The sequence below is a fragment of the Mesorhizobium sp. MC2-1-1 genome (assembly GCF_057597255.1).
Map to the genome: position 1 here is coordinate 2,218,522 of NZ_CP195205.1, position 114,610 is coordinate 2,333,131.

Annotated in this window: 102 protein-coding genes, 2 tRNA genes and 1 pseudogene (2 of these 105 running past the window's edge); 45 read left to right on the plus strand and 60 right to left on the minus strand. The window is 63.8% G+C overall.

Annotation, left to right across the window (positions count from 1 at the left end; genetic code table 11):
- The 3 genes in view from ACR64R_RS11260 to yajC are tightly spaced (at most 56 nt apart) and all read right to left on the minus strand, a layout consistent with a single transcriptional unit that may run on beyond the window.
- Positions 1-75 carry the 5' end (the start) of an Mth938-like domain-containing protein gene (locus ACR64R_RS11260; RefSeq protein WP_487361698.1) on the minus strand. 315 nt of this gene lie to the left of the window's left edge, so only the first 75 of its 390 coding nucleotides appear in the window; it begins with the start codon at positions 73-75; its stop codon lies beyond the left edge, outside the window.
- A gap of 56 nt (positions 76-131) precedes the next feature.
- Positions 132-2,681 carry a protein translocase subunit SecDF gene (secDF, locus tag ACR64R_RS11265; RefSeq protein WP_487361699.1) on the minus strand — a complete coding sequence of 850 codons (2,550 nt, stop codon included), beginning with the start codon at positions 2,679-2,681 and terminating at the stop codon, positions 132-134.
- Between the two features lie 54 nt (positions 2,682-2,735).
- Positions 2,736-3,074, minus strand: a complete 339-nt coding sequence (yajC, locus tag ACR64R_RS11270) for a preprotein translocase subunit YajC (RefSeq protein WP_487362415.1) — start codon at positions 3,072-3,074, stop codon at positions 2,736-2,738.
- A gap of 267 nt (positions 3,075-3,341) precedes the next feature.
- Here yajC and ACR64R_RS11275 point away from each other — a divergent pair, with 267 nt between their 5' ends.
- Positions 3,342-4,214: an ATP-binding protein gene (locus ACR64R_RS11275; protein ID WP_487361700.1), complete on the plus strand. Its 873-nt coding sequence runs from the start codon at positions 3,342-3,344 to the stop codon at positions 4,212-4,214.
- A 101-nt stretch (positions 4,215-4,315) separates the two neighbouring features.
- Here the strand turns inward: ACR64R_RS11275 and ACR64R_RS11280 are convergent, their stop codons facing one another.
- The 13 genes from ACR64R_RS11280 to ACR64R_RS11340 form a co-directional block, all read right to left on the minus strand.
- On the minus strand, positions 4,316-5,842 hold the full coding sequence (locus ACR64R_RS11280) for a peptidoglycan DD-metalloendopeptidase family protein (protein ID WP_487361701.1): 1,527 nt from the start codon (positions 5,840-5,842) through the stop codon (positions 4,316-4,318).
- Between the two features lie 138 nt (positions 5,843-5,980).
- The gene (locus tag ACR64R_RS11285) at positions 5,981-6,634 is read right to left on the minus strand and encodes a protein-L-isoaspartate(D-aspartate) O-methyltransferase (protein ID WP_487361702.1); all 654 of its coding nucleotides are present in this window, start codon (positions 6,632-6,634) and stop codon (positions 5,981-5,983) included.
- Between the two features lie 43 nt (positions 6,635-6,677).
- Positions 6,678-7,436, minus strand: coding sequence for a 5'/3'-nucleotidase SurE (gene surE, locus ACR64R_RS11290; protein WP_487361703.1), 759 nt, complete (start codon positions 7,434-7,436; stop codon positions 6,678-6,680).
- A 4-nt stretch (positions 7,437-7,440) separates the two neighbouring features.
- Positions 7,441-8,745 carry a serine--tRNA ligase gene (gene serS / locus ACR64R_RS11295; RefSeq protein WP_487361704.1) on the minus strand — a complete coding sequence of 435 codons (1,305 nt, stop codon included), beginning with the start codon at positions 8,743-8,745 and terminating at the stop codon, positions 7,441-7,443.
- A 105-nt stretch (positions 8,746-8,850) separates the two neighbouring features.
- Positions 8,851-9,714, minus strand: coding sequence for a twin-arginine translocase subunit TatC (gene tatC, locus ACR64R_RS11300; protein WP_487361705.1), 864 nt, complete (start codon positions 9,712-9,714; stop codon positions 8,851-8,853).
- Entirely contained in the window at positions 9,711-10,424 is a 714-nt protein-coding gene (gene tatB / locus ACR64R_RS11305; protein WP_487361706.1) for a Sec-independent protein translocase protein TatB, read from the minus strand. Before tatB ends, tatC begins: the two co-directional genes overlap by 4 nt.
- 82 nt (positions 10,425-10,506) lie before the next feature.
- Positions 10,507-10,725: a twin-arginine translocase TatA/TatE family subunit gene (locus tag ACR64R_RS11310; RefSeq protein WP_487361707.1), complete on the minus strand. Its 219-nt coding sequence runs from the start codon at positions 10,723-10,725 to the stop codon at positions 10,507-10,509.
- Positions 10,726-10,904: 179 nt separating this feature from the next.
- Entirely contained in the window at positions 10,905-11,660 is a 756-nt protein-coding gene (gene scpB / locus ACR64R_RS11315) for an SMC-Scp complex subunit ScpB (protein WP_487361708.1), read from the minus strand.
- The gene (locus tag ACR64R_RS11320) at positions 11,657-12,457 is read right to left on the minus strand and encodes a segregation and condensation protein A (protein ID WP_487362416.1); all 801 of its coding nucleotides are present in this window, start codon (positions 12,455-12,457) and stop codon (positions 11,657-11,659) included. Before ACR64R_RS11320 ends, scpB begins: the two co-directional genes overlap by 4 nt.
- 62 nt (positions 12,458-12,519) lie before the next feature.
- Positions 12,520-13,539 carry a beta-N-acetylhexosaminidase gene (gene nagZ / locus ACR64R_RS11325; RefSeq protein WP_487361709.1) on the minus strand — a complete coding sequence of 340 codons (1,020 nt, stop codon included), beginning with the start codon at positions 13,537-13,539 and terminating at the stop codon, positions 12,520-12,522.
- Between the two features lie 134 nt (positions 13,540-13,673).
- Positions 13,674-17,069 (minus strand): SPOR domain-containing protein, encoded by a 3,396-nt coding sequence (locus ACR64R_RS11330; RefSeq protein WP_487361710.1) that lies wholly within the window; start codon positions 17,067-17,069, stop codon positions 13,674-13,676.
- Positions 17,070-17,172: 103 nt separating this feature from the next.
- Complete coding sequence (argS, locus tag ACR64R_RS11335) at positions 17,173-18,930, minus strand: arginine--tRNA ligase (protein ID WP_487361711.1); 1,758 nt, start codon at positions 18,928-18,930, stop codon at positions 17,173-17,175.
- Between the two features lie 61 nt (positions 18,931-18,991).
- Positions 18,992-20,221, minus strand: a complete 1,230-nt coding sequence (locus tag ACR64R_RS11340; RefSeq protein WP_487361712.1) for a deoxyguanosinetriphosphate triphosphohydrolase — start codon at positions 20,219-20,221, stop codon at positions 18,992-18,994.
- Positions 20,222-20,291: 70 nt separating this feature from the next.
- Here ACR64R_RS11340 and erpA point away from each other — a divergent pair, with 70 nt between their 5' ends.
- Complete coding sequence (erpA, locus tag ACR64R_RS11345) at positions 20,292-20,639, plus strand: iron-sulfur cluster insertion protein ErpA (protein ID WP_487361713.1); 348 nt, start codon at positions 20,292-20,294, stop codon at positions 20,637-20,639.
- A gap of 154 nt (positions 20,640-20,793) precedes the next feature.
- Complete coding sequence (gene xth / locus ACR64R_RS11350; protein WP_487361714.1) at positions 20,794-21,588, plus strand: exodeoxyribonuclease III; 795 nt, start codon at positions 20,794-20,796, stop codon at positions 21,586-21,588.
- 437 nt (positions 21,589-22,025) lie between these two features.
- Here the strand turns inward: xth and ACR64R_RS11355 are convergent, their stop codons facing one another.
- From ACR64R_RS11355 to ACR64R_RS11395, 9 genes are all read right to left on the minus strand, one after another.
- Positions 22,026-22,853, minus strand: coding sequence for a tetratricopeptide repeat protein (locus ACR64R_RS11355; protein ID WP_487361715.1), 828 nt, complete (start codon positions 22,851-22,853; stop codon positions 22,026-22,028).
- The gene (gene ilvD, locus ACR64R_RS11360; RefSeq protein ID WP_487361716.1) at positions 22,840-24,564 is read right to left on the minus strand and encodes a dihydroxy-acid dehydratase; all 1,725 of its coding nucleotides are present in this window, start codon (positions 24,562-24,564) and stop codon (positions 22,840-22,842) included. The genes ACR64R_RS11355 and ilvD overlap by 14 nt, the downstream gene beginning before the upstream one ends.
- A 290-nt stretch (positions 24,565-24,854) precedes the next feature.
- A complete protein-coding gene (locus ACR64R_RS11365) occupies positions 24,855-26,096 on the minus strand; it encodes an outer membrane protein transport protein (protein WP_487361717.1) in 1,242 nt (413 codons plus the stop codon).
- 360 nt (positions 26,097-26,456) lie between these two features.
- Positions 26,457-29,240, minus strand: coding sequence for a valine--tRNA ligase (locus ACR64R_RS11370; RefSeq protein ID WP_487361718.1), 2,784 nt, complete (start codon positions 29,238-29,240; stop codon positions 26,457-26,459).
- 229 nt (positions 29,241-29,469) lie between these two features.
- Complete coding sequence (locus ACR64R_RS11375) at positions 29,470-30,297, minus strand: DUF2497 domain-containing protein (protein ID WP_487362417.1); 828 nt, start codon at positions 30,295-30,297, stop codon at positions 29,470-29,472.
- Between the two features lie 238 nt (positions 30,298-30,535).
- A complete protein-coding gene (locus tag ACR64R_RS11380; protein WP_487362418.1) occupies positions 30,536-31,918 on the minus strand; it encodes a TolC family outer membrane protein in 1,383 nt (460 codons plus the stop codon).
- A 184-nt stretch (positions 31,919-32,102) separates the two neighbouring features.
- Complete coding sequence (locus ACR64R_RS11385) at positions 32,103-32,774, minus strand: protein-L-isoaspartate O-methyltransferase family protein (protein ID WP_487361719.1); 672 nt, start codon at positions 32,772-32,774, stop codon at positions 32,103-32,105.
- Between the two features lie 112 nt (positions 32,775-32,886).
- Positions 32,887-32,960 (minus strand) — tRNA-Cys (locus ACR64R_RS11390).
- A gap of 164 nt (positions 32,961-33,124) precedes the next feature.
- On the minus strand, positions 33,125-33,385 hold the full coding sequence (locus ACR64R_RS11395; RefSeq protein ID WP_487361720.1) for a hypothetical protein: 261 nt from the start codon (positions 33,383-33,385) through the stop codon (positions 33,125-33,127).
- Between the two features lie 199 nt (positions 33,386-33,584).
- Here ACR64R_RS11395 and ACR64R_RS11400 point away from each other — a divergent pair.
- Positions 33,585-33,659, plus strand: a tRNA-Asn gene (locus ACR64R_RS11400).
- 310 nt (positions 33,660-33,969) lie between these two features.
- On the opposite strand, the pseudogene ACR64R_RS11405 reads toward ACR64R_RS11400, so the two are convergent.
- A pseudogene (locus ACR64R_RS11405) lies at positions 33,970-34,213 on the minus strand (IS3 family transposase); the annotation flags it as partial.
- Between the two features lie 22 nt (positions 34,214-34,235).
- On the opposite strand from ACR64R_RS11405, the gene ACR64R_RS11410 reads away from it, so the two are divergent.
- Complete coding sequence (locus ACR64R_RS11410; RefSeq protein WP_487361721.1) at positions 34,236-35,387, plus strand: acyltransferase family protein; 1,152 nt, start codon at positions 34,236-34,238, stop codon at positions 35,385-35,387.
- A gap of 48 nt (positions 35,388-35,435) precedes the next feature.
- Here ACR64R_RS11410 and ACR64R_RS11415 read toward each other — a convergent pair whose 3' ends face one another.
- Together ACR64R_RS11415 and ACR64R_RS11420 are read right to left on the minus strand one after the other, a co-directional pair.
- Positions 35,436-36,470: an acyltransferase family protein gene (locus ACR64R_RS11415; RefSeq protein ID WP_487361722.1), complete on the minus strand. Its 1,035-nt coding sequence runs from the start codon at positions 36,468-36,470 to the stop codon at positions 35,436-35,438.
- Positions 36,471-36,589: 119 nt separating this feature from the next.
- Positions 36,590-37,348 (minus strand): TylF/MycF/NovP-related O-methyltransferase, encoded by a 759-nt coding sequence (locus tag ACR64R_RS11420; protein WP_487361723.1) that lies wholly within the window; start codon positions 37,346-37,348, stop codon positions 36,590-36,592.
- Between the two features lie 464 nt (positions 37,349-37,812).
- Between ACR64R_RS11420 and ACR64R_RS11425 the strand changes: the two genes are divergently transcribed.
- The 3 genes from ACR64R_RS11425 to ACR64R_RS11435 all read left to right on the plus strand — a co-directional run bounded on the left by ACR64R_RS11425 (position 37,813) and on the right by ACR64R_RS11435 (position 40,543).
- Positions 37,813-38,043, plus strand: a complete 231-nt coding sequence (locus ACR64R_RS11425) for a DUF6074 family protein (protein WP_487361724.1) — start codon at positions 37,813-37,815, stop codon at positions 38,041-38,043.
- 511 nt (positions 38,044-38,554) lie between these two features.
- Entirely contained in the window at positions 38,555-39,598 is a 1,044-nt protein-coding gene (locus ACR64R_RS11430) for a pyridoxal phosphate-dependent aminotransferase (RefSeq protein WP_487361725.1), read from the plus strand.
- Positions 39,599-39,625: 27 nt separating this feature from the next.
- Entirely contained in the window at positions 39,626-40,543 is a 918-nt protein-coding gene (locus ACR64R_RS11435) for an allantoinase PuuE (RefSeq protein ID WP_487361726.1), read from the plus strand.
- 26 nt (positions 40,544-40,569) lie between these two features.
- On the opposite strand, the gene ACR64R_RS11440 is transcribed toward ACR64R_RS11435, so the two are convergent.
- From ACR64R_RS11440 to ACR64R_RS11455, 4 genes are all read right to left on the minus strand, one after another.
- On the minus strand, positions 40,570-41,472 hold the full coding sequence (locus ACR64R_RS11440; protein WP_487361727.1) for an SMP-30/gluconolactonase/LRE family protein: 903 nt from the start codon (positions 41,470-41,472) through the stop codon (positions 40,570-40,572).
- 74 nt (positions 41,473-41,546) lie between these two features.
- A complete protein-coding gene (locus ACR64R_RS11445) occupies positions 41,547-43,964 on the minus strand; it encodes a GcvT family protein (protein WP_487361728.1) in 2,418 nt (805 codons plus the stop codon).
- A gap of 154 nt (positions 43,965-44,118) precedes the next feature.
- Positions 44,119-45,774, minus strand: a complete 1,656-nt coding sequence (locus ACR64R_RS11450; protein WP_487361729.1) for an ABC transporter substrate-binding protein — start codon at positions 45,772-45,774, stop codon at positions 44,119-44,121.
- Between the two features lie 184 nt (positions 45,775-45,958).
- Complete coding sequence (locus ACR64R_RS11455) at positions 45,959-46,846, minus strand: LysR substrate-binding domain-containing protein (protein ID WP_487361730.1); 888 nt, start codon at positions 46,844-46,846, stop codon at positions 45,959-45,961.
- 170 nt (positions 46,847-47,016) lie between these two features.
- Between ACR64R_RS11455 and ACR64R_RS11460 the strand changes: the two genes are divergently transcribed.
- The 9 genes from ACR64R_RS11460 to ACR64R_RS11500 all read left to right on the plus strand — a co-directional run bounded on the left by ACR64R_RS11460 (position 47,017) and on the right by ACR64R_RS11500 (position 58,434).
- Positions 47,017-48,414: an MmgE/PrpD family protein gene (locus ACR64R_RS11460; RefSeq protein WP_487361731.1), complete on the plus strand. Its 1,398-nt coding sequence runs from the start codon at positions 47,017-47,019 to the stop codon at positions 48,412-48,414.
- Between the two features lie 7 nt (positions 48,415-48,421).
- Positions 48,422-49,663, plus strand: a complete 1,242-nt coding sequence (locus ACR64R_RS11465; RefSeq protein WP_487361732.1) for an FAD-dependent oxidoreductase — start codon at positions 48,422-48,424, stop codon at positions 49,661-49,663.
- Positions 49,664-49,665: 2 nt separating this feature from the next.
- The gene (locus ACR64R_RS11470) at positions 49,666-49,932 is read left to right on the plus strand and encodes a sarcosine oxidase subunit delta (protein ID WP_487361733.1); all 267 of its coding nucleotides are present in this window, start codon (positions 49,666-49,668) and stop codon (positions 49,930-49,932) included.
- Positions 49,929-52,784 (plus strand): FAD-dependent oxidoreductase, encoded by a 2,856-nt coding sequence (locus ACR64R_RS11475; protein WP_487361734.1) that lies wholly within the window; start codon positions 49,929-49,931, stop codon positions 52,782-52,784. The genes ACR64R_RS11470 and ACR64R_RS11475 overlap by 4 nt, the downstream gene beginning before the upstream one ends.
- On the plus strand, positions 52,785-53,372 hold the full coding sequence (locus ACR64R_RS11480) for a hypothetical protein (protein WP_487361735.1): 588 nt from the start codon (positions 52,785-52,787) through the stop codon (positions 53,370-53,372).
- Positions 53,369-54,277: a dihydrodipicolinate synthase family protein gene (locus ACR64R_RS11485; RefSeq protein WP_487361736.1), complete on the plus strand. Its 909-nt coding sequence runs from the start codon at positions 53,369-53,371 to the stop codon at positions 54,275-54,277. Before ACR64R_RS11480 ends, ACR64R_RS11485 begins: the two co-directional genes overlap by 4 nt.
- A 7-nt stretch (positions 54,278-54,284) precedes the next feature.
- On the plus strand, positions 54,285-55,253 hold the full coding sequence (locus tag ACR64R_RS11490) for a D-2-hydroxyacid dehydrogenase (RefSeq protein ID WP_487361737.1): 969 nt from the start codon (positions 54,285-54,287) through the stop codon (positions 55,251-55,253).
- Between the two features lie 74 nt (positions 55,254-55,327).
- Positions 55,328-56,869 carry a trimethylamine methyltransferase family protein gene (locus tag ACR64R_RS11495; protein ID WP_487361738.1) on the plus strand — a complete coding sequence of 514 codons (1,542 nt, stop codon included), beginning with the start codon at positions 55,328-55,330 and terminating at the stop codon, positions 56,867-56,869.
- Positions 56,870-56,943: 74 nt separating this feature from the next.
- Entirely contained in the window at positions 56,944-58,434 is a 1,491-nt protein-coding gene (locus ACR64R_RS11500; RefSeq protein WP_487361739.1) for an N-acyl-D-amino-acid deacylase family protein, read from the plus strand.
- On the opposite strand, the gene ACR64R_RS11505 is transcribed toward ACR64R_RS11500, so the two are convergent.
- Genes ACR64R_RS11505 through ACR64R_RS11535 form a run of 7 tightly spaced genes read right to left on the minus strand, consistent with a single transcriptional unit; the run spans position 58,419 to position 65,535 of the window.
- Positions 58,419-59,084, minus strand: coding sequence for a cysteine hydrolase family protein (locus ACR64R_RS11505; protein ID WP_487361740.1), 666 nt, complete (start codon positions 59,082-59,084; stop codon positions 58,419-58,421). The two genes, ACR64R_RS11500 and ACR64R_RS11505, sit on opposite strands and share 16 nt — an antisense overlap.
- Positions 59,081-60,358: a Zn-dependent hydrolase gene (locus ACR64R_RS11510; protein ID WP_487361741.1), complete on the minus strand. Its 1,278-nt coding sequence runs from the start codon at positions 60,356-60,358 to the stop codon at positions 59,081-59,083. Before ACR64R_RS11510 ends, ACR64R_RS11505 begins: the two co-directional genes overlap by 4 nt.
- Entirely contained in the window at positions 60,355-61,515 is a 1,161-nt protein-coding gene (locus ACR64R_RS11515; RefSeq protein ID WP_487361742.1) for an NAD(P)/FAD-dependent oxidoreductase, read from the minus strand. The genes ACR64R_RS11510 and ACR64R_RS11515 overlap by 4 nt, the downstream gene beginning before the upstream one ends.
- Positions 61,512-62,825: a Coenzyme F420 hydrogenase/dehydrogenase, beta subunit C-terminal domain gene (locus tag ACR64R_RS11520; protein ID WP_487361743.1), complete on the minus strand. Its 1,314-nt coding sequence runs from the start codon at positions 62,823-62,825 to the stop codon at positions 61,512-61,514. The genes ACR64R_RS11515 and ACR64R_RS11520 overlap by 4 nt, the downstream gene beginning before the upstream one ends.
- A gap of 7 nt (positions 62,826-62,832) precedes the next feature.
- Positions 62,833-63,747: a nitrilase-related carbon-nitrogen hydrolase gene (locus ACR64R_RS11525; protein ID WP_487361744.1), complete on the minus strand. Its 915-nt coding sequence runs from the start codon at positions 63,745-63,747 to the stop codon at positions 62,833-62,835.
- Entirely contained in the window at positions 63,732-65,162 is a 1,431-nt protein-coding gene (hydA, locus tag ACR64R_RS11530) for a dihydropyrimidinase (RefSeq protein ID WP_487361745.1), read from the minus strand. Before hydA ends, ACR64R_RS11525 begins: the two co-directional genes overlap by 16 nt.
- Positions 65,163-65,184: 22 nt before the next feature.
- The gene (locus ACR64R_RS11535; RefSeq protein ID WP_487361746.1) at positions 65,185-65,535 is read right to left on the minus strand and encodes a RidA family protein; all 351 of its coding nucleotides are present in this window, start codon (positions 65,533-65,535) and stop codon (positions 65,185-65,187) included.
- Between the two features lie 233 nt (positions 65,536-65,768).
- On the opposite strand from ACR64R_RS11535, the gene ACR64R_RS11540 reads away from it, so the two are divergent.
- The 6 genes from ACR64R_RS11540 to ACR64R_RS11565 are packed head-to-tail and all read left to right on the plus strand — an operon-like array spanning position 65,769 to position 71,917.
- Positions 65,769-67,016: an MFS transporter gene (locus ACR64R_RS11540; RefSeq protein ID WP_487361747.1), complete on the plus strand. Its 1,248-nt coding sequence runs from the start codon at positions 65,769-65,771 to the stop codon at positions 67,014-67,016.
- On the plus strand, positions 67,016-67,780 hold the full coding sequence (locus tag ACR64R_RS11545) for an SDR family NAD(P)-dependent oxidoreductase (protein ID WP_487361748.1): 765 nt from the start codon (positions 67,016-67,018) through the stop codon (positions 67,778-67,780). Before ACR64R_RS11540 ends, ACR64R_RS11545 begins: the two co-directional genes overlap by 1 nt.
- A 27-nt stretch (positions 67,781-67,807) precedes the next feature.
- On the plus strand, positions 67,808-68,830 hold the full coding sequence (locus ACR64R_RS11550) for an NAD-dependent epimerase/dehydratase family protein (protein ID WP_487361749.1): 1,023 nt from the start codon (positions 67,808-67,810) through the stop codon (positions 68,828-68,830).
- A 26-nt stretch (positions 68,831-68,856) separates the two neighbouring features.
- Entirely contained in the window at positions 68,857-69,789 is a 933-nt protein-coding gene (locus ACR64R_RS11555) for an allantoinase PuuE (protein ID WP_487361750.1), read from the plus strand.
- 14 nt (positions 69,790-69,803) lie between these two features.
- The gene (locus ACR64R_RS11560; RefSeq protein ID WP_487361751.1) at positions 69,804-71,138 is read left to right on the plus strand and encodes a dihydroorotase; all 1,335 of its coding nucleotides are present in this window, start codon (positions 69,804-69,806) and stop codon (positions 71,136-71,138) included.
- A gap of 5 nt (positions 71,139-71,143) precedes the next feature.
- Positions 71,144-71,917, plus strand: a complete 774-nt coding sequence (locus tag ACR64R_RS11565; RefSeq protein ID WP_487361752.1) for an SDR family NAD(P)-dependent oxidoreductase — start codon at positions 71,144-71,146, stop codon at positions 71,915-71,917.
- Positions 71,918-72,007: 90 nt separating this feature from the next.
- On the opposite strand, the gene ACR64R_RS11570 is transcribed toward ACR64R_RS11565, so the two are convergent.
- Positions 72,008-72,241 (minus strand): hypothetical protein, encoded by a 234-nt coding sequence (locus tag ACR64R_RS11570; protein ID WP_487361753.1) that lies wholly within the window; start codon positions 72,239-72,241, stop codon positions 72,008-72,010.
- 221 nt (positions 72,242-72,462) lie between these two features.
- Between ACR64R_RS11570 and ACR64R_RS11575 the strand changes: the two genes are divergently transcribed.
- The 5 genes from ACR64R_RS11575 to ACR64R_RS11595 all read left to right on the plus strand — a co-directional run bounded on the left by ACR64R_RS11575 (position 72,463) and on the right by ACR64R_RS11595 (position 75,379).
- Positions 72,463-72,744: a PsiF family protein gene (locus ACR64R_RS11575; protein WP_487361754.1), complete on the plus strand. Its 282-nt coding sequence runs from the start codon at positions 72,463-72,465 to the stop codon at positions 72,742-72,744.
- A gap of 224 nt (positions 72,745-72,968) precedes the next feature.
- Positions 72,969-73,400 carry a cupin domain-containing protein gene (locus ACR64R_RS11580; RefSeq protein ID WP_487361755.1) on the plus strand — a complete coding sequence of 144 codons (432 nt, stop codon included), beginning with the start codon at positions 72,969-72,971 and terminating at the stop codon, positions 73,398-73,400.
- Between the two features lie 153 nt (positions 73,401-73,553).
- Positions 73,554-74,309 (plus strand): copper homeostasis protein CutC, encoded by a 756-nt coding sequence (locus tag ACR64R_RS11585; RefSeq protein ID WP_487361756.1) that lies wholly within the window; start codon positions 73,554-73,556, stop codon positions 74,307-74,309.
- On the plus strand, positions 74,309-74,818 hold the full coding sequence (locus ACR64R_RS11590; protein WP_487361757.1) for a GNAT family N-acetyltransferase: 510 nt from the start codon (positions 74,309-74,311) through the stop codon (positions 74,816-74,818). The genes ACR64R_RS11585 and ACR64R_RS11590 overlap by 1 nt, the downstream gene beginning before the upstream one ends.
- Before the next feature lie 75 nt (positions 74,819-74,893).
- Positions 74,894-75,379: an SRPBCC family protein gene (locus ACR64R_RS11595; RefSeq protein WP_487361758.1), complete on the plus strand. Its 486-nt coding sequence runs from the start codon at positions 74,894-74,896 to the stop codon at positions 75,377-75,379.
- Here ACR64R_RS11595 and ACR64R_RS11600 read toward each other — a convergent pair whose 3' ends face one another.
- From ACR64R_RS11600 to ACR64R_RS11615, 4 genes are all read right to left on the minus strand, one after another.
- Positions 75,380-76,402 (minus strand): acyltransferase family protein, encoded by a 1,023-nt coding sequence (locus ACR64R_RS11600; RefSeq protein ID WP_487361759.1) that lies wholly within the window; start codon positions 76,400-76,402, stop codon positions 75,380-75,382.
- Between the two features lie 280 nt (positions 76,403-76,682).
- Positions 76,683-77,480, minus strand: a complete 798-nt coding sequence (locus ACR64R_RS11605; protein WP_487361760.1) for an FAD binding domain-containing protein — start codon at positions 77,478-77,480, stop codon at positions 76,683-76,685.
- A gap of 12 nt (positions 77,481-77,492) precedes the next feature.
- Entirely contained in the window at positions 77,493-79,841 is a 2,349-nt protein-coding gene (locus ACR64R_RS11610) for a xanthine dehydrogenase family protein molybdopterin-binding subunit (RefSeq protein WP_487361761.1), read from the minus strand.
- A 103-nt stretch (positions 79,842-79,944) separates the two neighbouring features.
- Entirely contained in the window at positions 79,945-80,445 is a 501-nt protein-coding gene (locus ACR64R_RS11615) for a (2Fe-2S)-binding protein (protein WP_487361762.1), read from the minus strand.
- 255 nt (positions 80,446-80,700) lie between these two features.
- On the opposite strand from ACR64R_RS11615, the gene ACR64R_RS11620 reads away from it, so the two are divergent.
- The 3 genes from ACR64R_RS11620 to ACR64R_RS11630 all read left to right on the plus strand — a co-directional run bounded on the left by ACR64R_RS11620 (position 80,701) and on the right by ACR64R_RS11630 (position 83,798).
- Complete coding sequence (locus ACR64R_RS11620; RefSeq protein WP_487361763.1) at positions 80,701-81,885, plus strand: FIST N-terminal domain-containing protein; 1,185 nt, start codon at positions 80,701-80,703, stop codon at positions 81,883-81,885.
- 5 nt (positions 81,886-81,890) lie between these two features.
- On the plus strand, positions 81,891-83,228 hold the full coding sequence (locus ACR64R_RS11625; RefSeq protein WP_487362419.1) for an ATP-binding response regulator: 1,338 nt from the start codon (positions 81,891-81,893) through the stop codon (positions 83,226-83,228).
- A 141-nt stretch (positions 83,229-83,369) separates the two neighbouring features.
- A complete protein-coding gene (locus ACR64R_RS11630) occupies positions 83,370-83,798 on the plus strand; it encodes a hypothetical protein (RefSeq protein WP_487361764.1) in 429 nt (142 codons plus the stop codon).
- Between the two features lie 109 nt (positions 83,799-83,907).
- Here ACR64R_RS11630 and ACR64R_RS11635 read toward each other — a convergent pair whose 3' ends face one another.
- Positions 83,908-84,591, minus strand: coding sequence for a response regulator (locus tag ACR64R_RS11635; RefSeq protein ID WP_487361765.1), 684 nt, complete (start codon positions 84,589-84,591; stop codon positions 83,908-83,910).
- A 199-nt stretch (positions 84,592-84,790) separates the two neighbouring features.
- On the opposite strand from ACR64R_RS11635, the gene ACR64R_RS11640 reads away from it, so the two are divergent.
- From ACR64R_RS11640 to ACR64R_RS11655, 4 genes are all read left to right on the plus strand, one after another.
- Positions 84,791-85,489: a fumarylacetoacetate hydrolase family protein gene (locus tag ACR64R_RS11640; RefSeq protein ID WP_487361766.1), complete on the plus strand. Its 699-nt coding sequence runs from the start codon at positions 84,791-84,793 to the stop codon at positions 85,487-85,489.
- Positions 85,486-86,136: a maleylacetoacetate isomerase gene (gene maiA / locus ACR64R_RS11645; protein WP_487361767.1), complete on the plus strand. Its 651-nt coding sequence runs from the start codon at positions 85,486-85,488 to the stop codon at positions 86,134-86,136. The genes ACR64R_RS11640 and maiA overlap by 4 nt, the downstream gene beginning before the upstream one ends.
- Before the next feature lie 136 nt (positions 86,137-86,272).
- Positions 86,273-87,313 (plus strand): zinc-dependent alcohol dehydrogenase family protein, encoded by a 1,041-nt coding sequence (locus ACR64R_RS11650; protein WP_487361768.1) that lies wholly within the window; start codon positions 86,273-86,275, stop codon positions 87,311-87,313.
- A gap of 124 nt (positions 87,314-87,437) precedes the next feature.
- Entirely contained in the window at positions 87,438-88,376 is a 939-nt protein-coding gene (locus ACR64R_RS11655; RefSeq protein WP_487361769.1) for a hypothetical protein, read from the plus strand.
- A gap of 213 nt (positions 88,377-88,589) precedes the next feature.
- On the opposite strand, the gene ACR64R_RS11660 is transcribed toward ACR64R_RS11655, so the two are convergent.
- A complete protein-coding gene (locus ACR64R_RS11660) occupies positions 88,590-89,453 on the minus strand; it encodes a DMT family transporter (protein ID WP_487361770.1) in 864 nt (287 codons plus the stop codon).
- A 152-nt stretch (positions 89,454-89,605) separates the two neighbouring features.
- Between ACR64R_RS11660 and ACR64R_RS11665 the strand changes: the two genes are divergently transcribed.
- A complete protein-coding gene (locus ACR64R_RS11665) occupies positions 89,606-90,955 on the plus strand; it encodes an aminotransferase-like domain-containing protein (RefSeq protein WP_487362420.1) in 1,350 nt (449 codons plus the stop codon).
- A gap of 18 nt (positions 90,956-90,973) precedes the next feature.
- On the opposite strand, the gene ACR64R_RS11670 is transcribed toward ACR64R_RS11665, so the two are convergent.
- From ACR64R_RS11670 to ACR64R_RS11680, 3 genes are all read right to left on the minus strand, one after another.
- Positions 90,974-91,471: a MaoC family dehydratase gene (locus ACR64R_RS11670; RefSeq protein WP_487361771.1), complete on the minus strand. Its 498-nt coding sequence runs from the start codon at positions 91,469-91,471 to the stop codon at positions 90,974-90,976.
- 181 nt (positions 91,472-91,652) lie between these two features.
- Complete coding sequence (locus ACR64R_RS11675) at positions 91,653-92,081, minus strand: phasin family protein (RefSeq protein WP_487361772.1); 429 nt, start codon at positions 92,079-92,081, stop codon at positions 91,653-91,655.
- 119 nt (positions 92,082-92,200) lie between these two features.
- Complete coding sequence (locus ACR64R_RS11680) at positions 92,201-93,496, minus strand: DUF445 domain-containing protein (RefSeq protein WP_487361773.1); 1,296 nt, start codon at positions 93,494-93,496, stop codon at positions 92,201-92,203.
- 204 nt (positions 93,497-93,700) lie between these two features.
- Between ACR64R_RS11680 and rirA the strand changes: the two genes are divergently transcribed.
- Positions 93,701-94,162 (plus strand): iron-responsive transcriptional regulator RirA, encoded by a 462-nt coding sequence (rirA, locus tag ACR64R_RS11685; protein ID WP_487361774.1) that lies wholly within the window; start codon positions 93,701-93,703, stop codon positions 94,160-94,162.
- On the opposite strand, the gene ACR64R_RS11690 is transcribed toward rirA, so the two are convergent.
- From ACR64R_RS11690 to hemP, 5 genes are read right to left on the minus strand one after another with little or no spacing between them, the layout of a single operon-like run.
- Positions 94,159-94,947 carry a heme ABC transporter ATP-binding protein gene (locus tag ACR64R_RS11690; protein WP_487361775.1) on the minus strand — a complete coding sequence of 263 codons (789 nt, stop codon included), beginning with the start codon at positions 94,945-94,947 and terminating at the stop codon, positions 94,159-94,161. The genes rirA and ACR64R_RS11690 overlap by 4 nt on opposite strands.
- 7 nt (positions 94,948-94,954) lie before the next feature.
- A complete protein-coding gene (locus tag ACR64R_RS11695; protein WP_487361776.1) occupies positions 94,955-96,055 on the minus strand; it encodes a FecCD family ABC transporter permease in 1,101 nt (366 codons plus the stop codon).
- A 6-nt stretch (positions 96,056-96,061) separates the two neighbouring features.
- Positions 96,062-96,955: a heme/hemin ABC transporter substrate-binding protein gene (locus ACR64R_RS11700; RefSeq protein WP_487361777.1), complete on the minus strand. Its 894-nt coding sequence runs from the start codon at positions 96,953-96,955 to the stop codon at positions 96,062-96,064.
- Positions 96,956-96,966: 11 nt separating this feature from the next.
- On the minus strand, positions 96,967-98,028 hold the full coding sequence (locus tag ACR64R_RS11705; RefSeq protein WP_487361778.1) for a hemin-degrading factor: 1,062 nt from the start codon (positions 98,026-98,028) through the stop codon (positions 96,967-96,969).
- Between the two features lie 56 nt (positions 98,029-98,084).
- Positions 98,085-98,291, minus strand: coding sequence for a hemin uptake protein HemP (hemP, locus tag ACR64R_RS11710; RefSeq protein WP_487361779.1), 207 nt, complete (start codon positions 98,289-98,291; stop codon positions 98,085-98,087).
- A gap of 200 nt (positions 98,292-98,491) precedes the next feature.
- Between hemP and ACR64R_RS11715 the strand changes: the two genes are divergently transcribed.
- From ACR64R_RS11715 to hmuQ, 4 genes are all read left to right on the plus strand, one after another.
- Positions 98,492-100,711: a TonB-dependent hemoglobin/transferrin/lactoferrin family receptor gene (locus ACR64R_RS11715; RefSeq protein ID WP_487361780.1), complete on the plus strand. Its 2,220-nt coding sequence runs from the start codon at positions 98,492-98,494 to the stop codon at positions 100,709-100,711.
- Between the two features lie 2 nt (positions 100,712-100,713).
- Positions 100,714-101,190 carry a hypothetical protein gene (locus ACR64R_RS11720; RefSeq protein WP_487361781.1) on the plus strand — a complete coding sequence of 159 codons (477 nt, stop codon included), beginning with the start codon at positions 100,714-100,716 and terminating at the stop codon, positions 101,188-101,190.
- A 139-nt stretch (positions 101,191-101,329) separates the two neighbouring features.
- Positions 101,330-102,277 carry an energy transducer TonB gene (locus tag ACR64R_RS11725; protein WP_487361782.1) on the plus strand — a complete coding sequence of 316 codons (948 nt, stop codon included), beginning with the start codon at positions 101,330-101,332 and terminating at the stop codon, positions 102,275-102,277.
- A 54-nt stretch (positions 102,278-102,331) separates the two neighbouring features.
- On the plus strand, positions 102,332-102,646 hold the full coding sequence (gene hmuQ, locus ACR64R_RS11730) for a heme-degrading protein HmuQ (RefSeq protein ID WP_487361783.1): 315 nt from the start codon (positions 102,332-102,334) through the stop codon (positions 102,644-102,646).
- Between the two features lie 33 nt (positions 102,647-102,679).
- Here the strand turns inward: hmuQ and putA are convergent, their stop codons facing one another.
- On the minus strand, positions 102,680-106,288 hold the full coding sequence (putA, locus tag ACR64R_RS11735) for a bifunctional proline dehydrogenase/L-glutamate gamma-semialdehyde dehydrogenase PutA (protein WP_487361784.1): 3,609 nt from the start codon (positions 106,286-106,288) through the stop codon (positions 102,680-102,682).
- Positions 106,289-106,452: 164 nt separating this feature from the next.
- Between putA and ACR64R_RS11740 the strand changes: the two genes are divergently transcribed.
- A complete protein-coding gene (locus ACR64R_RS11740) occupies positions 106,453-106,905 on the plus strand; it encodes an Lrp/AsnC family transcriptional regulator (protein WP_487361785.1) in 453 nt (150 codons plus the stop codon).
- On the opposite strand, the gene ACR64R_RS11745 is transcribed toward ACR64R_RS11740, so the two are convergent.
- Together ACR64R_RS11745 and ACR64R_RS11750 are read right to left on the minus strand one after the other, a co-directional pair.
- On the minus strand, positions 106,906-108,114 hold the full coding sequence (locus ACR64R_RS11745; protein WP_487361786.1) for a cytochrome-c peroxidase: 1,209 nt from the start codon (positions 108,112-108,114) through the stop codon (positions 106,906-106,908). It lies immediately after the preceding gene.
- 7 nt (positions 108,115-108,121) lie between these two features.
- The gene (locus ACR64R_RS11750) at positions 108,122-108,565 is read right to left on the minus strand and encodes a FixH family protein (protein ID WP_487361787.1); all 444 of its coding nucleotides are present in this window, start codon (positions 108,563-108,565) and stop codon (positions 108,122-108,124) included.
- Between the two features lie 154 nt (positions 108,566-108,719).
- Between ACR64R_RS11750 and ACR64R_RS11755 the strand changes: the two genes are divergently transcribed.
- On the plus strand, positions 108,720-109,637 hold the full coding sequence (locus ACR64R_RS11755; protein ID WP_487361788.1) for a sugar kinase: 918 nt from the start codon (positions 108,720-108,722) through the stop codon (positions 109,635-109,637).
- 128 nt (positions 109,638-109,765) lie between these two features.
- Here ACR64R_RS11755 and ACR64R_RS11760 read toward each other — a convergent pair whose 3' ends face one another.
- The 3 genes from ACR64R_RS11760 to ACR64R_RS11770 form a co-directional block, all read right to left on the minus strand.
- Complete coding sequence (locus ACR64R_RS11760) at positions 109,766-110,791, minus strand: aldose epimerase family protein (RefSeq protein ID WP_487361789.1); 1,026 nt, start codon at positions 110,789-110,791, stop codon at positions 109,766-109,768.
- A 95-nt stretch (positions 110,792-110,886) separates the two neighbouring features.
- Positions 110,887-112,344 (minus strand): NAD-dependent succinate-semialdehyde dehydrogenase, encoded by a 1,458-nt coding sequence (locus tag ACR64R_RS11765; protein WP_487361790.1) that lies wholly within the window; start codon positions 112,342-112,344, stop codon positions 110,887-110,889.
- Between the two features lie 178 nt (positions 112,345-112,522).
- Positions 112,523-113,473: an AEC family transporter gene (locus tag ACR64R_RS11770; RefSeq protein WP_487361791.1), complete on the minus strand. Its 951-nt coding sequence runs from the start codon at positions 113,471-113,473 to the stop codon at positions 112,523-112,525.
- A gap of 159 nt (positions 113,474-113,632) precedes the next feature.
- On the opposite strand from ACR64R_RS11770, the gene ACR64R_RS11775 reads away from it, so the two are divergent.
- A complete protein-coding gene (locus ACR64R_RS11775; RefSeq protein ID WP_487361792.1) occupies positions 113,633-114,181 on the plus strand; it encodes a histidine phosphatase family protein in 549 nt (182 codons plus the stop codon).
- A 225-nt stretch (positions 114,182-114,406) separates the two neighbouring features.
- Positions 114,407-114,610, plus strand: partial view of an acyl carrier protein gene (locus tag ACR64R_RS11780; RefSeq protein WP_027167184.1) — the 5' portion only. Its footprint extends 78 nt past the window's final position; 204 of the gene's 282 nt are visible here — the first part of the coding sequence; the start codon lies at positions 114,407-114,409; its stop codon lies beyond the right edge, outside the window.

The window sequence follows — 114,610 nt, forward strand, 5'->3', positions numbered from 1 at the left end:
GCCGCCATTGCCATAGGCCTCTATCGCCGCCTTGCCGGGGAAATGCGCCTCTCGGATGATGATGCCTTTGGCCATGGTCAGCCGAAAAGTGTGGAGCGGTTTTCGGACGACATCATCCGGCCCTGGCGACGTCAGGTCGCCACGGCCTTGCCGGTCACCGGCTTTTCCTCATCGCTGGTGGCGGCCTGCGGCCGGAGCTTGAAGAGGATCAGCAGCGGCGCGGCGATGAAGATCGACGAATAGGTGCCGAACACCACGCCGAACAGCATCGCCATCGTGAAGGAGCGGATCACCTCGCCGCCGAACAGCACCAGCGCCAGCAGCGCCAGGATGGTCGTCACCGAAGTCAGCGTGGTTCTCGACAGCGTCTCGTTGATGGCGTTGTTCAACAGCTGCGGCAGCGGCATCTTCTTGTATTTTCGAAGATCCTCGCGGACGCGGTCATAGACCACGATCGTGTCGTTCAGCGAATAACCGATAATGGTCAGGATCGCCGCCAGCGACGACTGGTTGAACTCAAGCCCTGTGAGGACGAAGAAGCCGATCGTCATCACCACGTCGTGCACCGTGGCCACGATGGCGCCCACCGCGAACTGCCATTCGAAACGGAACCAGACATAGAGCAGGATGCCGACCAGCGCGATCAGCATCGCTATCGTGCCCTGTTTGGCGAGTTCGCCGGAAACCGTTGGTCCTACCACTTCGACGCGGCGGAAGTCGTACTGGTCCTGCAGTTCGCCCCGCACCTTGTCGATCACGGTCTGCTCGGCATTCTCGCCCGCGTCCTGGGCGCCGACGCGGATAAGCACGTCGTTCGGCGTACCGAACTGCTGCACCTGGATTTCGCCGATGTTGAGTTCGGACAGGCGGTTGCGGATATCGCCGAGGTCGGCGTCGCCCTGCTTGGACTGGACCTCGATTATCGAGCCGCCCTTGAAGTCGATGCCGTAATTGATACCGATGGTCAGGAAGCCGACGACCGAGAGAACCGACAGCAGGCTGGACAAAGTGAACGTCCATCGGCGGATGCCCATGAACGGGATCTTGGTGCCCGGCGGTATGAAGGTGACAGGGGCACGCGGCAATTCCTTCGGCCGGGCGCGGCGGAGCCAGATCGACACCAGCATACGGGTGAAGGTGAAGGCGGTGAAGACCGTGGTCAAAATGCCGATAGCATAGGTGATGGCGAAGCCTTTGACCGGCCCTGTGCCGAGGAAGAACAGCACCACGGTAGCAATCAGCGATGTCACGTTGGAGTCGACAATAGTCGCCAGCGCTTTGGAGAAGCCTGTGTCGATCGCCTGGATCACCGAACGGCCGTTTCGTCGCTCCTCGCGAATACGTTCATAGATCAGGACGTTGGAGTCCACCGCCATGCCGATGGTGAGTACGATACCGGCGATACCAGGCAAGGTCAGCGTGGCGCCCAGCAGGGATAGCAACGCCACGATCATTGCCACATGGACGGCCAAAGCGATATTCGCAAGAAAGCCGAGGAAGCCATAAGCGACGAACATGAAGGCGACGACCAGGATCGAGCCGATCACGCCGGCCACCTTGCCGGCATGGATCGAGTCCTGGCCGAGGCCCGGGCCGACCGTGCGCTCTTCGATGATCGTCAATTTTGCCGGCAACGCGCCGGCGCGCAGCAGCACAGCCAGGTCGTTGGCGCTCTCGGCCGTGAAATTGCCCGATATCTGACCGCTGCCGCCTAGTATCGGCTCGCGGATAACTGGCGCCGATATGATCTGGTTGTCTAATACGATCGCAAATGGCTTGCCGACATTCTGCTGGGTTGCCTGACCGAACCGTGTCGCACCGCGAGAATTGAACGTAAACGAAACCACAGGCTCGTTGGTCTGGGAGTTATAGGTCGGCGTCGCATTGGAAAGATCTTCACCCGACACAATAACGCGATTTTCGACGAGGTAAGGAATCGGAGGATCGTCCTGCGAATAAAGGATGGAGTCGCCGGGCGGCGGACGATTCTTCATCGCGTCCTGGACCGGCACCGAGGTGTCGACCATTTGGAACGTCAGCTTGGCGGTCTGGCCGATAATGTCTTTCAGCCTCTGCGGATTCTGAAGCCCGGGCACCTGGACCAGGATCCGATCGTCGCCCTGCCGCTGCACGATCGGCTCGGTGGTGCCGAGCGCGTTGACGCGCCGTTCGACCACTTCGATCGCCTGCGACAACGCCGTCGACGTGCGATATTTGATGCCCGCATCCGTTACCGTGAACTTCAACAGCCCGGACTCGGAGTCGTCCAGTGTCATCGACTGGACGGAACCGCCGCTAAAGAGGCCGGCGGTGATCGGATTTGTAATCGGCTTCAGCGCCGTCTTGGCGGCTTCGACCTGGCTCGGATCGTTGATGCGCACCTGAACGGTCCGCCCCGTCCCCCCGAGGCCGGTATATTGGATCTTGGCGTCGCGCAGCAGCGTCCTGATCTCGTCCCGCGTCGTCTCCAGCTGATCCTTGATCAGGTCGTTCTGGTCCATCTGGAGCAGGATGTGCGACCCGCCCTGAAGGTCGAGGCCGAGCGTCATCTGCCGCTTCGGCACCCAGTTCGGCAGTTCCGCAAGGGTACTTGCCGGGAAGAGATTGGGCGCGGCGAGGATCACTGTGATGGCCACGGCGAGCCAGATCAGGATCATCTTCAGGCGCGAGAAATACAGCATTCGTTCTTATCCGTTCAGGCGTACAAGCGGCAGCGTTCCGCCATCGAGCTCAGCTTACTTCTTGGCGTTCTGGTTCGCCACCGGCTCGCCCTTGACGCGGACCTCGGAGATCGTCGAGCGCAGCGCCGTCACCTTGGTTCCGCCGCCAAGGTCGATCTCCAGCTCATTGTCGTCGATCACCTTGGTCACCTTGCCGATAAAACCGCCGCCAGTCACCACCGTATCGCCGCGGCGTACCGCCGATAGCATTTCCTGGCGCTTCTTCAGTTGCGCGCGCTGCGGCCGGATGATCAGAAAATACATGATCACGAAAATCAGGACAAACGGCAAAATGGAGATGAACATGTCTGGCGAAGCGCCGACGCCTTGGGCGTATGCCGGTGTAACGAACATCAAGAAAACTCCTGGATGGTGAAATACCGCCGGGGCGGCCCCGCGAAAATTTGGCCGGAATATAGTCGGTAAACTTGCCAATGCAACTGCGCTGCGCGCCCAATGCGTTGCTTTTCCAGCGGTTCGCGGCGTGCTAGAGCGTCGCAGCGGAAGCGGCTTCGATGCCACCGAAAAGATCATGCTCCAACAAAAGCTTGGGCCTGGTTCTTGCAGCGATGTCATGCAAGCTGCTCCCACATCCTGAATATCTCAGCGAAAAGACCCGACATGACCGACAGCCTGGAAGCCTTGAACAAGAAGCTCGACCGCCTGATCGAGGCAGTGTCCCGTTTGGCCCCGCCGCCGGTACCGCAGACCGATCTCGGCGTGGCCGACTGCTTCGTCTGGCAGGCCGATCCCGGCTTTCTGGAGCCGGTGCGCAAGGTCAATCGCGTCGACATCGGCCTGATCCGCGGCGTCGACCGCGTGCGCGACATCCTGCTCGACAACACCGAGCGCTTCGCCGCCGGCCATGCGGCCAACAACGTGCTGCTGTGGGGCGCGCGCGGCATGGGCAAATCGTCCCTGGTCAAGGCCGTGCATGCCGCCGTGAACGCCTCGGACAAGCTAGACAGGCCGCTGAAACTGATCGAGATCCACCGCGAGGACATCGACACGCTGCCCAAGCTGATGGGTCTGCTGAAGGCAGCTCCCTATCGCTTCATCCTGTTTTGCGACGATCTCTCCTTCGACCATGACGACACCTCCTACAAATCGCTCAAGGCGGCGCTCGAGGGCGGCGTCGAGGGCCGCCCAGGCAATGTCATCTTCTACGCCACGTCCAACCGCCGCCATCTCTTGCCGCGCGACATGATCGACAATGAGCGCTCGACCGCCATCAACCCCTCGGAAGCCGTGGAGGAGAAGGTCTCGCTTTCGGACCGCTTCGGCCTCTGGCTCGGCTTCCATAAATGCTCGCAGGACGAATATCTCGACATGATCGACGGTTATGTCCGCTATCACGGACTGATCATCGATCCCGAGACGCTGCGCGCCGAGGCGCTGGAATGGGCGACGACGCGCGGCAGCCGTTCCGGCCGCGTCGCCTGGCAGTTCACGCAGGACCTCGCCGGCCGGCTCGGCAAGCCGCTGAAGGACTAACCGGTCATCTTGGCTCACAACCGAAAAAGCCCGCGCCTTGCGGAGCGGGCTGAAGACGGCGGGCCGGACTGGAGGTCAGGCGGCCCGCAACTGTTCTTGTTCTATTCGAGATAGCCCGACGGATCGACCGGGGCCGAGTTCTTGCGCACCTCGAAGTGCAGCTTCGGCGAGTCGGTGGTGCCGGTCATGCCCGAGAGCGCGATCTCCTGGCCGCGCTTGACCTTCTGGCCGCGCTGCACCTCAATGGAGCTTGCGTGGCCGTAAACGGTGACCAGGCCGTTCTCGTGGCGCACCAGGACGGTGTTGCCGAATTCCTTGAGGCCGTCGCCGGCATAGATGACGACGCCATTCTCCGCCGCCTTGATCGGCGTTCCTTCCGGCACGGCAATGTCGACGCCGTCCTTGCCGGAACCGAAGCTGGAGATAACGCGGCCGCGCACGGGCCAGCGCATCTTGCCGATGCCGGTCGCGTCAGGCGCCACCGCCTCGTCATCCTCGGCCTGCTGGATGACCTTGGCGTCCTTCTTCGGCGGCGTGTAGGAGGCGAGCGTCTCGGTGGTCTTGGCCGGTGGCGGCGTGGTCGCCGTCGTCACCGGATCGACCGCCGGCTTGGCGGCAGTCGCGGCAGGCTTGGCGGCGGCGACGGCAACGGTGCCGCCCGCCGGAACCTTCAGCGTCTGGCCGATCTTGAGCAGGCCGTCCTTCATGCCGTTGGCCTGCTTCAGCGCCGTTGTGCCGACGCCGGTCTTCCTGGCGATCGACGACAGCGTGTCGCCCTGCTGGACAGTGTAGGTACCGCCGGCGCCGGCCGGCTTGGCCTCGGCCACCTGCGGCGCGGGCTTCGGGTTCTTGGAGCCCGCGGCCGCGGCCGATGTATCGACCTGGGCGGTCGCCTTGCCGTCCTTGACCTTGGGCTGCTGAGGCAGCACCGCGACCTTCTCAGGGGCCGGCTGCTTCGGGGTGTTCGTCGGCTTACCGTCAGCGACCTTCGGTTCTGCCTTGCTCGAATAGGCATAGGCGGGAATGACGATCTTCTGGCCGCTGCGGATACCCTTCTTGGGGTCGATCCCGTTGACCTTGGCGATCGCGTCTGCCGGTACATGGTAGTGGGCCGCCAGGCCGGAAAGCGTCTCGCCATCCCGGACGACGATTTCGGTCGCATGCGGGGTAGCGCTCGCATTGCGCACGGCATCGGGCTCGGCGGTCTTGAACGGCTTGGCCGGAGCGACCGTGCCGGTGGCCGTCCTGTCGAGATGCGGCGCTGGCGCAAGCGCCGGAGCCGGCGTGAGGGCCGGAGCAGAGGCGGTGCGCATCGGTTTGGCCGAAGCCGGCGCCGACGGAGGCGGCAATTGCTGGGCGGTTACCGGCTCGAGGCTCGAGCGGCTCACCGACTGGGTGTGGGCGCCGTCAACAGGCGCAGGCGCAACCGTGTCGCCCGGATAGGGCTGGTCGACATTCTGCTTGTTGATGATGGCGCGCTGATTGTTGGTGGATGACGTGAAGACGTCATCGACTCCATTGAAACGCATCGACTGGGAACTGCACCCGGCCGCCGCGCCGGCAACCATGAGGACCGCGCAACCGCGCGCCAGATTGCGTCTGTTTGCCTTCAAGTGATTGAATTGCATCGCACTAACCCGCACAGACCCGGTACAAACTGGCTGTGATTAAAGCGCGTTAATGTTACTGGCGGGTTAACCCGTTAGAATCCGACGAAAATTTTCTTAAAACATTGGTGGAAATTTTGGCGAAGGCCACAGGACCCGCTAAATCACCGCTGCAACGCTGCGCAGGATCGGCTGCAGCCTGACCATGCCGATGTCCTCGCGCTCGAAGCGGCTGCCCACCTTGGTGAGCTTGGCCAGCACCTGTTCGCCCTCGTCCGGTCCGATCGGCGCGATGACGACGCCGCCGCTCGACAACTGGTCGAGCAGGAAGCGCGGCAAGCTGTCGAAGGCCGCCCAGGCGACGATACGGTCGAACGGCCCCTCATTGGGCAGACCGTTGGAACCGTCGGCCTGGCGTGCGATGACATTGCTGATCGCGAGCGCCTCGAAGCGCTGCTTCGCCTGCTCGGTCAGGGTCTTGTAGCGGTCGATGGTGATGACGCGAGCCGCGAGCCGCGACATGACGGCGGCGGTATAGCCCGAGCCGGTGCCGATCTCGAGTACGCGGTTGCCCGGCTCGATGTGCAGCGCGGCGATCACGGCTGCCTGCAGATCGGCGCCCTCTATCGCTTCGCCGCATTCGATCGGCAGCATGCCGTCCGACCAGGCGATGGCATGAAACTGAGCCGACAGGAAGCCGCGCCGCGGCGTCGCCTCGAAGGCGGCAACCAGCGCCTTCGGCGCCGTGCCCCTGCCCCGCAGCCTGAGCAGGAAAGCGGCGAAACCCTCGCGGTCATCGATGCCCGTATTCATGCCGGAACCCTATTTATGAACCCTGTTCATGACCATGCGTTGCTCATGACAGCGCCTTGGTCAGCTGGTCTCGGAGTTCATGAGCGGTGAGGTCGAGCTGCAGCGGTGTCACCGACACCAGCCGGTTGCGCAGCGCAAACAGGTCCGTGCCCTTCTTGCCCTCCACCGGCTCGCGACCGAAGCGCAGCCAGTAATAAGGCAAGCCGCGCCCGTCGCGGCGCTCGTCCACCCACAGGCTGTGAACCAGCTTGCCCTGGGAGGTGACGACGGTGCCTTCGACCTCGTCGGGCGCGCAGTTGGGGAAATTGACGTTGAGCAGCACGCCCTCCGGCAGCGGCGTCTCCACGAGTCGCTTCAGCAGGGCGGGCGCCAGCGCTTCGGTCGTCTCGTAGGGAACGACGCGATCCTCCCCGACATAGGAATAAGCCTGGCTCACTGCGATCGAGCGCACGCCGAGCAGCGCGCCTTCCATGGCGCCGGCGACAGTACCGGAATAGGTCACGTCATCGGCGATGTTGGCGCCGGAATTGACGCCGGACAGGATGAGGTCCGGCGGTCCGGGCAGGATCTTCTTCGTGCCCATGATGACGCAATCTGTCGGCGTGCCGCGCACGGCATAATGCTTCTCGCCGATCTTGCGCAGCCTGAGCGGCTCCGAGATCGATAGCGAATGCGCGTAGCCGGACTGGTCCTGTTCCGGCGCCACCACCCAGACATCGTCCGACAGCGTTCGCGCGATGCGTTCGAGCGACGCCAGCCCTTCGGCGTGGATGCCATCGTCGTTGGTCAGGAGGATGCGCATGCAGTTACTTCGCTTCGATCTTGCTAAGCCCACCCATGTAAGGCCGCAGCACTTCAGGAATGGTTACGCTGCCATCCTCATTCTGGTAGTTTTCGACGACGGCTATGAGCGCGCGCCCGACCGCGGTGCCCGAACCGTTCAGCGTATGGACGAAGCGATTGCCCTTACCGTCCTTGTCCTTGTAGCGGGCGTCCATGCGCCTGGCCTGGAAATCGCCGCAGACCGAGCAGGACGAGATTTCGCGATAGGCGCTCTGCCCGGGCAGCCAGACCTCGATGTCGTATGTCTTGCGCGCGCCGAAGCCCATGTCACCGGTGCAAAGCGTCATCGTGCGGAACGGCAGGCCCAGCCGCTTCAGCACCTCCTCGGCGCATTGCGTCATGCGCTCGTGCTCGGCGATCGAGCTTTCCTGGTCGGTGATCGAGACAAGTTCGACCTTGTAGAACTGGTGCTGGCGCAGCATGCCGCGCGTGTCGCGGCCGGCCGAGCCCGCTTCCGAACGGAAGCACGGCGTCAGCGCCGTGTACCGCAGCGGCAGCTTCTCATGCGCTGTGATCTCCTCGCGTACGAGGTTGGTCAGCGGCACCTCGGCCGTGGGGATGAGGCCCAGCCGACCGTCGCCATGCGGCGTGAAGAACAGGTCTTCCTCGAATTTCGGCAGCTGGTTGGTTCCGAAAAGCACTTCGTCGCGCACCATCAGGGGCGGGATGATCTCTTCATAGCCGTGCTCGGTCGTGTGCAGGTCGAGCATGAACTGCCCAAGCGCGCGCTCCATGCGCGCCAGTTGGCTTTTCAGCACGGTGAAGCGCGAGCCGGACAGTTTCGCGGCGCGCTCGAAATCCATCATGCCGAGCGCCTCGCCGATCTCGAAATGCTCCTTCACCCAGTTCGGGCGGGTCGGCACCTCGCCGACGATGCGTTTAACGACATTGTCGTGCTCATCCTTGCCGACCGGCACGTCCTCCAGCGGCACGTTGGGCAATACCGCGAGCGCGTCGTTCAGCGCCTTGTCGAGTTCGCGCTCGCGCGCCTCGCCGTTCTGGATGAACGCCTTGATGTCGCTGACTTCGCCCTTGAGCTTCTCGGCGAGTGCGGAATCGCCCGAACGCATGGCGTTGCCGATCTCTTTCGAGGCGGCATTGCGGCGCTCCTGCTTGACCTGCAGTTCGCTCAGATGCGAACGCCGCGCTTCGTCCTTGGCGACCAGGTCGTCGACCGTGGATTGCGCCTCGCCCGCCGACCACGAGCGCTTCGCCAGCGCCTCGACAAGGGCCTTCGGGTTGTCGCGAATCCATTTGATGTCAAGCATGGTCGATCCTCAAAAGTAAGGATCGAGGGCGTAAACTGCATCCGCCATCGATGCAAGACGGCGACTATGCCGGGCGCCTCGATTTTCCGGCCTGAACTGCCTTGCCTACGTGGACGGAGCGTCCGGCGTTTTGCTCTCGGCCGGGCTGCCCGCCTCCGCCTGCTGGCGCGCCAGACGATCGCGCGCCTGGGCGCGCTCGATCATGCGCGAGGACCAGATCGCGACCTCGTAGAGGATGATGGTCGGGATGGCGAGGCCGCACTGGCTCATCGGATCGGGCGGAGTTAGCACCGCGGCGACCACGAAGGAAAGCACGATCGCCCATTTGCGCTTCTCGGCCAGCGCCTGCGACGACAATATGCCGACACGCGTCAAAAGGCTGGTGACGACCGGCAACTGGAATACCAGGCCGAAGGAGAAGATCAGCGTCATGATCAGGCTGAGATATTCCGACACCTTCGGCAGCAGCGAAATCTGGACCTGGTCGTTGGTGCCGACCTGCTGCATGGCCAGGAAGAACCACATGACCATCGGGGTGAAGAAGAAGTAGACCAGCGAGGCGCCCATCAGGAACAGGATGGGCGATGCGATCAGGAATGGCAGGAAGGCGCTGCGCTCGTTCTTGTAGAGGCCTGGCGCGATGAACTTGTAGATCTGCGTGGCGATCAGCGGGAAGGCGATGACCATGCCGCCGAACATGGCGAGCTTCACCTGGGTGAAGAAGAACTCCTGCGGCGCGGTATAGATCAGCTCGACCTTGTGCGGGTCGAGGCCTGCCCATTGCGTGGCCCATTTGAATGGGATGACAAGAAGGTTGAACAGGCGCTTGGCGAAGAAGAAGCAGACGAGAAAGGCGACGAAAAAGCCACCCAGCGACCAAATCAGGCGGCGGCGCAGCTCGATGAGGTGTTCGATCAGCGGCGCGGACGATTTCTCGATTTCTTCCTTTTCCTTGTCCGAAACGCTCACTTGGTGTCGCCCGCCATCTTCCTGGTGTCGGTTGCCTTCTTCTTCCCGGCCGGCTTCTTCGCAGCGGCGGGCTTTGCAGCGGCCTTGGGCGCAGCCGCTTTGGCCGGCGCCGGCGAGGATTTGGCCGGCGCTTTTGAGGCCGGTGCCTTTGATGCCACTGCCGGTTTCGCCTCGGCGCCGGTCGTCCTGGCCTTGGCGGTCGCAGCCTTTCTCGCCGGCTTAGCCGGCGCGGCGGGTTCCGAAACGGGTGCTGTGACGGACGCGTCGGTCATCGCCGGGAAGATTGGCGCCGCCGGGGCGGGCTCGATTGCGCTGATGCCGGGCATGTCGGTCGCACCGTTCTTGAGCGGCTCGGCGGCCTGTGGCGTCGATGCTGCCGGCGCGGCCGGATCGGCGGCCGGTTTCGGCTTCATCATCGTGTCGACGCCGGACCGCACATCGGCCGCGGCCTGCTCGAACGGATTGAGTTGCTTGCGCACCTCGTTCATAGGATTGAGGCCGCGGATGCTATCGATCGAACTCTTCACGTCGTCAAGTTCGGCTTCTTTCAGCGCTTCGTTGAACTGCTTCTGGAAGTCGCCGGCCATGGCGCGCAATTTCGCCGCGGTGCGGCCGAAGGTGCGCAGCATGTTGGGCAAATCCTTAGGCCCGACGACCACGATCATGACGACCGCGATCACCAGCAGTTCGCTCCACCCGACTTCGAACATGACAATCTATTCCGACGAGAGCATGCCGCCCAACCCTGCCAAGCGGTTTTGGGACAACGGCATGCTCAAAGCAACAACCAGGTCAGCTCTTGCTGGCCTTTTCCTTGACCGACGAAACGGTTTCGTCGGCACGGTGCTCGACGGTCCGCTTGTCGTCAACGTCGTCGTCAGCCATGCCCTTCTTGAAGCTCTTGATGCCCTTGGCCATGTCGCCCATCAGTTCCGGAATCTTGCCGCGACCGAACACCAGCAGCACGATGACCAGTACGATCATCCAGTGCCAAATCGAAAATGAACCCATTGCCAATCTCTCTCGAATGTTTTCCCTGGCGATGATCTATGCGTTTTCGCTCGGGGATTCAAACACAACCGCAATGAAGTTGATAAAATGGCTAGCGGATGTCACGCACTTTCCGCGTGACAGGCTTGCTACGAATCCGCGCAGGCCTTGCTAATAGAGCATTCGCGCCGGATGCGCAGTCAATCTTCCGTGACGCGCGGCGTCAACAGCCCGAGTTCCTCGAGGTCGATATCGGTCAGGGCGTCCTCGTCCTCGGTCAGCGCATCCGGGTCGGCCAGCGGCACCGGCATCGAGAAATTGGCCGGCATGCGCGTCGAGAGCAGGCCGGCGCCCTTGAGCTCTTCCATTCCGGGCAGGTCGCGTATCTCCTCCAGCGCGAAATGATCCAGGAAGGCATCGGTGGTGCCATAGGTCACCGGCCGGCCGGGCGTGCGGCGGCGGCCGCGCATCCTGACCCATTCTGTTTCGAGCAGCGTGTCGAGCGTACCCTTCGATGTTTCGACGCCTCTGATGTCCTCGATCTCGGCGCGCGTGACCGGCTGGTGATAGGCGATGATCGCCAGCACTTCGAGCGCGGCGCGCGAAAGCTTTCTCTGCTGGACCGAGTCCCGGCTCATCAGGAAAGCGAGATCGCCGGCGGTGCGAAAGGCCCAGGCATCGCCGACGCGCACGAGGTTGACGCCGCGCTTGGCATAAATTTCCTGCAGATCCGCCATCGCGGCGGCAATGTTGACGCCTTCTGGCAGGCGCGCGGCAAGCTGCTTTTCGCTGACCGGTTCGGCACTGGCGAAAATGATCGCCTCGGCCATGCGCACGGCTTCCGACAATTGCAGCCGCTCGGCGGGGTTTTCGATGGAATCCTGATCGGCCATCTCGTCTTCCGGTTCGTGTTCGACCTTGAACGGGATGACCGAAGCGTTGGCGCGTTCGCTCATGATACCACCTCGACTGCCCTCGCCCCTTGTGCCCGGCCGCGCAGGTAGATCGGCGCGAACACCTGATCCTGCCGCACTTCCAGTTTGCCCTCGCGCACCATTTCGAGCGTCGCCGCGAAGGAACTGGCCATCGCCGTGCGCCTCTCTTCCGGCGCGGCCAGATATTCGACCAGGAAGCTGTCGAGCGCCGTCCAGTCGCTGACCGAGCCTATTAGGCGCGCCAACACCTCGCGCGCATCCTTGAGCGACCACACCGCGCGCCGAGCGATCGTTACATTGTTGATGGCCTGCTTCTGGCGCTGTTGCGCATAGGCGGTGAGAAGATCATAGAGCGAAGCTGAAAAACTGTTGCGCTTCTCGATGATGACCATTTCCGGCATGCCGCGCGCGAAAACATCGCGGCCAAGGCGGTTGCGATTGACCAGCCGCGCGGCGGCGTCACGCATGGCTTCCAGCCGCTTCAGCCGGAATTGCAGCACCGCCGCCAGTTCCTCGCCGCTTTCGCCCTCTTCGCCCGGTTGCTTCGGTATCAAGAGCTTCGACTTCAGGAAGGCGAGCCAGGCCGCCATCACCAGATAATCGGCGGCAAGCTCAAGTCTCAGCGCCCGCACCTTCTCGATGAAGGCCAGATACTGCTCGGCTAAAGCCAGGATCGAAATGCGCGCCAGATCGACTTTCTGATTGCGGGCAAGGTGCAACAGAAGGTCGAGCGGGCCTTCGAATCCAGCCACGTCAACCACCAGTGAAGGATCCCCGGTCAGGCGTGAATCGTCATTCTCGGCCCACAGACGGTCCATCGGTGCGGCCTTCGCGGCCTTGCTGTCCAATGTTTCCGCCACTTGCCGTTCGTCCCTTCGGTTCAGGCCACCGCTTCGAAATAGGTGGCGAATTCTGCGCGTATCGCGGCTTCGTCGGCGACGTCACGGTCCTTTATATAGCTCAGCGCCCGCTCAGCGCGCTGCAAGGACTTGCCTGACAACGCCGTCGTGCGTGACGCGATCCCCGACATCTCCTCGAAAACGCCGTTGCAGTGAAGGACGAGATCGCAGCCGGCCGCAAGGATCGCGGCCGCCTTTGTCGGGAAATCCCCAGAAAGTGCCTTCATCGAGGTGTCGTCGCTCATCAGCAGTCCGTCGAAGCCGATCTCGCCGCGGATCACCTGATTGACGACCTTTGCGGACGTCGTCGCCGGATTGTCTGGGTCGACGGCGCTGTATACGACATGGGCCGTCATCGCCATCGGTAATTCTCGGAGCGCCTTGAACGGGGCGAAATCATGCCGGCGCAAGTCGTCGAGCGGCGTATCGACGGTCGGCAGCGCGAAATGCGTGTCGGCGAAGGCACGGCCGTGGCCGGGAATATGCTTCATCACCGGCAGCACGCCGCCGGACATCAATCCCTCGGCCGAGGCCCGGCCAAGCTCGATCACGGCATTGGGCTCCTTGCCATAGGCGCGCGCGCCGATAACATCGCTTGCGCCTTCGACCGGTACGTCTAGCACCGGCAGGCAGTCGGCGGTGATGGCGAGGCGGGAAAGGTCGAAGGCATGCAGCCGCGCCAGCAGCCAGGCGGCGCGGCGGCCGGCCTCGCGATCATCGCGCCACAATGCGCCAAGCGCGCCGCCGGCTGGATAGTTCGGAGCCAGCGGCGGACGCAGGCGCTGCACCCTGCCGCCTTCCTGATCGATGAACACCGGAGCGTCCGGGCGACCGACGCTGTCGCGCATCGCCGCGACAAGGTCGCGGATCTGCCCTGCTTCGCCGATGTTGCGCGCGAACAGGATGAATCCCCAGGGACGTTCATCGCGATAGAAGCGGATTTCGTCGGAGGTTAGGGATTTCCCGGCGCAGCCGAGGATCATGGATTTTGATTCGCTCATGCACGGAAGCTTAAGGCTTTGGGCGGGCAAAGGGAATCACCCCTGCCCTCCGAGCCGGCAAAGCCTGCAACCGTCCACAACGAAAAGCCGGCGCGACCTTGCGGCGGCGCCGGCTTTTCGAATCTCAGATCAGGTCAGCGCGATACGAAGCAGTTGCCGCCGGCCGCCTTGTAGCTGGTGCAAAGCGCGATCGCATCATTGCGCGACTGGGCCGGAACGCGGACGCGGTAGAAGGTGCCCTTGCCTGCGACCTCGGCCTTGACGATGTTGGCGGTGCGTCCGGATAGCACGCTGCCATAGCGGCGCTGCAGATCCTGATAGGTGGACTGCGCGCTTTCGACCGTCGGCTGCGAGGCGATCTGCATCGACCAGGAGCCGCCGCTGGCAGCCGCCGCCGAATCGATCGACGCGACCTGATCCGGCTTGACCTCGCCGACGATATCGACCGGCTGGTCGGACGGACGCGCCGGCGCCACCGGCACCTTTGCCGGCGTATCGGCCGACTGCGCCTTGGCTTCAGTCTTCTTGGCAACCTTGGCCGGTTTGAGCGCCGCCGCATCGGTTGGGTCGGTGTCGGAGGCCACCGTTCCCGTCTGCTGGCCATCTGAAGCAGGCGCGACATGCTGCGGCGCCGGATCGCTCGGCTCTGTTGCCGCGACCTTCGGCGCGGCTGGGGCCGGATCCTCGCGCGGCACCAGCGAACCGTCGGGCTTTACCATCATGGTCTTCACTTTGCGCGGCGCCACGGCGACGACGTCGTTGCTGGCGCCATTGTCGGCATCCTGCTGCAGCACCTGGGCGATGCGGTCTTCCGACTTCGGCGCCGGTGCTGCCGGCTGCGCGCTTTCGGGAGCGGCCGCTTGCGCGACGCCGGGCAATGCTGCGTTTGGAGTGTCGGCTTTGTCGGCGCTGGCCGCGGCGTCGTTATCGTTGGGCGAAAGATCGACCACGCGACTTTGTGGTGGTTCCTTCGATGCCAGGTCGACGGGTTGCTCCGCGGTGTTCACCAGCTTCTGCTGCACCGGCTCGGCGGGCTTTGCCGTACCGACGCCCTTGGCCACCGCGTCATAAACCTTGTTGTCCTGGTTCGGCACCACCGTGCCGCCCGGATTTTCAGGCTTGACCTTGATCGGCGAGTTGTCGGCCTTGACGATCACCGGTGCCTCGCTGCCGCCTTTGCCGCCGAAGGAGAAGGCCAGCGCGCCGAGACCGCCGAGAACCACCACGGCGCCGACCAGCCCCGCGATCATCATGCCGCGCCGGCGCGGCTGCGCCGCCTCGCGCTCGGCAAGCCCAGGGATCGCCATCGCTTCCTCGAGCTCGGGATCATAGTTGAGCTCGTCGGGGAATTCTTCCGCTTGCGAAACCGGCCGGCTGCCGGGCAGATCATCGGCGTCATAATCGTTTGCGACGGCAAACGCAGCCGGGGCGGCCGGAGTCGCCGGAGCCTCGGCGCGCAAGTCGCGGCGATCGTAACCGCTGAAGCCGGCGCTGTAGGCTTCATCCTCATAGCCGCGGCCCTGCACGGGAGACGAAGCGATTTCGGTCGCGTTCATGTCGGTGAGCAGGCTGGCGAATTCCGCATCGAGATCGTCGTAAGCGGTCGCCGCCGGCTGGTCTTCCTCGAAGCTGAGCTCTGGAATGTCCAGGTCGTCGGCGAGCGCGACCACGCGCTCCGGCACATCGATCGTCTCGACGTCCGGCACGTCGTCATGCTGGCGGGCCTGCTGTGGTGGAAGCGTCTGCGCCGGCTTGGCATAGGCGGAATAATCCATTGCCGGTTCGTCACGATAGGCTGGCGCAGCCATCTGTGCCTGCGCTGAAGGCGTCGGCGTATGGGCCGGTGCCGACGGCTGAGCGGTGAACGAAGGTTGCGCGGTCGGGGCGGCAACAGTCGGGGTTGAACGGCTCCACGACCTCGTCTGCTCGACGGACGCCGAACGCGGCCAATCGGACGAGGTCGCCGGTGACTTTGCCCTGGCGGCGGCCTGCTCTGCCTCGATACTCCGGGCGAAAGCGGCATCGAAAGCGTCGTCGTCGAAATCAACGCCGGGGTCGGTACTGGAAGGCCCGCTTTTGGCCGAGGTGGCAAAATCCTGGTGGTCGAGCTCGCTGGCAAGCAGGTCGTCCAGATCGCTCTCGTCCGACTGAACGCCCTGTCGGCTATGCGCCGACTTGTTCTCGTCAAGATCCCAGTCGAGGTCGTTGGCCTCTGCTGTCCCGCTGGCGCGGCTCGCGGGTTGCTCAACCAGCCGTGGCGCGGAAGCAGGCTCCTTGACCACCGGCATCGGCCGCGCCGTCATCGAGCCAAGCAGCGCATTGAGCTCGTCTTCCAGGCTGCGCTCGCTCGTTGCCGGCTTGGCCGGCTCGACGGCGGCGACCGGCGGAACCGGAACAGCGACGGTGGGAGCAGGCCCGACCGCGGCCGGCTGCAACCGCACAGCGGGCGCGGCGGCCGGAGCTTGCGGCTCCTCATTCAGCGCATCGCGGAAACTCAGTTCGAAATCGTCATCGAGCGGCAGCGCAGCGGCAGGTTCAGGCGTCGGCACCTCGGGCTCGGCTGCGAAATGAGCCGTCTCGGTCGTCATCTCGACCATAGGCGCTGGCTCGTCGTCAAGCGACAGCTCCGGCTCATGAAAATCCTGAGCCTGGCCGAAATCGACATCGGCATCGTTCATCGCATGGTCGAAATGACCGGCAAGATCATCCTCGGAAATCAGCGGAGCGGCATCATAAGCTCCGGCCGGCTCGACGGCCTGGGCGTGCGGCTCCGGCTCGTGGCCTTCGAACGACAGCTCGTCTTCGAGCGACATCTGGACCGCATTGTCGAAATCGGCGTCGAACGCCCCTTCGCTGACGGCCTGCACGGCTTCGACGGCGCCTTGACGGGCGTCGGCGGCCTCCTGATGGTGGTCGAGATTGGCCGGCTCATGATGGTCGAGCCGGAAATCCTGGTCCAGCGAAGCTGCCATCTCCTGATCGATCGGAAGATCATCTTCGAACGGAGAAACATCGAGTGAACCGGAGAACGCCTTGTCGAAATCGTCGTCAAAAGCGACTTCCGGCTCAGGGGCGACTTCCTGCACCGGGGCGGCTTTCGGCGCCGGCGCGACGTGCGCCGCCGGAGCGAAATCCGGCTCCGGCGCACGAGCCACGGCGAAGTCGGCGTGATCCGCCGCGTCGTCGAACACGAAATCCTGCTCGAATGAAGCAGTAAGCTCGTCGTCATTCGCAGCGCTCGCAGCCTCGAAAGTCGGCTCATTGCCGCGCTGATGTACGGCTGTCTGCTGAGCGACCGGCGCGCTTTCCTCGACGGAATTGAACTCGCCCATCAACTCCTTTTCGAGGTCGATGTCGAAATCGCCCTCTTCCACCGCCTGATAGGCCGGCATGACCTTTTCGGCCGCGGGGGCCGGCTGCTTAACCGGCTGTCGCGGATCGAAACCCATGATCCGGGTCAGTTCCGCGAACGGATCATCGTCGGCGATATCGTTGTGGTCGGCTACTTTCAGCGGGGTTCTGTCTGCCATTATTGTTCCCGAACTCGCACAAAGTCGGACGCCATGGACGTCGCGCAGGGTTGGCCCTTACCAGCGCAATGTGGGCAAAAGGTGACAGGTTTTTTAGTTAAACCTAACGCATTTCGGTGGGCGCGTCTGCCCCGATGAGCGTCAGGCCGGAGGTCAAGACATCCGAAACAGCCTGCACCAGCCCTAGTCTGGCATAAGTTGATTCTCGGTCGTTAACCTTAACAAAACGTAAGTCCTGGTTGTCGTGGCCGCGATTCCATTGTGCATGGAAGCCGGAAGCCAGATCATAGAGGTAGAAAGCGAGCCGGTGCGGCTCCAGCGAAAGCGCGGCGGATTCGATCAGCCGCGGGTATTCGGCCAGCTTGCGGATCAGCGCGATTTCGCCCTCGTCGGTCAGCGCCGCCACCGAGGCCGCGAGCCGATTGCGATCGAAATTCGCCTCGCCGAGTTGCTCGCTCGCCTGGCGGAAAACCGAATGGCAGCGCGCCGAGGCATACTGCACGTAGAACACCGGATTGTCCTTCGACTGCTCCGTGACCTTGGCGAAATCGAAATCGAGCGGCGCGTCGTTCTTGCGGTAAAGCATCATGAAGCGGATCGGGTCGCGGCCGACCTCCTCCACGACCTCCCGCAACGTGACGAAATCGCCGGACCGCTTGGACATCCGGACAGGCTCGCCTTCACGGAACAGTTTTACGAGCTGGCAAAGCAGAACGGTAAGCTTGACCTTGTCGCCGGCCACCGCCCGGGCCAGCGCCTCGAGCCGCTTCACGTAGCCGCCATGGTCGGCGCCCAGCACATAGATCAGGTCGACGAAGCCGCGCTCGACCTTGTCCTTGAGATAGGCGACGTCGGCGGCGAAATAAGTGAACGAGCCGTCCGATTTGACCAGCGCCCGGTCCATGTCGTCGCCGACAGCGGTCGAACGGAACAGCGTCTGCTCACGGTCTTCCCAGTCGTCCGGCTTCTCGCCCTTGGGCGGCGGCAGCTGGCCTTTGTAGATGTGTCCCTTGAGCGTCAGGTCAGCGATTGCCGCCCGGATCTTCTTGGCGTTGTCGGCATGCAGCGTGCGTTCGGAGAAGAACACGTCGTGGTGCACGTTGAGCAACGCGAGATCCTCGCGGATCATCCCCATCATCGCATCGACGGTGCGGTCCTTGACGATCGCCAGTGCTTCTTCTTCCGGCATCTCCAGCAGGCCGAGGCCGAATTCCTCGGCCAGCGCCTGGCCCACCGGGACCAGATAGTCACCCGGATAGAGACCGGACGGAATCTCACCGATGTTCTCGCCAAGCGCCTGGCGATAGCGCAACAGCGCGGAACGGCCGAGCACGTCGATCTGCGAGCCGGCGTCGTTGATCACATACTCCTTGGTCACGTCGTAGCCGGCGAAGGCCATCAGGTTGGCGAGCGTGTCGCCGACCACGGCGCCGCGACAATGGCCGACATGCATGGGGCCGGTCGGGTTGGCCGAGACGTATTCGACATTGGCCTTGCGCCCGCCGCCGATGGTCGAGCGGCCATAGTTGCGCCCCTCGCCGAGAAGCGCCGCCAGATGCTTGTGCCAGAACGCGTCCTTGAGCCTGAGATTGACGAAGCCCGGCCCCGCCACATCGGCCGAGGCGATGTCGGCATCGGCGCGAAGCGTTTCGGCCAGCTTTTCGGCAAGCGCGCGCGGGTTCTGCCCTGTGGGCTTGGCCAGCACCATCGCCGCGTTGGTGGCGAGATCGCCATGGCTTGCATCGCGCGGCGGCTCGACCGCGATACGCGACAGATCAAGCGCTGCCCCCTCCTTGTCTTTCAGGTCGAGGGCTTCGACGGCCTTTACGATCCGCGCGTTGAAATCGGCGAAGATATTCATTGGATATGCTCTGGACTTTAAGAGGCGACCGGCTCGATGGCCGGCAAAATCGAGGCTCGCCCTAGCTCAAATCGGGCGTATGGTCAAACAGACGCCGATGTTCCTTGAGCGCATAGGTGTCGGTCATGCCGGCCAGGAAGTCGGCGACGCTGCGAGCCTTGATGCGATCCTCGGCCCGGTCGAGCCCCTCGCGCCAGCCGTCGGGCATGGCGCGCGGATCGGCGAAATAGACGTCGAACAGCTCGCGCACGATGCGCTCGGCGTCTGCCCTCACCCGCATCACCTCCGGGTGCCGGTAGAGATGCCTGTAGAGGAATGCCTTCAATTCCTTTTCGGCCGCCGCCATGCCTGTCGAAAAGGTCACCAGTGTTTCGCCCGCCGCGCGTACCGCATCGGCGCTCTCCGGCTTCAGGCGCTCGATATTGGCGGTGGTCGACGCGATGACATCCTCGACCATGAGAGTGATCTGACGGCGCATCAGTTCGTGGCCGGTCCGGACATCGTCGAGGTGAGGATATTTCGCGCGCACACCGCGCAGGATCGAGCCCGGCAAGCCGACGCCTTGCAGCATGTCCAGCGTCAGCAGGCCGGCGCGCAGGCCGTCGTCGATGTCATGGGTATTGTAGGCGATGTCGTCGGCGATCGCGGCGCACTGCGCCTCGATGCCGGCGAAGCGGTCGAGTTCGAGGTCGTGCAGCTCTGAATAGTCGCGGATCGCCTGCGGCACCGGCCCCTTGATCCCCTTCCCGCTCGCGTCGGTCAGTGGGCCGTTGTGCTTGACCAGCCCCTCCAGCGTTTCCCAGGTGAGGTTCAGCCCGTCGAATTCGGCATAGCGCCTCTCGAGCCTTGTGACCACCCGCAGCGACTGGGCATTGTGATCGAAGCCGCCCCAGGCTGCCATCTTGTCGTTGAGCGCGTCCTCGCCGGTATGACCGAAGGGCGTATGCCCGAAATCATGAACCAGGGCCACGGCCTCGGCGAGATCCTCGTCGCCGCGCAGCGCCCGCGCCAGGGCGCGGGCGATCTGCGCTACTTCGATCGAATGCGTAAGCCGCGTGCGATAGTGGTCGCCCTCATGCGCGACGAAGACCTGGGTCTTGTGCTTCAGCCGGCGGAAGGCGGTGGAATGGATGATGCGGTCGCGGTCACGCTGAAACGGCGTTCGGGTCGGACTTTCGGCCTCCGGGAACAGGCGCCCGCGCGAGCGCGCCGGGTCGCTCGCATAGACCGCGCGCGGCCGATAGCCGAACCCGATCTCGCCGAGAGCATCCTTGCCCCGCTGCTCGTCCATTGACCCACCAGTTGACTTGGCCCCGCCCGCTTCATACCTATCATGTTAAACCGAAAGCAAGGTGACGCCGATGGGCGCGGATGCCAAGACTGCCATGAAGGTCGAAATGACCGATGCCGCGGCCAAGCGGATCGCCAGGATCGTCGCCGCCGAACCGGGCAAGACTGCTTTGCGCGTATCCGTCGAAGGCGGCGGTTGCTCCGGCTTTTCCTACAAATTCGATCTCGTCGGCGGGCGCAACGATGACGACGTCGCCATCGAGAAGGACGGCGCGACCATCCTGATCGACGACCTGTCTCTGGTCTATATGGGCGGCTCGGTGATAGACTTCGTCGACGATTTGATGGGCCAGTCCTTCCAGATCAGGAATCCGAACGCGGTCGCCTCCTGCGGCTGCGGCACCAGCTTTTCCGTCTGATCGGCTATCCCAAGCTTGCAGCGGCGCGCCGCAGGCCCGCGCAGGCCATCGCTTGCGATGGCAGGAATGCGATTGGATGGCCTTTCTAAAGGCCCGCACAGGCAATACGATCCGCTTCGTCGAACATCTTCCGCCCGAACAGCATTGAGGCCTCATGAAGATCGTCACCTGGAACATCAACGGCGTTCGCGCCCGCATCGGCAACCTCACTCACTGGCTGACCGAAAGCGCGCCGGACATCGTGTGCCTGCAGGAGATCAAGACGGTCGACGAGCAGTTCCCGCGCGCCGAGATCGAGGCGCTGGGCTACAATGTCGAGACCCACGGCCAGAAGAGCTTCAACGGCGTCGCCATCCTCTCGAAGCTTCCCTTCGACGAGGTCAATCGCGGCCTGCCGGGCGATGACGCGGATGACCATGCCCGCTTCATCGAAGGCGTTTTTTCGACCGACCAGGGTGCCCTGCGCGTCGTCTCGCTCTATCTGCCCAACGGTAATCCGATCGACGATGAGCGGAAATTTCCTTACAAGCTTGCCTGGATGGCGCGGTTGGAACGCTGGGCGCAGGAGCGCCTGCGGCTCGAGGAAGCGCTGGTGCTGGCCGGCGACTACAACGTCATCCCGGAGCCCGCCGATGCCCGGTTTCCCGAAAACTGGCTGGGCGACGCGCTGTTCCAGCCGCAGACGAGGCAGGCCTTCCGCCGGCTGAAGAATCTTGGTTTTACAGAAGCGGTGCGCTCGGTGACCGACTCGGCCGGCGTCTACACCTTCTGGGATTATCAGGCCGGTGCCTGGCAGAAGAACAACGGCATCCGTATCGACCACCTGCTGCTCTCGCCGGAAGCCGCCAACCGTTTTGCGTCGGCCTCGGTGGAAAAGCATGTTCGGGCTTGGGAAAAGCCCTCGGACCACGTGCCGGTCGCGATCGAACTCAGCCTGCGGCCCGCCTGAAAGGTCCAGGCTTTCCCGGACCCACATATCGCCACAAATTCCGTCTTTTATGCCGGCTGCTGTGGGGGTTGAATGGCAATCCGTTTTCTTTTCCGACCGGTCGGCATTGCTTTGGCGCTTGCGGCGCCGGCGCCATCGATGGCAGCGCCCGCCTGTCTGGCCAACGGCAAGTCCTTCGCTATCGGCCAGACGGCGTGCCTGACGCTGGCCGGCGAGAGCCACCTCGCCCGTTGCGATATGGTACTCAACAACACGTCCTGGACCAGGATCAAAGACGATTGTCCGGGAGAAGCGCCAAAACCGCGCCCCACATCGATCTTGACCCCATCCCCCGGCCCGGCGCCAACGGAGCCGGCCGAGAACTGACCCGGCGCTACGGTCGCGACCGGACGCCGGCATCCTCCGTTGAATACTTGAATTCCTGACCGAGAGCGGCGCTACTGGTCGCCGTTGTTGCCCTTGGTTAGAATATCGTCCGCGAGCGAGATCGCGGTCCGGCGATCGGCCTCGCCGGCCGCTGCGAACGCCTCTTCCTGCATGCTGCGTATCCAGGGTTGGTCGGCCGCCGGGGCACGCTCGAGCGCGGCCGTCATCATCGCCAGGCCGCGCACGATCTTGCCGCTCTGGAACAGAAGATTGCCGAGAGTCGCCTGCGCACCGGCATGCCCCTTCTCGGCAGCCAGTTGCAGCCACCGGCCTGCCTGCTTGACGCTGGCCTTCACGCCGCCCTCGCCCTTGAGGAACATCCGGCCGATCTCGAACTGGGCGTTCGGATTGCGGTAATTGGCGGCGGCGCGCATGTAATATTCCTGCGCCGCGACGTCGTTCTCCTCAACCGGAGTGCCGGGAATGCCCTTGCGCAGATAATCGCCGAGCGCAACCAGCGCGTCCGATACGTAGCTTTCTTCCGGAGAGCCGGGCTCGACGTCCTGATCGACGATTTCCGAGAAGAACTTGTAAGCGGCATAGTCGTCGCGCGTGACGCCATCGCCTTCGGCGTACATGCGCGCGAGCTTCCAGGTGGCGCCGATCTGGCCGTTCTCGGCGGCGTATTTATAGGCCTCGACCGCCTGGTCCTTGTGACCGCTCTTGTAGGCGGAAAAGCCGAACTGGAACACCGCCCACGGGCTCGACTGCGGTTTCACGCCGGTCTTGTCGTCGAACACCTTGTCGTCGAAGGCCATGGCCTGCCCGGCGGCGCCCAAGGTCGCGATCGCGACCAGTGCCGGCAAGACGAACGACCTCAACACCTCAGATGTCCGCATAGCAGTGCGTTTCTTTGGCGCCGCCCGGATGGGTGACCGCGCCGTCGCGGGCCGACCCTACCGTTTGCGCGTATTTCCAGATCGCGCCGGACTGATAGTCGGTCTTGCGCGCCTTCCAACTCTTTGCCCGGGCCGCGAGTTCAGCGTCCGACACGGCCACCTCGATCGTGCCGTTCACGGCGTCGATCGAGATCACATCGCCATCCACGATCAGCCCGATCGGTCCCCCGACCGCCGCCTCCGGCCCGACATGGCCGATGCAGAAGCCGCGCGTGGCCCCCGAGAAGCGCCCGTCGGTGATCAGCGCCACCTTGCCGCCCATGCCCTGGCCGTAGAGCGCCGCCGTCGTCGACAGCATCTCGCGCATGCCCGGGCCACCGCGCGGTCCCTCGTAGCGGATGACGAGAGCCTCGCCTTCCCGGTAGTTGCGCTGCGTGACCGCTTCGAAGCACTCCTCTTCTGAATCGAAGCAGCGCGCCGGACCCGAGAATTTCAGTTCCGACATGCCGGCGACCTTCACGATCGCGCCTTCGGGGGCAAGGTTGCCCTTCAAGCCCACAACGCCGCCTGTCTTGGTGATTGGTCGATTGGCGGGACGCACAACATCCTGGCTCTCATTCCAGGAAACGTGCTCCATGTTTTCGGCCAAAGTGCGGCCAGTGACCGTCATGCAGTCGCCATGCAGATAGCCGTGGTCGAGGAGCGTCTTCATCAGCAGCGGAATGCCGCCCGCCTCGAACATGTCCTTGGCGACATATTTGCCGCCGGGCTTGAGGTCGGCGATGTAAGGCGTCTTCTCGAAGATCGCCGCCACGTCGAACAGGTCGAATTTGATGCCGGCCTCGTGCGCGATCGCCGGCAGATGCAACGCCGCGTTGGTCGAGCCGCCGGTTGCCGACACGACGGTCGCGGCATTCTCCAGCGCCTTGCGCGTGACGATGTCGCGCGGCCGGATGTTCCTGGCGATCAGTTCCATGACCTTTTCGCCCGAGGCGAAATTGAAGCGGTCGCGCATTTCGTAGGGTGCCGGCGCACCGCAGGAATAGGGCAGCGCGAGGCCAATTGCTTCTGCAACGGTCGCCATGGTGTTGGCGGTGAACTGGGCGCCGCAGGAACCGGCGGAGGGACACGCCGCCTGCTCGATCTCCAGCAGATCGGCATCGCTTATCGCGCCGACTGAATGCTGGCCGACCGCCTCGAACACATCCTGCACGGTGATCTGCCGGCCGCGATAGCTGCCGGGCAGGATCGAGCCGCCATAGATGAAGATCGAAGGCACGTTGAGGCGCACCATGGCCATCATCATGCCGGGCAGCGACTTGTCGCAGCCGGCGAGCCCGACCAGCGCGTCATAACAATGGCCGCGCATGGTGAGTTCGACCGAATCGGCGATCACCTCGCGCGACACCAGCGACGACTTCATGCCCTGGTGGCCCATGGCGATGCCGTCGGTGACTGTGATGGTGCAGAACTCGCGGGGCGTGCCGTTGGCGGCCGCGACGCCCTTCTTCACCACTTGCGCCTGGCGCATCAGCGAGATGTTGCAGGGAGCGGCCTCGTTCCAGCAGCTTGCGACGCCGACCAGCGGTTGCGCGATCTCGGCCGCCGACAGGCCCATCGCATAGAGATAAGAACGGTGCGGGGCGCGCGCCGGACCTTCGGTCACGTAGCGGCTGGGCAGCTTGGCCTTGGAGATTACCTTGGCGTCCATACTCGTCCTTGCCGCACACCCCGCGGCCGGTCCCATCGCCGGGCCAACCTGGCACGCATCCCGAGACCTATTCGGGTTGCTCCGGGTTTATGGCGGGAAATGGGCAGTTCCCTGTGTCCGACTTCTACAGCAGGGGTTGTTCAGAAAGTGTTGCCGAAACGTCACAATCGCATGATGCGCCGGTCGTGCAGCGAATCTGCAACAGCGGGCTGTGAGGCCGGGTTGAGCTGCCGTCAACTCAACAAAAAGGCCGGGCATTGCCCGGCCTTTTTTAACGAATTTTCAGAAACTTAGAACTTGATCTTAAGTCCGCCCGAAACTGCCGTGACCAGATCGTTGCCGAAGTCGTAGCTGGCATCGGTACCGGCCACATAGCCATTCTTGTCAGTTAGGGTGCCGGAATGGCCACTCGTCAACACGCCGATTGCGCCTGCCAATCGAAATTCGATGTTCGGGCGCGGTGTGTAGGCAACGCCGCCGCCGATCGTCCAAGTGTCGCTCTGCGAACCGTAACCGTGCGAGGTTCCACGATCCCAGGTGAGCTGGCCCGCGGCACTCCACTGATCGTTGAACTTGTGGCCAATACCGCCGCTGACCGTCCAGCCATCCTGATACATCAGATCCAAGGAGGTCCACCTGATCGGTCGCGGGGAAGTCGTTGTACAAGCGGCAACGCCTTTCGAGGCCTGAGAGCAGATCGGAATGCTCTGCAGAATGCTCCAGTTGACCCACTTGACTGAGCCGAATGCAAGCCAGCCGGGAGCTATGCCCGACTGAACCTTCAATTCCACAGAATCCGGCATCGAAGCTTCACCATAGATCGGAATGACCGGACCACCGACATGGGTTAAGTCAAGGGTGCCCGAAATGTTGTCCAGCTTCACCTGAGAATTGTAGACGAGGCTGGCGCGCAACGCGATCTCAGGAATCTCGTAGGCCAGACCGGCTCGCCAGCCCCAACCGCTGCTTGACAAATCGACGCGGCCGGTGCCGGAGAAATTCGGGAAGAGCGGCGACACAAGGTCTTCTTTGAAGCCATAGACTTCCTGATAAAACACACCGCCAATGAAGCGAACCTGACCCTTGCCAGCATCCATCTTATAGGAGCAGGTGGTTGCGTAATTGTCGCTGTTGATTTTAGTTTCCATGTTGGATTGCGCGCCAACCCACTGGCCAGGGGCCGTATGCGCGCCCCAAGGCTGCGAGTAGTCGAACATACAGTCAATCCCAGGCACGACTTGGGCCTTAACGCCGATGCGCGGCACCCAATAATTCTCGCTGTCTTTGGCACTAGTCGAGCCCACCACGGTGCCATTGAACGGATCCGTATCCTTCGCGTTCTTGAGTTTGCGGTCCGGCATCACGTACGTCGCTTCCGCTTCCGTAGCGAACGGAGCCGGATCGAACAGCAGATCGATATCGTAGCCGCCGCGCTCGATGCCACCCGCATGCGCGGGGAGCATCGCGGCGCCGATCAAAGCGATTGAAAAGCAGCCTGCCCCCGCCAGAGCTTTGAGCCGCAAAATATTCATGGAAATCCCTCCCCGAATACAAGTGACTCAAGCTAGAACCAATTCGGGTTAACGGCGCAACAACGATCTCAAGAACTGTACGCGTACATCTTGACAGCACGTTTTTTTGCCATGGTCATCGACGCCGCAATTGGCGCCTAAATCACGCAAACCGGCCTCGAACACTCGAAAAAATCCGCAAAAACCGCCCAAAACAGGGCAAAAACGGCCCGATTTAACGGCTTGCGGGCCCCATTGTTACATTATGGCAACAATGGGGCGCAAACTTTCCGTTTACGTCAAAATTAACGTAGCGGCACGCCCATTTTCGAGGCAGCTAACGTACCGGAAACCACTCTCCCGAGGCGTGATTCTTGCCGCTCAGCCAGCCTCTCGGACCCTATTCAAAGCCACTGATAGCTTCTCCTGCGCCTCGCGATATTCGGTGAGTTTCTCGCGTTCGGCCTCGACCACCTCTTCCGGTGCGTTGGCGACGAACTTCTCGTTCGAGAGCTTCTTGTGCAGGCGGGCGATTTCTTCGGTCGCCTTGGCCAGTTCCTTCTGCAACCGCGCGGCCTCGGCCTGGAGGTCGATCAGGCTGCCGAGCGGCAGGCTCACCGTCGCCTCGTTGAGAACGATCTGCGCTGAGCCCTTCGGCGGCGTATCGGCGAGCGCGATATCGCCGACGCGCGCCAGCCGCTTGATCGCCTGCGCGTGACGCTCCAGCCGCTCCTGCGTCAGCGTGTTGGCGCCAATCACCATTAGCGGCGCGATCGCCGCCGGCGGCACGTTCATTTCCGAGCGCACCGAGCGGATGCCCGAGACCAGATCGACCAGCCAGTTGATGTCGGCGGCCGCCTCCGCGTCCTCGAAGTCGGGCGATGGCCAGGCGGCATGGCAAAGCAGCGATGCGCGCTCCTTGCCCTCGCCCGCGGTCTGCGCCCACAACTCCTCTGTCATGAATGGCATCATCGGATGCAGCAGCTTGTAGATCTCGTCGAGGACGAAGGCGACGCAGGCCCGGCTTTCCGCCTTGGCGGCCTCGTCAGTGCCCATAAACACCGGCTTCAGCAGTTCCAGGTACCAGTCGCAGAACAGGTTCCAGACAAAGCGGTAGGCGGCGCCCGCCGCTTCGTTGAAGCGGTAGCTTGTGATGCCTTCGGTGACCGCGCGCGCCGCCCGCGTCAGCTCCGTCAGGATCCAGCGGTTGACCGGCAGCCTGGCGTCGTTCAGCCAGAAGTCGTCGTTGCGCGCGACCTCGTTCATCTCGGCAAATCGCGTCGCGTTCCACAGCTTGGTGCCGAAATTGCGGTAGCCGGCGATGCGCGCCGGGTCGAGCTTCACGTCGCGCCCTTGCGCCGCCATCACGGTCAGCGTGAAGCGCAGCGCGTCGGCTCCATATTCGTCGATCAGTTCGAGCGGATCGATGACGTTGCCTTTCGACTTCGACATCTTCTGCCCGTTCTTGTCGCGCACCAGCGCGTGCACATAGACAGTGTGGAACGGCTCCTCGTCCATGAAGTGCAGGCCCATCATCATCATGCGGGCGACCCAGAAGAAGATGATGTCGAAGCCGGTCACCAGCACGTCGGTCTGGTAATAGGTCTTCAGCTCCGGCGTCTGGTCGGGCCAGCCCAGCGTCGAGAACGGCCACAACGCGGACGAGAACCAGGTGTCGAGCACATCCTCGTCACGGGTCAGGATATCGCCCGGCTGGAAATTCTCGAGCTTGTCCTCGACCCAGGCCTTCCACGGCCCTTCCAGGGCCAGGTAATATTCGACGGCGGCAGAGAGGGCCTCTTCCTCGGTCTTCTCGACGAAGACATGCCCGTCCGGCCCGTACCAGGCCGGGATCTGGTGACCCCACCAGAGCTGGCGCGAGATGCACCAGGGCTGGATGTTCTCCATCCAGTCGAAATAGGTCCTTTCCCAGTTCTTCGGCACGAAATTGGTGCGGCCCTCGCGCACCGAGGCAATCGCTGGCCTCGCGAGTTCGGCGGCGTTCACATACCACTGGTCGGTCAGGAACGGCTCGATCGGCACGCCGCCGCGATCGCCGTGCGGCACGGTATGCCGGTGCGGCTCGATCTTGTCGAGGAACCCCCCGGCCTCCATCAGCTCGACGATCTTCTTGCGCGCGGCGAAACGGTCGAGTCCATCGAGCTCGTCCCAGACCGCCCGGCGCTCCGGCGTGACGTCGAGGCCGGCGAGAAAGTCGTCATTGTCCTTCAGCTTGATGGCGGCTTCGACCGTCAGGATGTTGATCGCCGGCAGCTTGTGGCGTTTGCCGACCTCGAAATCGTTGAAGTCGTGCGCGGGCGTGATCTTGACCGCGCCCGAGCCCTTTTCCGGATCGGAATACTCATCCGCCACGATCGGTATCTTGCGGCCGACGATCGGCAGCAAGACGTTGCGGCCCACCAGATCCTTGAAGCGTTCGTCATCCGGATGCACCGCCACGGCCGTGTCGCCGAGCATCGTCTCGGGGCGCGTCGTGGCGACCGTGATGAAGGTCTTCGGGTTCTCCGGGTCGAACGCCTCGCCTTCGATCGGATAGCGGAAGTGCCAGAGATTGCCGTTCACCTCGTGCTGCTCGACCTCAAGGTCGGAAATTGCGGTGAGCAGCTTCGGGTCCCAGTTCACAAGGCGCTTGTCCTTGTAGATGAGACCTTCCTTGTAGAGCGTGACGAAGACCTCCAGCACCGCCTTCGACAGGCCTTCGTCCATGGTGAAGCGTTCGCGCGACCAGTCGGCCGAGGCGCCGAGCCGCTTCAGCTGGTTGAAGATCGCCCCGCCGGACTCGGCCTTCCACTCCCAGACTTTCTCGATGAACTCTTCACGCGTGAGATCGCGGCGATGAATCTGCTTCTCCATGAGCTGGCGCTCGACCACCATCTGCGTGGCGATGCCGGCGTGATCCATGCCAGGCTGCCAAAGCACGTTCTTGCCGCGCATGCGCTCGAAACGCACGAGAATGTCCTGCAGCGTGTTGTTGAGCGCGTGCCCCATATGCAGCGAACCGGTGACGTTCGGCGGCGGGATGACGATGGTGAAGGCTTCGGCCCCCTCTTCCGCGCCGGCACCGGCCCGGAAGGCGTCGGCCTCTTCCCAGATTTTGGCGATCTTCGGCTCGACGGTTTTGGCGTCGTAGGTCTTTTCAAGCATGGAGGAAGTCCGAACTGTCGGGAACAAGCGTCCGGTGTAAATCGGAAGGCCTTGGCCGAGTCAACCGCGAGAGCAGCGATCACTTCCACAGATAGGCCTGTCGGCGACCAGCGACAATCCTGGCCGGCCGGCGGCGCGCCTCCCTGAGGCGCATCGCGCCCCTTCAGAATCGCTGCTTGCGCTTCAGGGTTCTGATTACACGGAGCTTCAGCCTGCGTGTCGCGGCAGCCTACTGCGCCCCTCGCGCCACGCGCTCGATCTCCTCGCGCACCAGCCTTTCGACCAGCGTCGGCAGGTTGTTGTCGAGCCAATCCTGCAGCATCGGCCGCAGCATCTCCTCGGCCATTTCATCGAAGCTCTTCCTGCCGCGGCTGGCAAAAGCGTCGGAAAGCTCGCCGAAGGCCGCGGCAACCTGCCTGCCCGTATGCTCCGAAAGTATCGCCGGACGAGATGGCTGAGCCTCCGGCGCGGATGGCTGGGGGCCCCCGGTATGGCCGGAAGCCTCGACCGCCGGCTCTTCCTCTTCGACCTCGACTTGCGGCACGGTTTCAGAAACCCGGAGAGCCGGCTTCGCGGTAACCGTGTCGCCACCCACCGCGGCGATTTCCCGCCGCCAATCGGCGACAATGGTCTCGGCGGTCTGCGGCGCATTCGCCGCGACGGGCTTGCTCGCCGCCGGCGCGTCAGACTCGAAGGCGCTTCTGGCGCCAACCTCCGCCAGGGTCATCGGCTCCGGCGCGGCCTTCACCGGCTCGGGGCGGGCCTCGACGCGCGCAATCGCCGGATCGGCCACTGCAAGCTGGGCCTGGACTTCAGCCAGGGTAACCGGCTTGCGGGCCCCTGCATCCACGTCCAATTCCGACCGAAAGGCGTCGACCTCGACATTTGGCACGGCGGCGGGGGGTACGTTACCCGGGGCCGGCTCGAGGTCCTGGCGCAGATCGCCCGCTTCGGCCGGCTGCTTGCGCCCGGTGTCGCTGTCTTCGATGATCCTCCGGATGGAAGCCAGTATCTCTTCCATGGAAGGTTCGCGCTGCGCGCTGCTTGCCGTCGCCATTGTCACATCCGCCGCCTTGCGACCCATCACGGAATTCCGTTCCTGCCCGGGTCGAATCAATGGCCACAGCGTAACCGACCGGCCGTCATCCGAGAATCCCCAATCTGGGGACACATTGGATTTCAACAGATTAGAGCGATTTCAGGCAGCGAACCCGCCTAGAACCACGTCATACGGAAAGCCGAACGCCGCGCGCCCGGTGGACACGCGGCGTTCGCGCGAAGCGTCGTATACGCAATCAGCGCCCGTCAGGCGTGCGAGTTCCGATCCACTTGTCCTTGACGGCGTTGTAGTGCTCTTCCGGCCTGTACTTGCTGACCGCAAGGCCCAGGCGATCGACCGACAGGCGGCCCATGGCCGACAGGATGGCATAGCTCGCCACGACCACGTCGCGCTCGGAGCTCGCCTGATTGATCTTGGCGGTGATGACCGCGTTCTGCGCGTTCAACACGTCAAGCGTGGTGCGCTGGCCAACATTGCGCTCCTCGATGACGCCGTTGAGCGCCAACTGAGCGGCATCGATAACCTGCCTGTTGGCATCCACGCTTTCGCGCGCGGCGACATATTGCGTCCAGGCCGAGACCACCGCCTGGCGCACCTGATCGCGGCTGACATCCACCTGGATGCGCGCTTCGCCGAGCGATTCCTTGTTCTGCCGCACAATCGCCGAGGTCCGGCCGCCCGAATAGATCGGAATGGTCAGCGTCGCGCCGATATTGGCCGATGTCGTGCTCCCGTTCGGATTGTTGACGGAACCGGGAACGCTGTGGCTGTAGTCGTCCGAGATCCCGGCGGAAGCCGAAAGCTGAGGCAGCAGCGCGCCTTCCGAGGACTTCACCGAGAAGGCCGCCGCATCGACCAGATGCTGCGTGGCAAGTATGGCCGGATGCTCGGCGGAGGCAATGCTCAAGGCGGCATCGAGATTTCCCGGCAGCAGCTTGCCCAGCGGCGAAGCCGCCTTGAGCTTGCCGGGTTCGTCGCCAACGATCTGGTGGTAGGTGGCGGCGCTTGCCAGCGCCGTCGCGCGGGCGGCGCTCAACTGCGCCACGGCCGTCGCGCGCGAGGCATCGGCCTGGGCGACGTCGGTGCGGGTGCCCTCGCCGACCTCGAAGCGCGAACGCGCGGCGCGCGCCTGCTCGGTCAGGAACTGCAGGTTCTGCTCGGTCAGCGCCGCGACCTGCCGATCGCGAATCACGTCCATATAGGCGCTTGCCGCGTTGAACAGGATGTTCTCTTCGGTGTTGCGCAAGCTCTCGACCGAGGCCTTCACCTGCGATTCGGCGGCGGCGACATTATTCTTGGTTTGAAAACCGTCGAACAGCGTCTGGTTGATCTTCACGCCGAAGCTGCCCGTCGTCAGCCGCCTGCTGGTGCCAAATCCATGTGTGTTGGTGTAGTCGATGTTTGCCGACCCGGTGACGGTCGGGCGCCAGCCCGACTTGGCGATAGCCACGCCTTCATCGGTGACACGCACGCCGGCGCGCGCCGCGTTGAGCTGCGAATTGTACTGGTAGGCCTTGGCGAGAGCGCCCGTAATGGTTTCGGCGGAGGCGGCCAGCGGCGACATCGCGGTGGCGGAAACAAGGATAGCTACTAAAACACTCTTGCGTAGAGGCGGCACGTTATTTCCCTCATTCGTTTTGCATGGGAACCACGCCACGTCGACCCACCCTTACGGATCGGCCGGCGCCGCGTTGTTTATCGTTCCCCCGCTGACGGCGTCCGGAATCGCCCGGTTAGCCAATCAACAACGATTGTCAGGCGCAAGCGATCATGACAGCGCCTTCGCTGCAAGGCAAAAACGCTCAGAATTCGAAAGCGTGGACGCGTTCGAAGCCCGGTAGTGGCTTAATTGCCGCATTAAAGGCCCGTCTTCCGGTTACAACCCCTCCTGCCTTGAAAAACAGCCGGGCCACGCCGGAGTTGCCCTGCCCTTCGACCGCCACCAGCCGCCCTTCTTCCGCAAGCTGGTCGAGCAACGCTTGCGGCACTGCCTCGACGCTGCCGCCGATGCAGATGACATTATAGGGCCCTTTGGCGGCCTGCCCCTGCGGCAGCGGCCCGGTGACTACCGTGACGTTCTGGCAGCCAAGTTTGGCAAGCGTGGACTTCGCGGTCTCCGCCAGCACGGGGTCGCTTTCGAGCGCGACGACGGAACGCGCGAGCCGGGACAGCAACGCGGCGGAATAGCCCGTTCCGCAGCCTACATCGAGCACCGAATCGCTGGCGTCGATCTCGGCCAGTTGCAAAAGCTTTGCGAGCGGCGACGGCTCCATCAGGTAGCGCGCGCCGCCATTGCCGCCATCCGAGATGCGGATGTCTTCGTCGATATAAGCAAGATCCTGCTGCCCGGGGCCGACAAAGGCCTCGCGTGGGACGGTCAGCATGGCTTCGATGAGAGGCGCGCTGGTCACATCGGTGGTGCGGACCTGGCCGTCGACCATCTTCACGCGGCGTTCGGAGAAATCAGCGTCCATATCCCAACAATCCGCTCCCCATCCCAACAATCCGCTCCCCGCGCCAGACGCACGGCTAGAATTTCGACCGGAACCCCGCTCCGGCGCGGTTGCGCTGGAGCCAGCAAGCATCTGGAGGCCTCGCCCGGAATCGAACCGGGGTGCAAGGATTTGCAGTCCTCTGCGTAACCACTCCGCCACGAGGCCTCGCAATGCTCCCGGCGTTCCGAGCGAACTCATTATGTTGACGCTCAAGGGTCGTCAAGCGCTCGCGCGTCATTCCCGACGCTTTCGCATAGGACCGCGAAAGTGGTGATTGCCAATCGGTTGTCGCGGTTCGGGGCGTCGCTGCGGCGCGGCGGCCCCAACTCTCAGTCGGGCCGGCGCCGACGTTCCCACCAGACCACGAATCGTCGCCGGTGGCGCCGGATCATGGCGAACTCATAGGACAACACCAGGAGACCCAGCGGAACCATCCAGAAACCGAGAATCGGCAGAAAGCCCAGAAGCCCGCCAAGGGTAAGCAGCATGCCGATCACTATCCGCAAGCCGCGTGAGCGCGGCATGGCAAATTCACGGCCGAAGATCGAAATCTTTCGCGCGGAGGCGTGGTGGTCGTCAGTTGCCGTCATTCAAGCCCAGATCCCAAAGCATGCGAAAGGCGTAACCGGCCAATTTGTTCCGCGCGGCGTGAAACCCCTCATTATGTGGGCATGCCGAGACGATGTCACAATTAGCCGCATTAAAAACTGGAGAAAAATTGCGAATTGCTGCTTTGCAAAGCCGAAAGGTGTTTGCTATAGGCTGCGCCACTCACGTCAGAGCCTCCGTTCCCCGGTAGCTCAGTGGTAGAGCAACCGGCTGTTAACCGGTTGGTCGCTGGTTCGAATCCGGCCCGGGGAGCCAATATTTCCAAGACATGCTCGACATCGCCATGCGCAGATCCGTTGCCGCCGAGCTACAAGGCGCTCTTTGCGGCTGTCCATGAAACCGCTTTTTCACGATCCCGGTTGAGCGACACTTCTCTGTCGGTGCTGACGTTGCCCCATTTTTATCGAACTTTGAGTTCGTTTCTGGCGTTGGATTTGCTTTGATGGGCGGTGGAAGCGACGGCCACTGGGGCCGAGCCGTTGGCATAGCGTAGCGCGAGCGACCATCACGGATTGAAGGTGTCAGCGAACCCCGCCCGTGTCCGCCCTCCAATTTTTGAGCAATTTTCGGTGAACTGGTTCGACACGAAGTCCGGAGACCAGCGCTCGTCGGGCCTCAGCGTCACCAAATTGGCGCTCTGGTCTCAGCCGCTTGCGGCCGCCACGCCCGCGAACGGCAAGCTTCTTCTTCCGATGCAGCCGGACCAGCTTCTTGTGGTTCGCGACGAGGCCTTCACGGCCCAACATCACGAGAAGACGCCGGTAGCCGAACCGGCGACGTTCGTGCGTGATCGCCCTCATCCGCTCGCGTGCCTGTTGGTGGAGGTGCGGCTTGGCAGGTCAGGTCGGCAGCTGGTATCACACAGAGAAAGTGGAAATGGAGCGACCGTCGATGGAGGAAAAGCGTAACATTTTCGACTTTATGCGCTTCGCAGCCGCCACAATGGTCATTTGGGGCCATGCCTACGAATTGAACGCCATTCCTGGCGTGCCGGTTCTTTTCAACGCTTCGATACATTCGCTCGGAGTGATATTCTTTTTCACTATCAGTGGATATCTAGTCACCCAGAGCTTGGTGAGGTCGAAGAGTTTCGCCGAATTCTTCTGGAAACGCGCTCTCCGCATCTTGCCCGCTCTGGCTCTCTGCACTGCCCTGACTGCCATCGCGATTGGACCGATGGTGACAGCGGTTAGCTCGACGGAATATTGGTCGAGTCCGATCCTTAGAAATTTCTTCTACAATGCCGTGCTCTATATTCATTACGCTTTGCCCGGCTTGTTTCAGCAGAACCATCTCACAGCAGTGAACGGCTCGCTTTGGTCCCTTCCAGTCGAGGCCCTTTGTTATATCGTGCTCGGAACTTTAGGCACTTTGTTCCTCTGGACAGGGTCAAGACTCGCTTTCGTCATCGTTGCAGTGGCGGCGCTCAGTGGGGCGATGTTCTTTCGAAGCTATTCTGGGCCGCCGATCCTCTTTTACCACATGAGCCTGGCGCAGGTCTTCTTGGTGGCGCCCTACTTCTTCGTTGCGTCGGCAATGGCTATGATGATGAAGCGCGAACACTTCCGCCCGATGCCGGCGTTATGGTGCCTCATCGTTCTCGCCTTGGTGGTCAGGTCGAAAACTGACACGCTGCTGGTCGTCATTCAGCCGGTGCTTCTCTCTTATGCTGTCCTGACAATCGGCCTGGCTTCCGTCCCGTTGTTGAGAGAGTGGCACAAGGCTGGCGATGCCTCATACGGCATGTACCTCTATGCCTTCCCGCTTCAGCAGATCCTCGCGCAGTTTGTCGGCAATTCGGTAGACATCCACTCTTCCATTCTCATCGGATTTGTCCTCTCGGTGTTGTGCGGGTACACGTCTTGGCACCTGATTGAGAAACACGCGATCACGCTCAAGGGCGCCCTCCGCGAGGCAGGCAGAACCGATCACGATCGGTTCGGAGAGCACGCCAGCGGTATTGGCTCCAAGGCCGATGCGTAAGGGAGTTCGCCAGCGACACGCCGGCCAATGCTCCCGCTTACGATGGTGTTATGCTGTCGCCGGGCGCTGCCGCAGTCGTCTGGCAAGGTTGCGGCCGATAGTTTGCCCGGGCAACTCGATGGCGAAATAGGTCGCGAGCGCTATGGCTAAAATGATCGGCAATGACACCGCAAATAAGATGCCAGGCTGGCTTGAGATATATCCTTTCACCTCAAGGAGTATCATCGATTGCCAGAGATAAATGCTGTAACCGGCTAGGCCAGCGGTCACCACTAGCCGGTTGTTCAATATGACGCTTTCATTTCCGGCAGCACCGACGACGACCATCGCTGCGAACGGGTAAATCATCCAAGGATAACGCCACGGCAGGTTACCTCCAGCCAGACCAACGGCCTCTCTGAGCGGCTGGAAAACATCGGCTGACAGCAGCAACAGAGCCGCCGCGCCGATCGCCAATAGTGTATCTCTTATTCGACGGCTCGGGTCAGGAACTTCGAGACCGCACGCACAGCCGATCAGAAAAGGCGTTACAAAGAATACTGCCGGCTGAATGTTGCTTGGCTCGGTGACGATGCCCCAGGCACGTTGATACTCAGTGAGATACCAAGCCCCTGCAATGATCGCGCCCCACACCGGCAGTCGTAGCCAACCAGTGAAAAACGCAAACGCCAATAGCCCCAGTGGCAAGCCTGCATAAAACAGGACTTCTGTCTTGATAGTCCAAAAATGCCACCTCGCCATTCGCAGAATGGCATGGCCCCAGAACATCTCAATATTGTACGAATTACCGATCTTCAGCCATACCGTCCCGCAGTAGAAAGCCACGACAACCACGTAGGCAGGATAAATCCGCGTCAGTCTCCTGATGAAGTAGGATGGTAGGTCTACCCGCCATGAACTGCTTCGAATTGACGTCGCCACACCAGGTGCTAACAGGAAACCGCTCAGCGTAAAAAACAGCCAAACTCCCGTGGCGCCCCACCCAGGATCACCTAGTAGAGAATGCGAGTAAATGACGCTGAGCGCTGCAAAGCACCGCAGTCCGTCAAGTCCAGCTATTCTGCTTTGTGCAACCACCACCACCCGCCCTCTTGATTTTCTTGGCCCGGGGCGGGTCGCATGTCAAGAATATTGCTCGCTGCTGGCTGCTTGATCCCACCAAAACTGATGTCAGCCATTGCAGATAGGTGCGCGAGTAGAAATCAAGATGGCTTTCGCCACCAAACTCCGGTCCAATCTACCTGCTCCATTGGCCCGACTATGCTACGCGCGTCACGAAAATCATCAACAGCCGCTCGGCAGGCAGGGACGGCACCGTAGTCATCGATGATGACGAAGCCGCCTGGCGAAAGCCGGTCGTAGAGATTGTCCAGTGCCTCGATGGTCGACTGATACATGTCCCCGTCGAGCCTGATCAAGGCGAAGCGGCGGTTGGCAAGTGTGGATAGTGTGTCTCTGAACCAGCCCCTCAGGAACTCCACCTGATCATCAAGTAAGCCGTAAGCTGCGAAATGCGCCTGAACCGTTTCGAGCGGGATTGCGAGCTGCTGGAATTTGTGATGCGTGTCTCCAGCGTCTGCGGGGAAGCGAGCCTCGTCCGAAATCGGTAGCCCCTCAAAGGAGTCGGCGGCGATCACCTTACGATCACAGATGCCATGTGCTGCCAGGAGCCCCCGCATCAAGATGCATGCACCGCCGCGCCACACTCCAGTCTCGATAAGATCGCCAGGGATGTTGTCCGCGAGTGCCGCCTCAGTCAGGGTGCGCAAGTTTTCAAGCCGCTTTACTCCAATCATGGAGTGAGCCCGCGATGGCCAATCCCGCCCCTCCGTCCGGAGGGTATCGGTATAGGCACCCCCCGACCAAGGATCCTGCGGTTCGTCCCGATAGATAGTATTCGCGATGCAGCGGATTAAGAGATCGCCGTAGAGGCTGGCAGCGGTCTTCTCGTCGGCGGGCATGTCGAATCCCCCTTACGCATGGGTCACCGCCTGATAGCAGCGCCGGCAAGTCGGGGCAATCGATGGCCGCTGCGAGCTCAGATTGGCCGTCGCTAGTTGCCAGCCATAATCACCCAATTGCTGCCGTCACAGACAAGCGCTGCCCACTTGCCCGCTCCGTTGCCGCGTACTAGCCGATCCGTTGCCGCCGAACTACAAGACCCTCTTTGTCTGTCCATACAACGGCTTTCTTCAACCTGGTTGTGCGACACTTCTGGGTGGTCGGTGCCGGCCCGGTCCAGAGGTGAGGCGACGCGACGGAGGCGACGCGGTCGACAGAAGGCTCGAGGGAACGAGCCCAAGCGCGGACCACATCACCCCGCCCAGGACAGGGGGCTGCCATTCACGGATGATGCGCTGCTGTTAAGTGTCTGTTTCCTTTTCCACCGATAGGTTCGGCGCGCATTTTGCGGGTCATCCTATCTATGTCAGTCCATGCCTTCCCGATTAGCCGAGAGCTTCCGACCATTCGAGCGGTGGCGACCGCTATTGCCCGGCTTCCGAGCGACGAGGCGGCTAAGCTTTGGCGGGAAACTGCTACGCATTTGCTTTCTGTCGCGATCGAGCGCGGTGGCAACACCAACGATGCGCGCGTTGAAGTCCGTCGCTTCTTCGACGCGGTTCAGTTGGCTCTGCACAGCCCAGCCGTGTCATGATCACACGCTCGGATGCAATCCCGGCCTAAGAATGCAGCCATCAGAAGAACACCAGGGCGAAGCGCATCCAGCGCATTCCAAGATGCGTAAACTCACCAAATTTGCCGTGTCGCTGCTTGTGCTCAGTTGTAACTTCCCAGGAACAAGGCGTTGCGATTGTTGAAATAAGAACCGAATCCTAGAGATATCCGAACGCGGCCCGCACAGAGTCGAATTTCGTCAGCCGCATTCAATCCAGTGGGGGGCCCGTCGGGGCCCTGGCACTCTAGGCAATGGGTCGGCGAGGAAAAGCCCGCCGCTTTGCTCTTTACCCAACATCATCGTCTCCGGAAGGCCGATTCCACCTGCCCGACATGGGCCAAATTCCCATAGCCATTGCACTGGCGAATTTTGCTTTGCGGCTTGGTCGTCGTGCCATAGCTTTGGGTTCCGCCGAACCTTGCCGACAAAGCTATAGCCGGACCCGCATGGATATGCCGTGCCCCTGAAAGCCACCGCTCAAATCGAGGCCATGTCCGCTTTCGCACTGGCGAATTTCGGCGGCTTCGACCGGCAGACGCTGGCCCAGAACGAGAGCGCCTTCCCGCCCAGCCCAAGGGCGATCGAGGCCGGCCGGGACGCCGTGGCCCGCAGTCACCTTTATCCGGACCCGGACTGGACCTTGCTGCGCGATGCGATCGCAAGAACCTATGGGGTGGAGCGCGACCTTATCCTGTGCGGCGCCGGCTCGATGGACCTGATCGCCTGCACCATCGCCGCCTTCGCCGGTCCCGGCGCCGATGTACTGGGCACGGACTATGCGTATAGCTTTGCCGCATCGGCCGCCGCCCGTGTCGGGGCGACCTACGTCAAGGCCGCGGAGCGTGGCTTCGAGGTTTCGATCGACGCCATCCTGGCGGCTCTCACGCCGGCAACGCGCATCGTGTTCGTCTGCAATCCGGGCAACCCGACCGGCACGCGCGTCAAGAACGCCGAGCTTCTGCGCCTGCGCGCGGCGCTGCCGGGCGACGTTCTGCTGATGATCGACCAGGCCTATGGCGAATTCGACGACCAGGATCCGCAAGCCGTCTTCGCGCTGGCCGGGCGCGGCGACACCGTCGTCCTGCGCAGCCTGTCCAAAGCATACGGGCTCGCCGGCGCGCGCATCGGCTGGGGGCTGTTCGCGCCCCCGGTCGCCGCACAGGTGCGCAAGATGCAGAATTCCAACCAGGTCTCGACCGTGAGCCTTGCCATGGCCGTCGCTGCCGTCGAGGACCAGGCCTATATGCGCTCGACTGTGGCGCGTACCGCCGACATTCGCGACCGCTTCGCGCAGGGCTTGAAAGCGGCCGGATACGAAATACCCGAGAGCCGGACGAATTTCGTCCTGGTGCGCTTTGCCGATGCGGCGGCCGCGACCGCGGCCGACGGCGCCCTGCGCGGCGCCGACCTAATCGTGCGGGGCATGGCGGGTTACGGCCTGACCGACTGCCTGCGCATTACGATCGGACCGCCGGATGTCATGGACCGCGCGCTGCGCGCGCTCACCGCCATGCGCGGCCGGCAATGCTGGTAAGGGCTTCATCCGAGGAGATTTCAAGACGTGACGTCACACGTGCCGTATCTGCCCGCCCGTGATTTCATCGGCTATGGCGAGCGGCCGCCGGCGGCTGAATGGCCCGGCGGCGCAAAGCTGGCGCTCAACATCGTCGTCAACTACGAGGAAGGCGCGGAATACTCGATCGGCGAAGGCGACGGCGTGTCCGAGGCTATCCTGTCCGAGCTTGCCGTGGCGCCCGCCATACCCGACTTGCGCAACCGCAACATGGAATCGCTTTACGAATATGGTTCGCGCGTCGGCGTCTGGAGGCTGATCTCGCTGTTCCAGGACAAGGGCGTCATCCCGACCTTCTACGTTGTCGGCCGCGCGCTCGAGCTCAATCCCGCCGCGGGCAAGGCGATGGCAGTGCTCGGCAGCGACATCGTCTGCCATGGCTGGCGCTGGATCGACTACGCGCCGCTCAGCGAAGAGGAAGAGCGCAAGCATATCGCCATGACTGTGGATACGGTCCGCAAGGTCACCGGCATCGACCCGCTGGGATGGTACACCGGCCGGCCAAGTCTCAACACCAGGAGGCTGGTGGTCGAGCATGGCGGCTTCCTGTTCGACTGCGACGACTACAATGACGACCTGCCCTATTTCGTCGATGTCGGCGCCAGAAGGCATCTGGTCGTGCCGCACAGCTTCGACAACAACGACAGCCGTTTCTCCCGCGGCTCAGGCCTGGAGACGGGCAGCCAGTTCTTCGAATATGTCAGCGACGGCGTAGACTGGCTTTTGAAGGAAGGCCGAACGACCCCGCGCATGATGACGGTGTCGCTGCATTGCCGGCTGGCGGCGCGTCCCGGTCGCATGATCGGGCTGGAGCGCTTTCTCGACAAGATCGCGGCCAATCCCGACATCTGGGTCTGCCGCCGCTCCGACCTCGCACACCACTGGCTGGACCGGTTCGGCGGCTAACCCGCCGACCGGTCGCCAACGAACCCTCACTTGTTCGGAACCTCATAGACCTTGCCATGCCAGGGCGCTGCGTCGATCTGGTCGAGCGCCATCACGTAGAGCACTTTCTCGTCCGGCCCGAATGCGAAATTCGGCATGGACGGCGACGGCACCGAAAGTGTGCGCAAGAGCTTGGCGTCCTTGTCGACAACGATGATCTTGCCAGGGGCATCGAGCGAGCGCGGGCTCTGGCCGATATACATCTCGCCTTCCTTATCCATCTTGATCCCGTCGGGCCAGATATGCGGCTGGTTCGGGAAGAGATCGTCGAGCCGCAGGAAGACGCGGCGATTGCTTAAGCTGTGGTCGGACGCGACGTCGAACTCAATGATCCGGTTGTCCTCGGTTTCGACCAGATAGAGGATCTTGCCGTCATTCGACATAACGAGGCCGTTGGCATTGTGCAGATCGCCGGCGACCTTCTTCACGCTGCCATCCTTGCCGATGTAATAGGCCGAGGCGTCGATCAGCGGGCCGCCCTTGCCCGAGCCGGTGAAGTAAACGCCGCCATCCTTGTCCGGCGCGAAATCGTTCGGGCCGCTGAACGGCTTGCCGTCCGTATCCTTGTGATAGGGCGGCAGTGTCTTGCCCTCGGCCGAGATGCGCCCGATCGTGTTGTTGTCGTAGCAGGTGACGAGGAACTCGCCGGTGGTCGTCGGCAGCACGGCCGACGGGCCGCAGCCATCCATCTTCCAGAAGATGTCGTTCTTCTTGCCGTCCCAGACAGTCACCGTGCCGCGGCCGTATTCGACGTAGAAAAGCTTGTCCTGATACCAGATCGGACCTTCGGCGAACCACGCGTCGTCGTTGACGACCTTGAGGTCGGCCGCCTGCGCGGCAGTCGTCAGCACCAGGGCGACAATCGTGCCCAGCAAATGCCGTTTGATCATGCGATTCCCCTTTGTTTTGGTTGTTTGAAGTCCTCTTCGAGGTCGTGCGCTCCCAGTCGCCGGACGTTCGCGGCTTACGACCGCAGCCGCCTGCCTTCCGGATCGAAGGGCGGATGCGCGAGCAGCACCGCGTCGTGCGGCCTGCCCAGAATGGCGACAGTCACCTTGTCGCCGGCCTTGGCGGTTCCGGCCTTGACGTAGCCCATCGCCAGCGACTGCTCGACGAAATAGCCGTAGGCGCCCGACGACACCTGGCCGATCGGCGTGCCGTCCGGCAGGAAGATCGGCTCGCCGCCGGTGGCGTCGGCGTCCTTGGTCGAGACTGAGAGCATGATCAGTTCATCCCGCGCCGGCTTCTCGGCGACGGCAAGATAGGCATCGCGGTTGAGGAATTGCTTGTCCGACTTGATCAGCCGGTCGAGCTTGACTTCCTGCGGCCAGTATTCCGGCGAATATTCGCGGCTCCAGCTCCCGTAGCCTTTTTCGACGCGAAGCGACATCAGCGCCCGCGAGCCGACCGGTCCGGCGCCGACCTCCGCGCCGGCCTTGAGCAGCGCGCGATAGAGCTCGACCTGGTCGGTGGCCTTGCAGTGCAGTTCCCAACCGAGATCGCCGGTGAACGAGACCCTGAGCGCCACCACGTCGACACCGGCGACCGTGATCTGGCGCGAACGCATGAACGGGAAGGCCTCGTTCGAGAGGTCGTCATTGGTCAGCCGCTGCAGCAATTCGCGCGATTTCGGCCCGGCGACGTTGAAGCCACCAAGCTCCTCGGTGCGCGAGCGGAAGGTCGTGCCGGCCGGCAGCGGCACCGATTTGAAGAAGCGCTGATGGAAACGCTCGGCCATGCCGGAGCCGATCACCATGAACTCGTCATCCGACAGCCTGGTCACGGTGAAATCGCCGGCGATGCCGCCGCGCTTGCCGATCATGGGCGTGAGGCAAGAGTTGCCGGCCTTGGTGGGCATGCGGTTGGCGAACACCGCATTCAGCCAAGCCTCCGCATCCGGCCCTTTCACCTCGTATTTGGCGAAATTTGAGATGTCGATGATGCCGGCATGTTCGCGCAGCATGCGGGCTTCGCGGCCGACCGGTCCCCACCAGTTCTGGCGCGTGAAGCCGACCGTCTCCTCGCGCGGCTCGCCCTCGGCGGCGAACCACAGCGGGTGCTCCCAGCCGAAATTGAGGCCGAACACGGCGCCCATTTCCTTCTGCATTTCGTAGACGGGCCGGGTCCGCACAGGGCGGCCGGCGGCGCGCTCCTCATTCGGGAAATGGATCTTGAAACGGTGGCTGTACTGATCCTGCACGCGGGCCTTGGTGAAGGCCTTGCCGGCCCAATGGCCAAAGCGCGCCATGTCCCAGCCGAACATATCGAGCGTCGGCTCGCCCTCGATCATCCATTCAGCCGCGAGCTTGCCCATGCCGCCCGACTGCGAGAAGCCCGGGATGATGCCGTTGCAGCAGAAATAGTTGCTGAGCTCCGGCGCCGGCCCGAACAGTACGGCGCTGTCGGGCGACCAGATCATAGGGCCGTTGATCACCTTCTTGACGCCGGCCGTCGCCGCCGCGGGAACGCGTTGAACGGCGCGCATCATGTTCTCTTCGATGCGGTCGAGATCGTCGGGAAACAGCTCATGACCGAACTCCAGCGGCGTGCCTTCCTCGGCCCAGAATTTCATGTTGCGCTCGTAGGCGCCGATGAGCAGCCCGAGGCCTTCCTGGCGCAAGTAATATTCCCCATCGCGATCGGCGACCGAAGGCAGGCGGCGCCCCATGGACGCGATCTCGGGAATTGTCTCGGTGACGAAATACTGGTGCTCTGTCGGGATCAGCGGCAATTGCAACCCCGCCATGGCGGCGACCTCCCTGCCCCAGAGGCCGGCGGCGTTGACCACCCATTGCGTGCGGATGTCGCCCTTCGGTGTGCGTACGATCCAGCTGCCGTCTGCCTGCGCCTCGGTCGCCGTGACCGGCGTGAAGCGATGGATCTCGGCGCCGCGCTGGCGCGCGCCGGCGGCATAGGCGGCCGTCACGCCTGACGGGTCGACGTTGCCGCCCTCCGGCTCATACATGATGCAGCGAATGCCGTCGAAATCGACCAGCGGATGCAGCCGCTCGGCCTGGTCGCGTCCGACCTCGTAGAAATTCATCTTGTAGCGTCGCGCCTTGGCTTCCTGGAGCCTCAGCTGGTGCTCGCGCGCCTCCGTCTGGGCGAGATAGAGCGAGCCCGGCTGGAAGATGCCGCAGCCCTGGCCGGTCTCCGCTTCCAGCTCCTTGTAGAGCGCCATCGTATAATGCTGCAGGCGACTGATGTTGGTGGAATCATGCAGGCCGTGGATGTTGGCCGCGGCGTGCCAGGTGGAGCCTGAGGTCAGCTCGCTGCGCTCGAGAAGGACGACATCCGTCCATCCGAACTTGGCGAGGTGATAAAGGATCGAGCAGCCGATCAGACCACCGCCAATGACAACCGCTTGTGCATGAGTACGCATATTCGGGTTTCTTCCCTTTGTTCTTGTTCGGCGACTTTTCTCGCGCTCTCGCTGAGCGCCCGGCGTTTGATTTAGCTGACAGATCGGTCGCAGTCGCCGGTGAATTCTGGGGCGCGACACACGCCCCAGAATTATTGCTGTGATCCGCTCTGGCCTAAGCCTTGTCCAGCCAGACCTTGTCCAACTGCAGCTCGAATGTCTGATGCATGCCGAGGTTCTTCACATAGGTGGCATGGTGGCGGTAGAGCGAGCGCCAGAACGCCTGGACGAGGATGCCGGAGTCCTGCAGGATGAACTCGACGTCCTTCATCAACTCCTTGCGCTTGGCTGGGTCGGCGATGGCCATCGCCTCGTTGAGCTTCTTGTCGAAGTCCGGATTGGCGTAGCCCGACTCGTTCCACGCCTCGCCGCTGCGATAGGCGATCGCCAGCACCTGCACGCCCAGCGGCCGCATGCCCCAGTCGGTGGTCGACCAGGGATATTTCGTCCAGTCGTTCCAGAACGACGAGCCTGGGATGATGGTGCGCTTGACCTTGAATCCGGCATCGCGCATCTGCGCGGCGACGACGTCGGCCGGGTCCTTCACATAGTCGGCGTCGTAGGAGATGAGCTCGAACTCGTGATCCGTCTGGCCGGCCTCGGCCATCAGCGCCTTTGCCTTGGCCAGGTCGCGCGGAACTCTCGGCAGCGCGTAATATTCCGGATGGATCGGGCAGACATGGTGGTTTTCGGCGACCTGACCGAGACCGCTATAGCCGAGCTTCAGCACCGTCTCGTTGTCGACCGCGAGCTGGATAGCGTTGCGCACCCGCTTGTCGTCGTAAGGCTTGTTGGTCACGTTGGTGCGCAGCACGATAGTGCCGGCGGTGACGACCTGCTCCTTGACCAGGCCCATGCTGTCATAGAGGTCCACGGTGCCGCCGACCGTCTGGTAGTTGCAGTCGATCTCGCCCGCCTCGAAGGCGCTGCCGATTGCGGGGTTCGACGCGTCCGATCCATAGTCGACCCAGTCGACGCCATCGAGATAGGTCTCGCCACCGAACCAGGTGAAGTCCTTGCGCCGACGGACAGAGGCCGACTCGCCAACCTTGTACGAGATCAGCTCGTAAGGACCCGTGCCTGGCGTCTTCAGCATGTTGGCGCCGTTCTTGTCGAAGTCACGATGGACGATGACCGCTGGATAGTCGGAAAAGCCCGGGATGATGGTGACGTCCGACTGGCGGCATTTCAGCTTGACCGTGTGGTCGTCGACTTTGGTGATAGCGCCGGCGGCGGCCTTTTTGGTTGCGGGATCGATCAGGGAGCTCATGCGGCCGGCCATCGAATTGCCCTCGGCCGCCTTATCGCACCACCGTTCGATGTTGTAGACGATGTCGTCGGCGTTGAAGTCGTCACCGTTCGACCACTTCACGCCCTTGCGCAGATGCAGCGTGTATTCGGTGGCGTCGTCGCTTACCTCCCAGCTCTCGACCAGATGACCCTCGAAGGTGAAGTCGGTGGTGTAGCGGATCATGTAGTCGTTGCATTGGCGCATGACATTGGCGATTTCCGACCAGTCCCAGGCGCGCGGATCCTTCATGTCCTTGATGATCATCTGCATCTTCAGGATGCCGCCTTTCTTGCCGGGCACGATCGCGGCGGCCTTGGCCGGCTCGATCCCCGCCATCGAGTAGGCGAGCGCCGTGGAAGCGCCCATCACGCTCGCCATGGCCAGGAATTCGCGCCGGTCCATCCGGCCGCCTTGGACTTCGGTTGCGTAGCTCTCGATGACCGCCGGGACGCGGTCACCGTTGCTCTTGAACATTGTCATCGTTGTTCTCCGGTTCAGGGCTTTTCCGCCCGTTACATTCCCCTTGCGGCTGCGCATGTTAGGGGCGATGCAAAAATCCCGGAAGGGCTTGACCCTTCATGAACCGCAGAAATCCGGCTTCAAAGACCTAAAAAAACAATGCCATTGCCCCATCAAATTTTTGAATCCGATAGTGCCACCGCGCTCAGGCGGCGTCTTCCCTTGCCCTGGAAAGAATCCATTCCTTGACCGTGCGCGCGATGTTGCCCTTCGAAAGCTGGCTCTCGGTCAGATAGTAATTCCAGGGGCTCGGCGGCCGGACGGGAAACGGCTCGACGAGCAGCCCGCGGCGCATATAGGCATGCGCGAGCGAACGCTGCGTGGCGACGAGGCCTGCCCCCATCGCGGCGAGTTCGAGGGCGATGTTGGAGGCGTTGGTCGACAGGCCTTTGTCGTGGTCCTCGAGGTCGACGCCGAGCGCTTCTGTCACCACCTGCCAGTATTCCTGGCGGCCATGCACGAAGATCCAGTCCACCTTGAGCATGTCCTGCGGCGTCTTCAGCGCATCCTCACCCTCGAGCAGGGCGGGAGCGCAGAGCAGGACCAGTTCGTCGTTCCAGAGCGGGGTCGCCGAAGGCGGCCTGTCATCGAAGCGCCGCGTCGAGATGGTGATATCGGCGATCTGCTCGCTCAAATCTTCCCAGATCGTGCCGTGCAGCACGATCTCAATTTCGGGATGCTTCTTGCGGAACGCCGCCATGCAGCCGGCCAGCCAGTTTTCCGCCAGGCTCATCGGACAGGAAACGACCACCGTGCGGTTGCGCGACGAAGCGACGATTGCCTCGGTCGCCTGGTCGATCTGGTCGAGCGCTTGGCGCAGCGTCGGCAAGAACGCCTCCCCCATCTCGGTCAGCTTGAGGCTGCGCGGATAGCGGATGAACAGCTGCCGGCCGATATAATGTTCGAGCGCGCGCACATGCGTGCTGACCGCGGCCTGCGTGTAGCCCAGTTCCTTGGCCGCCGTGGTGAAGCTCAAATGGCGGGCCGAGCTTTCGAACGAGCGAATATAGTTCAAGGGGGGCGGCGGCTTCATCCGAGTCTCCTGCTGGATATTTGCCATAGCTACCGCATGGCCACCCGGCCCTTCAATCTCAGACGGGCGACATGACATCAGTATTTTTGGCCAAAGCCGCCAAACTAATCGCGTGCCCGCACGATGAACCCAATTTATTGATGTTGTGAAGAGACTGGGGAGATAAGCGCGTGGCTGTGCCGTCATACCGGCGTGAGGGGCCTGCCGTCAGTTCCGATACGTTCACGCGGCTTGCCGATTTCGTGCTGCGGCGTCCCGCCTCCGTCTTCCCTCAACCGGTGCTGGAACAGGCACGCTACCTCCTGCTCGACACGCTTGGCATTGCGATTGCCGCCGGACCTATGGAAGCAGGCCGGATCGCACGCGATGCCGCGGTCCTGCTCTACGGTTCAAACGACCCGCGATACTCGGCTCCCATGCTGTTCGACGGGCGTCGCGCCAGCATCGCCGGCGCCGCCTACGCGGTCGCCACGCAGACCGACAATCTCGACGGCCATGACGGCTACAGCCCGACCAAGGGCCATATCGGCGTCGCTGTCGTGCCGGCGCTTGCCGCGCTCGCCGAAGCGCGGCCCGACCTGACAGGGCCGGAGGCGCTGGCAGCTCTGGTGATCGGCTACGAAGTCGCCGGCCGGGCCGGCATCGCCTTGCACGCGACGGTGAGCGACTATCACACCTCGGGTGCCTGGAACGCCTTGGGCGTGGCGGCGGTCGCGGCACGGCTGCGGCGACTCGACGAAGCGCAACTGCGCGAGGCGCTCGGCATTGCCGAGTATCACGGCCCGCGCAGCCAGATGATGCGCGAGATCGCCACGCCGACGATGCTGCATGACGGCTCCGGCCCCGGCGCGCTCATCGGACTTTCGGCGGCGGTGCTCGCCGAACGCGGCTTCACCGGTGCGCCGGCGATCACGGTGGAGGCGCCTGACGTCGCGGCATATTGGCAGGACCTCGGCGTCTTCTGGCAATCACTGCATCAATACGTGAAACCCTACCCGATCTGCCGCTGGGCGCATGCGGCGATCGATGCGGTGCGTGGACTTTGCCTAACGCACAACCTTGCCCCGTCCGACATCGCCCATGTCCAGGTCAACAGTTTCCACTATGCCGCCACGCTGTTCGACGGCATGCCAGACACGACCTCGAAGGCGCAATACAGCCTGCGCTTCGCCGTCGCCACCTTCATCATCCATAGGCGGATCGGGCTCGAGCATATCTCCGGCGCCGGGCTCGCCGACGCCGCGGTCGCCGACATGCTCACCCGCATCACGGTGACCGAGAGCGAGCGCCACAGCGCCCGCTTCCCCGCCGGCCGCTGGGCCGATGTCGTCATCACGACGACCGACGGACGTGGGCTGGCATCGGGCGACGTTCACGCGCGTGGCGGACCGGAAGCGCCGATGTCGGCGCAGGACGTCGAGGCAAAGTACATGGAGTTCGCAGCACCCGTGCTCGGAGCCGACCGCGCGGCGGCGATCCGCGACGCTATCCTTTCGCTCGACGACCGCGACAGCCACTTCTCCGATCTGTCGGCGCTGCTCTACGATCCTCCCAAGACTTCGAGCTGAGTGCGCAATGCCCCTCAGGCTTCTGAAATACGGTCTCAGCCGGGACTATCCGGTCAGCGGCGACATCCCCGCAACGCCCGAACTGAAGCCGGCCTATGACGTCGTCATCATCGGTGGCGGCGGGCATGGACTGTCCTGCGCGCATCATCTTGCAAAGTATCACGGCATAAGCAGCGTGGCGGTGTTGGAAAAAGGCTACCTCGCCGGCGGCAATACCGCGCGCAACACCACCACCATCCGGTCCAACTACATCACGCCGGAAGGCATCGCCTTCTACAAGGAAGGCGTCGAGTTGTTCGAGCGCCTGTCGCAAGAGCTCGACTTCAACGTCATGTTCTCGCAGCGCGGCCAGCTCACGCTGGCGCACAGCGAGGCGACGATGCGCAGTTTCCATTTGCGCACCGAGATGGGCAAGCATATGGGCACGCGCACCGAGGTCGTCGACCAGAAGGGCGTCGAGGAGCTCTGCCCGCTGCTGAATATGGACTATGGCGGTCCGCTCGAAATCCTCGGCGGCCTCTGGCATGCCGACGGCGGAACGGCGCGCCACGACGCCGTCGCCTGGGGCTACGCCGCCCAGGCTTCGCGGCGTGGCGTCGAGATCCACCAGCGCACCGAGGTGCAGGGCTTCGAGGTGGTCGGCGACCGCGTCCAGGTGGTCAGGACGAACAGGGGCCGCGTCGCCTGCGGCCAGGTGCTGATCGCCACCGGCGGCATGAACTACGACGTAGCACTCATGGCCGGCGTCGAGCTTCCGATCCGCTGCTATCCGCTGCAGGCGATGGTGACCCAGCCCCTGAAGCCCTGGCTCGACACGCTGGTCTCGTCGGTGTCGCTGCACACCTACCTGGTGCAGTCCTCGCGCGGCGAGGTCGTCATCGGCGGCGGCTCCGATCCCTACCAGCTCTATTCGACCCGTTCGACGCTCGACATGAAGGAGCATCTGGCCGAAGGCGCCGTCCATCTCTTTCCTTTCCTGCAAGGCGTGCGGCTGCTGAGGCAATGGGCCGGCATCACCGACATGACGCCGGACTACAGCCCGATCATGGGCGCAAGCCCGCTCGCCAATTTGTGGCTCGATTGCGGCTGGGGCACCTGGGGCTTCAAGGCGACGCCCGTCGCGGGCAAGCGCATGGCGCAGACGATCGCCGACGGCCGCGTTCCCGATATCCTGAAACCATTTGCATTGGAGCGGTTCGAGACCTTCCGCCTGCTCAATGAAATGGGCGCGACCGCGGCGAGCCATTAGCCATGAAACTGCTCACCTGCCCCATGAACGGCCCACGCAACATCGACGAGTTCCAATCCTTCGGCCCGGTGCGTGAGAAGCTCGATCCGACTGCGGCGGGCGACGCCGAATGGTCGCGCCATCTGTTCCGCGCCGAAAACCGCAAAGGCATCGTGGTCGAGTGGTGGCGGCACGTGCCGAGCAATTATTTCTTCCTGGCCGAGCGCGATCTCGTCAGCAACGAGATCATCCGCACTTTCGACGCATCCGAGCAGCGGGACCGCGCATGAACCGGTTGCCCGCCCCTTTCGGAAGCCGCATTGATCGGAGCCGCCCCGTCCGCTTCACCTTCGAGGACCAATCTTTCGAAGGCTATGAAGGCGACAGCATCGCCAGCGCCCTTGCCGGCTCCGGCCAATGGGTGCTGTCGCGCTCGTTCAAATATCACCGTCCGCGCGGCATCCTGTCGATGACCGGAGCCGACGCCAACGCGCTTGTGCAACTGCCGGCTGAACCCAATGCTCCTGCCGAGCGCACGCCGATCAGCGAAGGGCTGCGGGCCAGCGCGCAAAACGTCAACGGCTCGCTCGAGCGCGACCGCGACGCGATCATGGACAGGTTCGGCCGGTTCCTGCCAGTTGGGTTCTACTACCGCACCTTCATGGGTCCGCGCCGTGACAGCTGGCTGAAATTCTGGGAGCCGATGATCCGCCGCAAGGCGGGCCTGGGCGTAGTCGACACCAAGGCGCCGCACCGGCATTTCGACAAGACGCACCTGCATTGCGACGTGCTCGTCGTCGGCGCCGGCCCGGCGGGATTGAGCGCAGCGATCGCCGCCGCCGAGGCCGGCGCCGACGTGGTGCTGTGCGACGAGAACCCCGAGATCGGCGGCGCGCTGAGCTATGGCCGTTACGACTCGTCGGTGTTCTCCGGCCTGTCGTCGCGGCTCGAGGCGCTGCCCAATCTAAAGGTGCTGACCGGCACCGTCTGCAATGGCTGGTACGAAGACAACTGGCTGCCGCTGATCCAGGGCAATCGCCTTCATCGGACGCGCGCCCGCGAGGTGATCCTGGCGACCGGCGCCATCGAGCAGCCGGCCATCTTCCGCAACAACGACCTGCCGGGGATCATGCTCGGGGGCGCTGCCCAACGGCTGATCCGGCACTACGGCGTGCGGCCCGGTCAGAGCGCGGTGGTGCTGGCCGCCAATGACGATGGTTATCGGACAGCGCTCGACCTGCTGGATGCAGGGGTATCGGTCGTCGAGCTTGTCGATCCGAGATCGGCCGGTGAGGCCGGCCCGCTGGAAGCCGAACTGCGTGGCAGCGGCGTTGCTATTCGGAAAGGTGCAACCATCGAGGCAGCGGAAGGCAAGGCGGGAAACCGACATCTCGCCCGCGTCCGCGTCGGCGGACGCTGGATCGTCTGCGACCTTCTGACGGTTTCGATCGGTCAGGCGCCGGCATGGCAACTGCCGTGCCAGGCCGGCGGCAAGGTCGGCTACGATGTCGCCACCGAAGCGATGACGATCACGCTTCCAAAAGGCCCCGTCCATCTCGCCGGCGCCGTCGCAGGAGCGGACGACTTGCAAGAGGCAATCGCCAGCGGCCAACGAGCAGCGGCAGCCGCGCTTTCGCGGCTTGGCCACACAGTTGCGGAAGAACCTCCAGCAGCACCGAAGAGCGTCCGGCCACGCTATGTGCAGCCGATCGTCGCCGATCCTAAGGGACGCGACTTCGTCGACTTCGACGAGGATCTGCAGGTCAAGGATCTGTGGAACGCAACCAAGGATGGCTATCGAGAAATCGAGCTGGTCAAGCGCTTCACCACCGTCGGCATGGGGCCAAGCCAGGGACGTCATTCGGCCCTGGCCACGGCACGCATCGTCGCCGAGGCAACCGGCCGGCCGGTTGGCGAGATCGGCATCACCACCGCGCGGCCCCCCGTCGGACCGGAAACGCTCGGCGTGCTCGCAGGCCATCACGAGGTGCTGGAGCGCCGCACCGCGCTGCATGCGCGGCACATCGCGCTGAACGCGGCGATGAAACCGGTCGGCGCATGGTGGCGGCCCTATTACTATGGCGACGCAGGCAGTGCGCAGCACGCCGTCCGCGACGAAATCCTCGCCGTGCGCGAAGGCGTCGGCCTGCTCGACGTCTCGACGCTCGGCAAGCTGGAGATCCGCGGCCCGGACGCCGGCGAGTTTCTGGACCGCCTCTACACGATGGCGCATGCCAACCAGCCTGTCGGCCGCGTGCGCTATTGCCTGATGCTCAACGAGATGGGATCGGTGGTCGACGACGGCGTCGCCTACCGGATGGCTGAGGACCAGTTCTATGTGACGGCCACCACCGGCGCCGTCGCGCGCGTCTATGCCGACATGCTCTTCTGGAACGCCGAATGGCATCTGAAGGTCGACGTGCTCAACCTCACCGGTGCATTCTCCGGCCTGAACGTCACCGGACCAAGGGCACGTTTGGTGCTCGAGGCGCTGGACAGCGACATCGATTTCAGCCGCGATGCTTTCCCCTATCTCAGCGGCCGCGAAGGTAATGTCGCGGGCGTCCCGGTGCGGGTGATGCGCATCGGCTTCACGGGCGAACTCAGCTACGAGCTGCATTGCCCGTCGAGCCTGGCCGCCGGTCTCTGGGACGCGGTGATGGCGGCGGGCCAACCGCACGGCCTGCGCCCCTATGGACTGGAAGCGTCGCGCATCTTGCGCCTGGAGAAAGGTCATATCCTTATCGGCCAGGACACGGATGCGATCACCACGCCGGACGAACTGGGCTTCGGCTGGGCGGTCTCGAAGAAGAAGCCGTTCTTCGTCGGCAAGCGCTCCATCGAGATGCGCGGAAGGCTCGGCCAGACCCGCAAGCTGGTCGGGCTGCAATTCCCTGCCGACGCCCGCAACATCCCTGGCGAAAGCTGCCTGGTGCTGCGCGGCGGCGCGCCTGTCGGCCAGATCACCTCGGTCGGATACTCGCCATCGCTAGGGACACACATCGCGCTCGCCTATGTGCATGTCGACGACCAGGCGGAAGGCAGCCGCGTAACCGTGAAGTGTCGCGACGGCGAACTGGTCGAAGTGCCGGTCGTCGCCCACGCCTTCTTCGACCCGACCAACGCACGGCAGGAGATCTAGATGGCAGCCGGCACCGCGACCCGCATCTATCCCTTCACGCTCGGCGGCGCGGCCGACGGCACGCAATTGGTTTCCGGCGCTGTCGTGCTGAGCGATCTGACGGACAAGCCGCGCTTCGGGCTGAAAGGCGGTGGCAGCGCCGCCTGGCTTGCCGCGCGGGGCGTCGAGCTGCCCGTCGTCAACCGCATCGGCGGCCATCCCGGCATGCGGGTTCTTCGCCTCGGCAACGACGACATCCTGCTTCTCGCCGAGGGCGCCGAGACGACTCTTGCCGAACTCGAGGCCGCCTGGCAGGCCGCGCCGGCGCCAAAAGGCTATTCGTCATGGCGTGAGGAAAGCTGGGCGTGGATGCGGCTTTCAGGCCCTCGCCTTGCCGAAGCGATGAGCAGTCTCTGCGCACTGGACCTCAGACCCGGGAAATTCGGCGCCGACGACATCGCTCAGACCCGCGTAGGCCATATCGAAGCCGTGACGTTCCGTTCGCCGGCGGGTTTCGACATACTCTTCGACATCACCGCTTCGGCCTACTTCGCCCGCGCCGTCGCGGCGGTGGCTGCCCACCCAGACCAGCATAGAGGACATTCATGACCCGCCCACAAGGAACCGTCGCCCCGATCCTGACGCCGTTCGAAGACGACGGCCGCATCGCGCGCGACCTCTGGATCTCCCACGCCAAATGGGTGCTCGGCCAGGGCGCGCATTTCCTCTCGCCCTTCGGCACGACCGGTGAAGCGCTGTCGGTGTCCTTGCGCGAGCGCGTGCAGGCGCTGGAATGGCTGGTCGAGGCCGGCATCGCGCCGGACCGGCTGATGCCCGGCACCGGTGTCACCGCGCTGCCCGAAACGGTCGAACTGTCGGCGCATGCCGTCGGCCTCGGCTGCGCCGCGGTCATGGTGCTGCCGTCCTTCTTCTACACCGGCGCCGGCGACAACGGTCAGGCGCGCTATTACAGCGAGCTGATCGAGAAGGTGGCGAAGCCTTCGATGCGGTTGATCCTCTACCACATCCCGCAGAACTCGGGCGTGTCGGTCTCTCCGGCCCTGACGGCCAGGCTGAGTGAGGCCTTTCCGGACACGATCGTCGCCTACAAGGACAGTGCCGGCGACTGGAACAACACCGCCGCCGTCATCGCCGCCGCGCCGAGTATCTCGGTCTTTCCAAGCTCGGAGGCACAACTCACCAAGGGGCTGGCGAGCGGAGCCGCAGGCTGCATTTCGGCAACCGTCAATCTGAACGCCGCCGCCATCCGCCGTCTCTACGACGCGGCACGAAAGGGCGAGGACGTCGCCGAGGCGGATGCCGCCGTCAAGGCGTTCAGGAAAGTGATCCAGGATGCCGGGCTGATCCCGGCCATGAAGGCGGTGCTTGCGATCAAGTCCGGCGACCGGCGCTGGCTGAACCTGCGCGCGCCGCATGAGAATGCCACGCTGGAAAACGGCCAGGCGCTTGTTTCCGCCCTCGGCAGCGCCGCCGACCACATCGGCCGCAGTTGAGGTCGCGATGTCGGCGCGCCCAACCGTCATCCTGCACACCGACAAGCCGGCCGGAGCGTTGGCGGTGCTCGCCGAGACGCATCCGGACCTCGATGTCCATGCCTGCGATACCTATGCCGGCCTCCCCGCTTTGATTGAGCGCACCGCCGCGGAGGTGGTCTATTCGATCCGCTTCGACGGCACGCCGCGCTTTCCGCGCCAGGCCCTTACCGAGAGCCAGACGGTGAAATGGGTGTCGATCGGCGGCTCCGGCACCGACCATCTCGGCCGCTGGGATCCCGCGCATGTGACGGTGACGAATTCGGCCGGCGTCGCCGCCGGCATGCTGGCCGAATACGCGCTCGGCGCCATGCTCTCCTTCTCGCTCGACCTGCGCGGTTTCGAGCGCAGGCAGCAGGCTCGCCAATGGGGCGGCGGCCGTGTCGAGCCTATCGAGAGCAAGACCGTTCTTATCCTCGGCCTCGGCAAGACCGGCGAGGCCGTCGCGCGCCGCGCACAGGCGATGGGCATGCGCACGCTCGGCATCCGCGCGCGACCGAAGCCGATGCCCTCGCTCGACGAGGTGCATGGTCCCGATGCGCTGCTGAGTTTGGTCGGCCGTGCCGACTTCATCGTTTGCTGTGTACCGCTGCTGCCCGCCACGCGCGGCCTGCTTGGCGAGGCCGCCTTTGCCGCGATGAAGCCGTCCGCAGTCCTGATCGACATTTCGCGCGGCGGCGTCGTCGAGGAAGCCGCATTGGTAAGCGCGCTCGAGAAAGGGCGGATCAAAGGCGCGGCGCTCGACGTCTTCGCCACCGAACCGTTGCCGGCCGAGCATCCGCTCTGGGGCTACGACAACGTCGCCATCACGCCGCATTGCGCCGCGGTCTATGACGGCTGGGACATCAGGTCGGTGCGCATGTTCGCCGACAATCTGGCGCGCTACCGCAAAGGCAAAGCGCTGCAAAACGTGGTCAATCCGGAACGCGGTTACTGAAAGCAATTCCGGGAAACGCGTGACGGGGTTTTCCGTCCGGAATTGCGAAAAAGAGAATCGGAAGGGAACAAGCTATGTCACAGGACAGGCGCGGCGGTGGCCGCAGATCGAAACTCGGACGCAGCGGCGGCGGCATCGCGCAATTGCCTTGGCAAAGCCTGAAAAATCCCTACCCGCCCATGCAGATGCTCGACGAAGAGCGCATGGAGCAGTTGCACAAGACGTCGATGCGCATCCTGTCGGAGCTCGGTATCCGCGTGATGAGCGAAAAGGTGATGGACCTGTTCGCCCGTGCCGGCGCCATCGTTGACCGCGAGAGCAGCACCATCCGCATCGACGAAAGCATAGTCACCGAGGCCCTGCGCAACGTACCGTCGTCCTTCACGCTGACCAGCCGCAACCCGGACAAGCAGGTCGAGTTCGGCGGCAATTCGCTTGTCTTCGGCCTGGTCGCCGGTCCGCCCAATGTGCATGACCGCATCAATGGCCGCAGGCCGGGCAATCTCCCCGACTACCAAAACTTCATCCGGCTGGCGCATCACTTCAACGCCATCCACATCATCGGCAACCAGGTGGTGGCGCCGGTCGAGCTGCCGGCCAATTCGCGCCATCTCGACACCTACCACGCCAATCTGACGCTGAGCGACCTCTCCTTCCATTGCACCGCCATCGGCCGCGCCAGGGCGATGGACGGCATCAACATGATGGCCATCGCGCGCGGCATCTCCGTCGAGGAGATGCGCGCTTCGCCGGGCGTGACCACGATCATCTCGATCAACTCGCCGCGCCTGTTCGACGATGCGATGGCGGAAGGCCTGATCGCGATGGCCGAGCATGGCCAGCCGGTGACCGTCACGCCCTTCACGCTGATGGGGGCGATGACCCCGGTGACGCTCGCCGCCGCGCTCTGCCAGCAGAACGCCGAGGCGCTGTTCGGCGTGACACTGACGCAACTCGTCAACCCCGGGACGCCGGTGATGTATGGCGCCTTCACCTCCAATGTCGACATGAAATCCGGCGCACCGGCTTTCGGCACGCCGGAAAACGCCAAGGCCAACATCATCGCCGGGCAACTGGCGCGGCGCTACAACCTGCCGTATCGCACCTCCAACGCGAACGCCTCCAACGTGGTCGATTTGCAGGCCGCCTACGAGACGGAAATGGCGACATGGGGCGCAGTGCTCGGCGGCGCCAATCTGATCTACCACGCCGCTGGCTGGCTTGAGGGCGGGCTGACGGCGTCCTACGAAAAGCTCGTGCTCGACGTCGAGATCCTGCAGAACATGATGGAGTTCCTGCGGCCTCTGCCGTTCCAGGAGGACGACCTCGGCTTCGAGGCCATCAAGTCGGTGCCGGCCGGCGGCCATTTCTTCGGCGCCGAGCACACCATGTCGCGCTACACGACCGCCTTCTATCAGCCGATGCTGTCCAACTGGCAGAACTACGGCGCCTGGCAGGAAGCCGGCGGCAAGGACGCGCTGGAGCGCGCGACCGAGCTCTGGCAGCAGGCGCTGCACGATTACGAGGAGCCGGTGATGGACCCCGCGATCCGCGAGGAGCTCGACGCCTATGTCGCGCGCCGCCGCGAGGAGATCGCCGCCAATCCGGAAGCTTAGAGCATGATCCCGAAAGGTGGGACCCGGTTTTCGGAAAGGATCATGCTCCATCAAAAGAGTTGGAAAGCCGCCCGATGCCTTATGATCTCGTTATTCGCCACGCGACGCTGATCGCCGGCGACGGCTCAAGACCCTTCGAGGCCGACATCGCCGTCACCGGCGACAGGATCGCCGCCATCGGTCGGCTAAACGCTGAAAAAGGCATCGAGGAGATAGACGCCTCCGGCAAGGTGGTGGTGCCCGGCTTCATCGACGTGCACACCCATGACGACGGCGCGCTGCTGGCGCCGCGCGGCATGGACCCGAAGATCAGCCAGGGCGTGACGACGGTGATTGCAGGCAATTGCGGTGTCAGCCTTGCGCCGCTGCAGCTCGAAAAGACCCCGCCGCCGCCCTTCACGCTGGTCGGCGGCCGCGAGAATTTCCGCTTCGACCGCTTCGCCGATTATGTCGCGGAGCTCAGGCGGCGCGGCATCGCCACCAACGCGGCCCTGCTCGTCGGCCACACCACTCTGCGCCAGCGCTGCATGCCGGTGACCGACCGGCCCGCCAACGAAGCGGAGACGGCGGCGATGCAGGAGGCGGTCGCCGAAGCCATGGCCGAAGGCGCGTTCGGCCTCAGCACCGGGCTCGACTACCCGCCGGCAGTCAACTCGTCGACGGAGGAGGTCAAGGCGCTTGCCGCGACAGCGGCGGGCCTCGGCGGTCCCTATGTTACCCACACGCGCAATTATTTCGAGACCATGGACGAGGCGATCGAGGAAGCGATCGACATTGCGGAGCACGCCGGCGGCAAGCTGTTCATCTCGCACCACCAGTGCACCGGCCGCGCCAATTTCGGCAAGAGCCGGCCCTCGCTGGAACGGATCGACCGCGCGCGCGAGACGATAGATATAGGCATGGACGTCTATCCCTATGCCGCGAGCTCGACGGTGCTTCGGCTGGAGCGCTGCGACACCGGGCTGAAGATCCTCATCACCTGGTCCGATCCGCATCCGGAGATGGCAAGGCGCGAGATCGCCGACATCGCGCGGGAATGGAACTGCACCGAACGCGAAGCCGGCGAGCGCCTGCTGCCGGCCGGAGCGGTCTACTTCCAGCTCGACGAGACAGATGTCCGCAACATCATCGCGCATCCGCGCACCATGATCGGCTCGGACGGCCTGCCCCACGACATCCACCCGCATCCGCGCCTGTGGGGCACGTTTCCGCGCGTGCTCGGGCACTACGCGCGCGATATCGGCCTGTTCAGCCTGGAAGAGGCCGTCTTCCGCATGACCGGCCTGCCCGCGCGTGAATTCGGTATCGAGCAGCGCGGCATCCTAGCAGAAGGCAATTTCGCCGATCTCGTCATCTTCGATCCCGAGACGATCATCGACACCGCCACCTTCGAGGAGCCGCGCCGCCCGGCGGCCGGCATCGACCGCGTCTTCGTCAACGGCGTCTCGGTCTGGCGCGGCGGCAGGGCCACCGGAGCGCTGCCCGGCTCGGTTCTCAAGCCCTCGCCATCAAGGACGGTATTCAGGGGCGCGTGCGGCTGCGGCGCCGGTCACAGCGCCTCGTAGATCCGGTCGACGCTCTCCAGCGCATAGGCGAACTCCACCGGGCGCGTGCAGCGCCAGCCATCGAAGGGCTGGCCGGCAAGCGCCTTCAATGCCTCGGGTTGGCGCAGGATCCCACCGCCATAGAGCCGGTTCGCCATGTCGAGCATGCCTGTGCGATGCATGGCTTCCGTCATGCTGCCGCAGGCTTCCTTCACCAGCCAGACGCGGAATCCCTGGTAGACCGCATCGAACACGCTTTCCGTTACGCAGCTGTCGGTCAGCACGCCGGTGACGACGAGGTTCTCGATGCCGAGCGCGGCGAGCCGCTGCGAAAGCTCGGTGCGGCGAAAGGCGCTCGGCCAATGCTTGTGGATGACGAGATCGCCGGGCACTGCCGCCACCTCGGCACAGATATCCGCGCCTTCGCTTCCTGCGACAGCGGAGCGGAATTCCTCGGTCAGGATTTCCTCCTGCCGCGCATAGTCTTCACGCTCCTCCGGCTTCACCCAGGCCTGCGCGTGGATGACGGGCACGCCAGCCTTGCGGGCCGCTTCGATCAGCGCGGCGGCATTGGCGAGCACGTCATCATAGCCGACGACCGGCCATGCGGCGCCGGGGCGGTATTCATTCTGCAGGTCGATGACGAGCAAGGCAGTCTTGGCGAGGTTCATGTCTGAGCCGGTGAGTTGTCGAAATCGGCGACGAAACGCAGTAGCAGCCGGATCGCCTGATCGAGGTCGGCGATCTCCATCGCTTCATACGGATTGTGGCTGCCGTTCTCGTTCCGCACGAAGAGCGTCGCGGTCGGAATGCCGGCGCCGGCGAAGGCGGCTGCATCGTGCCCCGCCCCGCTCGGCACGAGCGGCACCCGCATTTCCAGCAAGGTGGCAGCGCGGTCAAGCCTGCCGATCAGATCCGGCGACATGGTCGCAGGGTCCCAGGTGAAGCGCGGACCAAGCTTGAAGGTGACGCCGCGTTTGGTGCCAACTTCAGCGCAGATCTCATGCAATCTTGCCTCGATGTGGTCCAGCACGCCTGCTTCGGCGCTGCGCACATCGAGCGTGAATCCGAGTTCGCCAAGGACTCGGCTGCCGCCATGTTGCGTCGGATCGGATTGCACTCGACCGAAGGTGATGGTGGCCTCATGCCCATCGCGTTCGAGCACGTCCCACTCCGCCTCGAGGCCCGCGATCAGGTCGGCAAAGCCAAGCACGCTGTCGTGCCGGGCGAAGCGCGGCTCGGCCCCCGAATGGGCATAGGCGCCAAGACATCTGGCGTCGACATAGCGGAATCCCCCGGCGATCCCGGTGACGATGCCGACAGGCGCCCCGGCGGCGACCAGGCGCGGCCCCTGCTCGATATGTACCTCGACGAAGGCCGCAATCCGGCCCGCATCGATGCCCGGTGTGCCGCGTCGCACGGCGTCTGGGTCGAAACCTTCCTCGCGCATGTGCTCGGCCAGCGTGCGACCGCTGTCGGACCGCTTCGCATCGAGCGCCTGCGGATCGAGCACGCCAAGCGCCGCCTGGCTGCCTGGGTAGGACAGCGGAAACCAGACGGCTTCCTCGGCGCGGGTCGCCAGCACGACGAGGTCGCGCGGCAAGCGGATGCCTTGCCAGACCAGTTCGGCCATCACCGCCAGGCCTGCCACGACGCCGGCGGCGCCGTCGAAATTTCCGCCATGCGCCACACTGTCGAGATGCGAGCCGATGACGATCGCAGGCAATTCCGGACGGCCCCCCTTGAGCGTCAGATAGAGATTGCCGGCGGCATCGACGCGGGCGACGGCGCCGAGCTTTTCCGCTTCCTTGCGCACGAGATCATGGGCAAAGCGTTCGCCGGGTCCGTAAGCGACGCGCGTGATCCCCGGCGCGTCCGTCGTAGCCTCGGCCAGCGCGTCCAGAATGCTTCCCGCCAGTTTGCCGCCGGCCGTCAGTGAGTTCATGAAGCGACCTGCCGAACTTCGCCCTCGGCGCCGCGCAGCCGGTGCGGCGTCAAGTCGTCCAAGGATACGCCTTGTCTCGCTACATCGTCCGGCAGGCCGCCGCCGGCGATCAGGCTGGCGCAGACGCGCGAGAGCGCCGGCGACGTCTTGATGCCGTAGCCGCCCTGCCCGACCAGCCAGACGAAATCTTGAAATTCGTCATCCGGTCCGACCACCGGCGAGCCGTCGGCGACGAAGGTTCTCAACCCTGCCCACGAACGCGACACGCGCTGCACTTCGATCGTCGTTGCCCGTTCGAGACGCTCGGCCCCAATCGCGACATCGATATCTTCCGCAAAGGCGTCCATCGGCGCCGACGGCGTCGCATCGGCCGGCGAGACGAAGAGCTGCCCGGCATCCGGCTTGAAATAGAACTCCGCGCCGACATCGTTGACCAGCGGCCAGTCGCTAATGTCGAGGCCGGCCGGCGCCGGTATGTTGAAGGCGGTGCGGCGCTTCGGCTTCAGGCCAACGGGACGCACGCCGGCCATCAGCGCGATCTCGTCGCCCCAGGCGCCGGCCGCATTGACGATCAGCGGCGCAAGGAATGCTCCCGCTTCCGTCTCGACCCGCCATTGACCGCCCTGTCGGCCGATGGCTCTCACGCCGGCCTTGGTCACGATGCGCGCGCCGTGCGCTCGCGCGCCGCGCAAAAAACCCTGGTGCAGGCCGTTGACGTCGATGTCCATTGAATGCGGCTCGATGTAAGCGCCGGCGAGATAATCCCGGCGCAGCACCGGCACGCGCGCGATCGCCTCGTCCGGCGTCATCGCGACGATCGACGGCACCAAGGCCTGCGCGGCCGCCAGATCCTCGCGCAACAGGTCGAGCTGATCGGCGCGCGCCACGGTGATCATGCCGCGTTTGCTGAGCAGCGGATAATCGGAAAAACCTGTCGGCGGCTCGGTGAGAAATGCCCGGCTGGCGAGCACGATGCGACGGATGACGCCGTTGCCATAATTCTCGGTGAAGCTCGCCGCCGAGCGTCCCGTGGTGTGATAGCCGCAATGGCTCTCGCGCTCGAGCAGCACGACCTTTTTGTCGCGCGAAATCTCGAAGGCAGCGCCGGCGCCGGCCATGCCGCCGCCGATGATGATGACGTCGGTCTGCTCGCTCATGGATCCCCCAAAACTGTCCCGCGCGGCACGGCTGGCGGTTCGCCCAGACGGCCGCGGCCCGCACGATCGCGAGCGCCCCGCCCTTCTGCCAGATTCCCGGCCAACGAATTCTGAGCGGCGCAATCCCGCAAAGCGAGGCCGGTGACTAAAGGCACCGGCTTGCCGGCGATGGCCATGCCTGTCAGCCGCGCCCACACGGCGCGCCGCTTGCGCACCTGATGCGACTGCAATTCGCTGATCTCGGCGATCCCGCTCTGGCGCTTGATCCGCAGCGCGCCAGCCTCAACCGCCGCGTCGAACAGCTCCAGCCCGCGCTTTGACCGCACGATGATGCCGTTGAGCGGCTCGTCCTCAACAGCCGGCCCGCCATTCAGCCAGGAATCCGACACCGCGATATCCGCAACCTGCCCGATCGCGTCGGGACAGATCTTGCAGCGCGGCTGGATCATCCATTTGTCCTCGTCTTCCCAGAGCTGTCTGTAGCCGATCTCGAAGACTCGGCCGTCTTTGGTTTCGATCCGGTTGAGGCCCGGGTTGCCGTGGCCCCGGTAGCGGAACAGCGCCAGTTCGTCTTCGCTCAATCCGAAGCGCTGTAGCACCTGTTCCGATTTCGTCAGGTCCGAGGCGCCGCCGCAGACGAAGGCGAGCGCATAGCGCATGTGCTCGTCAACGCGCGGATCGAGCCGGGCCAGGTTGCGCACGGCGGTGATGTCGCAGGGCTTGGCGATCAGCGCGAACGGCTCGCCGCGGTCGAGGATGTCGTTGAAATCCACCAGCGTCGCCGCCGGACCATAGCGCGAGCCGGCGCCTTCGAGCACCGAGGCGGCATCGAAGCTCAGCTTGCGTTCCGTGCGCATCGGCATGGAACGCGAGGCCGCGACATGCAGCACGAACTTGACCCGTCCCGAGCTGAGCAGGAACTGCCCGAGCGCCGTCAGCGTCCCGCCGCCGGAGCCGATGAAGCGCACCGTGGGATCTGCGGCGGAGCCGAGCACCAGCCGTTCGACCGGTCCCCAGACCGTGTCCGCCAACGCGGCTTCGTCTGTCTGCGTTGGTGGCGGACCGGCGATGCGCGTTCCCGGGCAGACAGCGTTGATCTTCGCCAATGTCGGCTTGTCCAATGCCCGCAACGCCACTGGCCGCTCGCGCCCCTCCGGGGTCATCACCATGTCGACGCGGCCGGAGCCAGCAATCGATCGGCACAGGCCGCAGCCGATGCAGAGGCCATTCTCGACTATCTCGCCAAGCGTCAGCGGATCGGTCGAGGGCGGCGGCTTGTGTTGGCTTTGCCTTGTTTCGTTCCGGCCCATCGCAGTCTCAGACCGGTTCCGAGATGCGTTTGTACTGATCCGGGCGGCGATAGAGCGCGAAATTGAAATTCACCTTGCGGCAGACCTCGATCAGATCGAGATCGGCGCGATGCACGATCACCTCGTCGTCGAGCGACATCGCCTGCGCGGCGATCTCGCCGGTCGGCGCGATGATGCAGGAGCCGCCGATCAGCGCCTGGCCGTCTTCCAGACCCGCCTTGGCGGCAGCGCCGACCCAGAGCGTGTTCTGGTAGGCGCCGGCCTGCATCGGCAGATGATTGTGGAACATTCTCAGATGCGCCAGCGCCGGCGCCTCATCGAGCAGCAGCGGCGTGTTGTAGCCGAGCAGCGCCACCTCGGCGCCGTTGAGGCACAGCATGCGGTAGGTTTCCGGCCAGCGGCGGTCGTTGCAGATGGCCAGCCCGACGCGGACGCCGCGATAATCGAAGACCGGAAAGCCGAGATTGCCAGGTTCGAAGTAACGCCGTTCGAGATGCGTGGTTGTGCCTTCTTCCGGCTCGCTCGAACCCGGCACATGCATCTTGCGATAGCGGCCGATGAAAGCGCCGTCCGGCCCGACCAGGTCCATGGTGTTGAAATGGCGCGTGCGGCCTTCTTCCTGCGTAAGCTCGCAATAGCCGAGCGCGAAGCCCACCTTCAGCCGCGCGGCGGCATCATAGAGCCGCTGCGTCTCTGGCCCTGGCATCGAAGCTTCGAAGAAGGCGTCGATCTCGGCCTGGTCGTCGATGCGCCAGCGCGGGAAGAAAGTGGTGAGCGCCATTTCCGGGAACACCGCGATCTCGGCGCCGGCGGCTGCAGCTTTCTCAAGCAGGTGCACCAGGCGACCGACCGTCTCGGCGCGCGTGGCGCTGCGCTGGATCGGCCCGGTCTGGCAAACGGCAATGGTCAGGCATCGAGCCATGGTGTCCAATCCTCGACTGGTCTTCCGGAAAGCGCCGGATCGGCGGCGGCGCGCGCCACAAAACGCCCGAAGCCCGGTTCGGCTTGCAGCTTGCCGTCGGCGACCACCGGTGCGCCGCGCACCAGCACGGTGGTCGGCTTGCCGGTGACGACCCGACCCTCATAGGGCGTGAAATCGACGCGCGAATGCAGCGCCTTGTGTCCGAGCGTCCAGCGTGCGGTCGGATCCCACAACGCCAGGTCCGCGTCGAGCCCGACGGCGATGCTGCCCTTGCGGTCGGCAAAACCGTAGATCGAGGCGGCGTTGCGCGAGGTGAGGTCGAGATAGCGCTCGAGCGTCAGGCGACCGGTCAGCAGCCCTTCCGAAAACAGCAGCGGCAGCCGCGTCTCGATACCGGGAATGCCGCTCAGTATCGTGGTGAAACCGGGTGTCTCGGAATGACCGATCTTGTCGGCGAAATAATAGGGCGAATGGTCGGACGACCACAGGTCGATGCCGCCAGCGGTCAGCTCTTGCCACAGATGCTCGTGGCTGCGCGGCGAACGCGGCGGCGGCGAGAAGACGAAGCGCGCCGCGTCGATTGCCTCGCGGTCGAGATCGGCGGCCCCGAGGAAGAGATATTGCGGACAAGTCTCGGCAATGGCATCGACGCCGCGTGTCTTCGCCCGTGCCACCTCTTCGGCCGATTGCCAGGAGGAGACGTGGACGATGGTCATTCGCGCACCTGTCATCTCGGCGAAGGCCAGCGCACGATGCGTCGCCTCGCGCTCCATCGTCTCGCCATGGGCGACCACATGGTAGCGGATGTCGGTGCGGCCGAGATCGATGAGCCGCTGGCGTGTGCGGCGGATCGCGGCGTCGTTCTCGGCGTGCACCATGACGATCCAGCCAAGCCGCCGCGCAGTATCCAGCACCTTGAAGAACAGGTCGTCGTCGACGGCAAAACCCTGATAGGTCATGAACAACTTGACCGACGCGATACCGCGCTGGGCAAGTTGGTCGAGCTGAGCTTCGACGTCGGCGCCGGTGCCCATCGTGACCACGGCATGCAGCCCGTAGTCGATCACCGCGCGCCCCGCCGCGCGCTCGAGCGCGCGGTCGATGGCAACTATGGTCGTCATATCCTGCCCGGGCATGCCGAACGGCACGATGCAGGTGGTGCCGCCGAATGCGGCCGAGATTGTTCCGGAATAGAAATCGTCGGCGTTGCCGGCGCCGCCCCAGACCGGCTGGTCGAGATGGCAATGCGCATCGATGCCGCCGGGCATCACCCAGCGGCCGCCCGCATCGATCACCTTCTCGCCGGAGAGGCCCTTGCCGATGGCGGCGATCCGGCCCTCGTCGATGCCGATGTCGCATTCGGCCCAGCCGTCGTCGAGCGCCACGCGCCCGCCTTTGATAACCAGCTCATTCATTGGCGTCCCCTCGCCGGCCGGCTCAGTCGACGGCCGCCGTGACCATGATTTCGACGCGGTACTGGTCGCCGGCAAGCCGCGCCTCCACCGTGGCGCGCACCGGCATCGCGCTCCTGTCGATCCAGGCGTCCCACGCCGCATTCATCATCTCGAAATCGGCGATGTCGCGCAGCCATATTTGCGCGCTGAGCAGCTTCGACTTGTCACTGCCGGCCTTGGCGAGAAGCGCGTCGATCTTGGCCAGGATCTGCTTGGTCTGGCTGGTGGTGTCGCCGGAAAGGTCATCCGCGGTCAGGCCGGCCACATAGACGGTGCCGTTGTAGCGGAGCACCCGGCAGAAGCGCTGGCCGTTCTCGAGGCGTTCGATCGTCATGATGTTCCCTTCCGCTGGTTCCCGTTTTGGCTTTTGCCTATGGTACGGAGGGTGCAAAACCGCTGTAAAGCCCGTTCCAAGGCCGCAATGCCGCTTTCCCTGGCAGCGATGGCCAAAAAAAAATTAGCCATAGCCGCGTCAATCTTCGTTTGTGGCAAGCACCGCAGCGTGTAGCTTCTGCTCGGGCAGCCTCCGGTCAAAGGGGCCGCCAGGGAGCCGCCGCAGCCGCATTCATGAGGTCGATCGCTCAATCCGCGGCGAGGTTCTGGCAAAATGCAGAGCGCTCTCGCGCCCTGCTGCCGATCATGGTCGGCATCTGCCTGGCCTGCATAGGCAGCGCCATGCTGACCACCGCCGTCTCGCTACATCTCGGCAGGCCCGGCATTTCTCCCCAAGTCGTGCAGATCGTACTGACCGCCTACCCCGTCGGCTTCCTCCTCGGATGTCTGGTCACGCGCCCGGCCGTCGGGAAATACGGGCATGAGCGCACTTTCGTGGCGATCCTGGTGCTCGCGCTGCTGGGCGCGTCAGGCTTTGCCTTCGCCGACTTCCTGCCAAGCTGGATCTGCTTTCGCCTGCTTGGCGGCATGGCGATGGCGTCGCTCTTCGTTGTTTGCGAAAGCTGGATCAACCTCTATGCCGAGCAGCACAATCGCGGCGCGATGTTTTCGCTCTATATGCTCACGACGGCGAGCGCGGTGCTGCTCGGGCAGGTTCTGGTCGCGCTGGTCGGCCCCCAATCTCCGCATCTTTTTCTGGTCGCCGCCGCAATGGTGCTGCTGGCCCTGATCTCCAAATTCCTCGGCGGACATTGGCCGGCGCTGCCTGCCGCCGATCCGGACCACGCGAGTTCGGCAAGGCCGGTCAAGCGTCTCGGCCCGCTGGCGCTTTTTCGGCTCGCGCCGGTAACGGTCGTGGCGATCTTCCAAGGCGGCATTACCAACATGAACATCTTCGTGCTGACACCGATCTACGGGACGCAGATCGGCTTGCCGGCGGCAATGACGGTCGGCCTCGTCACCACCATAAGCATCGCCGGCATGCTCGCGCAGACCCCGGTCGGCTGGCTGTCGGACAGATTTGAACGACGCATGATACTGCTGATCCAAGGCGTCCTGTCCGTTACACTTTGCGCCGCGATCGCCTGGCTCGGCGATTTTTCGGTGCCGCTGCTCTTTGTGCTGTTTTTCCTCTACGGCTGCACTGCGCTGACGGTCTATCCGGTGGCAATGGCGTTCGGCGCCTCGCAATTGCACAGCCGCCACATGGTCGGCGCTTCCGGCACGCTGCTCCTGCTCTATTCGATAGGCAATGTCGCGACGCCCGGCATTTCGGCGGGCCTGATGGAGCATATGGGTGCGCCGGCGATGTTCCTGCTGCTCGGCGGCGGCGCCGTGCTGGTGACGCTGGCCGCCTGCTACAATCTGCTGCGCCGCCCGGTCAGCGCCGCGGCCATGCAGCCCATCGAGGAGCAGGTCTGATGACGGAAGCTGCAATGAGCCGCCTGAAGGGTGATGTCATCCTGATCGCCGGCGCGGCCAGCGGCATCGGCGCGGCGATCGCCGGCCGCTGCATCGCGGAAGGCGCAAGGATCGTTTGCGCGGATTATGATCTCGAGCCCGCGGCGAAGCTTGCCGAAGCGCTGGGGCCTACCGCCGCCGCTTGCCAATGCGACGTAACGACAGCTCTCTCCGCCGAAGCGGCCGTGGACTTCGCCCGGCAAAAATTCGGCCGGCTCGACGGGCTGGTGCACAATGCCGCCGCGCCCTCGACCAGCGCCACGGTCGTCGATCTCCATGAAAGCGCATGGCGGCATGAGATTGATGTCGGCCTGACCGGCGCATTCCTGATGAGCAAATTCGCCGTGCCGCTGATCGCCGCTAGCGGCGGCGGTTCGGTGGTCTTCATCGGCTCGCAATTCGGGCGTGTCGCGACCACCAGGGCTGTCGCCTATTGCGCTGCAAAGGCCGGGCTGATCCACCTCGCCAAGGCAATGGCCGTCGACCACGCCGCCGAGAAGATCCGCGTCAACAGCCTGTCGCCGGGCGCGGTGGCGACCACACGCCTGCTGCGCCGTTTCGCCGATTTCGAGGCCGCCAATTCAGGCCTTGGTCCCGCGCATCTGCTCGGCCGCATCGCCGAGCCCGACGAGATCGCCGCGGCGGCGGCTTTCCTGCTTTCCTCCGACGCATCCTTCGTCACCGGATCCGACATGCTCGTGGACGGCGGCTATGCGACGCGCTGAGCCCGAAACCTTCGTAAGGGAGTTCCAATGACCCTGCTCGTCACCGGCGGCACCGGCTTTGTCATGAGCGTGGTGGCGCGCGCATGGCTGGATCGCGATCCCAGCGCCCGAGCCGTGATCCTCGACCGCTCCGGCCTCGACGCCGCCGCCGAAAAGCATTTCGCTCCGGTGCGTGACCGTCTGACGGTAATCGCCGCTGATATCCTCGACCCGGAAGCCTGGTCCGCGACGCTCGACCAGCACGGCATCACGGCAATCGTGCATGGCGCCACGATCACGCCGATCTCGCGCGGCAGCGCCTCGGAGGCCAAGCGCCAGCCGGAAGCCGAAGACCCGGCCCGCATCGTCGACGTCAATCTCATGGGCACCGTGCGGATGCTGGACTGGGCGCGCGCCAGACCGGGTCTGAAGCGCTTCATCTATGTCAGTTCCGGTTCCGTCTACCGTCACAACGGGCCCGACTGGGGCGGCGAACCGCTGCCGGAAGACGGCTATGTCGCGCCGCTGACGCTCTACGGCATCTCGAAATTCGCCTCCGAGATGGTCACCAACCGCTATGCCGACCTGTTCGGCCTGTCGGCGGTCTCGGTGCGGCTCGCCTCCGTCTACGGCCCGATGGACCGCGCCACCGAGAGCCGCAATTTTCGCCATGTCCCCAACCGCGTCGCGCACATGGCTTTGGCCGGCGATACGATCAGGCCGAACAGCCTGGAACCCGTCGGCGACTATGTCACTTCCACCGACGTAGCCGCCGCGATCCTCGCGCTGATCGATGCGCCACACCTCAATTATCGCCACTACAATATCGGCTCCGGGTCCAGCCAGACCATCGGCGAGATCATCGGCTGGGCGCGGGAACGCGTGCCGGGCCTGAAGGCCGAAGTGGCGCCCGGAGAAGACGCCAACATCGTCCAGGACGTGGCCCTGAAAGGCGGCATGTGGGGCGCCTATGACATCGCCCGCATCCTGCGCGACACCGCCTGGCGGCCGCGCCCGGGCAAGGAAGCCTTCCACGCCTACATGGACTGGATCGCCGCAAACGAAACCTGAGCAAGTGGATCAGAGGAGACCAGCCAATGCCGACCGATCCGCAGCAAGTGCAGCAACCGCGCGACTTTGTCGGCTACGGCCCGCATCCGCCCTTCGTCACCTGGCCGGGCGGCGTCAAGCTCGCCGTCAACCTCGTCCTCAACTACGAGGAAGGCTCGGAGTACAACTGGCTGGATGATGGCCGCAACGACAATTGGGGCGAGTACAATCTCACCGGCAGCATGCCGGTGCGCGACCTTGGAACCGAAACGCATTTCGAATATGGCAGCCGCGCCGGCGTCTGGCGCCTGGCCAGGCTGTTCGACCGCTATGATATTCCGGTCACATTTTCCGCCTGCGCCGTGGCGCTCGAGCGCAATCCGCCTCTGGTCGAGTGGATGAAAGCCCGCGGGCATGACGTGATGGGCCACGGCCTGCGCTGGATCGACTACACGACCATGGAGCGGGCTGAGGAAGAGCGTCATCTTCATCAGGCGATCGCGCTTTATGAAAAACTGCTCGGCAAGCGTCCGGTCGGCTGGAACTGCCGCTCGTTGCCCAGCGTCAACACCCGCGACCTCCTGGTGGAGGAAGGCGGCTTCCTCTATCATTCCGATCCCTGCAACGACGACCTGCCCTATTTCCTCGATCATCGCGGCACGGAGATTCTGGTTCTGCCTTACTCCAAGGCGCTCAACGATAGCCGCTATCTGGTGGCGCCCGGCTACAGCAATCCGCGCGACTTCGCCGAGGATTGCCGCTCGGCGATCGACTATATGCTGGACGAGGCTGACGAAACCGGCGGCCGCATGCTGACCATCGGCATTCACGCGCGCTGGATGGGCCAGCCCAACCGCGCCTCGGGCCTGCGTGAGGTGGTCGAGCATGTCCGGCAAAGCAACGGCGCCGCCTTCATGCGCCGCGAGGACATCGCCCGCTTCTGGCTCGAAAACCATGCCCGTTTCGAAAAGCGCGGCTGAGGGAGATCAACGACTTGTTCGAGACGCTGATCCGCGGCGCAATAGTGGTCAACGCTGATGGATTGAACCGCAGCGATGTCGGTATCGCAGGCGGCAAGGTCGTCGCGCTTGTCGCGCCAGGGGAAACCGCCGAAGCGGGAACCGTCATTGACGCCTCCGGCTGCTTCCTCCTCCCCGGCCTCGTGGATGCGCATGCGCATCTGCGCGACCCCGGGCTAACACATAAGGAGGACTTCTCCTCCGGCACGCACGCGGCGGCGCTTGGCGGCGTCACCACCGTGCTCGATATGCCGACCGATGAACCGTGGACGGCCACGCATCGACAACTCGCGGACAAGATGGCGATCGCCGAAGGCCGAATCCACGTCGATGTCGGCGTGCAGGCCGTGGTCAGCCGCGACCTTTCGCTTATCCCCGGCCTGCTCGACCTCGCGCCGGTCTCCTTCGAGCTCTTCACCGCCGATGTGCCGGATGGATTCCTGTTCGCAACGCTCGATGATGTCGCCGAGGCGCTGAAGGCCTTCGCCGGCACCGATACGCTGGTGGGCATCTCGCCCGGCGACCAGTCGATCCTGGCCGGCAGCACGATGCGCGAGCGCTCCGGCACCATCGCCGCGTTTCTCGACAGCCGGCCGCCGCTGGCCGAAGCCAACGGCATCGCCCGCGCTCTCGTCGTCGCCGCTTCGGCCGAAGCGAGGGTTCACGTCCGGCAGATCAATTCCGAACTGGGCGTCGAGACCTGGAGCCGGCTGCGTGGCATCGCAGATGCCAGCGTGGAGACGACGCCGCAGAATCTGTTCTTCACTGCCAGCGATTACGAGACGCAAGGCGGCAACCTGAAAGCCTCGCCGCCCTTGCGCTCTCCGCAGGATGTCGACGCGCTGCGCGCGGCGCTCCGCGCTGGGCTGATCGATGTCGTCGCCACCGATCACGCCCCGCACGCGCCCGCCGAGAAGGCGGCGCCTTATGCGACCTTCGCCGACATCCCGGGCGGCATGCCGGGCTTGCAGACGCTGCTTCCAACCATGCTGAGGCTTGTCGATCAGGAGCTCATCGCATTGCCCGATCTGGTGCGTATGTGCTCGACCAATCCGGCCGAACGCTTCGGCCTGGGCCGTCGCAAGGGAAGGATCGGCATTGGCTACGATGCCGATGTGCTTATCCTCGATCCGCGCCAATGCAGTACGGTCGCCAATGCCGATCAGGTGTCACGGGCGGGCTATACGCCTTTCGAAGGCTGGATCGTCAAGGCGCGGCTTGCAAATGTCCTCCTGCGCGGCCGCGAGATCGTGCGCGAGGGCAAGCTGATCGGCACGGCACTTGGAACCATCGCCACCAGGGAAAGCTGAGGACCATGCCCCTGCTCGCCAACAAAACCGCCATCGTCACCGGTGCAAGCTCCGGCATCGGCCGTGCGATCGCGCTGAAATTCGCGGACGAGGGCGCAAGCGTCGTCGTCGCCGACACCATCGAGCAGCCGATCGAAGGCGGAGAGAGCACGGTCGAGTTGATCCGTTCCGCCGGCGGCAATGCCGCCTACATCCGGACCGACATCTCGGACTGGAATGCCGTCGACGCACTCGTCGGCACGACGATCGCGCAATTCCGGCGGCTCGACCTGATGGTCAACAACGCCGCGATCTACACCAGCACCAATCTGATTGAGACCACGCCGGAACAATGGAACCGCGTCATCGGCGTCAATTTGACGGGCTTCTTCTACTGCAACAAACGCGCGGTCACGCAGATGCTGACCCAGCCGCCGGTCAACGAGGTGCGCGGCCGCATCATCAACATCTCCTCGCAGCACGGCATGGTTGCCTGCCCCGGCGACCTTCCCTATTCGGTGAGCAAGGGCGGCATCGTGCAGATGACGCGCCAGATTGCCGTCGACCACGCGGACGACCTGATCGTCTGCAACGCGATCGCCCCCGGCAAGATCATTACCGGCAAGCCGGGCGTCGCCAACGATCCGGACGCGCTCGACTATTCGCGCCGCCGTACGCCCTGGCCGCGGCTCGGGCATCCTAGCGACGTGGCGGGGGCGGCGCTGTTTCTCGCCAGCGACATGGCGAGCTACGTCACCGGCATCAACCTGATGGTGGACGGCGGCTGGATGGCGGGCTGACGATCTGCAAGGCGCCAGGAACGGCTCCTGCGGCAGCCGGGAAAGTCCGAGCCGGGCCGTCGACACAGCTCCGCCATCTTCAAGCGCCGTTTAGAAACCGAATTGCTCCTGGCGCAAAGCGTCTTCGTATTTTCTTTTCGCTTCCAGCACCTTGCCGCGGATCTCGTCTTCCTTGAAATGCGCCGCTTCCCACTTATCGATCTCGGCCAGCGTGTGATTTACGGAGGCGAGGTGCTCTTCCTCGCGGATCGCACTTATCCACTCTTCAACCGCCGCCTTGTATGCGCTCTGGAGCTGGTCGAGATTTGGTGTGTCGGCTTGCATTTTAACCTCCATCATCGTTGTCGCTTGTGTAGGTCAGCGACATGAACAAGCGAAGACAGAGACAGGGCCTGACATCCAATCGCCGCGATCGCCCGCGCCCGGCATCCAGGCCATTGTCCCGGTAACGACAAAGTGTCCATCCGAGCCACGGCGAGGCGTGGTGCATCTACGGTCCGACGTTAACTTCCGGGTCTGGGGGGACTCGAACAATGGAGATCGCAATGAAAACCGCAGCACGTCTTTTTGCCTTGCTGGCCCTCGTGGGGTTCGTCACCACCGGAGCTGTGGCGGCGACGTCGACCACGACAACCACAACGCCCTCCGCCAGCACGACAACGACGATGGCGCCGACCACGAAGAAGCCAAAACCGGCCATGACACCTGAAAAGACTGCGATCTCAAAGCAGTGCTCGACCCTCGCGGATCAGAAAGGTCTGCACGGCAAGGAACGAGAAAAGTTCCGTTCGGCCTGCAAGAAGAACGGCGGCAAGGCGCCAAGCTGATCCGCCGGATCGTCTCCCCGGCTTCCCCCCGATTGCCGTCACTTGGCGAAACAGCCTGTTGACCGGCTGATCGATCACACAGTGTCGGGCCCCGGCGTGTCCGGGGCTTTTCCGCTTTCCAGGCAAGCTTTTTGGCGGCAGCGCCCGAAAAACCGGCGCGTGCAAAAGGATGCTTGCGCGTCGATTCATGCCGGGCGATGGTGCGGCAAAATCTGGAGGGGACGATGCGCAATATCATGACATCGGCGCTGCTGGCGGCAGCCGTCGTGTATGCTACCGCGGCCAACGCGTTGGACAGCAGCAACACCCCGGTCGTGGTGACGCCGCTGGCGTCTAAGGGCACGACCGCGTCCGGGCAACCGATCACGCTGCCGCAAAAGAACGTCGAGGTTCAGGTCGCGTCCTACCAGATCGCGCCGGGCGCGACCCTGCCGGTGCACAAGCACCCCTTCCCGCGCTATGCCTATGTCGAGCAAGGCACGCTCAAGGTCACCAATGTCGAGACCGGCGCCGCCAACACCTACAAGACCGGCGATTTCATCGTCGAGATGATCGGTCAATGGCACCAGGCCACCAATGTCGGCTCCGACCCGGTCAAGCTGTTGGTGATCGACCAGGTCGAACAAGGCGCCAAGAACACGATCTTGAAACAGTAGCCGGCAGGGCTTCCCTCGAGGCGCCCTCCCGGTTTCGCTTGGCGAGCACGCGCCATCCAGCCACTTCGATGACTGGACTGATCGTTGCGCCTTTCGCGGCGAGCCGCCTGGTGCTAGGGCTGCCCCTCTCCTCGAATGCATGGATGGAACCCGGTGGCGGACACGCAAAGACCCCTGATCGAAATCTGCGTCGAAGGCATTGACGGGCTGCTTGCCGCGCAAGCAGCCGGCGCCGACCGGGTCGAACTCTGCGCCAGCCTGGTCGAAGGCGGCATCACGCCGAGCCTGGGCACGGTGCGCGCCGCGCTCGAAAGGGCGACCATTCCCTTCCATGTCATCGTGCGGCCGCGCGGCGGCGATTTCCTCTACAGCGAGGCCGAATACGGCTCGATGCTCGCCGATGTCGAAGCTCTACGCGAGCTCGCCGTCGCCGGCGTCGTCGTCGGCTGCCTGACCGCCGACGGCGCCATCGACGAGGCGCGCATGAGCGCATTGGTCGAGGCCGCCGGCCCGCTCAACGTCACCTGCCACCGCGCCTTCGACATGACGCGCGATCCGGCCGAGGCGCTCGAAGCCCTGATCCGCTGCAAGGTCGGCCGCGTGCTGACCAGCGGCCAGCGAGACACGGCGCTCCAGGGCATCGAGCTTCTGGCCAAGCTCGTGCGCCAGGCGGACGGGCGCATCATCATCCTGGGCTGCGGCGCACTGGCGCCCGACACGATCGGCGAAGTACGCAGGCGAACCGGGCTGACCGAGATGCATTTCGCGGCACTTGCGGACGTGCCGAGCGGCATGCGCTACCGCAACCCCAATGTCGGCATGGGCGGCACCGACCTCGACCGCGAATACCGCAACACGGTGACCGACGAAGCCCTGGTGGCGGCAACCATCGCGGCCGCGAGAGCCTGATGGCGAAAACGAGGAGCAATGAATTGCCGCCGATCGACCAGGTCTCGCCCGCCGACGAAGCGACCGTCCTCGCACTCAACAACCAGCATGCGGCGGAGCTGTCCTGGCTCGAGCCGGAACGGCTTTCGTTCCTGCTCGGCGAAGCTTTCTACACTCGCCGTATCGGCGCGCTCGAGGCCTTCATCCTATGCTTCGACCAGGACGCAAGCTACGACAGCCCGAACTTCCTCTGGTTTCGCGAGCGCTATCCGCGCTTCGCCTATGTCGACCGCGTGGTGGTCGCGGCCGAGGCGCGTGGCCGCGGCCACGCCCGCCGCCTCTACGCGGATCTGTTCGAACATGCGCGGCGCGCCGGCCATACGATCGTCACCTGCGAGGTCAATGCCGATCCGCCCAACCCGGCTTCCGATGCCTTCCATGCCGCCCTCGGTTTCGCCGAGGTCGGCGATGCGGTGATCCATGGCGGCAAGAAGTCGGTGCGCTATTACGCCAAACCGATCGTCGCCTGAATTCGCTTCGAACGCTGCTGGCCAGGAAAACAAGCCCTAGCTAATATAGAAGCTCTGCGAGCTGGGGCGCGACACATGGCGAGCAATGTCTTCCGCTTCGACGAAAGCTGGGACATCCCTGAAGGCACACCCCAGGAAGTGTGGAACGTGCTGTCGGACGCCCAGTTGCTGCCGCTCTGGTGGGGTGATGCCTACAAGGAAGTCGAGCCGCTCGACCAAAAGGGCAAGGGCGTCGTCGGCGCACGCGCCAGGGCCAGGGCGCGCGGTGCCCTGCCCTATGAGCTGAACTTCATCATCGAGGCCGCCGAGCTCGAGCCCGGCCGCCTGGTGGTGGTGAAGACCTTCGGCGATTTCGAGGGACTGTGGCGGGCCGAACTGTCGCCGTCCGGGACCGGCACGCATGTCGACCTGATCTGGCAGGTGACGGTCGAGAGGCCGATCCTCAAGTTACTGGCGCCGCTGCTGAGACCCGCCTTCGCCTGGAACCACCGCTGGACGACACCACGCGGCGAAGCCGGGCTTCGCCGTTACCTGGCCGCGCGGAAAACCGGCAAGACCTGATCACCAATTGCGGTTGAGCCAGCTGCGAGCGGGCCTTTCCACGACGTGGTAGCTCGCGAACGCACAGGCGAACACAGCCGCCAGCATCGGCAGCGGCGCGCTGCCGCGCTCATCGACGAATTTGTAGAAGGGCTGCTGCCAGAGATAGAGCGAATAGGACCACAGGCCGAGCATGACCATCGGCCGTGACGACAACAGATCCGTCAGATATGAGCCGGCGAAGTCGAGCGTGTTGACGGCCAGCGCCAGCAGCGGCACGCCGACAAGATAGTGGAGCGGGGTTGGCACCGGGTCAAGGAACAGCAGGACGCCGCCGATCGCGGCCACAAGCGCCACATGTGGGCTCCACAGCGAAACCGGCACACGGCCGTCCGCCTTGAGCAGGCAGATCGCGGCGGACAGCAGGATCGAAGCGATATGCACGTCGGTGCGCCAATAGGTGGTCTCGTAGCCCATGCCGAGAACCCCGTACGAAATGGCGCCGTTGGCCATTGCCAGCAGCGCCGACAACACCAGCAACCGCACGACATTCGCCCTTTCGGTCACCAGAACGCTGATCAGCGCGAGCAGGATATAGGAGTGCTCCTCGACGCAGAGCGACCATATGTGATCGAGCGCGCCGGCCCGGTTGATGAAGATGCCGGCGTAATTGTAGGTGAAGGTCAGCGCCGTCAGCGCCGCCTTCCATTTGAAGGCGATGAAGGTGCCGGTCAGGCCGATCATGGCGGCGATCACGAACACAAGCAGCGCCGGATAGATGCGCGAAAAACGGCGCTTGAAGAACTTCTTCAGCGGAAAGCGCTCGATGAACAGGATTTCGCCCATCAGCCGGCCGCTGAGCACGAAGAAGAATTCGACGCCGAGAACCCCGAAGTTAATTCCCGGGACCGGAAAGAAATGGCCGATCAGCACCAGGGCGATCGACAATCCACGCCAGCCGTCCAGATAGGCCAGTCTTGTCCGTGCGGTTTTGCCGGCTACGGTCCGTGGCATGACCACGGACGCCGCGGGAACATCGGTCATACCGTGCCTTCGCGCTCGGGGCCCAGGCACGCATGCCGGAACCGCTTCGCATCCCGCCATATTCATTTTGCAGTGCGGGATACTTTTGTGCAAGCGCGAAAGGGCGATTTCTCAGGAACTCTCGCCAAGCCGTTGCGAATACAAAGAAAAAAGGGGCCACGACGGCCCCTTCCTTTCAGCCAGAGCAACTTAAGAAATCGGCTGCTGTCAGCCTTCCGCACAAAACAATCGAAGCGACGCGTCGTTTGCGTGAACGGTGAGCCGCTCCGGTCCGAATGCGTCAGGCGTTGGCCGCGGCCACCGCGCGCTTTGCCATCACCGCGATCAGATTGGCGCGGTAGTCGGCCGAGGCATGAATATCGCTCATCAGGCCCTTTGCGGGCACTTTGAGACCGTCAAGCGCCGAGGCTTCGAAAGTCTTGGCCAGCGCCGCCTCGACTTCCTTGGAGCGGAAGACACCCTCCTCGCCGGCGCCCGTAACCGCCACCCTCACGCCATCCTTGCCCTTGGTGACGAACACGCCGACGATGGCGTAACGCGAGGCTGGGTTGCGGAACTTCTGGTAAGCCGCCTTGGCCGGAGCGGTGAAGCTCACCGCCGTGACGATCTCGCTTTCCTTCAGCGCCGTCTCGAACAGGCCCTTGAAGAACTTATCCGCCGCGATTTCACGCTTGTTGGTGATAATCGTCGCGCCCAGCGCCAGCAAAGCCGCCGGATAATCCGCCGCCGGATCGTTGTTGGCGATCGAGCCGCCGATCGTGCCTTTGTGGCGGACCGCCGGATCGCCGATCAAGGATGCCATATGCGCAAGCGCCGGGCATGCCTTCTTCAGCTTCTCATCGGTGGAGACGTCGTAATGTGTCGTCGCCGCGCCGATGGTGACGGTCTTGCCGGACACCTTGACGCCCTGGAGTTCCTTCAGTCGTGAGACGTCGACAAGGTCCGAAGGCGCGGCGAGCCGCGTCTTCATGGCCGGAATCAGCGTCATGCCGCCGGAGAGCAGCTTGGCGTCGCCGCTCTTGAGCTGCCTGGCGGCCTCGGCGACGGAGGAAGCGCGATGATAGTTGACGGAATACATGTTCGTTCCTCCTCAGTGCTTCGTCGCGCGGATGGTTGCCCACACCGTGGCCGGTGATGCCGGCATGGCGATGTCGACGACGCCGAGGGCGTCGGTGATGGCGTTGATCACCGCCGGCGGAGAACCGATGGCGCCCGCCTCGCCGCAGCCCTTGATGCCGAGCGGATTGCCGGGACATGGGGTGTTCGAGGTCGAGACCTTGAAGGACGGCAGGTCGCCCGCGCGCGGCATGGTGTAGTCCATGTAGCTTGCAGTCAGCAATTGCCCGTTGCCGTCGTAATGCGCGCCTTCCAGCAACGCCTGTCCGATACCCTGCGCGATGCCGCCATGCACCTGCCCCTCGACGATCATCGGATTGATGATGTTGCCGAAGTCGTCCGCCGCTACGAACTGCACGATCTCGGTCGTTCCGGTTTCCGGATCGATCTCGACCTCGCAGATGTAGCAGCCGGCGGGGAAAGTGAAGTTTGACGGATCGTAGAACGCGGTTTCTTTCAGGCCCGGCTCCATGCCCGAAGGCAAATTATGGGCGGTGTAGGAGGCAAGCGCCACCTGAAACCAGGGCAGGCTCTTGTCGGTGCCGGCCACCTTGACCTCGCCATTCTCGATGACGATGTCCCCCTCGTCCGCTTCCAGCAGATGTGCCGCGATCTTCTTGGCCTTGGCCTCGACCTTGTCGAGCGCCTTGACGATGGCCGACATGCCGACGGCGCCTGAACGCGAGCCGTAAGTGCCCATGCCCATCTGCACCTTGTCGGTGTCGCCGTGGACGATCGACACCGAATCCAGCGGCACGCCGAAGCGCTGGGTGACCAGTTGCGCGAAGGTCGTCTCATGACCCTGGCCGTGACTATGCGAGCCGGTCAGCACCTCGATCGTGCCGACGGCATTGACGCGCACCTCCGCGGATTCCCACAGGCCGACGCCTGCGCCGAGCGAGCCGACCGCCGCCGACGGCGCGATCCCGCAGGCCTCGATGTAGCAACTCATGCCGATGCCGCGCAGCTTGCCCTGCTTCTTCGCCTCCGCGCGCCTTCTGGTGAAGCCGGCATAGTCGGCGGCCTTCATCGCCGCATCGAGCGAGGCGTTATAGTCGCCGGCGTCATAGTTCATGATCACCGGCGTCTGGTGCGGGAAAGAGGTGATGAAGTTCTTACGTCGCAATTCCGCCGGCGACACGCCGAGCTCTCGCGCGGCGGTTTCCATCGTCCGCTCCAGGAGATAGGTGGCTTCCGGCCGCCCTGCTCCGCGATAGGCGTCGACCGGCGCGGTGTTGGTGTAGACGGTCCGCACATTGGCGTGGATCGCCGGGATGTTGTATTGGCCCGAGAGCAGCGTGGCATAGAGATAGGTCGGCACGCAGGACGAGAACAGCGACATATAGGCGCCTAGATTGGCGATCGTGTCGACCTTCAACCCGGTGATCCGGTTGTCCTTGTCAAAGGCCATCTCGACCGTCGAGACGTGGTCGCGGCCGTGCGCGTCGGAAAGGAAGCTCTCAGTGCGGTCGGCCACCCATTTCACCGGGACGCCGGTCTTCTTCGACGCCCACAGGCAGACGATCTCTTCCGGATAGATATAGATCTTGGAGCCGAAGCCGCCACCGACGTCCGGCGCGATCACACGCAGCTTGTTCTCAGGCGCGACATTGTAGAAGGCGCTCATCACCAGCCGCGCGACATGTGGGTTCTGCGATGTCGTCCAGCAGGTGTAATGGTCCTCCGCCTTGTCGTAGTGGCCGAGCGCGGCGCGCGGCTCCATGGCATTGGGCACAAGGCGATTGTTGACGATCTTCATGCGCGTGACATGGGCGGCTGACTTGATCGCCGCGTCGGTTGCCTTCGCGTCGCCGATCTCCCAGTCGAAGATCAGATTGTTGTCGGATTCGGCATGGATCTGCGGCGCGCCTGGTTGGATCGCCTTCGTGGCATCGACCACGGCCTTCAGTTCCTTGTAGGTGATCTCGACCGCTTCGGCGGCGTCGCGCGCCTGGCCCTTGGTGTCGGCAATCACGATGACGACGGCGTCGCCGACATAGCGCACCTTGTCGACCGCGAGCGGCGACCAGGCACCCATCTTCATCGGCGTGCCGTCCTTGGAATGGATCATCCAGCCGCAGATCAGGTTGCCGATACCATCGGCCTTGAGCTCCTTGCCGGTAAGGACGCCGACGACGCCGGGCATCGCCTGCGCCTTTTTGACATCGATCTTCTTGATCTGCGCATGCGCATACGGGCTGCGCACGAACACGGCATGCTTCATGCCGGGAACAACCATGTCGTCGACATAGCGGCCGCCACCGGTGATGAACCTTTTGTCTTCCTTACGCGCCACGCGGGCGCCAACGCCTTCGATACCCATTGCGGAAATTCCTCCCGAGTGAATGGTGAATTGTGGAATGGCGAATCGTCGAAAAGGAAGAGCCGGCAGCGGCTCTATTCAACATTCACCATTGACCATTCACCTAAGCCGCCTGTTTCGCCTTGCCCTTGGCGCCCTTCGCCATCGTCTCCGACGCAGCGAGGATTGCCTTCACGATGTTGTGGTAGCCCGTGCAGCGGCAGATATTGCCTTCGAGCTCGGCGCGCACCGTCGCCTCGTCGAGGCCCTCGGGATGACGCGCGATCATGTCAGTAGCCGTCATGATCATGCCGGGCGTGCAGAACCCGCATTGCAGGCCGTGATGCTCCTTGAATGCGGCCTGGACCGGATGCAGCTCGGCGCCGTCGGCCAGCCCTTCGATGGTGACGATGCTCGAGCCTGACGCCTGGACGGCCAGCATCGTGCAGGACTTCACCGCCCGACCGTCGACATGCACGACACAGGCGCCGCATTGCGATGTATCGCAACCGACATGCGTTCCGGTGAGGCCCAGATGTTCCCGCAGGAAATGCACCAGAAGCGTTCGGTCTTCGACGCTCCCGCTGACCCGTTTCCCATTAATAGTCAACGACACGTCCGACATGCAACCTCCCCTGGGTATAACCTTGGTTATCACTTGCCGATGCCGTGCTTCGGCAGTGCGTTATTCGCATAGCGTACAACGGGCAAAACAGCGCTGCCAGCGCTCTGCTCCTTGTACTTTCGGTCATGGCGGCGCGCTGTCGAGCGCTACGGCCGGGCCCATTGCCAAATCAGGGATTGGGGGCAAAGATGCCCCCGACGCGGCGCGTGCCTGACACGCACAAGAAAAATACTCACAAGAACTGCGTCGGAGGAATTGCGGAGAACGCAGCTGGCAAGTTCGAGCACACGCTATGCATCGGGCCTTTCGGCGCTCACCACGGATGAGCCCGACCCGAATGCCTTTGCCCGGGCAATCGCGGCCGAAGCGGCGATCGTCGACGCCGGCTTCGCGCTTCTTTTCTTCTCCCAAGGCCTCGTCGACGCGGCGGCGCTGGCGCAGGCCCTGGAAATATACGCACCCTCGCTAGCCTACGCTGGCTGTTCGACCGCCGGCGAAATAACGCCGCGGGGACTGGAGGAAGGGCATATCCTTGCCCTGCTTTTGCCTTCGGCATCGTTTTCGACCGTCTCCACCATGGTCGAGGACCTCTCGTCGTCAGGCATGGACAGGATCACCGGGGAGGTCGTGGCGTTGCGACGCCTCCTGCAGGCGCGCGTCGGCCACGACCGCTCCATGGGCATCTTCGCGCTTTGCTTCATCGACGGGCTGTCCTACGCCGAGGAAGCGGTGACCTCGGCCATCCACTGGGGGTTGGACGACATCCCGCTGATCGGCGGCTCGGCCGGCGACGATCTCAAATTCGAGACGACCAGTCTGATGGCTAACGGCAGGGTTGCCTCCGACAGCGCCATCGTCGTGCTGATCGCGACCGACATCCCGTTCCACGTCTTCAAGACAGACAATTTCTTCCCGACCGACGAGAAGCTGGTGGTGACGGCATCCGATCCCGACCATCGCATCGTGCGCGAGTTCAACGCCACCAACGCCGCGGAAGAATACGCAGCCTCCGTCGGCATCCCGCCGCAGACGCTGACGCCGCTGAGCTTTGCCTCGCACCCCGTCGTGGTGAAGGTCGGCGGCGAATATTATTGCCGCTCGATCCAGCGTATGCACCCTGACGGCTCGCTGTCCTTCTTCTGCGCCATCGACGACGGCGTGGTGCTTTCCATCGCCCAACCGAAGAACATGGTGGAAGCAACGCGCACGGCCCTGCAGGATGTCGAGCACAGGCTCGGCGGGATCGACATGATCCTCGGCTTTGACTGCGTGCTGCGCCGGCTCGACGCGCACAACCGCCAGGTCTTTCGCGACATTTCCGAGCTCTACCGGACCAACAAGGTGATCGGCTTCGGCACTTATGGCGAGCAGTACCGCTCGATGCACCTCAACCAGACCTTTACCGGCATCGCCTTCGGCGAGCGCCAGGCAGCCGAGTGAGCGAGATGCCGCTTCGCGACATCAACGACGTCGAAAGGCTGAAGAAGATCAACGCGGCGCTCGTCGGCCGTGTCGAGCGCTCCATGGATCAGCAAGGCAACGCTTTCTCGTTGTTCCAGACCGCCATTTCGCTGGAAAACAGGGTCCGCAACCGCACCGAGGAATTGCACGCGACGCTGCGCCGGCTCGAGCAATCGAACATCGAGCTCAGCGCGGCGAAGGAGAACGCCGAGCTGGCGAACCTCTCCAAGACCAGGTTCCTCGCCGCCGCCAGCCACGACGTGCTGCAGCCGCTCAACGCCGCGCATCTGTCGGTCTCGGCGCTGGCCGAGGTCCAGACCAGCGAGGAAGGCAAGAAGCTGGTGCGCCAGGTCGAGCGCTCGCTGGAGACGATGGAAGATTTGCTGCGCACGCTGCTCGACATCTCCAAGCTGGACGCCGGCGTGGTGCAAGCCGAAATCGGCGACGTCAGCCTGGAGACGCTGTTTTCCTCGCTGCGCTCGGACTTTCTTCCCGAGGCGGAAAAGAAGGGCCTGACGCTGAAATTCCGGCCGGTCAATGTCGTCGTACGCTCCGACCGCACGCTGCTCAGGCGCATCCTGCAGAACATCCTTTCCAACGCTCTGCGCTACACCCGCTCCGGCGGCGTCCTGGTCGGCACCAGGCATCGCGGCGACACCATCCGCATAGACGTCGCCGACACCGGCTGCGGCATTGCCGAGGACCAGCGCGAAGCCGTGTTCGAGGAATTCCACCGCGGCACCTCGACGCTTTCCGATAGCGGGCTGACGGGCGGGCTGGGGCTGGGCCTCGCGATCGTGCGCCGCATGGCGGCGGCGCTGGGCCATCCCGTCACCTTTTCCTCAAGGGTCGGGCGCGGCACCATCTTCCACATCGACGTGCCGATCGGTATGGCGGCCGCGGAGCCGGCGACGGCCGTCGCGGACATGGACCGTCCGCGCGGCTACGGGCTGTTCGGCACCAAGGTCTTGCTGGTCGAGAACGACGTTGACGTGCTTTCCGCCATGACGTCGCTGCTCGGGCGCTGGCAGTGCCTGGTGCGCACCGCGACCTCGACCGACGATGCGCTCGACCTGCTCGGCGACACCGCCTGGGTGCCAGATATCATCATAGCCGACCAGCATCTGGACGGCGGCGACCTGGGTACCACGACGATCGCCGAGGTGCGCGACTATCTCGGCCGCCCGGTTCCGGCGCTGATCGTCACCGCCGACGGCTCCGAACTCGTCGCCAAGGCCGCCCGCTCGGCCGGCATAGAGCTGATGCGCAAGCCGCTGAAGCCGGCGCAGCTACGCGCGCTGCTGGCGCATTTGCTGGCTTAGCGGCGCTTATGCAGCCAACAAACAAGCAGGCGCAGAATCTTCACTTTGAAACCATAGCGTAAACACTTCCAGCGCGTCTCTATCAACGCTGAAATTTAGTGACGGATCATCCGGCAATCCTTCAAATGCAACGGAACCGCAATGATTGTTCAATTCTACGGCATCACGTTTGATGCGCCTGATGGATGGCAAGATATAACCGCAAGCCTTCCAGATGGGTCGCCACCGACCATATCTAAGGCATCCGGTGTCAGCGCCATCCAATTTTCCATTGCAAAATATCGCGGCGGTAAAAGACCAAACATAACCTTGGATCACCTTAAGTCATTTGCGATTGAATTTTGCCAAAAAAACTCCATATGCATTGCAAATATATTTACTGGACATAACAATGGACTTATTCATGCAGGCGTTTTTTTGGAAGCAGTCGGCAAATTGCTGGAGGTATGGTACATATCCAACGGCAACGACATTGTCTTTGTAACTTATGTTGGCATAAGCGATGATGAAAATATATTGGCCGACGAACTCAGCGAGGCGAGGGGGATAATTTCATCGATATCATTTTGACAATAGTGGGCGGAAATTGACTTCAGGACATCGAACCATGGTGATAGAATTACGGCGACAGTGCAATTTTTCTTGCCCTGCGTTGTTGTCTGTAGACTGAGCATAAACCTCAAAACCCCGCCTGATCCCTGAACAGCTCCGCATTGTCCAGCTTCGACACCTCGATCACCGCTTGTGTCCGGCTGTAGACATTGAGCTTGCGCAGGATCTCCGAGACATGCGCCTTCACGGTGGTCTCGCCCACCTGCAGCTCATAGGCGATCTGCTTGTTGAGCATGCCCTGGCGCAACATCTGCAACACTCTCAGTTGCTGCGGCGTCAGCGTCGCCAGGCGCTGCACCATGTCGGCGCGATCGGTGCTGTCGGGGTCGGGCGGCTGGCCCTCGTAGTTTTCCGGCACATAGACGGCGCCGTCCATCACCGAGCGGATGGCGGCGGCGAGATCGCTCTTCCTCGCCGATTTCGGGATGAAGCCGGCGGCGCCATAGGACAGCGCCTCGGAAATGATCTTCGGCTCCTCATACCCGGACACGATCACCACCGGCAGGCGCGGATAGCGCGTCCGAAGCTGCAGCAGCCCTTCGAAGCCATGCACGTCGGGCATGCTCAGATCGAGCAGGGCAAGGTCGAACGGCTTGGCGCCGGCCAAAAGCTCTATCGCCTCGGCGATCGAGCGGGCCTCGACGGTATCGACGTCCGGATAGGCCATCTGCACGGCGCTGTGCAGTGCCTCGCGAAACAGCGGATGGTCGTCGATGATCAGGAAGCGGGCGCGGTCGCTGACGGAGCTCATTGCAAAGGTTCGGGCACGGGTTCGATTTCGTCGGGCACAGGATAGTCCGGTGACCATGGCCAGATTATTGGCAAATAGTATATCGCCCAATGGTACTGGGATTGTCATTCGAACGACAGCGCGGGAGCGGCCTCAGTCTTGCCCGCCCGTCAAAATCGGCCGAAGGTGCCGACAATTCACGCCAATACAGGGACAGTCCATGCCAGCATTCGTCCTCCAGCCGCCCGCAATCGCCTCGGTCGCCGTTGCCGGCTCGGCGGAACGGTTCGCCGTGCGCCGCATCTTCTGCGTCGGCCGCAATTACGCCGCGCATGCGCGCGAGCTCGGCAATGACGAACGCGACCCGCCCTTCTTCTTCACCAAGCCGGCCGACGCCGTGGTCGACAGTGGCACGCAAATCCCCTACCCGCCGCTGACCTCGAACCTGCATCACGAAATCGAGCTGGTCGTGGCGATCGGCAAGGCAGGCTTCCGCATTCCGCGCGCCGATGCGCTTGCCCATGTCTGGGGCTATGGCGTCGGCGTCGACCTGACGCGCCGCGACCTGCAGGATCAGGCGAAGAAGGCGGCGCGTCCGTGGGATTGGTCGAAGGCCTTTGACCAATCCGCGCCTTGCGGCCCGCTGGTCCCGGCCGCGAAATCGGGGCATCCGGAGAAAGGCCGTATCTGGCTCGCCGTCAACGGCGCGGTGAAGCAGGACGGCGACCTTGCCGAGCTGATCTGGCCGATCGCCGACATCGTCTCGATCTGCAGCGACGCAGTCGAGCTTCAGCCCGGTGACCTGATCTTCACCGGCACGCCGGCCGGCGTCGGCCCGGTCCAGGCGGGTGACAGGATCACAGGTGGTGTCGACGGCATCGGCGAGATCGCGGTGACCATCGGGCCGCCGAGGGCATGAGCGACCTCGTCCTTCATAATTACTACCGCTCCTCCACCTCCTACCGAGTGCGGATTGCGCTGGAGATGAAGGGCCTGACCTACACCTATGTGCCGCATCATTTGCGCCATGGCGAGCATCTCGAGCCCGCCTATCTCGCCGTCAACCCACAAGGGCTGGTGCCGGCGCTGGTGCTGGACGACGGGAGGCTTTTGACCCAATCGCTGGCGATTATCGAATATCTCGACGAGATTGAGCCTGAACCGCCGCTGCTGCCGAAAGATGCGCTCGGACGTGCGCGTGTCCGCATGCTGGCGCAGATGATCGCCTGCGACATCCACCCCGTGAACAATCTGCGCGTGCTGACCTCGCTCCGCACCTTGTTCGGCGCTGGTGACGAGGATGTCGTCAACTGGTTCCGTCACTGGGTGAACCAAGGCTTCCAGCCGCTTGAAAAGATTCTAGCCTGCTCGCCCGAGACCGGCGCGTTTTGCCACGGCGACGCACCGGGCCTCGCCGATATCTGCCTTGCCGCCCAGGTTACCAACAACGCGCGCTTCGGCGTGGACATGGCGCCCTATCCGGTGATCACGCGCATCACCGCCGCCTGCATGGCGCTGCCGGCGTTCCAAAAAGCTGCGCCGCGGAACCAGATCGACGCCGAGTAGCCCGACCTGACGGCCGTCCTTCGGTACTATCGGCCGGAATGCAAGCGGCGCCAGCCTGGTAGAATCGATTTCCGGTCAATCGAGATTGGAATCGGCTATCGTCGCCGCAAAGATACGCGGTGTTGGGAGTTTGCCGATGAAAGCTGTCGTCTTCGAGAAATTCGGTCAGGCGCCGGAGATCCAGACGGTGCCAGATCCGAAACCCGCCGCCGACGGCGTGGTCATCAAGGTCGAGGCTACAGGTCTTTGCCGCAGCGACTGGCATGGCTGGATGGGCCATGACGACGGCATCACCTTGCCGCATGTTCCCGGACATGAGTTGGCTGGCGTCGTCGTTGCCGCAGGCAAACAGGTCAGCCGCTGGAAAGCGGGCGACCGTGTCACGGTACCCTTCGCCGTCGGCTGCGGCCGCTGCTTCGAATGCGCCTCCGGCAACCATCAGGTCTGCGAGCACCAGTCCCAGCCGGGCTTCACCGGCTGGGGCTCCTTCGCCGAATATGTCGGCATCGAGCATGCGGACACCAATCTGGTTCGCCTGCCCGAAGAGATGGAATACGCCACCGCCGCCAGCCTCGGCTGCCGTTTCGTCACTTCCTTTCGCGCCATCGTCGACCAGGGCCGCGTGACGCCGGGCGAATGGGTGGCGGTGCACGGCTGCGGCGGCGTCGGCCTCTCGGCGGTGATGATCGCCAGCGCCATGGGCGCCAATGTGATTGCCATCGACCTCACCGACGAGAAGCTGGAGTTCGCCAAGAAGATCGGCGCGGTGGCGACGATCAACGCCTCGACGACGTCGAATGTGGTCAAGGCGGTCAAGCAGATCACCAATGGCGGCGCGCATATGTCGATGGACGCGCTCGGACACCCGACGACCTCCTTCAACTCGATCTCCAACCTGCGCCGACGCGGCCGCCACGTTCAGGTCGGGCTGATGCTGGGCGAGCATGCCCGCCCGCAGGTGCCTATGGACAAGATCATCGCCTTCGAGCTCGAAATCCTCGGCAGCCACGGCATGCAGGCCTACCGCTACTCCGCGATGATGGAGATGATCCGCACCGGCAAGCTGCATCCCGAACTGCTGGTGGGCAAGAAGATCAGCCTCGAGGAAGCGCCCGCCGCGCTGATGGCGATGGGTGGTTTCGAGGGGATCGGCATCGGGGTCGTGACAAAGTTCTAGGGCGTTCGATCTCGGACACTTGGCAGATTCTTCGGCGTGACCGCCATCGATGCGACGGTTGACAATTTTTGTGAATTTGCGGCCTTTGTTCCGTCTCGTTCCATAATTCTGGTGAGACACAAGGATGAGGCATTTTCCGTATACTGGCTCCGGCCCGTACTGTTACGCGAATTCGTTTGCGATGATGTTCGGGGCCGAGGCACCGCCCACGGCAGTGATCGAGGTCGCGACCGGTAGCCCGTTTGGAATGCAGTTGATCGGCGGCACATTGCCATTGTTTGATCCTTATGGCTGGACCCCCGAAGCGGGTTTTGACGCTGCGTTGGCCGCGCTTGGTTGGACCTCTTCAGTTGCCCGGGGCGAGGACGAGATGGACGCCCTGTCCCGTTTGCGAGCTTCACTTTTGGATGGCCCGGTTTGGATCGGCCCGGTTGAGATGGGACACTTTACCCACCAGCCGGGCAATGTGGGACCAATCGGCGCCGACCACTACGTCGTCGTTATCGAAGTTGCAGACGATCGTGTCCTCATGCACGATCCCCAAGGCTACCCCTACACGTCGTTGCCGCTGAACGATTTTATGGTGGCATGGCGGGCCGAGACGATCAGCTACGGTTCGCCTTACACGATGCGCATCGGCTTCCGTCAGATTGAGAAAGTGTCCGATATCGACGCAATCAAGGCATCGGTCCCAGCCGCCATCCGCTGGCTGTCGACAGTTGGTGATCACGCCATGCCGGCCGGTAGCCTGGCAAATGGCGAAGCAGCTGAAGGTCTGGCGAACCTTGTCGAAGATGGTTGCGACGCAGAGCTGCGTGGCCATCTCGTCCACTTTGCGGTCCGAGTGGGCGCGCGCCGGGCCGCGGATGCAGCGACCTGCCTCGCGCGTGCCGGATATCCAAAGGCCTCGGGGATCGCAGCCGAACAGGCCCACATCATTGGCTCCGCACAGCATCCATTGGTCGTTGGCGACGACGTGGCAGCCGCCAAGGTCTTGCGGTCACTTGCGCCAACCTATGGCAAGCTGCTCTCAGCGCTGCAAAATGAGATTGGATGCGCTTAGAGCAATCGAGGAAACGTGTAGGCAGTTTTCCGTCCCGAATCCGCGAAACAGCGAACACCTAGGGCAATTCCAGGAAAAGTGTGAGCTGTTTTCCGCCCGGAATTGCGTCAAAACAAAAACATGGGGCGTTCGCCGTTTCCGTGAAACGGTGAAACGGTGAAACGCACTAGGCGCACGCCGCATAACCGAGCGGGATTGCAGCAGGAAGCCAGCCTACCTTGCAAATTTCTTCGCCCCGAACACGCAGGCCACGACGCCGAGCGTCACGACCATCATCATCGGGCTGACCTGCTCGTGCAGCAGGCTCGCCGCCAGCGCCAGGCCGAAGAACGGCTGCAGCAGCTGCAGCTGCCCGACGGCGGCGATGCCGCCTTGCGCGAGGCCGCGATACCAGAACACGAAACCGATCAGCATGCTGAACAGCGAGACGTAGCCAAGGCCGATCCACGCGCTTGAGCCGATGCCGGCGAAGGACGGTGGCATCATCAAAAAGCTCAGTGCCAGCATGACCGGCAGCGACAGCGCCAATGCCCAGCAGATCACCTGCCAGCCGCCGAGCCTGCGCGACAGCGCCGCGCCCTCCGCGTAGCCCAGCCCGCAGACGATGATGGCACCCAGCATCAAGCTGTCCCCGACTGGCGATGCGGAGACACCTTGCGACAGTGCGAAGCCCGCGACCAAAGCGCTGCCCAGGCATGAGAACAGCCAGAAGGCCGGGCGCGGACGGTCACCGCCGCGCAGCACGCCGAAGATCGCGGTCGCCAGCGGCAGCAGGCCCACAAAGATGATGGAATGCGCCGAGGTGACATGCTTCAGCGCCAGCGCCGTCAGCAAGGGAAAGCCCACCACGACCCCCAGTGCAACGACGACGAGCGAGACCAGATTCCTTCGCTCCGGACGCTTCTCGCGAAACAGCAGCAGCATCCCGATCCCCAGAAAGCCGGCGATGGCCGCCCGGGCCGAAGTCAGGAACGTCGGATCGAAATCCATCACCGCCACCCGCGTCGCCGGCAGCGATCCGCTGAAGATCAGTACACCGATGAAGCCGCTGAGCCAGCCGTCGAAACTCTTGTCCATAATCTGCTCCGTTTGCGTTTCCGTACCGGGCAGGTCATGGCGTCGCCAGAGACAATGGAGTACAATTCCACAAAACTGTAATGGTCATCGAGGAAGTACAGGTGGACGCACGAGATCCAGCTGCCAGCGGCGCAACCCTCGTCGAAACCGTTATGGCGGAAATCCGCCAGCGGATCGCGGCGCGCACGCTGACGCCTGGAGCGCGCCTGCCGTCGATCCGGGCCATGGCCAGATCCATGCAGGTTTCGAAATCGACCGTGGTCGAAGCCTATGAGCGCCTTGCGGCGGAAGGTGCCATCCGCTCTCGGCCGGGGTCTGGCTTCTTTGCTGCCGGCCAGCTTGCGCCTTTGTCTCTTGCCGAGATCGGCCCGCGCCTCGACCGCGAAGTCGATCCGCTCTGGGTGTCCAGGCAATCGCTCGAAGCGGGCGAGGAGATGCTGAAGCCCGGCTGCGGCTGGCTGCCCGCGTCCTGGATGCCGCAGGCCGCCTTGCGCCGGGCGCTGCGCGCCGCGGCCCGCGCGGACGATAGGGCGCTTGCCGATTACGGCACGCCGCTCGGCCTGCCGCCGCTTCGCCAACTGCTGGCAAGGCGCATGGCCGAGCATGGTGTCGAAGCCTCGCCCGACCAGATCATGTTGACCGATTGCGGCACCCAGGCCATTGATCTTTTGTGCCGCTTCCTGCTTGAGCCCGGCGATGCGGTGCTGGTCGACGATCCCTGCTATTTCAACTTCCACGCCCTGTTGCGCGCCCATCAGGCCAAGGTGGTCGGCGTGCCGTATACGCCTTCGGGGCCGGATATCGAACTCTTCGCCGAGGCGCTCGCCGAACACCGGCCGCGCCTCTACATCACCAATTCCGGTATCCACAATCCGACCGGCGCGATCCTGTCGCCCGTCACGGCGCATCGGCTCCTTAAGCTCGCAGACCAAGCTGAACTCACCATCATCGAGGATGATATCTTCGCCGATTTCGAGCACAGCCCTGCCCCGAGGCTTGCGGCCTTCGACGGTCTGCAGCGTGTCGTCCAGATCGGCTCCTTCTCCAAGACGTTGTCGGCATCAATGCGCTGCGGCTTCATCGCCGCGCCACCCGACTGGATGGAAGGCCTGGCCGATCTAAAGATCGCAACGACATTCGGCGGCGCCCGGCTGTCCTCCGAACTGGTGCTGAGCTTGTTGAAGGACGGCAGCTACCGCAAGCATGTCGAGCAGTTGCGCATCCGCCTGTCGCGCGCCATGGCCGAGACCGCCGGCAGGCTGAAGATGATAGGTATCGTGCCCTGGATCGACCAGCCCGCCGGCATGTTCGTGTGGTGCCGCCTGCCCGACGGCATCGACGCGGCGCAAGTCGCGCGCAATGCGCTCTCGGACAATGTCGTGCTGGCGCCCGGCAATGCCTTCAGCCTGTCGCACACCGCCGGCCGCTTCATGCGCTTCAACGTCGCGCAATGCGCGGACGAACGGATTTTCAGGGCGCTGGAAAAAGCGATGGAGAAGTGAGGGAATGCGGCCTGCCGATCAGGTTGCAGCCCGCTTGCGGCGCTCATACATCATCACCAGCGTCTCGGCTGTCAGCGCCGGCTTCTGCTCGCCTTCGATCTCGACGGTGTTGGCCGCCTTCATCAGATACTGGCCTGGGCCACGATCCTCCATGGAAAGCAGCGTGGTGCGCAGCCTGATGCGAGCGCCGGCCTTTACCGGCGCCAGGAAGCGCACCTTGTCGAAACCATAATTGAATGCGGCCTGCGTGTTTTCCGGCACGATGCCCATTTCCAGCGCCAGCGCGCCGATGATCGACAATGTCAGATAACCATGCGCGATCGTGGTGCGAAACGGGCTTTGCCGTCTTGCCCGCTCAGGATCGACATGGATCCACTGGTGGTCGCCCGTGCATTCGGCGAACTGGTCGATGCGCCGCTGGTCGACCGTCGTCCAGTCGGACACGCCGAGCTCCTGCCCGAACATCGTGCGCAACTGTTCGAAGGTCGGCGGCGTTCTCCGCCGTGTTTCCGTCATTCCGCCTTTCCCATCGCTTTTGCCTGTCTCCCGACCATGAAGCGGCAGCCTCTGTCAATTCACCGCTTCGCTGTTTTCGCCGGTAGAGTTGATGCTTTTACCGCAGGCCAGAACGCGCCGGCGCCTTGGCCGGTTGCATCGTACGTCAGTCGAAGATGGGTGCGAAAGCGCCGAACGACCCCTATTTCTTTTCGTAACTGGCGCGGATTTCCGCCATCGCATCCTTGATCCGGTCGCGCAGGACTTCAACCGATTCGGTGCTGGATTTCCGCACCAGGTCGGCCACTTCGCTGGCGTTCTTCAGCGTCGTTTCGAACGACCTGCGGGCAAACTCGGCCTGCTTGGTCATCAAATCCTGCGGATTGCCGGGCGTCTGGAAGTTCTGCGCCATCCGCGTGACCTCGTGCAAGGCGTTCTGGACCATCTCATGCTGCCTCGCCAGCACGGAGGATGCGCCTGCCGCACCCGCCCTCGCCGACTTCTCCAGGGCTTCGAGGTTCTTTCGATGATGATCGAGGATCGCCTGGACATCGACATTCGGCAATTTGAGGTCGCGGCCGAACCTGCTGAACATATCGAGGAACGAGTCTGAATCCGGTTGTTTTGCCATGCTTCGCCTCCCATTTTTGCCACTTGCGCGGCACCGTCGACGGCAATTCCTGGACCAGTGTGTAAGACTCTTCCGGGATTGCTTAGACCGAAGGCAGAATAGTGCTCCCTGTGCCGGCGTCAATTCGGCAGAAACAGGCGCTCCGCCGCGTAGAGCGCCAGTCCTGCAAGCCCTCCGATGATCATGCCGTTGAAGCGGATATATTGCAGGTCCCTGCCGATGTTCGTCTCGATCAGCAGCGTCAGTTGCGCCAGATTCCAGCGCTTGACCTGGTCGGCTATGAATTTCGACACGCCGCTTTTCTGGCTTTCGACGAACGAGGCCAGCGCCACCACAAAGCCCTGGTTCATGTCGGCCCTGATCTGGGCATCCGCGGCCAGATGCCTGCCGACCTCGACCAACATGTTGGCCAAGTGCTCGCGGATCGCCGAATTCGGCGCATCGACATCCTGCTCGATGAACAGGCGCAGGCTTGTCCATGTATCGCCGGCCAGCGCCCTCACCTCCGGGCGATCGAGGAAATCGTGCTTCAGTTTCTCGGCGCGCCTTGCATATTGCTTCGAGGTCCTGAGCCGCTCGACGAAGCCGAGCGCGAAACGGTCGAACTCGGCACGCAACGGGTGATCGGGATCGGTCCTGACCTCGTCGAGCAAGGAACCCGCCGAGGCGACGATCTTCTTCAGGAGATAGGCGTCGGCGCGAAACAGGTTGAACAGCGACGGCAACTCCTCGCGGATCTTCTCGCGCATCGTCGCCAGCGCCTGCTCGTCGTTGAGAAACCGCCCGACGACCCTGATGAATTCGTCGAACAGCCTCTGATGACGGCGATCGTCCGTCAGCGCCGAAAGCAAATCCGCCGCCAGCGGCGCCGGCGGCACCTTTTCGATCTGCTCCAGCATGCGGCTGGTGACGAAATCGCGCAGACCGGACTGCTCCACGGCCGTCAATGTCTGCGGCACCAACCGCGCGACGAATCGAGACAGACCGGCGGCGCGCTCGGCATCGGCCAGCCAGTCGGCGACCAAGGCGGCGAAGTCGACCTCGGCGAGCTTTTCGCGCACCGGTTCCGGCGCCAGGAAATTGCTCTCGATGAAGCGTCCGAGATTGTCGGCGATACGGTGCTGGTTCTCCGGAATGATTGCGGTGTGCGGTATCGGCAGTCCAAGCGGCCGCCTGAACAAGGCAACGACGGCATACCAGTCGGCGATGCCGCCTATGATAGCCGCCTCCGCGAAGGCGGCGACGAAGCCGAGCCATGGATGGCCGCCCTGGAAGGACTTGGCGAGCGCGAAGACCAGGGCGCACAGTGCAAGCGCCGCGGCGGCGATGAACTTGGTCCGCCGCAATGCCGAGAGCTTTGCCTGGGCATCGGCGTCGAACCGAACCGGCACGAAGGCCGGAGCTGACTGTGACATGGAAAGGCCGTTTCCTGTTTGCATCCGCACCTATCTAGTGGCTCCGCCGCCAAAACGCCCGCTCGAAACTTGTAAGCATCGGGCGTGAAACGCGCGCGTGCACAAAAAGTTGACACGATTATTCAGCTATGCGGCTGCCAAGTCTGGAATTGTTCCAAACTATGGGCCATATTCGGCTTTAGCTAATATTTTCGCGAGGATACCATGCGGCTCACGCGCCAGACCAATTATGCGATGCGCATCCTGATGTATTGCGCCGCAAATACCGACAGGCTGAGCCGTATCCCTGAGATCGCCGCCGCCTATTCGGTATCGGAGCTGTTCCTGTTCAAGATCCTTCAGCCGCTGGTCGAGGCCGGTCTGGTCGAAACCGTGCGCGGCCGCAATGGCGGCGTCAAGCTCGGCCGGCCGGCCGAGCAGATCAGCCTGTTTGATGTCGTGCGCGTCACCGAAGAGAGCTTCGCCATGGCCGAGTGCTTTGAGAATGATGCCGCAGAGTGCCCACTGGTCGACAGTTGCGCCCTGAATTCGGCGCTGCGCGAGGCGCTCAACGCCTTCTTCGCCGTGCTATCCCGCTACACGATCGCCGATCTCGTCGCGGCGCGGCCGAATGTGCGCCATCTGCTGGGCATCGACCTTCTGGTACAGCGCGCGCCCGCCGCCTAGGCAGCTGACTGCGGCAATACAAAAGGCACGTTTCCCGCAGGTAATGCGCCGACCTTGAGCCGGCAGTCGAACACTCTTTCGATCAGCTCGTCGTTCAGCACCTCTTGAGGCGAACCGGAGGCCGCCAGTCGGCCGCCATGCATGACGAAAATCCGGTCGGCATACATCGCCGTCAGGTTCAGGTCGTGCAGGATAGCCAACACGCCGCCGCCGCGCCGGGCGAAATCGCGCGCGATGTTCATGATGATGAGCTGATGCTTGACGTCGAGGCTGGAGACCGGCTCGTCGAGGAACAGGTAGCGCGGTTGCCCTTCGAGCACCGGCGCCCAGACCTGGCAGAGCACCCGCGCAAGCTGCACCCGCTGCTGCTCGCCGCCGGAAAGCTCCTGGTAGAAGCGGCTGGCGAAGCCGGCGAGGTCGACACGCGCCAGCGCCCGCTCGGGCAGCCGCGCGTCCTCGCCGGGCAGCGCGCCCGAGCGCCCGCCGATCAAGCCCAGGCGCACGATCTCGCGCACGGTGAAGGGAAAGGCCAGCGCCGCGGCCTGCGGCAGCACCGCGCGCAGCGTCGCCGCCTCAACCGGCTTCATGGCCGACAGGTCGCGGCCGTTGAGCGTGACGGTGCCTGTATAGGCAAGCTCGCCGGTCAGAGCATTGAGCAAGGTCGTCTTGCCGGATCCGTTCGGTCCGACGACGGCCGAGACCTCGCCGGGCCGCGCCGTGAAGTCGACATGCGAGACGATGCGCTTGCCACCGATTTCCACAGAGATGTCGCGCGCTTCGATCATGGCAGGCTCACAGATCAATGACGCCGCGCTTGCGCAGCAGTATCCACAAGAAGAACGGCGCGCCGGCGACCGCGGTGACGATGCCGATCGGCAGTTCGGCCGGCGCGACGATGGTGCGGGCGACCGCGTCGGCAAGCAGGAGCAGCGAAGCGCCGAGCAGGGCGCAAGCCGGCAGCAAATAACGGTTGTCCGGGCCGATCGCGAGCCGCAGGACATGCGGCACCACGATGCCTATGAAGCCGATGCCGCCGCTGACCGCGACCGAAGCCCCGACCGCCGCCGAAACGCCCACAATGGCCGTGTATTTCAACCGCTGCACGGGAATGCCGAGATGGCCGGCAGTCGCTTCGCCCAGCGCCAGCGCGTTGAGGCCGCGCGACAGGAACGGCATCGCCGACAGCGCCGCAACGATCACCGGCCCCACGGTGCCGATTTTCGGCCAAGTCGCGCCGGCAAGCGAGCCGAGCTGCCAGAAGGTCAGGTCGCGCAATTGCCGGTCGTCGGCCATGAAAATGAGGATGCCCGTCAGCGCCATGGCAAGGGCGCTGATGGCGATACCGGCAAGCAGCATCGTGGCGACCGAAGTTCGTCCGTGGCGCGTGGCGATGGCATAGAGCAGCAGCGTCACCGCAAGCCCGCCGAGGAATGCCGCCAACGGCAGCGCGAGCGCGCCAAGCGCGAGCGTGACCGGGGCAAGCCATGTGGTGCCCAGCACGATGATCGCCACCGCACCGAGGCTGGAGCCGGCGGAGACGCCGATCAGGCCTGGATCGGCAAGCGGATTGCGGAAGAGCCCCTGCATCACGGCGCCGCAGACGGCCAGCGCGGCGCCGATCAGCACGCCGATCAGCACGCGGGGCATGCGGATGTCGTAGACGATCAGCTGGTCGCGCGCCGCAAGCGCTGCATCCGCCGGCGAGGCACCGGTGAACCAGTCGCGGATGACGCGGACGGCGGAGGCGTTCGAGGCGCCCGATGTCAGCGACAGGAAAACGGATAGGGCCAGCATCAGGCACAAGAACAGGATGGCAAGCCTTGCCCGCGCCGAGCGGTCGCCGTCGACCGTCATTACCCTGCCTACCCTGCCGGCAATGAACTGTTCGGCCATGGCCGCTCAGTCCGTGACCTGGTTGCCATAGAGCGACACGGCAAGATCGTGGATCGCTTCGGCCGTGCGCGGGCCGAAGCCGAGCAGATAGCCTCCACGCATGCTGATCATCTTGCGGTTCGTGCCCGCCGGGGTCGAGGCGACGGCAGGGTTGGCAAACAGTTCGTCTTCCGAGATTGCCGGTCCGCCGCCCTTCATCGTCAGGATGACGTCCGGCCTGGCGCTGACGATCGCCTCGTCGGTCATCCCCTTGTAGCCGGAAAAACCCTCGACCGCGTTGACCGCGCCGGCGAGCTTGATGATGCCGTCGGCGGCGGTGTCGCTGCCCGCGGCAAGGATCTTGCCGCCTTGCGTCGAAAGCACGAACAGTACGCGCTTGCGCTCCTTGATCGCGGCCGTCTGCTTTTGCGCAGCCGCCAGCTTCACGTCCGTCTCGGCGGCCAGCCTCTCGGCCTTGGCCTCGACGCCCAGCGCCTTGCCGACGATGCGGATCTTTTCGATGATTCCCTCATGATTGTAGTGGTCCGGCACCTCGATGAGAGGCACGCTCGACTTCTTCAGCACATCGACCGCTTCCTTCGGGCCGCTGCCATGCAGCGCCAGGATTCCGGTCGGATTGACCGACAGGACGCCCTCGGGCGAAAGCGCGCGCATGTAACCGACATCCGGCAGCTTCGTAGCCGCCTCGGGATAGTTGCTGGTCGAATCGCGGGCCACCAAACGGCCTTCCTCGCCGAGCGCGTAGACTATCTCGGTGAGCGAGCCGCCTATGGAGGCGATCCGCGAGGTGTCCGAAAAGACAGCCGTGCCTTCTTCCGCACTGGCTGGCTGCATGGCGACGGCAAGCAGGACGCCGAGCATCGGCGCAAGCGCCGCGCGGGAACTAAGAACAAAACGCATTGGGTGCTACCTCATGCAGCGGTCGGACTGGGGATGCGGGGCAGGCTTTCGGCGAGAACGCGCCAGTCTTCCCGCTCGCTTTCGCCTTCATGGCGCTTGCCGAAGCACTGGATGATCATCGCGCCATCGGCGTCGTAAGCCTCAAGCGAGGTGACATGGCCATCCTTGGTCGGCTTGCGCACCGCCCAGACTTCGTGGATGTGGTCGGTCAGCAGATGCAGATGGAAAGTCTCGTCGAGCACGTTGATCCACGGTCCCATCGGCTTGATCGACTTGATCGGGCCGGAGTGAATCTGGATGCAGCCTCGGTTGCCCACGAAGCACATGATAGGCATCTCACCTGCCGCGGCGTGATGGAACATGGCGCTGACGGCTCCATTGTCGAGCAGCCAGGCATAATCCTGGCCAACCATGCGCACGGCCTCGCGGCGGCTGAGTTTCAGCGTCTTCAGCATGCCGAAGAACTGATGCACGTCTGTGAGCCGGCTCCAGCGGTCACGCAGGTCGTCGATCGAAGCGACCGAACCCTGTGCCTCGCCCTCTCCGTCCGCTGCGCCTGGGAGGATAACGAGGCGCGGCTGCTGGTTCGGCGATTCCAGGCTCGCTACCAGTTTCTGGTAGGCATAGAGGTTGGATGCGGGCCTCAGATGCACCTTGTGCACGGCTTCGCCCGCCGCGTCGAAGAATTGCAGGCTGCGGCGGATTTCACCATCGTCGCGCTTTTCGACGGCAAAGCCATGCGCCCAAGCTTTCGGGAAGATGCGCAGGTCGATGTTGTCGCCAAGCACCATGGCGTTGTGGTTGCCGGTGACGACCTTGTCGTAGACGCCGATCTTTTCATGCACGGCGCTTTCGTTGCGGGTCAGCGCCATCACTTCGCCGACCGCCTCGAGGCCGATCAGAAGATCGTTGACGCGCGGCTCGACACGGACAGCGCCGAAGCCGCATTGCGCCGCGACCAGTTCCGCTTCCGAAATACCCAGTTGCGCCGAGAGATCACGCTCCCGTATCTTCGGATTTTCTTCCCGCGCCCGCCGGATTTCTTCCGGCGACGGCTTCACGCGCTGATCCATATCGTTCACCTGTAATGCTTGATGTCTGTTCGGCTGCTGCCGCCGGTCGGCTCCGTTCACTTGTTGAGGATCAGCTTGCCTTGGCGGGTGATCTTGAGGCGGTAGAGCGCCCCATGATGCTCGATGCCGATCTCGTGCTCCCCCTGGAACAGCGTGTTGCTGGAGAGCGTCCTGACCGCCAGCGGCACCCGTTCGTAACGCATCTGCATGTCGTCCTGCCGGCGAAAGCGATAGCCGAAATCGTTGGGATTGTGCGTGTTCATTGGGTCGGTCCCTTTCCTCTGACGGCCACCTCGGCCACAGCCTCATAAAATGCCGATTCATTTCTTGACTAGAATTATCATGTTTACTAGTCAGTGCATTACCGGACTAAATGAGTCAACATTTAAGACGCCGGGGCATGATCAAAAACGCGAGCGAGCCTCTGGCCAGCCAGCTACGAGCCTGAATCTGGAGTTGGGGCATGGGGTTGGTGACTTGGGGACGGACGGGCCTGGCGGGCGACAGCGCAGGCCCGGGCTTCCGATCGATGGCAAGCGGCATTGCCATCTTGATGGCCGGAGCAGCGGCAATCACGCTAGGCGTATCGGCCGCCAAAGCTCAACAGGCCGCGCAGCCGGCGACCGACCAGCGGGCCGATCAGAAAGAGAAGGCTGACGAGAAGGCCGCCGCCGCCGAAGGAACCCTGCTCGACAAGATCCTCGTCATCAGCCGCACGGGCGAAACGGCGATCCAGTCCCTGGCCTCGGCCAGCCATGTCGACCAGGAGCAGCTCGACCGCCGCATGGCGACTACGCCGAACGAGATGCTGCTCGGCGTGCCCGGTGTCGCCGTGCAGGCCGACGCGCGGCGCGTCTCCTCCAGCATCAACATCCGCGGCTTGCAGGATTTCGGCCGCGTCGCGGTCATCGTCGACGGCGCCCGGCAGGATTTCCAGCGTTCGGACCACGGCACGCAGTCGACCTTCTATGTCGATCCCGAGCTGATCAAGTCGGTCGACGTCATCCGCGGCCCGACCGCGAACACCTACGGTTCCGGCGCCATCGGCGGCGTCGTCTTCTTCGACACCAAGGACGCAGCCGATTTCCTCAAGCCGGAAGAGACATGGGCCGGCTCGTTGACCGGGCGCTATGAAAGCAACGGCAAGGGCTGGACCACCAGCGCCACCGGCGCCTACAAGATCAACGAGAACTGGGACGTTCTGGGCAACATCGTTTACCGCGACTACGGCGACTACAAGAACGGCGGTGGCGACACCGTTGCCGGAACCGGTTTCGACGTGCTGAGCGGCCTGCTCAAGACAACGATACGCCCGACCGAAAACAGCGAGTTGAAGCTCGGCTGGGTCGGCTCGAGCGACGGCTGGACGGAAACAAGCGGCGACGTGCCGACCAACGACGTCGATCTCAAGTCGAACACCTTCACCGCCCGCTACAACATCACCGACGAGGCCAGGAGCTGGCTCGACCTCCACATCAACGCCTCCTACAACAAGACCCTTCTCGACCTGACGACGCTAACCGCGCAGAACCGTTTCGATCCGACCACCGGCCTGCCCGTGTTGCTGCCGCCCGGCTCGTTGTCCACCTTCGATGTCGGCACGACTGGCATAGACATCTGGAACACGTCGCGCTTCGAGACGGCGAGCGTCGCCCACGAACTGACCTATGGCGGCGACTGGGTCGGCGACGATGTGGAGACCGGCGGCACGGCCGGCGGCGACAGCTTCTACACGCCGTCGGGCAAGCGCAACGTCTCCGGCGCCTATGTCCAGGACAAGCTGACCTGGGAGTGGCTCGAGGTCATTGGCGGCCTGCGCTATGACAATTACAGCCTGAAGGACGACACGAACGAGACGTCCGGCAACCGAGTCTCGCCGCGCATCACCGTCGGCGTCTCGCCCTTCGAAAACACCGGCCTGGCCGGCCTGCAATTCTATGGCACCTACGCGGAAGGCTATCGCTCGCCCTCATTGACCGAGACATTGATCAGCGGCAACCATCCGGCCGGCGTAACCTTCCCGTTCCTGCCCAACCCGAACCTGAAACCCGAGACCGGCAAGACCGTCGAGTTCGGCATCAACTACAAGCAGAACGACGTCATCGAGGGCGGCGACGCGCTGCGGCTCAAGGCCGCCTATTTCAACAACAATGTCGACGATTACATCGACGGCGTGACGCTCTCGCCCTTCGACCCGACCAGCGGCTGCCCGTTCGGCCCCGGCATTCCGATCTGCTTCCAGTACCAGAACTTCGCCAAGGCCAAGATCAACGGCTTCGAACTGGAAAGCGTCTACGACGCCGGCTGGGGCTATGCCGGCCTGTCGGCCTCCATCATCAACGGTCACACCATCTCCTATGAGGGCGAGCGCGCCGACCTTGCCACCATCCCCTCCTCGCAAGTGACGGCGCAGCTCGGCTTGCGCTTCCTCGAGGACAAGCTGACCGTCGGCGGCGAAGTGCAGTACAACGGCAAGCCGAAGGGCAATGCCGTGGCCAAGGACTATACGCTGGTCAACGCCTTCGCCAGCTACCAGGCGACGGACAACTTCAAGGTCGACTTCCGCGCCGATAATCTGTTCGACGTCAAATACACCAACCCGCTCAACGGAAGCACGACCGCCGTCCTCTACGAGCCCGGCGTCACGCTGAAGCTTGCGGCAACCATGCGCTTCGGAGGCTGAAAGTGATCGGCTTGTCGGCATCGCTTCGCCTCTTGACCTCGGCGCTTGCGATATCGCTTGGCCCGGCGCCGGCGTGGGCCCAGTCCGCGCCGGCCCCTGCCGCCAATCCGGTATCAGATCCGGCCCAAGGTCCGGTACTGAGCTTTGAACTCAATGCCGCTCAGCCTTCGGACAAAGGCTGCCGGCTGACCTTCGTCGTCAACAACGCGCTGGGCGCCGACCTCCCCAAGGCGGCTTTCGAGATGGCGCTGTTCAACGAGGCTGGAGTCGTCGACCGCCTCACCGTTCTCGATTTCAAGGACCTGCCGGCTGGGAAGACCAAGGTCATCCGCTTCGACCTCGCCGGCGCCGACTGCGCCAAGCTCAGCCGCGTGTTGATCAACAGCGCGACCGAATGCGCCGGCGCTGGCGTCGACCCGGCCGCCTGCATGCGCGCGCTAAAGACGTCGACCAGGACCGCCATCGCTTTCGGGCTCTAAACCGGTCGTGGGCAAGGAGCCGGCACTCGCGCGAAACGCCGTTCCCTGGCCTTTGCCGGGGATTGGCTTGGCGCCACTTGCGGCAACCGATCTTGATTTGACAATTTCTCGCTTGTCGCGGCAGCTTCCGGCCCGCGCCATGCAGGACAACAGTGACATCGCCGACACCGACAGCACATTGACGGCCGCTCCCAGCGAGGCGTTGGCAGGACCGCGCCCGCGTGGCGAACATGGCAAGTGGACGGTGGCGATCGCGGCGTCCTGCCTGGTTCACGGCGCGGTGGCGGCAGCCTTGCTTGTGTCGCCGTCGGCAAAGTCGGATATGCAGGATCCGACGCAGGCGGAGGGCAGCGACCGAACCGGCTCCAACGTTGCCGGCAGCGCCCTAAATCCCGAACAGCAGTCGATCAACGTTGCCTTGGTGCCTCCTCCCCGGCCGCCAGCGAAACCTGTGCCGCCAGCCGAAGCGGCGCCGACGGCTGAAACGACGCCGCCGCTCGAAGCCGCGAAGATACGAGCCGAGCCCATTAAGCCTCGGGTCGATCCGCACATACTGGTCGCCGACGCGCCCAGGAATGATTCCGACAGCGTGGCGCCGGACGCGAAGCCTACTGAACCGGTCCCCGCTCAGCAGCAGAAAAGTGCCAGCCCGCCGCCGACGCCCGCGCGGCCGCCGGTCCCGACCGCAAGGCCTGTCGTCGCCAAATCCGAGGCGTCCGACGTCAAAAGCGGCGCCGCGGATGGCGAAGACCAGGCCGAGCCGACGGCGAGCAAGGGCAAGAAGGAGAACGAGGTCGGCATCTCCGCCGAAAACAGCTATCGCGGCGATGTCTTTGCAAAACTCGGCAGGGTCAATCGGACTCTTCCGCCTACTCTGCAACTGGCCGCGCGCAACAACGCCGTGGTCGCATTCGTCGTAGGCAGGAAGGGCAACATAGACGAGCTGCGCATTCTCGAAAGCTCAGGATCGGAGGTTTTCGACAAGGCCGCGATCTCTATCGTGCGCAAGGCGGCTCCCTTCCCTCCAATCCCGCCACAGGCCGCAAGCCCCAGTTTTGAGTTCGAGATTGATATCGGCCCATTTTGAATAGACGCGACGACAAACGGCGTCACCCCTCAGCATCGACATGAAAGGAACCCCATGTACATCGCCATGAACCGCTTCAAGGTCCAGAACGGCTCGGAAGAGGCTTTCGAGAATGTCTGGAAGAACCGCGATTCCAGCCTCTCCGAAATGAAGGGTTTCAGGGAATTCCACCTGCTGCGCGGGCCGGTCAACGAGACCGAGGGCTATACGCTGTTTGCCTCGCACACGGTCTGGGCAACCCAGGAGGATTTCGTCGCCTGGACGAAGTCGGAAAACTTCCGCGCCGCCCACCGTAATGCCGGCGGCTCGAAGGTGCATTACCTCGGCCATCCGCAATTCGAAGGGTTTTCGGTCGTCGAAGGCGCCTGAAACGCGCCTTCGACGATCAGATCGTCGGAGTTACTAAGCAGCCGCCAGCAGGCTGGCGTTACCCCCGGCGGCCGTCGTGTCGACGCAGACCGCGCGCTCATGCGCGTAAGCCGCGGGGTTCAGCACTTCGCTGACCAACGGCACGATCGGCCCGGCGCGCTCGGCGATTACCTTGCGTACGATGCGCGCTGCCTCTGGCGTGCCGGAGAACGCGACGACATCGACACGCAACGAACGCGCCTCGACCGGATCGGGCCTTCCGTCGATCGCCGCCAGCGGCAGGCCCTTGCCGGTCAGCGCCGACAGCGCGACCGGCGCGCCCGGCGCCACCGCCAGCACGGCGTTGCCGGCGGCAAGCGCCTGGATCGCCTGGGCAAGCAACGTCTCGGCATCCGGACCGAGGCACAGTACCCGGCCGCGCGGCGCCAGCGACAGCGTGTTGGCCTCGCCTGTCGGTCCCGGCAGGTCGACCTGACCGAAATCGAGGCTTGCAGCGGCGGCGATTGCCGCCGCGCCCTTGCCGCGCAGATGCTTCCTCAGGATCGCAACGCGGTCCGGTCGGGTCGACCAGCCGCCCAGCGTCGGATCCGGCAGATTGTCGGCAAGCTCGGTCGCGGTCACCTTGTGGCCCTCGCCAAGCTCGGTGCCTGCCTCCGGCCCCTTGCGGAAACGGCGCAGGTAATGCGGCCCGCCGGCCTTCGGGCCGGTGCCCGACAGCCCCTCGCCGCCGAAAGGCTGCGAACCGACGACGGCGCCGATCTGGTTGCGGTTGACATAGATGTTGCCGGCGTGGATTCCGTCGACGAAATGCTGGACGCGGCCCTCGATGCGGGTGTGCAGGCCGAAGGTCAGCCCGTAGCCCTTGCGGTTGATGGCGGCGATCACCTGGTCGATCTCATCGGCATCGAAGGTCGCGACATGCAGCACCGGGCCGAACACCTCGCGCTCCATCTCCTCGATGCCCTTGACGCGGAAGACATGCGGGGCCACGAAACGGCCGGTGGCCGGCGCTTCGAGCTTGGCGATCAGCCGGCCTTCCAGCCCCTTCCTCTTGCAATAATCACTGATCGCGCTTTGAGCATCGTCGTCGATGACCGGGCCGACATCGGTCGAGATGACCCAGGGATTGCCGACATTGAGCGCTTCCATCGCGCCCTTCAGCATCTCCAGCATTTTCTTCTCAACGTCCTTCTGGACGTAGAGCACGCGCAGGGCCGAGCAGCGCTGGCCGGCGCTTTGGAAGGCCGAGGCGAGGATGTCGCGCACCGCCTGTTCCGGAAGCGCGGTGGAATCGACGATCATCGCATTGAGGCCGCCGGTCTCGGCGATCAGCATCGCATCGGGCGCCGCTGTCTCGGCCAATTGCTTCTCGATCAGCTTGGCGACCTCGGTCGAGCCAGTAAAGCAGACACCGGCGATGCGCGGATCGGCGGTGAGCGGCGCTCCGACCGATGGGCCGTCCCCCGGCAGAAGCTGGATGACGTCCTCCGGCACGCCGGCCTCGCGCAGCATCTCGACGGCGCGGAAGGCGATCAGCGGCGTTTGCTCCGCCGGTTTGGCGATGACCGAGTTGCCGGTGACCAGCGCCGCCGCGATCTGACCGGTGAAGATCGCCAGCGGGAAATTCCAAGGCGAGATGCAGACGATCGCGCCTCGCGCCTCGGTGCCTGCCTCGGCATTGGCCGCCTCGTCCGCGTAATAGCGCAGGAAGTCGACGGCCTCGCGTACCTCGGCGACGCCGTCGGCCAGCGACTTGCCGGCCTCGCGGGTGGCGAGGGCGAATAACTCGGGCGCATTGGCTTCGTAGAGGTCGGCGGCGCGGTTGAGGATGGCGGCGCGCTCCGCAACCGGGCGCCGCGCCCAGGCGGGCTGAGCGTCGACGGCGATGCGCACGGCGGTCACCACCTGCTTGGCCGCCGCCTCATGCACCGTGCCGACGACTTCGTCCGGTTTGGCCGGGTTGACGATCTGGCGCTGCTTGCCGTAGCCGGCGGCGCGCGTGATCGGTTTGGCCTGCCAGCGGTCCCCACCCGCGAATTCCGCCCGCGCCTTGTCGACGGCCGCCAGCGTCACCGGATCGGTGATGTCGAACCCTTTGGAGTTGCGGCGCCCGGCACCGAAGATCGCTTCTGGGCGCGCGATCGCGGGATTGGCGGCAGGGCCCTGCGTCTCGACGGCCTCGAGCGGATCGCGCGCGATCTCCTCCGGCTCGACCTCCTCGTCCGTCAACTGGTGGACGAAAGAGGAGTTGGCGCCGTTTTCCAAGAGACGCCGCACCAGATAGGCGAGCAGGTCGGAATGGGCACCGACCGGCGCATAGATGCGGCAACGCGTGCCTTCGGCCTGCCGGACCGTCTCGTGCAGCGCCTCGCCCATGCCGTGCAGGCGCTGGAACTCGAAGCTGTCGCGGTCCTTCGCCATCGACAGGATTGCGGCCACCGTGTGCGCGTTATGCGTGGCGAACTGGGGATAGATGCGGTCTGTCATCGACAGCAGTTTTTTGGCGCAGGCGATATAGGAAACGTCGGTGTTCACCTTGCGGGTGAAGACCGGATAGCCGGACAGGCCGAGTGTCTGCGCGCGCTTGATCTCAGTGTCCCAATAGGCGCCCTTGACCAACCGCACCATGATCCGGCGGTCGTATTTCTGCGCCAGCGCATAGAGCCAGTCGATGGCGAAAGCCGCGCGCGGTCCGTAGGCCTGGACGACGACGCCGAAACCGTCCCAGCCGGCAAGTTCCGGCTCGGCCAGCACGCGTTCGATAACGTCGAGCGACAGGTCGAGACGGTCGGCTTCCTCGGCGTCGATATTGAGGCCCATGCGCGAATGCCGGGCGGCAAGCGCCAGCGACAGAAGCCGTTCCGCCATCACCGGCAGCATCGTCTCGCGCTGCGCCACTTCGTAGCGCGGATGCAGCGCCGAGAGCTTGACCGAAATGCCGTGATTGTAGCGGATGTCGGGCCCGTTCGATCCGGAATCCAGCGAGGAGATCGCGTCCGCATAGGCCCGGTGGTAGCGCAGCGCGTCGGCCTCCGTGCGGGCCGCCTCGCCCAGCATGTCGAAGGAGTAGAGATAGCCTTTCTGCGTCATCGGCCGGCCGCGCTTGATCGCCTCCGCGATGGTGCGGCCAAGCACGAACTGCTCGCCCATCTCTCGCATCGCCGCCGCCACCGCTTTACGGATGACCGGTTCGCCAAGCCTGCGCACCATGGCGCGCAGCGTGCCTTCGATGCCGCCCTCGCCTTCGTCGAGCACGCGGCCGGTCAGCATCAGCGCCCAGGTCGAGGCATTGACGAAGATAGAACTCGAGCCGCCCGAATGCGCCGACCAGTCATGCGGCGCGATCTTGTCGGCGATCAGATCATCCATCGTCTCGGTGTCAGGCACGCGAAGCAGCGCCTCGGCCAGGCACATCAGCGCCACGCCTTCCTTGGTCGACAGGCCATAGGCCGAGAGGAACACTTCCATCAGCCTGGGATCGGTCGAACCGCGCACCGCGCGCACCAGACCGGCCGCGCGAGCCGAAATTGCCTTGCGTTCCTCGGCTGACAAGCCGGCCGCCGCGGACAAGCGCTTCACCGCCTCGTCCTCGTCGGGCAAATAATTGGCGCGGATCTGCTGGCGGATGGCGTCGAGCGACATATCGGGTCCATGAAAACAAGCGTGAGCGAACGGTCTGGCGGTCGCCGGACCGGATGACTCAAGCTAGCACAGTCGCGAATTTCAATCGGTCCAAAGAAATCGACAGGACGGTCCTTTCGATCTATCATTTACGCAAATCTTCTATCCTTTTGACTGCCATATCGATGACAGAAGACCAATTGGACCGCATCGACCGCAACATCCTGGCCGCGCTTGGGCGCGACGGCAGGCTTTCGATGTCTGAACTTGCCTTGAAGGTCGGCCTGTCGAAGACGCCGGTGCAGGCGCGCGTGAAGCGGCTTGAGAAGGACGGCTACATAAGGGGCTACCGCGCAGTCATCGACCGCGAGCGCATGGGCGAAGGCCATGTCGCCTTCGTGCAGGTGAAGCTGTCGGACACGCGCTCGGCGGCGCTCGACGCCTTCAACCGCGCCGTGCAGGGCGTGCCCGAGATCGAACAGTGCCACATGATGGCGTCGAGCTTCGACTATCTGTTGAAGGTCCGCACCACCGACATCGCCGCCTATCGACGGGTGCTCGGCGAGCGCATCTCGGCCCTGCCGCACGTCGCCCAGACCTCGACCTTCGTGGCGATGGAGACGGTGAAGGACAGGTAGCTAGTCTGACAGTGTCTTCAAAAACGCCACCAGCGCAGCCCGCTCGCGGTCGGACAGATCGAGCGCATGCACTTCGGAAACGCCCTCGACGGCAAGCGGCGCCTTCGAGTAATGCGCCACGACCTCGTCGAGCGTCGCGAACTGACCGGCATGCATGTAGGGCGGCCGATCCGCCACGGCCCTCAGCGACGGCGTCTTGTAAGCGAGCATGATCTGCGGCCCGTCCTTCACCATGAATCGCAGTTCGCGGCAGGCGCTCTCATCGCCGTCGCGGAATTTGCCTAGACAATTGAACGGGTCGGCCTCGACCTGCGCCACCGCATCGATGCGCCCTCGATCCGGCGGCAGCCCTTCGACCGGCGGCACGCCGGTGTTGTGGAACGAGTTGTCGGTGAAGCGCGGACCGTTGTGGCAGGTCACGCAATTGGCCTTGCCGACGAACAGCTTCAGCCCGAGGACTTCCTCCGGCGAGAAGGCCGCATCTCCCTCCGGCTTGGTGCCGGTCGCCAGATCGATGGCGAAGCGGTCGAAGCGCGTCTGCGTGGGCTCGATCGAACGCTCGAAGGCGGCGATCGCCTTGCCAATATTGGCATAGACGCGGTTGACGTCGTCCTGCTGGCCGGTGGGCATGGCGTTCCACGCCGCCTTCTCCGCATCCGTGCCGAGCGGGCTGGCATTGGCCGGCACGGTGGAAAGATCCGGCAGCGGCCCGAAGATGCGCTCATAGCGCTCGCCGAACCGCCTCTTGATGTAATGCGCGAAGGCCGCCCGGTTGCCGGCCTGCTCCAGCGGATTTTCGAGCGGTGTCAGCGCCTGCGCCCATAAGCTGTCACGCCTGCCGTCCCAAAAGAACCACGGATTGCGCGCGACACCCGCCAGGGGCATGGTGCGCCGGTTTGTGTGGCCGAGGCCGACCGCCTGCGGCAGGTCGTCCTGAAACTGGCGGTCGATCTTATGGCAGGTCGAGCAGGACACCGTGCCGTCGCGGCTCATACCGACATCGAAGAACAGCGTCGAGCCGAGCGCGGCGGCAGCCGGCGCATCCGCATACTGGTTCGTGGTGTCGGGCTTCAATGAAGGCAGCGTGTTCAGCGCCAGCGAGGCAATGGTCTTCTTCTCGTCGTCGCTGAACTGCGGCTTGCCGCATCCGCCCAGCAGGACGAGCGCGGCCAAGGCGAGAAGGCTTGCGACACCGGCCGGACGTCTCATCGCCCGCTCACAACACGACGTTGAAGACGACGGAATCGGAGCCGGCCGACGCCGAAATGCCAAAGTGCAGCTGCCACCAGCCGCTCATCGTGAACTTCACGCCGTCGATGCGGTAGCGCCCCTCGCCCAGGTAATCGGTCGCCTGTGGGCTGGTCGGCAGGCCGTGATCGTGCTGCGGCATCCCGCCGGAAACGGTGATCGCCGCCCCTTCCACCGGCGCGCCGGCGGCGGTCTTCAACGTCAGCAGCCAGGATTGCAGCTCGCCCTGCCAGACGACGCCGTGCTCCGGTTCGAAGCTCGCGATGAAAAGGCCGTTGGCTGTCTTCCTGGAGCGCGAAATGTCCGGGCCGGACGTCGATTGCGGCAGCGTCAGATAGACCGCGGCCACGATGCCGACCAGCAGGGCGGCCAGACCGAGACCCGCAAGAATGTAACGCCATATCGATGCCAAACCCGTTCCTCTTGGCTGCTAACGTTGCGGGCCGCCTATCGCGTCCCGCCTGCCTGTGGGAAATCGCTTCTGGCGCAGATTTCGCCGGTCGCCAAGCATGGCGCTGCCGGCCGAGAAAAGCTACAGCAACAACGTCTTGGGAAGGAATGCCCGCATGGCCAACGGTGTCGCGTCGATCGGCGAATGCATGCTGGAACTGTCGGGCCAGACCGGCCCGAACTGGCGCATGGGCTTTGCCGGCGACACCTTCAACACGCTCTGGGCATTGCACGCCTTGAGCCCGGACCGGCCTGCGACCTACGTGTCGGCCTTCGGCGACGACCCCTTCTCGCGCGATCAGATCGCGTTCTTCGCCGAGAACGGCATCGGCATAGGCAACAGTCCGGTCATTGCCGGCGCGCGCCCCGGCCTATACGCCATCACGCTCACCGGAGCCGAACGCGCCTTCACCTACTGGCGAAGCGACGCGGCCGCGCGCCAGCTCGCCTCCGATCCGGCCACATTGGCAAAAAGTCTTGAAAACCAGGCGCTTATCTACTTTTCCGGAATCACCTTGGCAATTCTGGATGAAGCGGCGCGAAGAACCCTCCTTTCGGCCGTGGCCGTAGCCCGCAATGCCGGCTCACTAGTCGCCTTCGACCCGAACTACCGGCCGCGTCTGTGGCCTAGCCGCGAGGCTGCGCAGGCCGGAATCCTGGAGGCTCTCGCCGTCGCCGACATCGCCCTGCCAACCTTCCCGGACGAGCAGATGCTATTCGGGGATCCGACGCCGCGGGAGACGGCGGAGCGCCTCGGCAAGCTGACCGGCGAGATCGTGGTCAAGAATGGCGAGCAGCCGGCCCTGATTGCGTTGAACGGCGCTTCACAAACCGTGGACGCCGTGCACGTGGCCGCCCCCGTCGACACCACGGGCGCGGGCGATTCCTTCAACGGCGGCTATCTCGCGGCGAGGCTTGCCGGCCATGCACCTGCCGAGGCGGTGCGCCGCGCGCACAAAGTCGCCGCCGCGGTCGTGCAGGTTCGCGGCGCGCTTGCCCCGTTTGAGAGGCTAAGGGCTGCTTTCGACAGCTAGGACCCTTCAGATTTAGGTCAGGCCGAGTCGAAAATGGTGGTTCCGAGAACCGGAGCGTAGCGTACTTAAAGTGCGTGAGCACCGGAAGCGCAGGAAGCCGCAATTTGCAGGCCGGCCTCACCTAAATCCTAGGGCAGGCGGAAGCGATATTCCGTGACCTGATGATAGATCTGCCCCGGCCACAGAGTTGCCTGTGGGAAATAAGGCCGGTTTGGCGCATCCGGCCAGGTCTGGGCTTCTAGGCAGAGGCCTGAAAACGCCTTGTAGTGGCGGCCTTCCAGCCCCGGCGATGTCGGCGCGACATACTGGCCGATATAGAGCTGGAGGCCGGGCTCGGTGGTCCAGACCTCCATCTCGACGCCGGAATTAGCCCCTTGCACCCAGGCCGCCTGATGCAGCGGTCCGCGGCTGGATGCCAGGCAGAAATTCTGGTCGTAGCGAAGTTGCTCGCCTTCCATCTCCATGCGGAGCGGCCGCGCCTGCCGAAAGTCGTAAGGCGTGCCGTCGACGGGCTTCACCACGCCGGTCGGAATCATCTCGTCGTCGACAGGCGTGTAGGCCCCGGCATTGAGCATCAGCCGATGGTCGAGGATGTCGCCCGCTCCGCCGTCGTCTAGATTGAAATAGGAGTGCTGCGCCAGATTGCAGAGCGTCGGCTCCTCGCAGGTCGCCGACAGCTCCATGCTGAGCGTGCCGGGGATCTTCAGCCGGTAGGTGCAGGTTACATCGAGCGCGCCCGGGAAGCCCATGACGCCGTCCGGGTCGTGCAGGGTCAGCGTCACGAAATCGCGGCCGTGCAACGAGACGGTCCATGGTCGGTGAAAGAAGCCTTCCGAACCGCCATGCAGGGTATGCTTGCCTAGAAAATTCTGCTCGGTCTGGTAGCGCTTGCCGGCGATGGTGAAGCGGCCGCCGCCGATGCGGTTGGCGAAGCGGCCGACAACGGCGCCGAAGAAGGCGCGGTCAGTCTCGTAGGGTTCGAGGCGATCGTAGCCCAGCACCAGCGGTGCATCATGGCCTGTGAGCCTGAGATCCTGGACGATCGCGCCGAGGCCGATGATGTTGGCGGTGAGGCCGCCTCCCCGAATCGTGAACCGGCGCACGGACTCGCCCGCCTGCGTTGTGCCGAAGACCTCGCCGTCCTTCATCGCCATGCCCGAGATGTCATTTGTTGATGCGAGGATTTAGGCCGGCAACGTGTCATCAGGCAAGGGCAGGCGAAACGCCTGCCCTGTTCCACTGATCAATATCAGAGTCCGAGGCCGCCGAAGCAGGCATATTTGGTATCGAGATAGTCCTCGATGCCCTGATGCCCGCCTTCGCGGCCGAGACCGGATTCCTTTACGCCGCCGAACGGCGCCTCAGGCGTGGTGATCAGGCCTTCATTGACGCCGACCATGCCGTATTTCAGGCCTTCCATGACCCGGAAAGCCCGGCCGAGATCGCCGGTGTAGAAATAGGCGGCGAGGCCGAACTCGGTGTCGTTGGCCAAGGCGACCGCCTCTTCCTCGGTCTCGAACTTGAACACAGGCGCGATCGGTCCGAAGATCTCTTCCTTCATGAAGCGCATGTTCGGCGTGGCGCCAGAGATAACCGTCGGCTGGAAGAACGAGCCGCCCAGCGCATGGCGCTTGCCGCCGGCGACCACCTTGCCGCCCTTCGACGTCGCGTCGGCGATGAATTCCTCGACCTTCTCGACCGCCTTTTCGTCGATCAGCGGCCCCTGCTGCACGCCTTCCTCGAGGCCCGAGCCGACCTTGAGATTGTTGCTGGCCGCGGCGAGCTTCTCGACGAACTTGTCGTAGATGCCGGCCTGGACGAGAAAGCGGTTGGTGCAAACGCAGGTCTGGCCCGAGTTACGGTATTTCGCGGTGATGGCGCCGGCCACCGCACGGTCGACATCGGCGTCGTCGAAGACGAGGAACGGCGCGTTGCCGCCAAGCTCCATCGACACTTTCTTGACCGTCGAGGCCGACTTCTGGATGAGGATCTTGCCAACCTCGGTCGAGCCTGTGAAAGTGATCTTCTTGACCAGCGGATTGGCGCAGATCTCGTCGCCGATCGCGCCGGCCGAACCGGTGACGACATTGACGACGCCCTTCGGGAAGCCGACTTCCTCGACAAGCGCGCCCCAGGCGAGACCAGAATAAGGCGTCTGCGAAGCGGGCTTTACCACCGCCGTGCAACCGGCGGCCAAAGCCGGGCCGATCTTGCGGGCAAGCATCGAGGACGGGAAATTCCAAGGCGTGATGGCGGCGATGACGCCGACGGGTTCCTTGGTCACCAGGATGCGGCGGTCGCCCCACGGCGACGGAACGATGTCGCCATAGACGCGGCGGCCTTCCTCCGCGAACCACAGGATGTAGGCCGCCGCCGAGCCGATCTCACCCTTGGATTCGGTTAGCGACTTGCCCTGCTCGATGGTGAGCAGCTCGGCCAGCACGTCCTGATTGTCCAGCATGGCGTCATGCAGTTTGCGCAGGAGCTTCGAGCGCTCGAGCGCGGTGGTCTTGCGCCAGCTCTTGAAGGCTTCCTCGGCCGCCTCGATGGCGCGGCGGGTCTCGGCCTTGCCGGCCTTCGGCACTGTACCGATCTTGAGGCCCGTCGCCGGATTGTTGACGTCGATGGTCTGGCCGCTGTCGGCCTGCACCCATTCACCATTGATGAGATTGGCCTGGCGCATGAAATGGCTGGTTTTCTGAAGCATGGTCTGGCCTCCGTTCGGCGCGCTGATCGCGCCGCTTTTTCTGGATATCCGTTGAAGCGTGCTCAAGAGCCGCACGCCGGCGCATTGCTCTTACCTAGGGAAAGGCGGGCAAGCAATCACAAGATGGCATATAGGGGTTGGGCCAGCAAAAGCGAGCCGCGTGTCGGCTTGCTGACGCCTAGCCGAAAATATGCACGACCACGGTCAGCCAGAACGACGTGGTCACCACCGCGCTCGCTGTGGCAAGCGTCATCTGGTTCGAGGCCAGCGCCTGGCCGGTGTTGAACTGGACGGCGATCAAGTACGAATTGATGCCCGAAGGAAGCGCTGCGACCACCACCGCGACCTTGGAGGTCAGCGACGGCAGGCCGAGCAGCCAGACGAAGGCCAGCACCAGCGCCGGCATCAGGAAGAGCTTCAGACCTGAAAGCGCCAGCGCCGGCCGAATATTGCCGGAGATGCCGAAGCGTCGCAGGCTGAGCCCCATGGCGAACAGCGCGACCGGACCCGCCGTGTTGGCGAGCGTGCCGACCAGCCGCTCGACCAGGTCTGGCAACGCCGCGCCGGTGAGCCGCCAAGCGAGCCCTGCCAGGATGCCGATGATCAGCGGGTTGATGAACAAGCGCCTGAGGAAGCTTTTGACGACACGCAGCGGATGCACCGTCTCGCCGCTGCCGCGCCCGAACATCTCGAACAGCACGATCGAGGCCATCATCATGATGGGCAGGTGAACCGAGACCAGCAGCGACAGCACCTCGAAGCCGCTGGCGCCGAACACGCCAAGGATGAAAGGCGCGCCGAGCAGCACGACGTTTGAATAGGCGGAGGACACGCCGCCTACGATGCCCGCGCGGGCATCGCGCCCGAACAGCCGAGTCATGACCAGATGGCCCGCAGCCCAGGTGATGGCCGCGGCCGCGAAGTAGGCGCCCCACAGCGGCCACGGCGTCACACCGTGAAAATCCGATTTGACCATCGTCTGGAATAGCAGCAGCGGCATCGCCACGTTGACGGCGAATTCGGAGATGCCCTCCCCGCTCGCCGGCTTCAGATAGCCCGTGAGCCCGGCCAGATAACCGAGCGCCACAAGGCTGAAGACGAAGAGGACGGTTTCGGTGAGCGGAGTCATTTTCCGAGCGCAGACTTTCTTCCCGTGATAGGCGAGCCCCGACCGCCGTGCAATTGGCGCGGCGCGACGATTCCCGGCCACTGCTTGTTTTCCGGCCGGCTTTGCGGTCCCTATATGTCAGTCACAGCCCTGGTCTTTCCGGGTCGCCAAAGGATTCCGATGCTGCGAACGGTTCTGGCACTTGTTCTCCTTGTTGCTCCAAGCCTTGCCCACGCTACAGACGCAGGCTGGGCGCTGCTGCGCGATGGCGGCCATGTCGTGCTGCTTCGGCATGCCTTCATCACCGGAGCGGCGGACCCCGCGAATTTCGATATCGGCAATTGCGCGACCCAACTCAATCTGTCGGAGCGCGGCAAGCAGCAGGCCAGCCGAATCGGCGCGCTGTTCGCGGCCCGCGCGGCGCCGATCGACCATGTGCTCTCCAGTCGCTACTGCCGCTGCCTCGACACCGCCCGCATCGCTTTCGAGACCGAGCCGCAGCCCTTCGCGCCCCTCGACCTGCTGAAGACCGATCCAAGTGAGAAGGCCGCCCAGATGGCGGCGGTCATGCAGGAGATCCGTGGATATTCCGGTGCCGATAACCTGGTGCTGGTCACGCATCTCGAAAACATCGAGGCGCTCACGGGGGTTTCGCCGCGCGAGGGCGAGGCCGTGGTGGTGGCACCGCAGGGCGATGGCCTGAAGGTGCTTGGCCGCGTGACCTTCTGACCACCGGTTATCCCTTTTTTAAGTCGGATTTGTTGCAAAAATACCGCCGGCGGCAACCGCGAACCCAATTCCAAGAACCCTGCGCATTTCATTTGGATTGCGTTCCCGAAGCCGGCATCTCATCTGCTCCCGGCGCATCAGGCCTTTTCCTGCCGGGAAAAACCGATTAGACAGCGCCCAAACAAGATGCGGACAGATTCCGCCCGCAACCCGAAGGAAGAGCCCTTGTCCACCACGTTCGAGAAAGTCGCCAAGATCATTGCCGACACCAGCGAGATCGATATCGACACCATCACGCCCGAGAGCCACACCATCGACGATCTCGGCATCGACAGCCTCGATTTCCTCGACATCGTCTTCGCCATCGACAAGGAATTCGGCATCAAGGTGCCCCTGGAGAAGTGGACGCAGGAGGTCAATGACGGCAAA

Bases quoted from the DNA above. Each gene is read 5' to 3' on its own strand.
- ACR64R_RS11600 (WP_487361759.1), bottom strand. From the start codon at position 76,402: ATGACCGATGTTCCCGCGGCGTCCGTGGTCATGCCACGGACCGTAGCC.
- ACR64R_RS11565 (WP_487361752.1), top strand. From the start codon at position 71,144: ATGCCCCTGCTCGCCAACAAAACCGCCATCGTCACCGGTGCAAGCTCC.
- tatB (WP_487361706.1), bottom strand. From the start codon at position 10,424: ATGTTCGAAGTCGGGTGGAGCGAACTGCTGGTGATCGCGGTCGTCATG.
- ACR64R_RS11275 (WP_487361700.1), top strand. From the start codon at position 3,342: ATGACCGACAGCCTGGAAGCCTTGAACAAGAAGCTCGACCGCCTGATC.
- ACR64R_RS11420 (WP_487361723.1), bottom strand. From the start codon at position 37,348: ATGCCCGCCGACGAGAAGACCGCTGCCAGCCTCTACGGCGATCTCTTA.
- ACR64R_RS11715 (WP_487361780.1), top strand. From the start codon at position 98,492: ATGGGGTTGGTGACTTGGGGACGGACGGGCCTGGCGGGCGACAGCGCA.
- ACR64R_RS11700 (WP_487361777.1), bottom strand. From the start codon at position 96,955: ATGCGTTTTGTTCTTAGTTCCCGCGCGGCGCTTGCGCCGATGCTCGGC.
- ACR64R_RS11515 (WP_487361742.1), bottom strand. From the start codon at position 61,515: ATGAGCGAGCAGACCGACGTCATCATCATCGGCGGCGGCATGGCCGGC.
- ACR64R_RS11655 (WP_487361769.1), top strand. From the start codon at position 87,438: ATGAGGCATTTTCCGTATACTGGCTCCGGCCCGTACTGTTACGCGAAT.
- ACR64R_RS11445 (WP_487361728.1), bottom strand. From the start codon at position 43,964: ATGCGTACTCATGCACAAGCGGTTGTCATTGGCGGTGGTCTGATCGGC.
- maiA (WP_487361767.1), top strand. From the start codon at position 85,486: ATGAGCGACCTCGTCCTTCATAATTACTACCGCTCCTCCACCTCCTAC.
- ACR64R_RS11310 (WP_487361707.1), bottom strand. From the start codon at position 10,725: ATGGGTTCATTTTCGATTTGGCACTGGATGATCGTACTGGTCATCGTG.
- ACR64R_RS11640 (WP_487361766.1), top strand. From the start codon at position 84,791: ATGCCAGCATTCGTCCTCCAGCCGCCCGCAATCGCCTCGGTCGCCGTT.
- ACR64R_RS11575 (WP_487361754.1), top strand. From the start codon at position 72,463: ATGAAAACCGCAGCACGTCTTTTTGCCTTGCTGGCCCTCGTGGGGTTC.
- ACR64R_RS11365 (WP_487361717.1), bottom strand. From the start codon at position 26,096: ATGAATATTTTGCGGCTCAAAGCTCTGGCGGGGGCAGGCTGCTTTTCA.
- ACR64R_RS11630 (WP_487361764.1), top strand. From the start codon at position 83,370: ATGATTGTTCAATTCTACGGCATCACGTTTGATGCGCCTGATGGATGG.
- ACR64R_RS11595 (WP_487361758.1), top strand. From the start codon at position 74,894: ATGGCGAGCAATGTCTTCCGCTTCGACGAAAGCTGGGACATCCCTGAA.
- ACR64R_RS11740 (WP_487361785.1), top strand. From the start codon at position 106,453: ATGACAGAAGACCAATTGGACCGCATCGACCGCAACATCCTGGCCGCG.
- ACR64R_RS11675 (WP_487361772.1), bottom strand. From the start codon at position 92,081: ATGGCAAAACAACCGGATTCAGACTCGTTCCTCGATATGTTCAGCAGG.
- ACR64R_RS11635 (WP_487361765.1), bottom strand. From the start codon at position 84,591: ATGAGCTCCGTCAGCGACCGCGCCCGCTTCCTGATCATCGACGACCAT.
- ACR64R_RS11510 (WP_487361741.1), bottom strand. From the start codon at position 60,358: ATGAACTCACTGACGGCCGGCGGCAAACTGGCGGGAAGCATTCTGGAC.
- ACR64R_RS11450 (WP_487361729.1), bottom strand. From the start codon at position 45,774: ATGACAATGTTCAAGAGCAACGGTGACCGCGTCCCGGCGGTCATCGAG.
- ACR64R_RS11375 (WP_487362417.1), bottom strand. From the start codon at position 30,297: ATGGCGACGGCAAGCAGCGCGCAGCGCGAACCTTCCATGGAAGAGATA.
- ACR64R_RS11520 (WP_487361743.1), bottom strand. From the start codon at position 62,825: ATGGGCCGGAACGAAACAAGGCAAAGCCAACACAAGCCGCCGCCCTCG.
- ACR64R_RS11455 (WP_487361730.1), bottom strand. From the start codon at position 46,846: ATGAAGCCGCCGCCCCCCTTGAACTATATTCGCTCGTTCGAAAGCTCG.
- ACR64R_RS11625 (WP_487362419.1), top strand. From the start codon at position 81,891: ATGCCGCTTCGCGACATCAACGACGTCGAAAGGCTGAAGAAGATCAAC.
- ACR64R_RS11340 (WP_487361712.1), bottom strand. From the start codon at position 20,221: ATGGACGAGCAGCGGGGCAAGGATGCTCTCGGCGAGATCGGGTTCGGC.
- ACR64R_RS11485 (WP_487361736.1), top strand. From the start codon at position 53,369: ATGACCCGCCCACAAGGAACCGTCGCCCCGATCCTGACGCCGTTCGAA.
- ACR64R_RS11605 (WP_487361760.1), bottom strand. From the start codon at position 77,480: ATGTATTCCGTCAACTATCATCGCGCTTCCTCCGTCGCCGAGGCCGCC.
- ACR64R_RS11285 (WP_487361702.1), bottom strand. From the start codon at position 6,634: ATGAATACGGGCATCGATGACCGCGAGGGTTTCGCCGCTTTCCTGCTC.
- serS (WP_487361704.1), bottom strand. From the start codon at position 8,745: ATGCTTGACATCAAATGGATTCGCGACAACCCGAAGGCCCTTGTCGAG.
- ACR64R_RS11555 (WP_487361750.1), top strand. From the start codon at position 68,857: ATGCCGACCGATCCGCAGCAAGTGCAGCAACCGCGCGACTTTGTCGGC.
- ACR64R_RS11765 (WP_487361790.1), bottom strand. From the start codon at position 112,344: ATGCTTCAGAAAACCAGCCATTTCATGCGCCAGGCCAATCTCATCAAT.
- ACR64R_RS11540 (WP_487361747.1), top strand. From the start codon at position 65,769: ATGAGGTCGATCGCTCAATCCGCGGCGAGGTTCTGGCAAAATGCAGAG.
- ACR64R_RS11505 (WP_487361740.1), bottom strand. From the start codon at position 59,084: ATGAACCTCGCCAAGACTGCCTTGCTCGTCATCGACCTGCAGAATGAA.
- ACR64R_RS11395 (WP_487361720.1), bottom strand. From the start codon at position 33,385: ATGACGGCAACTGACGACCACCACGCCTCCGCGCGAAAGATTTCGATC.
- yajC (WP_487362415.1), bottom strand. From the start codon at position 3,074: ATGTTCGTTACACCGGCATACGCCCAAGGCGTCGGCGCTTCGCCAGAC.
- ACR64R_RS11665 (WP_487362420.1), top strand. From the start codon at position 89,606: ATGGCGGAAATCCGCCAGCGGATCGCGGCGCGCACGCTGACGCCTGGA.
- ACR64R_RS11570 (WP_487361753.1), bottom strand. From the start codon at position 72,241: ATGCAAGCCGACACACCAAATCTCGACCAGCTCCAGAGCGCATACAAG.
- ACR64R_RS11425 (WP_487361724.1), top strand. From the start codon at position 37,813: ATGTCAGTCCATGCCTTCCCGATTAGCCGAGAGCTTCCGACCATTCGA.
- hmuQ (WP_487361783.1), top strand. From the start codon at position 102,332: ATGTACATCGCCATGAACCGCTTCAAGGTCCAGAACGGCTCGGAAGAG.
- ACR64R_RS11320 (WP_487362416.1), bottom strand. From the start codon at position 12,457: ATGGACCGTCTGTGGGCCGAGAATGACGATTCACGCCTGACCGGGGAT.
- hemP (WP_487361779.1), bottom strand. From the start codon at position 98,291: ATGAACACGCACAATCCCAACGATTTCGGCTATCGCTTTCGCCGGCAG.
- ACR64R_RS11760 (WP_487361789.1), bottom strand. From the start codon at position 110,791: ATGGCGATGAAGGACGGCGAGGTCTTCGGCACAACGCAGGCGGGCGAG.
- ACR64R_RS11745 (WP_487361786.1), bottom strand. From the start codon at position 108,114: ATGAGACGTCCGGCCGGTGTCGCAAGCCTTCTCGCCTTGGCCGCGCTC.
- ACR64R_RS11755 (WP_487361788.1), top strand. From the start codon at position 108,720: ATGGCCAACGGTGTCGCGTCGATCGGCGAATGCATGCTGGAACTGTCG.
- ACR64R_RS11705 (WP_487361778.1), bottom strand. From the start codon at position 98,028: ATGGATCAGCGCGTGAAGCCGTCGCCGGAAGAAATCCGGCGGGCGCGG.
- ACR64R_RS11545 (WP_487361748.1), top strand. From the start codon at position 67,016: ATGACGGAAGCTGCAATGAGCCGCCTGAAGGGTGATGTCATCCTGATC.
- ACR64R_RS11280 (WP_487361701.1), bottom strand. From the start codon at position 5,842: ATGCAATTCAATCACTTGAAGGCAAACAGACGCAATCTGGCGCGCGGT.
- ACR64R_RS11550 (WP_487361749.1), top strand. From the start codon at position 67,808: ATGACCCTGCTCGTCACCGGCGGCACCGGCTTTGTCATGAGCGTGGTG.
- ACR64R_RS11690 (WP_487361775.1), bottom strand. From the start codon at position 94,947: ATGATCGAAGCGCGCGACATCTCTGTGGAAATCGGTGGCAAGCGCATC.
- ACR64R_RS11370 (WP_487361718.1), bottom strand. From the start codon at position 29,240: ATGCTTGAAAAGACCTACGACGCCAAAACCGTCGAGCCGAAGATCGCC.
- ACR64R_RS11580 (WP_487361755.1), top strand. From the start codon at position 72,969: ATGCGCAATATCATGACATCGGCGCTGCTGGCGGCAGCCGTCGTGTAT.
- argS (WP_487361711.1), bottom strand. From the start codon at position 18,930: ATGAATATCTTCGCCGATTTCAACGCGCGGATCGTAAAGGCCGTCGAA.
- nagZ (WP_487361709.1), bottom strand. From the start codon at position 13,539: ATGAGCGAATCAAAATCCATGATCCTCGGCTGCGCCGGGAAATCCCTA.
- xth (WP_487361714.1), top strand. From the start codon at position 20,794: ATGAAGATCGTCACCTGGAACATCAACGGCGTTCGCGCCCGCATCGGC.
- ACR64R_RS11465 (WP_487361732.1), top strand. From the start codon at position 48,422: ATGCCCCTCAGGCTTCTGAAATACGGTCTCAGCCGGGACTATCCGGTC.
- ACR64R_RS11385 (WP_487361719.1), bottom strand. From the start codon at position 32,774: ATGGACGCTGATTTCTCCGAACGCCGCGTGAAGATGGTCGACGGCCAG.
- ACR64R_RS11650 (WP_487361768.1), top strand. From the start codon at position 86,273: ATGAAAGCTGTCGTCTTCGAGAAATTCGGTCAGGCGCCGGAGATCCAG.
- rirA (WP_487361774.1), top strand. From the start codon at position 93,701: ATGCGGCTCACGCGCCAGACCAATTATGCGATGCGCATCCTGATGTAT.
- ACR64R_RS11440 (WP_487361727.1), bottom strand. From the start codon at position 41,472: ATGATCAAACGGCATTTGCTGGGCACGATTGTCGCCCTGGTGCTGACG.
- ACR64R_RS11525 (WP_487361744.1), bottom strand. From the start codon at position 63,747: ATGGCTCGATGCCTGACCATTGCCGTTTGCCAGACCGGGCCGATCCAG.
- ACR64R_RS11535 (WP_487361746.1), bottom strand. From the start codon at position 65,535: ATGACGATCGAACGCCTCGAGAACGGCCAGCGCTTCTGCCGGGTGCTC.
- ACR64R_RS11670 (WP_487361771.1), bottom strand. From the start codon at position 91,471: ATGACGGAAACACGGCGGAGAACGCCGCCGACCTTCGAACAGTTGCGC.
- ACR64R_RS11680 (WP_487361773.1), bottom strand. From the start codon at position 93,496: ATGTCACAGTCAGCTCCGGCCTTCGTGCCGGTTCGGTTCGACGCCGAT.
- putA (WP_487361784.1), bottom strand. From the start codon at position 106,288: ATGTCGCTCGACGCCATCCGCCAGCAGATCCGCGCCAATTATTTGCCC.
- scpB (WP_487361708.1), bottom strand. From the start codon at position 11,660: ATGAGCGAACGCGCCAACGCTTCGGTCATCCCGTTCAAGGTCGAACAC.
- ACR64R_RS11470 (WP_487361733.1), top strand. From the start codon at position 49,666: ATGAAACTGCTCACCTGCCCCATGAACGGCCCACGCAACATCGACGAG.
- surE (WP_487361703.1), bottom strand. From the start codon at position 7,436: ATGCGCATCCTCCTGACCAACGACGATGGCATCCACGCCGAAGGGCTG.
- ACR64R_RS11590 (WP_487361757.1), top strand. From the start codon at position 74,309: ATGGCGAAAACGAGGAGCAATGAATTGCCGCCGATCGACCAGGTCTCG.
- ACR64R_RS11490 (WP_487361737.1), top strand. From the start codon at position 54,285: ATGTCGGCGCGCCCAACCGTCATCCTGCACACCGACAAGCCGGCCGGA.
- ACR64R_RS11615 (WP_487361762.1), bottom strand. From the start codon at position 80,445: ATGTCGGACGTGTCGTTGACTATTAATGGGAAACGGGTCAGCGGGAGC.
- ACR64R_RS11770 (WP_487361791.1), bottom strand. From the start codon at position 113,473: ATGACTCCGCTCACCGAAACCGTCCTCTTCGTCTTCAGCCTTGTGGCG.
- ACR64R_RS11660 (WP_487361770.1), bottom strand. From the start codon at position 89,453: ATGGACAAGAGTTTCGACGGCTGGCTCAGCGGCTTCATCGGTGTACTG.
- ilvD (WP_487361716.1), bottom strand. From the start codon at position 24,564: ATGGACGCCAAGGTAATCTCCAAGGCCAAGCTGCCCAGCCGCTACGTG.
- ACR64R_RS11725 (WP_487361782.1), top strand. From the start codon at position 101,330: ATGCAGGACAACAGTGACATCGCCGACACCGACAGCACATTGACGGCC.
- secDF (WP_487361699.1), bottom strand. From the start codon at position 2,681: ATGCTGTATTTCTCGCGCCTGAAGATGATCCTGATCTGGCTCGCCGTG.
- ACR64R_RS11500 (WP_487361739.1), top strand. From the start codon at position 56,944: ATGCCTTATGATCTCGTTATTCGCCACGCGACGCTGATCGCCGGCGAC.
- ACR64R_RS11480 (WP_487361735.1), top strand. From the start codon at position 52,785: ATGGCAGCCGGCACCGCGACCCGCATCTATCCCTTCACGCTCGGCGGC.
- ACR64R_RS11475 (WP_487361734.1), top strand. From the start codon at position 49,929: ATGAACCGGTTGCCCGCCCCTTTCGGAAGCCGCATTGATCGGAGCCGC.
- erpA (WP_487361713.1), top strand. From the start codon at position 20,292: ATGGGCGCGGATGCCAAGACTGCCATGAAGGTCGAAATGACCGATGCC.
- hydA (WP_487361745.1), bottom strand. From the start codon at position 65,162: ATGAATGAGCTGGTTATCAAAGGCGGGCGCGTGGCGCTCGACGACGGC.
- ACR64R_RS11695 (WP_487361776.1), bottom strand. From the start codon at position 96,055: ATGGCCGAACAGTTCATTGCCGGCAGGGTAGGCAGGGTAATGACGGTC.
- ACR64R_RS11355 (WP_487361715.1), bottom strand. From the start codon at position 22,853: ATGCGGACATCTGAGGTGTTGAGGTCGTTCGTCTTGCCGGCACTGGTC.
- ACR64R_RS11610 (WP_487361761.1), bottom strand. From the start codon at position 79,841: ATGGGTATCGAAGGCGTTGGCGCCCGCGTGGCGCGTAAGGAAGACAAA.
- ACR64R_RS11430 (WP_487361725.1), top strand. From the start codon at position 38,555: ATGTCCGCTTTCGCACTGGCGAATTTCGGCGGCTTCGACCGGCAGACG.
- ACR64R_RS11495 (WP_487361738.1), top strand. From the start codon at position 55,328: ATGTCACAGGACAGGCGCGGCGGTGGCCGCAGATCGAAACTCGGACGC.
- ACR64R_RS11330 (WP_487361710.1), bottom strand. From the start codon at position 17,069: ATGGCAGACAGAACCCCGCTGAAAGTAGCCGACCACAACGATATCGCC.
- ACR64R_RS11775 (WP_487361792.1), top strand. From the start codon at position 113,633: ATGCTGCGAACGGTTCTGGCACTTGTTCTCCTTGTTGCTCCAAGCCTT.